The 113,597-nt window shown below is 61.0% G+C and carries 100 protein-coding genes, 1 pseudogene and 1 riboswitch (2 of these 102 cut by a window edge); of the genes and pseudogenes, 37 read left to right on the plus strand and 64 right to left on the minus strand.

Features of this window, described 5'->3' with window-relative positions:
* Positions 1–696: the 5' portion of an alanine racemase gene (alr, locus tag U5L73_RS01655; RefSeq protein WP_322560718.1), read on the minus strand. The gene continues 399 nt to the left of window position 1, outside the view; 696 of the gene's 1,095 nt are visible here — the first part of the coding sequence; the start codon lies at positions 694–696; the stop codon falls past the left edge of the window.
* 126 nt (positions 697–822) lie between these two features.
* Here alr and lplT point away from each other — a divergent pair, with 126 nt between their 5' ends.
* Entirely contained in the window at positions 823–2,106 is a 1,284-nt protein-coding gene (gene lplT, locus U5L73_RS01660) for a lysophospholipid transporter LplT (RefSeq protein WP_322560719.1), read from the plus strand.
* A 34-nt stretch (positions 2,107–2,140) separates the two neighbouring features.
* Here lplT and U5L73_RS01665 read toward each other — a convergent pair whose 3' ends face one another.
* Positions 2,141–3,367 (minus strand): GGDEF domain-containing protein, encoded by a 1,227-nt coding sequence (locus U5L73_RS01665; RefSeq protein WP_322560720.1) that lies wholly within the window; start codon positions 3,365–3,367, stop codon positions 2,141–2,143.
* Between the two features lie 100 nt (positions 3,368–3,467).
* Here U5L73_RS01665 and U5L73_RS01670 point away from each other — a divergent pair, with 100 nt between their 5' ends.
* Positions 3,468–3,953: a glutathione peroxidase gene (locus U5L73_RS01670; RefSeq protein WP_322560721.1), complete on the plus strand. Its 486-nt coding sequence runs from the start codon at positions 3,468–3,470 to the stop codon at positions 3,951–3,953.
* 15 nt (positions 3,954–3,968) lie between these two features.
* On the opposite strand, the gene glcF is transcribed toward U5L73_RS01670, so the two are convergent.
* The 6 genes from glcF to glnK all read right to left on the minus strand — a co-directional run bounded on the left by glcF (position 3,969) and on the right by glnK (position 10,304).
* Entirely contained in the window at positions 3,969–5,210 is a 1,242-nt protein-coding gene (gene glcF / locus U5L73_RS01675; protein WP_322560722.1) for a glycolate oxidase subunit GlcF, read from the minus strand.
* Between the two features lie 25 nt (positions 5,211–5,235).
* Positions 5,236–6,405, minus strand: coding sequence for a glycolate oxidase subunit GlcE (glcE, locus tag U5L73_RS01680; protein ID WP_322560723.1), 1,170 nt, complete (start codon positions 6,403–6,405; stop codon positions 5,236–5,238).
* Between the two features lie 106 nt (positions 6,406–6,511).
* The gene (locus tag U5L73_RS01685; protein WP_322560724.1) at positions 6,512–7,423 is read right to left on the minus strand and encodes an SMP-30/gluconolactonase/LRE family protein; all 912 of its coding nucleotides are present in this window, start codon (positions 7,421–7,423) and stop codon (positions 6,512–6,514) included.
* Positions 7,420–8,286, minus strand: coding sequence for an aldose 1-epimerase (locus tag U5L73_RS01690; protein WP_322560725.1), 867 nt, complete (start codon positions 8,284–8,286; stop codon positions 7,420–7,422). The genes U5L73_RS01685 and U5L73_RS01690 overlap by 4 nt, the downstream gene beginning before the upstream one ends.
* Positions 8,287–8,432: 146 nt before the next feature.
* A complete protein-coding gene (locus U5L73_RS01695; RefSeq protein ID WP_322560726.1) occupies positions 8,433–9,947 on the minus strand; it encodes an ammonium transporter in 1,515 nt (504 codons plus the stop codon).
* Positions 9,948–9,965: 18 nt separating this feature from the next.
* Complete coding sequence (gene glnK / locus U5L73_RS01700; RefSeq protein WP_087495551.1) at positions 9,966–10,304, minus strand: P-II family nitrogen regulator; 339 nt, start codon at positions 10,302–10,304, stop codon at positions 9,966–9,968.
* A 250-nt stretch (positions 10,305–10,554) separates the two neighbouring features.
* On the opposite strand from glnK, the gene U5L73_RS01705 reads away from it, so the two are divergent.
* Positions 10,555–12,108: a YifB family Mg chelatase-like AAA ATPase gene (locus tag U5L73_RS01705; protein ID WP_322560727.1), complete on the plus strand. Its 1,554-nt coding sequence runs from the start codon at positions 10,555–10,557 to the stop codon at positions 12,106–12,108.
* A gap of 74 nt (positions 12,109–12,182) precedes the next feature.
* On the opposite strand, the gene U5L73_RS01710 is transcribed toward U5L73_RS01705, so the two are convergent.
* The 12 genes from U5L73_RS01710 to U5L73_RS01765 all read right to left on the minus strand — a co-directional run bounded on the left by U5L73_RS01710 (position 12,183) and on the right by U5L73_RS01765 (position 24,210).
* Positions 12,183–13,256, minus strand: a complete 1,074-nt coding sequence (locus U5L73_RS01710; protein WP_322560728.1) for a hypothetical protein — start codon at positions 13,254–13,256, stop codon at positions 12,183–12,185.
* Entirely contained in the window at positions 13,253–14,167 is a 915-nt protein-coding gene (locus tag U5L73_RS01715) for an ExeA family protein (RefSeq protein ID WP_322560729.1), read from the minus strand. Before U5L73_RS01715 ends, U5L73_RS01710 begins: the two co-directional genes overlap by 4 nt.
* Positions 14,167–15,921, minus strand: a complete 1,755-nt coding sequence (locus tag U5L73_RS01720) for a secretin N-terminal domain-containing protein (RefSeq protein ID WP_322560730.1) — start codon at positions 15,919–15,921, stop codon at positions 14,167–14,169. Before U5L73_RS01720 ends, U5L73_RS01715 begins: the two co-directional genes overlap by 1 nt.
* Positions 15,922–15,932: 11 nt before the next feature.
* Complete coding sequence (locus tag U5L73_RS01725) at positions 15,933–16,409, minus strand: hypothetical protein (RefSeq protein WP_322560731.1); 477 nt, start codon at positions 16,407–16,409, stop codon at positions 15,933–15,935.
* Positions 16,406–17,029, minus strand: coding sequence for a hypothetical protein (locus U5L73_RS01730; RefSeq protein WP_322560732.1), 624 nt, complete (start codon positions 17,027–17,029; stop codon positions 16,406–16,408). The genes U5L73_RS01725 and U5L73_RS01730 overlap by 4 nt, the downstream gene beginning before the upstream one ends.
* Positions 17,026–17,700, minus strand: coding sequence for a PilN domain-containing protein (locus tag U5L73_RS01735; RefSeq protein ID WP_322560733.1), 675 nt, complete (start codon positions 17,698–17,700; stop codon positions 17,026–17,028). Before U5L73_RS01735 ends, U5L73_RS01730 begins: the two co-directional genes overlap by 4 nt.
* Positions 17,701–17,721: 21 nt before the next feature.
* Positions 17,722–18,771: a hypothetical protein gene (locus tag U5L73_RS01740; RefSeq protein ID WP_322560734.1), complete on the minus strand. Its 1,050-nt coding sequence runs from the start codon at positions 18,769–18,771 to the stop codon at positions 17,722–17,724.
* Positions 18,772–18,933: 162 nt separating this feature from the next.
* Positions 18,934–21,927 (minus strand): DUF6701 domain-containing protein, encoded by a 2,994-nt coding sequence (locus U5L73_RS01745; protein ID WP_322560735.1) that lies wholly within the window; start codon positions 21,925–21,927, stop codon positions 18,934–18,936.
* Positions 21,927–22,337: a hypothetical protein gene (locus tag U5L73_RS01750; RefSeq protein WP_322560736.1), complete on the minus strand. Its 411-nt coding sequence runs from the start codon at positions 22,335–22,337 to the stop codon at positions 21,927–21,929. Before U5L73_RS01750 ends, U5L73_RS01745 begins: the two co-directional genes overlap by 1 nt.
* On the minus strand, positions 22,334–23,236 hold the full coding sequence (locus tag U5L73_RS01755; RefSeq protein WP_322560737.1) for a prepilin-type N-terminal cleavage/methylation domain-containing protein: 903 nt from the start codon (positions 23,234–23,236) through the stop codon (positions 22,334–22,336). The genes U5L73_RS01750 and U5L73_RS01755 overlap by 4 nt, the downstream gene beginning before the upstream one ends.
* A 13-nt stretch (positions 23,237–23,249) precedes the next feature.
* Complete coding sequence (locus tag U5L73_RS01760; protein ID WP_322560738.1) at positions 23,250–23,696, minus strand: type II secretion system protein; 447 nt, start codon at positions 23,694–23,696, stop codon at positions 23,250–23,252.
* Positions 23,689–24,210: a prepilin-type N-terminal cleavage/methylation domain-containing protein gene (locus U5L73_RS01765; protein ID WP_322560739.1), complete on the minus strand. Its 522-nt coding sequence runs from the start codon at positions 24,208–24,210 to the stop codon at positions 23,689–23,691. The genes U5L73_RS01760 and U5L73_RS01765 overlap by 8 nt, the downstream gene beginning before the upstream one ends.
* A 129-nt stretch (positions 24,211–24,339) precedes the next feature.
* On the opposite strand from U5L73_RS01765, the gene U5L73_RS01770 reads away from it, so the two are divergent.
* Positions 24,340–26,427 (plus strand): O-antigen ligase family protein, encoded by a 2,088-nt coding sequence (locus U5L73_RS01770; RefSeq protein WP_322560740.1) that lies wholly within the window; start codon positions 24,340–24,342, stop codon positions 26,425–26,427.
* Between the two features lie 81 nt (positions 26,428–26,508).
* Here the strand turns inward: U5L73_RS01770 and U5L73_RS01775 are convergent, their stop codons facing one another.
* From U5L73_RS01775 to U5L73_RS01815, 9 genes are all read right to left on the minus strand, one after another.
* Positions 26,509–26,898, minus strand: a complete 390-nt coding sequence (locus tag U5L73_RS01775; protein WP_322560741.1) for a type II secretion system protein — start codon at positions 26,896–26,898, stop codon at positions 26,509–26,511.
* Positions 26,899–27,046: 148 nt separating this feature from the next.
* Positions 27,047–27,565 carry a hypothetical protein gene (locus tag U5L73_RS01780; RefSeq protein WP_322560742.1) on the minus strand — a complete coding sequence of 173 codons (519 nt, stop codon included), beginning with the start codon at positions 27,563–27,565 and terminating at the stop codon, positions 27,047–27,049.
* A 3-nt stretch (positions 27,566–27,568) separates the two neighbouring features.
* A complete protein-coding gene (locus U5L73_RS01785) occupies positions 27,569–28,807 on the minus strand; it encodes a type II secretion system F family protein (protein ID WP_322560743.1) in 1,239 nt (412 codons plus the stop codon).
* Between the two features lie 2 nt (positions 28,808–28,809).
* Entirely contained in the window at positions 28,810–30,576 is a 1,767-nt protein-coding gene (locus tag U5L73_RS01790) for a GspE/PulE family protein (RefSeq protein ID WP_322560744.1), read from the minus strand.
* Positions 30,577–30,621: 45 nt separating this feature from the next.
* The gene (locus tag U5L73_RS01795; RefSeq protein ID WP_322560745.1) at positions 30,622–31,434 is read right to left on the minus strand and encodes a glycine zipper 2TM domain-containing protein; all 813 of its coding nucleotides are present in this window, start codon (positions 31,432–31,434) and stop codon (positions 30,622–30,624) included.
* Between the two features lie 176 nt (positions 31,435–31,610).
* Positions 31,611–34,376, minus strand: a complete 2,766-nt coding sequence (gene metH / locus U5L73_RS01800; protein ID WP_322560746.1) for a methionine synthase — start codon at positions 34,374–34,376, stop codon at positions 31,611–31,613.
* Positions 34,377–34,405: 29 nt separating this feature from the next.
* Positions 34,406–35,404, minus strand: coding sequence for a Gfo/Idh/MocA family oxidoreductase (locus U5L73_RS01805; RefSeq protein WP_322560747.1), 999 nt, complete (start codon positions 35,402–35,404; stop codon positions 34,406–34,408).
* 61 nt (positions 35,405–35,465) lie between these two features.
* Positions 35,466–36,089: a hypothetical protein gene (locus tag U5L73_RS01810; RefSeq protein ID WP_322560748.1), complete on the minus strand. Its 624-nt coding sequence runs from the start codon at positions 36,087–36,089 to the stop codon at positions 35,466–35,468.
* Positions 36,090–36,155: 66 nt separating this feature from the next.
* Positions 36,156–37,232 carry a homocysteine S-methyltransferase family protein gene (locus tag U5L73_RS01815; RefSeq protein ID WP_322560749.1) on the minus strand — a complete coding sequence of 359 codons (1,077 nt, stop codon included), beginning with the start codon at positions 37,230–37,232 and terminating at the stop codon, positions 36,156–36,158.
* Positions 37,233–37,256: 24 nt separating this feature from the next.
* A riboswitch (S-adenosyl-L-homocysteine riboswitch) is annotated at positions 37,257–37,337 on the minus strand.
* A gap of 182 nt (positions 37,338–37,519) precedes the next feature.
* Between U5L73_RS01815 and recQ the strand changes: the two genes are divergently transcribed.
* The gene (gene recQ, locus U5L73_RS01820) at positions 37,520–39,430 is read left to right on the plus strand and encodes a DNA helicase RecQ (RefSeq protein WP_322560750.1); all 1,911 of its coding nucleotides are present in this window, start codon (positions 37,520–37,522) and stop codon (positions 39,428–39,430) included.
* 7 nt (positions 39,431–39,437) lie between these two features.
* Here recQ and U5L73_RS01825 read toward each other — a convergent pair whose 3' ends face one another.
* Positions 39,438–39,731, minus strand: a complete 294-nt coding sequence (locus tag U5L73_RS01825; protein WP_322560751.1) for a hypothetical protein — start codon at positions 39,729–39,731, stop codon at positions 39,438–39,440.
* A 176-nt stretch (positions 39,732–39,907) separates the two neighbouring features.
* Entirely contained in the window at positions 39,908–42,235 is a 2,328-nt protein-coding gene (locus tag U5L73_RS01830) for an ATP-binding protein (RefSeq protein ID WP_322560752.1), read from the minus strand.
* 156 nt (positions 42,236–42,391) lie between these two features.
* Between U5L73_RS01830 and U5L73_RS01835 the strand changes: the two genes are divergently transcribed.
* The 3 genes from U5L73_RS01835 (at position 42,392) to U5L73_RS01845 (ending at position 45,277) form a co-directional block, all read left to right on the plus strand.
* Complete coding sequence (locus U5L73_RS01835; RefSeq protein WP_313874491.1) at positions 42,392–42,532, plus strand: hypothetical protein; 141 nt, start codon at positions 42,392–42,394, stop codon at positions 42,530–42,532.
* A 14-nt stretch (positions 42,533–42,546) separates the two neighbouring features.
* Positions 42,547–43,128, plus strand: a complete 582-nt coding sequence (locus U5L73_RS01840) for a glutathione peroxidase (RefSeq protein ID WP_322560753.1) — start codon at positions 42,547–42,549, stop codon at positions 43,126–43,128.
* A 262-nt stretch (positions 43,129–43,390) separates the two neighbouring features.
* Positions 43,391–45,277 (plus strand): phosphoenolpyruvate carboxykinase (GTP), encoded by a 1,887-nt coding sequence (locus tag U5L73_RS01845; protein WP_322560754.1) that lies wholly within the window; start codon positions 43,391–43,393, stop codon positions 45,275–45,277.
* A gap of 125 nt (positions 45,278–45,402) precedes the next feature.
* Here the strand turns inward: U5L73_RS01845 and U5L73_RS01850 are convergent, their stop codons facing one another.
* Positions 45,403–45,810, minus strand: a complete 408-nt coding sequence (locus tag U5L73_RS01850) for a hypothetical protein (protein WP_322560755.1) — start codon at positions 45,808–45,810, stop codon at positions 45,403–45,405.
* 130 nt (positions 45,811–45,940) lie between these two features.
* Here U5L73_RS01850 and U5L73_RS01855 point away from each other — a divergent pair, with 130 nt between their 5' ends.
* Positions 45,941–46,903: a LysR family transcriptional regulator gene (locus tag U5L73_RS01855; RefSeq protein ID WP_322560756.1), complete on the plus strand. Its 963-nt coding sequence runs from the start codon at positions 45,941–45,943 to the stop codon at positions 46,901–46,903.
* The gene (locus U5L73_RS01860) at positions 46,900–47,700 is read left to right on the plus strand and encodes a metallophosphoesterase (RefSeq protein WP_322560757.1); all 801 of its coding nucleotides are present in this window, start codon (positions 46,900–46,902) and stop codon (positions 47,698–47,700) included. Before U5L73_RS01855 ends, U5L73_RS01860 begins: the two co-directional genes overlap by 4 nt.
* Positions 47,701–47,710: 10 nt before the next feature.
* On the opposite strand, the gene U5L73_RS01865 is transcribed toward U5L73_RS01860, so the two are convergent.
* Positions 47,711–48,604 carry a DNA ligase gene (locus U5L73_RS01865; RefSeq protein ID WP_322560758.1) on the minus strand — a complete coding sequence of 298 codons (894 nt, stop codon included), beginning with the start codon at positions 48,602–48,604 and terminating at the stop codon, positions 47,711–47,713.
* Positions 48,605–48,692: 88 nt separating this feature from the next.
* Between U5L73_RS01865 and U5L73_RS01870 the strand changes: the two genes are divergently transcribed.
* Positions 48,693–49,115, plus strand: a complete 423-nt coding sequence (locus U5L73_RS01870) for a universal stress protein (protein ID WP_322560759.1) — start codon at positions 48,693–48,695, stop codon at positions 49,113–49,115.
* A 53-nt stretch (positions 49,116–49,168) separates the two neighbouring features.
* Here U5L73_RS01870 and U5L73_RS01875 read toward each other — a convergent pair whose 3' ends face one another.
* The 5 genes from U5L73_RS01875 to U5L73_RS01895 form a co-directional block, all read right to left on the minus strand.
* Positions 49,169–50,152, minus strand: coding sequence for an aldo/keto reductase (locus tag U5L73_RS01875; protein WP_322560760.1), 984 nt, complete (start codon positions 50,150–50,152; stop codon positions 49,169–49,171).
* Positions 50,153–50,237: 85 nt separating this feature from the next.
* The gene (gene yjfF, locus U5L73_RS01880) at positions 50,238–51,206 is read right to left on the minus strand and encodes a galactofuranose ABC transporter, permease protein YjfF (protein ID WP_322560761.1); all 969 of its coding nucleotides are present in this window, start codon (positions 51,204–51,206) and stop codon (positions 50,238–50,240) included.
* Positions 51,203–52,264: an ABC transporter permease gene (locus U5L73_RS01885; RefSeq protein ID WP_322560762.1), complete on the minus strand. Its 1,062-nt coding sequence runs from the start codon at positions 52,262–52,264 to the stop codon at positions 51,203–51,205. The genes yjfF and U5L73_RS01885 overlap by 4 nt, the downstream gene beginning before the upstream one ends.
* Positions 52,265–52,326: 62 nt before the next feature.
* Positions 52,327–53,865 carry a sugar ABC transporter ATP-binding protein gene (locus U5L73_RS01890; protein WP_322560763.1) on the minus strand — a complete coding sequence of 513 codons (1,539 nt, stop codon included), beginning with the start codon at positions 53,863–53,865 and terminating at the stop codon, positions 52,327–52,329.
* Positions 53,866–53,937: 72 nt separating this feature from the next.
* Positions 53,938–54,903, minus strand: a complete 966-nt coding sequence (locus tag U5L73_RS01895) for an ABC transporter substrate-binding protein (RefSeq protein ID WP_313874503.1) — start codon at positions 54,901–54,903, stop codon at positions 53,938–53,940.
* A 400-nt stretch (positions 54,904–55,303) separates the two neighbouring features.
* Between U5L73_RS01895 and U5L73_RS01900 the strand changes: the two genes are divergently transcribed.
* Positions 55,304–56,227, plus strand: coding sequence for an aldose 1-epimerase (locus U5L73_RS01900; protein WP_322560764.1), 924 nt, complete (start codon positions 55,304–55,306; stop codon positions 56,225–56,227).
* Between the two features lie 48 nt (positions 56,228–56,275).
* On the opposite strand, the gene U5L73_RS01905 is transcribed toward U5L73_RS01900, so the two are convergent.
* A complete protein-coding gene (locus tag U5L73_RS01905) occupies positions 56,276–56,905 on the minus strand; it encodes a helix-turn-helix domain-containing protein (protein WP_322561914.1) in 630 nt (209 codons plus the stop codon).
* 65 nt (positions 56,906–56,970) lie between these two features.
* Positions 56,971–57,888 carry a LysR family transcriptional regulator ArgP gene (locus tag U5L73_RS01910; protein ID WP_322560765.1) on the minus strand — a complete coding sequence of 306 codons (918 nt, stop codon included), beginning with the start codon at positions 57,886–57,888 and terminating at the stop codon, positions 56,971–56,973.
* Positions 57,889–57,974: 86 nt separating this feature from the next.
* Between U5L73_RS01910 and U5L73_RS01915 the strand changes: the two genes are divergently transcribed.
* Positions 57,975–59,300, plus strand: coding sequence for a D-amino acid dehydrogenase (locus U5L73_RS01915; protein WP_322560766.1), 1,326 nt, complete (start codon positions 57,975–57,977; stop codon positions 59,298–59,300).
* 302 nt (positions 59,301–59,602) lie between these two features.
* Here the strand turns inward: U5L73_RS01915 and U5L73_RS01920 are convergent, their stop codons facing one another.
* Positions 59,603–60,541, minus strand: coding sequence for a LysR family transcriptional regulator (locus U5L73_RS01920; RefSeq protein ID WP_322560767.1), 939 nt, complete (start codon positions 60,539–60,541; stop codon positions 59,603–59,605).
* Between the two features lie 173 nt (positions 60,542–60,714).
* On the opposite strand from U5L73_RS01920, the gene U5L73_RS01925 reads away from it, so the two are divergent.
* Both U5L73_RS01925 and U5L73_RS01930 read left to right on the plus strand, forming a co-directional pair.
* The gene (locus U5L73_RS01925) at positions 60,715–62,025 is read left to right on the plus strand and encodes an aspartate aminotransferase family protein (RefSeq protein WP_322561915.1); all 1,311 of its coding nucleotides are present in this window, start codon (positions 60,715–60,717) and stop codon (positions 62,023–62,025) included.
* A gap of 87 nt (positions 62,026–62,112) precedes the next feature.
* The gene (locus U5L73_RS01930) at positions 62,113–63,618 is read left to right on the plus strand and encodes a CoA-acylating methylmalonate-semialdehyde dehydrogenase (protein WP_322560768.1); all 1,506 of its coding nucleotides are present in this window, start codon (positions 62,113–62,115) and stop codon (positions 63,616–63,618) included.
* A 121-nt stretch (positions 63,619–63,739) separates the two neighbouring features.
* On the opposite strand, the gene U5L73_RS01935 is transcribed toward U5L73_RS01930, so the two are convergent.
* The 3 genes from U5L73_RS01935 to U5L73_RS01945 form a co-directional block, all read right to left on the minus strand.
* Complete coding sequence (locus tag U5L73_RS01935; RefSeq protein ID WP_322560769.1) at positions 63,740–63,910, minus strand: hypothetical protein; 171 nt, start codon at positions 63,908–63,910, stop codon at positions 63,740–63,742.
* Between the two features lie 149 nt (positions 63,911–64,059).
* Positions 64,060–64,557, minus strand: a complete 498-nt coding sequence (locus U5L73_RS01940) for an FxDxF family PEP-CTERM protein (RefSeq protein WP_322560770.1) — start codon at positions 64,555–64,557, stop codon at positions 64,060–64,062.
* 13 nt (positions 64,558–64,570) lie between these two features.
* On the minus strand, positions 64,571–65,056 hold the full coding sequence (locus U5L73_RS01945) for an FxDxF family PEP-CTERM protein (protein WP_416221272.1): 486 nt from the start codon (positions 65,054–65,056) through the stop codon (positions 64,571–64,573).
* Positions 65,057–65,186: 130 nt separating this feature from the next.
* On the opposite strand from U5L73_RS01945, the gene U5L73_RS01950 reads away from it, so the two are divergent.
* Positions 65,187–66,227, plus strand: a complete 1,041-nt coding sequence (locus tag U5L73_RS01950) for an LLM class flavin-dependent oxidoreductase (protein ID WP_322560772.1) — start codon at positions 65,187–65,189, stop codon at positions 66,225–66,227.
* Here U5L73_RS01950 and U5L73_RS01955 read toward each other — a convergent pair.
* Entirely contained in the window at positions 66,199–67,062 is an 864-nt protein-coding gene (locus tag U5L73_RS01955) for a pirin family protein (protein ID WP_322560773.1), read from the minus strand. The genes U5L73_RS01950 and U5L73_RS01955 overlap by 29 nt on opposite strands.
* Before the next feature lie 76 nt (positions 67,063–67,138).
* Here U5L73_RS01955 and U5L73_RS01960 point away from each other — a divergent pair, with 76 nt between their 5' ends.
* Together U5L73_RS01960 and U5L73_RS01965 are read left to right on the plus strand one after the other, a co-directional pair.
* Positions 67,139–68,314, plus strand: coding sequence for a GGDEF domain-containing protein (locus U5L73_RS01960; protein ID WP_322560774.1), 1,176 nt, complete (start codon positions 67,139–67,141; stop codon positions 68,312–68,314).
* A gap of 69 nt (positions 68,315–68,383) precedes the next feature.
* On the plus strand, positions 68,384–70,363 hold the full coding sequence (locus U5L73_RS01965; RefSeq protein WP_322560775.1) for an ATP-binding cassette domain-containing protein: 1,980 nt from the start codon (positions 68,384–68,386) through the stop codon (positions 70,361–70,363).
* A 12-nt stretch (positions 70,364–70,375) separates the two neighbouring features.
* Here the strand turns inward: U5L73_RS01965 and U5L73_RS01970 are convergent, their stop codons facing one another.
* Complete coding sequence (locus U5L73_RS01970; protein ID WP_322560776.1) at positions 70,376–71,668, minus strand: CaiB/BaiF CoA-transferase family protein; 1,293 nt, start codon at positions 71,666–71,668, stop codon at positions 70,376–70,378.
* A gap of 106 nt (positions 71,669–71,774) precedes the next feature.
* Here U5L73_RS01970 and U5L73_RS01975 point away from each other — a divergent pair, with 106 nt between their 5' ends.
* A complete protein-coding gene (locus U5L73_RS01975; RefSeq protein WP_322560777.1) occupies positions 71,775–73,121 on the plus strand; it encodes a GH1 family beta-glucosidase in 1,347 nt (448 codons plus the stop codon).
* A 64-nt stretch (positions 73,122–73,185) separates the two neighbouring features.
* Here the strand turns inward: U5L73_RS01975 and U5L73_RS01980 are convergent, their stop codons facing one another.
* Positions 73,186–74,223 (minus strand): LacI family DNA-binding transcriptional regulator, encoded by a 1,038-nt coding sequence (locus U5L73_RS01980; protein ID WP_322560778.1) that lies wholly within the window; start codon positions 74,221–74,223, stop codon positions 73,186–73,188.
* A 74-nt stretch (positions 74,224–74,297) separates the two neighbouring features.
* Positions 74,298–75,494 (minus strand): acyl-CoA dehydrogenase, encoded by a 1,197-nt coding sequence (locus U5L73_RS01985; RefSeq protein ID WP_322560779.1) that lies wholly within the window; start codon positions 75,492–75,494, stop codon positions 74,298–74,300.
* 198 nt (positions 75,495–75,692) lie between these two features.
* On the opposite strand from U5L73_RS01985, the gene U5L73_RS01990 reads away from it, so the two are divergent.
* The 8 genes and pseudogenes from U5L73_RS01990 to U5L73_RS02025 all read left to right on the plus strand — a co-directional run bounded on the left by U5L73_RS01990 (position 75,693) and on the right by U5L73_RS02025 (position 84,873).
* Entirely contained in the window at positions 75,693–77,240 is a 1,548-nt protein-coding gene (locus U5L73_RS01990) for a flavin monoamine oxidase family protein (protein WP_322560780.1), read from the plus strand.
* Between the two features lie 12 nt (positions 77,241–77,252).
* Positions 77,253–77,375 (plus strand): hypothetical protein, encoded by a 123-nt coding sequence (locus U5L73_RS01995; protein ID WP_322560781.1) that lies wholly within the window; start codon positions 77,253–77,255, stop codon positions 77,373–77,375.
* Positions 77,372–78,184, plus strand: coding sequence for a carbon-nitrogen hydrolase family protein (locus U5L73_RS02000; RefSeq protein WP_322560782.1), 813 nt, complete (start codon positions 77,372–77,374; stop codon positions 78,182–78,184). Before U5L73_RS01995 ends, U5L73_RS02000 begins: the two co-directional genes overlap by 4 nt.
* A gap of 7 nt (positions 78,185–78,191) precedes the next feature.
* Positions 78,192–79,100: a LysR substrate-binding domain-containing protein gene (locus U5L73_RS02005; RefSeq protein WP_322560783.1), complete on the plus strand. Its 909-nt coding sequence runs from the start codon at positions 78,192–78,194 to the stop codon at positions 79,098–79,100.
* A gap of 269 nt (positions 79,101–79,369) precedes the next feature.
* Entirely contained in the window at positions 79,370–80,722 is a 1,353-nt protein-coding gene (locus U5L73_RS02010) for an NAD(P)-dependent oxidoreductase (protein WP_322560784.1), read from the plus strand.
* A 28-nt stretch (positions 80,723–80,750) separates the two neighbouring features.
* Positions 80,751–82,058 carry an NAD-dependent dihydropyrimidine dehydrogenase subunit PreA gene (gene preA, locus U5L73_RS02015; RefSeq protein ID WP_322560785.1) on the plus strand — a complete coding sequence of 436 codons (1,308 nt, stop codon included), beginning with the start codon at positions 80,751–80,753 and terminating at the stop codon, positions 82,056–82,058.
* An 89-nt stretch (positions 82,059–82,147) separates the two neighbouring features.
* Positions 82,148–83,591, plus strand: a pseudogene (hydA, locus tag U5L73_RS02020) (dihydropyrimidinase).
* A 10-nt stretch (positions 83,592–83,601) separates the two neighbouring features.
* The gene (locus U5L73_RS02025; RefSeq protein ID WP_322560787.1) at positions 83,602–84,873 is read left to right on the plus strand and encodes a Zn-dependent hydrolase; all 1,272 of its coding nucleotides are present in this window, start codon (positions 83,602–83,604) and stop codon (positions 84,871–84,873) included.
* A gap of 153 nt (positions 84,874–85,026) precedes the next feature.
* On the opposite strand, the gene U5L73_RS02030 is transcribed toward U5L73_RS02025, so the two are convergent.
* The gene (locus U5L73_RS02030; RefSeq protein WP_322560788.1) at positions 85,027–88,173 is read right to left on the minus strand and encodes a two-component regulator propeller domain-containing protein; all 3,147 of its coding nucleotides are present in this window, start codon (positions 88,171–88,173) and stop codon (positions 85,027–85,029) included.
* A 173-nt stretch (positions 88,174–88,346) separates the two neighbouring features.
* On the opposite strand from U5L73_RS02030, the gene yghU reads away from it, so the two are divergent.
* From yghU to U5L73_RS02045, 3 genes are all read left to right on the plus strand, one after another.
* Entirely contained in the window at positions 88,347–89,204 is an 858-nt protein-coding gene (yghU, locus tag U5L73_RS02035; protein WP_322560789.1) for a glutathione-dependent disulfide-bond oxidoreductase, read from the plus strand.
* 64 nt (positions 89,205–89,268) lie between these two features.
* Complete coding sequence (locus U5L73_RS02040; protein ID WP_322560790.1) at positions 89,269–89,862, plus strand: tRNA-uridine aminocarboxypropyltransferase; 594 nt, start codon at positions 89,269–89,271, stop codon at positions 89,860–89,862.
* A gap of 2 nt (positions 89,863–89,864) precedes the next feature.
* A complete protein-coding gene (locus U5L73_RS02045; RefSeq protein WP_322560791.1) occupies positions 89,865–90,557 on the plus strand; it encodes a DsbA family protein in 693 nt (230 codons plus the stop codon).
* A 65-nt stretch (positions 90,558–90,622) separates the two neighbouring features.
* Here the strand turns inward: U5L73_RS02045 and U5L73_RS02050 are convergent, their stop codons facing one another.
* The 6 genes from U5L73_RS02050 to U5L73_RS02075 all read right to left on the minus strand — a co-directional run bounded on the left by U5L73_RS02050 (position 90,623) and on the right by U5L73_RS02075 (position 98,601).
* Complete coding sequence (locus U5L73_RS02050) at positions 90,623–91,291, minus strand: hypothetical protein (protein WP_322560792.1); 669 nt, start codon at positions 91,289–91,291, stop codon at positions 90,623–90,625.
* Positions 91,288–92,271 carry an MYG1 family protein gene (locus tag U5L73_RS02055; protein ID WP_322560793.1) on the minus strand — a complete coding sequence of 328 codons (984 nt, stop codon included), beginning with the start codon at positions 92,269–92,271 and terminating at the stop codon, positions 91,288–91,290. The genes U5L73_RS02050 and U5L73_RS02055 overlap by 4 nt, the downstream gene beginning before the upstream one ends.
* Before the next feature lie 17 nt (positions 92,272–92,288).
* Complete coding sequence (otnI, locus tag U5L73_RS02060) at positions 92,289–93,101, minus strand: 2-oxo-tetronate isomerase (protein WP_322560794.1); 813 nt, start codon at positions 93,099–93,101, stop codon at positions 92,289–92,291.
* A gap of 6 nt (positions 93,102–93,107) precedes the next feature.
* Positions 93,108–96,197, minus strand: coding sequence for an efflux RND transporter permease subunit (locus U5L73_RS02065; protein ID WP_322560795.1), 3,090 nt, complete (start codon positions 96,195–96,197; stop codon positions 93,108–93,110).
* On the minus strand, positions 96,194–97,459 hold the full coding sequence (locus U5L73_RS02070) for an efflux RND transporter periplasmic adaptor subunit (RefSeq protein WP_322560796.1): 1,266 nt from the start codon (positions 97,457–97,459) through the stop codon (positions 96,194–96,196). Before U5L73_RS02070 ends, U5L73_RS02065 begins: the two co-directional genes overlap by 4 nt.
* A gap of 221 nt (positions 97,460–97,680) precedes the next feature.
* Positions 97,681–98,601, minus strand: coding sequence for a DMT family transporter (locus U5L73_RS02075; RefSeq protein WP_322560797.1), 921 nt, complete (start codon positions 98,599–98,601; stop codon positions 97,681–97,683).
* 95 nt (positions 98,602–98,696) lie between these two features.
* Here U5L73_RS02075 and U5L73_RS02080 point away from each other — a divergent pair, with 95 nt between their 5' ends.
* Positions 98,697–99,494: a helix-turn-helix transcriptional regulator gene (locus tag U5L73_RS02080; RefSeq protein WP_322560798.1), complete on the plus strand. Its 798-nt coding sequence runs from the start codon at positions 98,697–98,699 to the stop codon at positions 99,492–99,494.
* Here U5L73_RS02080 and U5L73_RS02085 read toward each other — a convergent pair.
* The 9 genes from U5L73_RS02085 to U5L73_RS02125 all read right to left on the minus strand — a co-directional run bounded on the left by U5L73_RS02085 (position 99,491) and on the right by U5L73_RS02125 (position 110,175).
* Positions 99,491–100,456: an AraC family transcriptional regulator gene (locus tag U5L73_RS02085; RefSeq protein WP_322560799.1), complete on the minus strand. Its 966-nt coding sequence runs from the start codon at positions 100,454–100,456 to the stop codon at positions 99,491–99,493. The two genes, U5L73_RS02080 and U5L73_RS02085, sit on opposite strands and share 4 nt — an antisense overlap.
* A gap of 43 nt (positions 100,457–100,499) precedes the next feature.
* Complete coding sequence (dalD, locus tag U5L73_RS02090; protein ID WP_322560800.1) at positions 100,500–101,912, minus strand: D-arabinitol 4-dehydrogenase; 1,413 nt, start codon at positions 101,910–101,912, stop codon at positions 100,500–100,502.
* Positions 101,913–101,954: 42 nt separating this feature from the next.
* A complete protein-coding gene (locus tag U5L73_RS02095) occupies positions 101,955–102,695 on the minus strand; it encodes an SDR family oxidoreductase (RefSeq protein WP_322560801.1) in 741 nt (246 codons plus the stop codon).
* Positions 102,696–102,706: 11 nt separating this feature from the next.
* Positions 102,707–103,750, minus strand: a complete 1,044-nt coding sequence (locus U5L73_RS02100; RefSeq protein ID WP_322560802.1) for an ABC transporter ATP-binding protein — start codon at positions 103,748–103,750, stop codon at positions 102,707–102,709.
* Positions 103,751–103,775: 25 nt separating this feature from the next.
* A complete protein-coding gene (locus U5L73_RS02105; protein WP_322560803.1) occupies positions 103,776–104,606 on the minus strand; it encodes a carbohydrate ABC transporter permease in 831 nt (276 codons plus the stop codon).
* A 7-nt stretch (positions 104,607–104,613) separates the two neighbouring features.
* Positions 104,614–105,474, minus strand: coding sequence for a sugar ABC transporter permease (locus tag U5L73_RS02110; RefSeq protein ID WP_322560804.1), 861 nt, complete (start codon positions 105,472–105,474; stop codon positions 104,614–104,616).
* 119 nt (positions 105,475–105,593) lie between these two features.
* Positions 105,594–106,898: a sugar ABC transporter substrate-binding protein gene (locus U5L73_RS02115; protein WP_322560805.1), complete on the minus strand. Its 1,305-nt coding sequence runs from the start codon at positions 106,896–106,898 to the stop codon at positions 105,594–105,596.
* A gap of 368 nt (positions 106,899–107,266) precedes the next feature.
* On the minus strand, positions 107,267–108,157 hold the full coding sequence (locus tag U5L73_RS02120; RefSeq protein ID WP_322560806.1) for a DMT family transporter: 891 nt from the start codon (positions 108,155–108,157) through the stop codon (positions 107,267–107,269).
* Positions 108,158–108,243: 86 nt separating this feature from the next.
* Positions 108,244–110,175, minus strand: coding sequence for a 3'-5' exonuclease (locus U5L73_RS02125; RefSeq protein WP_322560807.1), 1,932 nt, complete (start codon positions 110,173–110,175; stop codon positions 108,244–108,246).
* Positions 110,176–110,270: 95 nt separating this feature from the next.
* On the opposite strand from U5L73_RS02125, the gene U5L73_RS02130 reads away from it, so the two are divergent.
* The 6 genes from U5L73_RS02130 to U5L73_RS02155 all read left to right on the plus strand — a co-directional run.
* Positions 110,271–110,492, plus strand: coding sequence for a hypothetical protein (locus tag U5L73_RS02130; RefSeq protein WP_322560808.1), 222 nt, complete (start codon positions 110,271–110,273; stop codon positions 110,490–110,492).
* 4 nt (positions 110,493–110,496) lie between these two features.
* Positions 110,497–110,760, plus strand: coding sequence for a hypothetical protein (locus U5L73_RS02135; protein ID WP_322560809.1), 264 nt, complete (start codon positions 110,497–110,499; stop codon positions 110,758–110,760).
* A 113-nt stretch (positions 110,761–110,873) separates the two neighbouring features.
* Positions 110,874–111,275 (plus strand): hypothetical protein, encoded by a 402-nt coding sequence (locus tag U5L73_RS02140; protein WP_322560810.1) that lies wholly within the window; start codon positions 110,874–110,876, stop codon positions 111,273–111,275.
* 93 nt (positions 111,276–111,368) lie between these two features.
* Positions 111,369–111,689, plus strand: coding sequence for a hypothetical protein (locus tag U5L73_RS02145; RefSeq protein ID WP_322560811.1), 321 nt, complete (start codon positions 111,369–111,371; stop codon positions 111,687–111,689).
* 86 nt (positions 111,690–111,775) lie between these two features.
* The gene (locus U5L73_RS02150; protein WP_322560812.1) at positions 111,776–112,858 is read left to right on the plus strand and encodes a hypothetical protein; all 1,083 of its coding nucleotides are present in this window, start codon (positions 111,776–111,778) and stop codon (positions 112,856–112,858) included.
* A 26-nt stretch (positions 112,859–112,884) separates the two neighbouring features.
* Positions 112,885–113,597: the 5' portion of a copper oxidase gene (locus U5L73_RS02155; RefSeq protein ID WP_322560813.1), read on the plus strand. 700 nt of this gene lie beyond the right edge of the window; 713 of the gene's 1,413 nt are visible here — the first part of the coding sequence; its start codon is at positions 112,885–112,887; its stop codon lies off the right edge, out of view.

Consider the following 113,597-nt stretch of genomic DNA (forward strand, 5'->3'; position numbering starts at 1 on the left):
CTGCAAGCCCCAGTGGGCGATGTCGTGCTCGGGGTAGTCCGGCGCACTGCCGTAAGTGGCGATGCCGGCGCGCACCCAGTCTGACACCAATCCGGGGCCGGAGTGGCGCAGGGTAGCCGCACTGTTGCTGACAGTGCGTTCGCCGGGCAGGTCGTCGGTGGCTTGCTTGAACACCGCCATCTGGCCGGCAATGCCCTTGGGGCCGTCTGCATCGCTGAAGTGAGTCATGAGCGAAATTTCGTCCACTTGGGGCAGCGCATTCAGGCGGGTCCACGCAGACCGCACCTGTTCAGGCTGGAAGCCCAAGCGGTTCATGCCGGAGTTGACCTTGAGAAACACCCGATGCGGCTCGTTGGTTTTGTGGATGGCCAGCATGTCGATCTGCTCCTGGCAGTGCACCGTGTGCCACAACCCCAGGCGGGAGCACAGCTCCAGGTCGCGTTGCTCAAAGACGCCCTCCAACAGCAAGATGGGCCCGCGCCATCCCAGGTTGCGCACCCGCTGTGCCTCGTCCAGATCCAGAAGTGCAATGCCGTCTGCGCCGCGCAAGCCGTCAAAGGTGCGTTCAATGCCGTGCCCGTACGCGTTGGCCTTGACCACCGCCCAGATGCGGGCGTCCGGCGCCGCGCGGCGACACACCTCCAAGTTATGACGCAGGGCCTGGACATGAATGGTGGCTTGGATAGGACGTGGCATAGAGTGGGTAACAACAAGGGACCACAACGATTTTGACATTCCACGCCGTGCTATAACCGTCGCACGCTTGGAGACTCACAACAATATTCCGCGCATTAGCCCCGCTAATGCGCCCAGAACCTACCCATGAAACGCGGCTTCTACACCATCATGTCAGCGCAGTTCTTCAGCTCGCTGGCCGACAACGCCTTGTTTGTGGGTGCCGTTCAGTTACTGCGCAGCTCCGGCGCACCGGAATGGCAGCAAGCAGCGTTAGTGCCGATGTTTGCCTTGTTTTACGTGGTGCTGGCGCCTTTTGTGGGCGCATTTGCAGACGCCATGCCCAAAGGCAAGGTCATGTTCATCAGCAACACCATCAAGGTGGTGGGCTGCCTGATGATGTTGTTCGGCACGCATCCGCTCATGGCGTACGCCATCGTGGGGCTGGGTGCCGCCGCCTACTCACCTGCTAAATACGGCATCCTGACCGAGCTGCTACCGGCTTCCCAACTCGTCAAAGCCAACGGCTGGATTGAGGGCCTGACGATTGCCTCCATCATTTTGGGCGTGTTGCTGGGTGGCCAATTGGTGAGCCCGATGATCTCGGGTGCGCTTTTGTCGTTTGACTTCCCGTTCATCACCACCAGCATTGACACCGCGCCGGAAGCCGCTATCGGCATCCTGATTTTTGTGTACCTGGCAGCCGCCTGGTTCAACACCCGCATTCCTGAGACGGGTGTGAGCATGCGGCCCATGCCCAAAAACCTCATGAGCCTCTTGCCTGACTTCTGGACTTGCAACACCAAGCTCTGGAACGACAAGCTGGGCCAGATCTCGTTGAGCACCACCACCCTGTTCTGGGGCGTGAGCGGCAATTTGCGTTACATCGTACTGGCGTGGGCAGCAGCGGCTTTGGGCTACAGCGTGACCCAAGCCTCGGCGCTGGTCGGCGTGGTGGCGATCGGCACCGCCGTCGGCGCAGTGGCCGCCTCGATGCGGATGCGGCTAGAACATGCGGTCAACGTCATGCCCTTGGGAATTGGAATGGGCCTGCTGGTCATCCTGCTGAACTTTATCGATAACGTCTGGGTGGCGGCACCTTTCCTCATTTTGTTGGGAGGGTTGGGCGGCTTTTTGGTGGTGCCGATGAATGCGCTGCTTCAGCACCGGGGCCACAACCTGATGGGTGCAGGCCGTTCGATTGCGGTGCAAAACTTCAATGAGCAAGCCTGTATTTTGGGTCTGGGTGGCATGTACGCACTATCCACTAGCCTGGGGCTCTCAGCGTTCGGCGCCATCAGCGCGTTTGGCATCGTAGTGGCAGGCTTTATGTGGGTCATCAAGCGCTGGCACGAACGCAATATCCGCGACCACGCCGACGAGGTGAACCACCTGCTGGACATTGCCCGCAACGACAACCTGCACGGCTGAACACTACCCTGAGCCCCCCGCCCGGCAGTTGAAGCTAGGGCCTGGGGTTCAGCTCTGACGCCTCGGGCATCGCGTATTCCACCTTGTCACGGCCAGTTTGTTTGGCCACATACAGTGCGCGATCGGCCGCGGCATAAATGGCATCGGCAGTACCGCGCACCGTGGGTGCCAATGTGCTGACACCGAAACTGGCGGTCACCTTGATGGGCTGACCCTCAAAATCCACGTCCATGGCACGTATCGCATCACGCAGCTTGCTGGCGACCTGCATGGCACCTTCGCGCCCAGTGTCTGGCAGCAACACGATGAACTCTTCGCCGCCCATGCGTGCCAATGTATCGGTGATGCGTAGCGAGTAGCTCAGGCACTGTGCAGTGGCTTTGAGCACCGCATCGCCCCCGGGGTGGCCATAGCGGTCGTTCACACTTTTGAAGAAGTCCAGATCCACCATGATGACGGCGGTGTGGCACGGCACCCGCGTGGCGCGGAGCAACTCCATTTGCGCCAGCCGCATGAACTCGCGGCGGTTATAAAGGCCGGTCAGTGCATCGTGATCGGCCAGAAAGGCCAGCTCCGCCTGCTGGGCTACGAGGGTTGCATTGCTTTTGCTGAGCTGGCGGCGCAACACCACGGATCTGGCGTATTGGTTCCAGTTCATGATCGAGGCCATGAGCGCCAGCGCTGGGGTAATGAATGCCACGATGCGCAAACTCGGGAGCTGCGAGCGGTTGATGAATGCGTTTTCCAGCAATACCGCAAACACCACGTAGCTCAGGACAAAAACAGGCACCGATATTGCCGGCCGCATCAGCGCCAGCACGCCGAACGTGACACAGATCAGCAAGAAACTCGCAAGGCCCGCACCCGCGTTGTATTCCAAGTCGAGGAGTGTGATGTACGCCCCAAAACTCAAGTACGCCGCGGCAATCAGGATTTGCAGGGCAATTGCACCGGTCGTGGCTCGGGTATGGCGCTCCAAAAACAGGTGAGCGGCGAGCACTGTGACCAGCACACCCACACAGGCCAGCCCCTGGGCGTAGGCCAGATCATGGGCCCAATGCGCCAGCTCGGGCCTGAATTCCGGGGGCGTGAAATGCGCAAAAAACCAAGCCAACGTCGCATGCAAAGGCACCAGAAAAAGGCCGAGGCGCCGGTAGCGCTTCAAGGACTCGATGGTGGCCTCGCCCTGCACCCGGTCATTCTCAAGCTTGCTCGCATTGAAGCGCGCACGACAGCGCTGATACCAAGGGGAGAAAAACAATCCTGAACTCCTCGTTTTGCAAATCTTCCCAGCAATGCCCGTACAACACAAGCTTTTGCAAGCAGTGCTATGGTGAAGGCCACTTTCTTGGGAGATGTGAATGAGCAGTGTGTATGACTTCGAGGCCTTGAACATCCAAGGCCAGCTGATCGGCTTGGGCGATTTCAAAGGCAAAGCGCTGTTGATCGTCAACACTGCCAGTGCCTGCGGCTTCACACCGCAGTTCGCAGGGCTGGAAGCGTTGCACCAGCAGTACGGCAGCAAGGGACTGGCGGTGCTGGGTTTCCCGTGCAACCAGTTCGGCGCACAGGACAAGGGCAGCAATGACGAGATTTCCTCTTTTTGCCAACTCAACTATGGCGTGAGCTTCCCGATGATGGCGAAGATTGAGGTCAACGGCAGCGGCGCCCACCCGTTATACCAGTGGTTGGCCGGAGAAGCGCCAGGCCTGCTGGGTACCAAGGCCATCAAATGGAACTTCACCAAATTTCTGGTGGGCAAAGACGGCAAGGTGCTCAAGCGTTATGCGCCAACCGACACGCCTGCCAGCCTTTCCAAAGACATCGAGGCTGCATTGGCAGCCTGAGGGCGCAGTACCCGCTCAAGACTGGTTGACAGGCGCCAAAGCAGCGTCCAAGACCTCGATCCAGTGGCGCACGGCGGTGGTGGTGCCGCTCTGCAGATGGGTGATACACCCGATATTGGCGCTGATGATGACCTCGTTGTCGGTCGGCGCCAGATGGCCCAGCTTGCGGTCGCGCAGCTGATAAGAGATCTCAGGGTTTAGCACCGAATAGGTACCGGCCGAGCCGCAGCACAGATGCGACTCGTTGCTGGCAACCCGCACCGAGAACCCGAGCTCCGCCATCTGCGACTCCACTCCGCCTTTGAGTTTCTGGCCGTGCTGCAGGGTGCAGGGCGGGTGGAACACCAACGCCGGGGTGCCTGCATCCAGCCGGACCAGGGGTTTGAGACGCGGCAGGCACTCGGGCAACAGCTCGCTCAGGTCGCGCGTGAGGGCGCTGATGCGCGCCGCCTTGGCGGCATAGGCCGGGTCATCGCGCAGGATATGACCGTACTCTTTGACCGTGACACCGCAACCGGAAGCGTTCATCACCAGCGCTTCGACGCCGTCCAGCACATAGGGCCACCAGGCGTCGATGTTGGCGCGCATCTGCGCCTTGCCGCCGTCCTGGTCGTTGAGGTGGAATTTGACGGCACCACAACACCCTGCAGCAGGTGCCAGCAAGGGCTGGATACCTGCCGCATCGAGCACCCGGGCCGTGGCGCTATTGATATTGGGCGACATGCTGGGTTGCACGCAACCGGCCAGCATCAGCACTTGGCGCGGGTGCTCCCGGTCGGGCCATGAGCCGGCATCCTGCGGAGCGGGCACTTTGTTTTTCAGGCTTTGAGGCAGCAGCGGGCGCACCAGTTGGCCCAGCTTCATGGCGGGAGCAAACAGGGGAGAAGGCAGCCCCTCTTTCAGCGCCCAGCGCAGGGCCTTTTCGCCGGTCGGCCGCGGCACTTTGGCATCGACCAGCTTGCGGCCGATATCAACCAGATGGCCGTAATCCACACCGCTGGGGCAGGTGCTTTCGCAGTTGCGGCAGGTCAGGCAACGGTCCAGGTGCATCTGGGTGGCGCGCGTGGGCTCCTGACCTTCCAGCACTTGCTTCATCAAGTAGATGCGGCCGCGCGGGCCATCGAGCTCGTCGCCGAGCAACTGGTAGGTCGGGCACGTCGCGGTACAAAAACCGCAATGGACACATTTGCGCAGAATGGCCTCGGCGGCTTGGCCGTCCGGGGTGTTCTGGTATTCGGGGGCGAGTTGGGTCTGCATAAGGTGTGGTGAATGGCGCCCGGCGTCAGAAGTCTGGGTAGAGCCTGCCGGCGTTGAAAATACCGGCAGGATCAAAAGCCGCCTTGAGGCGTTTGAGCAAAGCGGCCTGCCCTGGCACATCTGAGCGAAATTGGCACTTAGCCCCGGTAAGGTCTGCGGCTCCAGCTACAAAAACCATAGCATTACCACCGGCTGCGCGGGCCACGGTCTGCAATTGAGGCCCGGCTTGCAACGGCGCCCAGAGCCAGCGTACGCCGCCATGCCACTCGATCAACTGGGCCCAGGGCAAGTCCAGCACCGGCGCGGTTTGCGCCACCGACAAGCGCCACAAAGCGTGACCCGTGGCCGCTCCGTCGGTAAAAAAGGGCAGCGTTTGGTCGCGGCAACGGTCCCAATCAGCAGCGGCTTGCGCGGGGTCCATGCGCTCGCCCGGCACTTCGCGCAACATGCGCTGGCAAGCCGCCTCCACGGCGGCCACGGCACCGCGCAGCCGCACAAACAACAAGTCTTGACCCGCCGCACCTGCGCTCCCGTCGTGCACCCAGCAGCTGGCATTCAGGGGCAGCGGCTCGCCGGCCCAGCGGTGGATCTGCTCAAGGGCGGCGGCCTGCCCCAGCGGGAACACCAACGTAGCCTCGGCGGGCGCAAAGGGCAGCACCTTGAGCGAGACCTCGGTCATCAGGCCCAGAGTACCCATGGCTCCTGCCATCAGGCGGGACACGTCGTAACCGGCCACGTTTTTCATCACCTGGCCGCCGAAGGTCAGGTATTCCCCACGGCCGTTAATGAGTTTCAGGCCCAGCACATAGTCGCGCACGCTGCCCACGCTGGCGCGGGCGGGGCCGGCCAAACCACTGGCCACCAAGCCACCCACGGTGGCAGTGCTCGACGGGGCGCCGGCAACGCGGGTAGACCACGGGTAGTGCGGCGGCTCGAAAGGCAGGCACTGGCCTTGCTCGGCCAGCAGGGCCTCGAGGGTGGAGAGCGGTGTTCCGGTGGCCACCGTGACCACCAGCTCGCTGGGCGCGTAATCGACCACGCCGCTCAGGCTGCGGGTGTCCAGCAGGCCTGCGGGCTGCAGGCAACCGTAAAAGTCTTTGCTGCCACCGCCGCGAATCTGCAGTGGCGTCTGGTCCGCAGCGGCGGCACGGATCTGGTCAACAAAGGGTTGGATGGCGGCGGGCAGGGGCAACATGGCGGCAATGGTAAGCGGCCCCCCTGCCCTGCGGCGTGAATTTTTTGAACAGCCAAACGCCGGATTTTTGAGCCTCCACCGCCCTCAGGCCATTCGGTGCTGAGGCTCAGTCCGCGAAGGCCTGCACCGGCAGCCCCGCCACGTCCACCCGCATGAAGAACACCGCGCCCGACAAAGGAAACTGCGCCAGCTCCGCAGCACTGCGCCCGTGCCGGGCCGTGGTGATGTAGAGGGTTTTGAGGTCCTCTCCGCCAAAACAGGGCATGGTGGGGCACTGGGCCGGCGTCTCGAAACTCGCCAACAGGCGGCCGTCAGGCGCAAATTTACAGATGCGGCGCCCCTCAAACATGGCAGCGTAGTAATTGCCCTCGACATCTACCGCAGCGCCATCCGGGCGGCCGGCATAGTGGATATTCTCGAAGGTCCAACCGGCGGGCTTGGGCTCGTATTGGCGCCAGACGCGGTGGGCGCTCAGGGCGTTGGCCTGGAGATCAAAGTCCCAGGCGTGGGTCAGATGGTTCGGGGTGTCCGACCAGTAGACGGTGCGTTGGTCAGGGCTCCAGGCCAAGCCGTTGGCGGTCAGTGCATCGCCTGCGTGTTTTTGCACCACCGCAGCGCCGGAGCGGCAATCAATAGAAAACAGCTCTGCGGCCCGTCCGGCCTTAGGCTCATCGATCGTGCCCACCCAGAAGCGGCCCAAGGCATCGCACTTGCCGTCATTGGCGCGGATGGCTGCGGTGTCATACGGCAAAGTAGCGATCCGCTGCAGCTCTCCGCCCCACGAGTGGGCGCGGAAAACGCCATCGCGCAGGGCGATCACCAGGCCGCCTTTGGCTGCGGGGGCAATGCAACCGGGCTCGCTGGGCATGTCCCAGCGCTGCACGGTGCCCATGTAAATATTGGCCCGCAGAATGGCTTTACCGGGAATGTCCACCCAGTAAAGCTGCTGTTCAGCCGGGTGCCAGAACGGGGACTCGCCCAGCTCAAAAAGGTCTTCACTCAATGCGTGCCAGCTCATACCTGTTCCTCCACGGTGACTTGCATACTGCAGCTCCAGGTCTCGCCGGGTTGTAGCACCCGCACGCCAAGACTGTCGGCGCTGGCGCCGGTCGTGGCCATCAGGTTCAACGCATTGTTGACGTGGCTAACCGGCTCGACTGCGATGTTGTCGCGCTCAGGGGTCGTGAAAACCACGAGGCGGCTGAGTGCCGAGCGAACGGTGATGTGCATCAAGGCATCGCGCAAGTGCAGCGCGCCGCCCCAGCCATCAAAACAGTGGTCTACCGTCAGGGTGTCGGTGGATTGATCGAGCCCTGCATGGGGCGCACGGTGGGTCGGCAGTTTGTCAGCGGCCATTTCCCAGCGGCCGGTGGCGGCAAATTGCACCGTGGCACCGGCGCGCTTGACAAAGTAAGGGTGCCAACCCAGACCCACCGGCGCGGGGCTAGCGCCTTGGTTGGTCACACTCAGGCCGAGATCGAGGGTACCGTCGCCCAAGCGAAAGGTTTGCGAACAATCAAAGTCAAAGGGCCAGGCTGCGTCGGCTCGGTGCTCCATCGATAGCAGGGCCGAGTTATCGGTGCTCTCGAGCACAGTCCAGGGGCGCTCCCATCCTATGCCGTGGATCGTGTGGGGCTCCGGGTCGAAGTTGCGGATCAGGGGGTGGCTGGTTCCGTCCCACTGCAATTGCCCATGGCCGATGCGGTTGGAAAACGGCACCAAAGGAAAACTCGCGGACTGGCGCACGCTTGTCAACTCTGCGCCCGGTGTGGAGCGCATGACGGGCAGGTCGCGCCACCACAAACCGGCGATCGCACCGCCCAATGCGGGGCAAAGATCGCAGCGCAATGCGCCATGGCGCAGGGTCAAAGGGGTACTCATGAGGAATCGATCCTTGGGTTGTTTGCAACTGCGCTGGATTGTGCACCTGCGCCCATCAAAAAACCCGGCTCACCTTGCGGTGGCCGGGTTTGGGGCGGGTTTCGAAACCCATCTGAAACTGCGGCGCGCTGCGCCGCATTCAGGGTTTAGCGGTTGTACGCTGTTTCGCCGTGGCTGGAGATGTCCAGACCTTCGCGCTCTTCTTCTTCAGAGACGCGCAGACCGATCACCAAGTCCACCAACTTGAAGGCGATGAAGGACACCACGCCAGACCACACGATGGTGATCAACACGCCTTCGGCTTGGATCAACACTTGGTTGGCGATGGAGTACTCAGCGCCCACGGCGTTGGCCACGTAGTCATACACGCCAGTGCCACCCAAGGACGGCGCTGCAAACACGCCGGTCAACAAAGCGCCCACGATACCGCAGACACCGTGCACACCGAACACGTCCAAGGAGTCATCTGCGCCCAAGAGACGCTTCAAGCCGTTCACACCCCACAGGCCTGCAAAGCCGCCGATCAGGCCGATGGCGATGGAGCCCATAGGACCCACGAAACCGCAAGCAGGAGTGATGGCAACCAAGCCAGCCACTGCACCGGAGGCAGCACCCAACATGGAGGCCTTGCCGCGGGACAGCGCTTCACCGGTAATCCAGGCCAACGTGGCGGCAGCCGTTGCCAGCATGGTGTTGATGAAGGCCAAAGCAGTCAGGCCGTTGGCTTCCAGGTTGGAGCCGGCGTTGAAGCCGAACCAGCCGAACCACAGCATGGCAGCACCCACCATGGTCAAAGTCAGGCTGTGAGGGGCCATAGGCTCTTTGCCGTAACCGATACGCTTGCCCACCACATAGGCACCGACCAAACCAGCAACCGCCGCGTTGATGTGCACCACAGTACCGCCAGCGAAGTCCAAGGCACCCTTGCCCCACAGGTAGCCAGCAGCGGCCACGACTTTTTCCAGAGATGCGGCGTCGGAGATAGCGTCAGGGCCGGCCCAGTACCAGACCATGTGTGCCATGGGCAGGTAGCTGAATGTGAACCAGATCACGCAGAAAGCCAGCACCGCAGAGAACTTGATGCGTTCAGCGAAAGCGCCCACGATCAGGGCACAGGTGATGGCCGCGAAAGTGGCTTGGAAAGCAATGAAGGTCAACTCAGGAATCACGACGCCCTTGCTGAAGGTCGCAGCCACCGAGTCCACGGTAACGCCCTTCAGGAACAGCTTGTCGAAAGTACCGAAGAAGGCACCGTCACCGCCGAAGGCCAAGGTGTAGCCGTAGATGGCCCACAGCACATAGATCAGTGCTGTGACCACGAACACTTGCATCAGCACCGACAGCATGTTCTTGCTGCGGACCAGGCCGCCGTAGAACAAAGCCAGACCGGGCAAGGTCATGAACAAGACCAGTGCGGTGGAGATCGTCATCCAGGCGGTATCGCCCTTGTTGGGAACCGGTGCAGGTGCAGCGGCTGGAGCTGCTTCAGCGGCAGCAGGCGCTGCAGCCGGTGCAGGGGCAGCAGCAGGCGCCGCAGCCTCAGGGGCAGAAGCCATGGCGGCTGGCGCATCGGCAGCTGGCGCAGCCGTCTGGGCCAGCGCAAAAGAACCGGCTGTCATCAGGCTCAAGCCCAGAGCCAGCGTGGCGAGTAGTTTTTTCATGTCGTGCTCTCTTTCTATTTACAGCGCTTCTTTGCCGGTTTCACCGGTGCGGATGCGGACCACTTGTTCCAGGTCGTAGACAAAAATCTTGCCGTCGCCGATCTTGCCGGTGCGGGCGGCGCCCTCGACTGCTTCGATGACCCGCTCTACCAAAGCGTCGTCAATCGCCGCTTCGATCTTGACCTTGGGCAGGAAATCGACCACGTACTCTGCACCGCGGTACAGCTCGGTATGGCCTTTTTGGCGGCCGAAGCCTTTGACTTCAGTCACGGTAATGCCTTGCACTCCCATGCCAGACAAGGCTTCGCGCACCTCATCGAGCTTGAACGGTTTAATGATGGCCGTCACGAGTTTCATGTGTTCACCTCAGCTTGATAGTTAATGACAGAGTCCGGGCCTGGTGGCTTGCCGCGCCAGGTTTTCGGGAGCTAAGAGGCATAAAGCAGAAGCCGTGCCAAGTTGCGCGTGGCTAGTGTTTCGCAAAAAAGCCCCCACAGTTTCTGCAGATTCCGCTAACATAACTGTATAAAACAACAGTTTGCACGCCAATGGTGCACCACCGCGCAATGCACCGAGATATTGCGCACCTTTTTGGGAAATCAGGGAAATGAGCTTGTCTTTGGTGCAGAGTCGTGCGTTATTGGGGCTCGAAGCGGTTCAAGTGACCGTGGAAGTGCATTTGGCCAATGGACTGCCGAGCTTCACCTTGGTCGGTTTGGCGGATGTCGAGGTCAAAGAAGCCCGTGAGCGGGTGCGCTGCGCCATTCAAAACAGTGGCCTCGAGTTCCCTAACAACAAACGCATCACTGTCAATTTGGCGCCGGCCGATCTGCCCAAAGACTCGGGCCGGCTGGATTTGCCCATCGCCCTAGGCATTCTGGCGGCCAGCGGACAGGTGGATGCCCAAGCGCTGGCAGGCTTTGAGTTTGCGGGTGAACTGTCCTTGTCCGGAGATTTACGTGCAGTCCGCGGCGCCCTGGCCATGGCGTTGGCACTGCGGAAAACAGCGAGCCGCCCCCAACTGGTGCTGCCACCCGGCAATGCCGAAGAGGCCGCCCTGGTGCCCGACTCCCGGGTGATCCGTGCCCGCCGGCTGCTGGATGTCGTGCACCACTTTGCGCCGGGCGGTCAGGCCAAGGACGCAGAGGGCATCCCCCTGGAGCAAGACCCCGACGGCTGGGTGCGGGTGGAACCCGCTCCCCTGCAAGCTCCCGCCGCCGGGCTGGACATGGCCGATGTCAAAGGCCAGGTAGCCGCCAAACGCGCCCTAGAAATTGCAGCTGCGGGCGGACACAGCTTGTTATTGGTAGGCCCGCCGGGCTCTGGCAAATCCATGCTGGCTCAGCGTTTTGCGGCCTTGTTGCCAGACCTGACCACCGACGAAGCGCTGGAGAGCGCGGCCATCGGCAGCCTGTGCGGGCGCTTTGACTTGCAACGTTGGGGACTGCGCCCCACTTGCAGCCCTCACCATTCCGCAAGTGCCGTGGCTCTGGTGGGCGGTGGCTCCCCGCCCCGGCCCGGAGAAATTTCATTGGCCCACCATGGGGTGTTGTTTTTAGACGAGTTACCCGAGTTTCCGCGCCCAGCGCTTGAAGCCCTGCGCGAACCGCTGGAAACCGGCAGCATCACCATCGCCCGGGCGGCCCGGCGGGCTGAGTTTCCCGCGCGGTTTCAGTTGATTGCCGCCATGAACCCCTGCCCCTGCGGTTACCTCGGGGCGGCGGCACGCCCTTGCCGGTGCACGCCCGACCAAGTGAGTCGCTACCAAGGCAAACTCAGTGGCCCTCTGATGGACCGGATTGACCTCCATGTAGAAGTGCCAGCGCTGGCGTCCGAAGACTTGCTGAACAGCCCCGCCGGCGAGTGCAGTGCCGATATACGCCAGCGTAGCCACCAAGCCCGAAATCGGGCCCTTCTGCGCCAAGGCTGCAGTAACCAGGCGCTGGCCGGCCAAGCCATTGACCAGCATATTGGGCTGGAACCTGCCGCCCTGAAATTCTTGCAGACGGCGGCTGCGCAGCTCGGCTGGTCTGCGCGCAGCACCCACCGCACCCTGAAGATCGCGCGCACAATTGCCGACCTTGCAAACAGTGCAGACACGCAGCTTCCCCACGTCGCCGAAGCCATGCAATACCGGCGTGTACTGCGTAACGCCAATTAAGCACAGGCGCTAGATGCTATTATTTATATAGCAGCTTACGCAATAAAGACGAGGGCTATAGCCATTTTTGATACCTAGGGCTTCTCAGGTAGCGCCACCCCTTGCTGCCGCAGGTAGGCCCAGACCTCCCTGCTCACAGGGCCTACACTGCGCGCCCGCTCCGCCAACTCGGCTGCAGCAACTAGCTGGCCCAGTGCGGACAAAGACACGGCGGAGCCCAGCAGCCAGCGTTGCTCTGCCGGGCGCGACTGGAGGGCCACCCCGTAAAACTGCACCGCATCTTGGTGTCTGCCCAAGCGTTGTGCCGCGTTTGCACGCACTGCCCACAACTCAGGCTGCCCCGCCAACAAGGGCTCGACCCGCGTCATCAACTCCAGTACAGCAGCTGATCGCCCCTGGGCGAGCTCCATACGCGCGAGTTCACGCACCAGCAGCAACTGGGTGGCAGCAATAGTGGGCGGCTGCGCCCGCTCAGCACCCGCTAGAGAGTCTTGCAGGAGTTGGATCGCCGCATCCGCAGAACCACTGGTATAGAGGGATTGCGCCTGCGAAAGCACCTCTCGCACTGCCGTTTGCTGGCGCTGCGCCGCTACTGCCGCATCTGCCACCGGCTGTGCCGGTTTGGCCGATGGAGGTGCAGGAGGCGTCGACGCCAACTGTGCAGCCGGAGCGGGCATCGCATCCGGTTTAAGGAGCGGAGCCACTGCCACGGGCGGAGACACCACAACGGGTATCGCAGGGGTGGAGACACTCGCGGCTGGTGCAGCCAGCGGAGGCGCTTGCTTGACAACGGTAGTTCGGGTGTCGGTAGACAAAGCCGGCAGCTCTGAAAGCTCGGTCGCCAGCTTCAAGCCCGACCAAGGTGCAGGCACGGCTGAAGCGGAGGGAACCGGATCCTCCGCCGGCAGCGTGGTCACTGGGCTGGAGACCGGCGGCAGCTGGGGGGTTCCGGACCACCACCAAACCAGACCAGCCACGATGGACACTGCGACCAGTGCGCCTACCACCCCCCCAAAACGCCAGGTGTGGCGCTTTGCATGCGGGCTCCGTGATGCCGCTCGCGCACTGGTGCCGGCCCCCAGTGCAGGCTCGAGCGGGCTGGCACTGCGCTTGTCGAGGTCGCGCAACATTTGGTTGATCACACTCATTCCAACACCTCCCCCGCGGTGCGGGTGGCGCCGGACTGCTGCTTCCACCAAGTCCACGGATTCCACCAAAGGCCCCCACCGGTGGGAAATGGACGCAGTCCCGGCGTGTCGCCGACGGCTAGTTTGACGTGAGCTGCGGAGACCCGGTGCACCCCTTGTCCGTAGGCTAAGAGCAGGCACTTGTGCGCGATAACATTGATCAAACGCGGCACCCCGGCAGTAGCCACCGCTAACCGGTCGATGGCCTCCGGGGTAAATACCTCCAAGTCGGTGTGCTCATTAGCCGCTGCCCGCGCCAAACGGTGGCGCACATACTCGCCCACACTCGCTCGCGCCATCGGTCCCAAGTATTCGCTGAAGGTAATGCGCTGCAGCAGTTGCCGGATCTCGGGGCGCGCCAGCTTCGTGTCCAAATCGGGCTGGCCCAGCAAGACCAGTTGAATCAGTTTGCGCTTTTCGGTTTCGAGATTGGAGAGGAGGCGCAGGCTCTCGAGGCTGCGCACCGGAATCGCTTGGGCTTCGTCGATACACACCACCACACGGCGCCCGGCGGTGGCATGGGTCAGCAAACAGTTGCTGATGAGCGTCATAACCGTGTGACGGTGAGGGGGAAGTTCGACTTCCAGCCCCAACTCGATCGCCAATGCGCAGAGTAAATCGTCGGGTCCCATGTCCGGGTTGGGAATATAGGCGGTGACGCACTCACTATGAAGCGTCTTGAGGAGCTGACGGCACAAAACGGTTTTGCCGCAACCCAACTCCCCCACCACCTTCAAAAAACCCTCGCCACTGCGCAAAGCGACCAACAGCGTGTTCAGGGCCGCTTGCGCGCCGTCATGGGCAAAGTAAAAGTCGGTGTCCGGCGTGATGGAGAACGGGGCCTCACGCAGGGCAAAGTGCCCCAGATACATTACTTGGCCGAACCATCAATCTGGATGACCCGCGCGCGGGCGGCATCCATGTCATCAATCGCAGCGCGGGCGCGCTGGTTTTGCGCCTCCCAATCTGCTGCACTGCGGATGATGGTTGGCTTGATCAGCACAATCACCTCTTTCTTGCGCCCCTGGTTGGCGCGGTTGCCGAACAAGGCCCCCAATCCCGGCATGCTGGTGGTACCCGGCAGGCCGGATGCATTGCGACTCGATTCGAGTTGCATCAAGCCACCGATGGCCACAATGGAGCCATCTTGAATACGCACCAAGGTATCCGTCTCATTCACCGCACTGGAGGCGAGCGGCAGCTTGAAGTTGCCGGCACTGCCCAGGTCGATTTGCTTGGACTTTTCAGTCACCGTCGTCAGTGCGGGGTGCACATGCAAGGTCACGTTGACGCCATCGTCGATTTGAGGCGTTACATCGAGCGAGATGCCCGAGAAAAAGGGAGTCAAGGTTACCGTGGGCAAGGTGCTGGTATTGGTGCCGGTACCGCTGCTGCTCGTGTTGTTGGAATTGGTTCCACCTGACACATTGGTCACGAAAAACTCGTCGGTCCCCACCTTGAGCACCGCCTTTTGGTTATTGAGCGTGGCAATTCGGGGACTAGAGAGCGTCTGCACATCTCCTTGGGTTTCCAAGAACCCCAGCACCGCGCCAAACTGGGTAGTCGCCAGTGCCAATCCGAACAAGCCGCCGCCAGTCACTACAGACGGGAATGACACCGCACCATTGATCGTGGTGGTGCCTTGCACGAAGGCGTTGGTGCTCGTCACCCCACTACCGATCACGCCAGCGGCGACTTGGGTCGAGGCGTTGGTATTGAAAGCCCCCCAGTTCACACCGCTCTGAAAGCCGTCGCGCAGTTCTACTTCCACCACTTTTGCTTCCAGCATGACCTGCCGCTCCACCGAGGCCTGTGCTGCTTTAAGGAATTTCTCCACCTGCCGCAATTCTTCTGGCATGCCGCGCACCGCCATGATGCCGGCCTGCGGACTGACAACCACACTGCGGCCCTCGCCGCTGCCCAGCAGGCTGCGCACGGCACCGGATAACTCACCCCAAAAGTCGGACTTGGAGGTGGTCGATACCCGGCTGTTTTCCGGTTGGGCACCGGTTCCGCCATTGCCTGTCGCACCGGTGGCAGTGTTGGTCCCGCCAGACGAAGACTGCGGCAAACCGGCCCCGGACGAGACCCGCAACTCGCTGCTGCCTTGGCGCTGCGAGGTCGGGTAATTCAAGGTGAACACACGGGTCTGAAGCGTGGGGGCGTACACCGTGATGCGGCGACCTTCGATCTTGAAGTCGTATCCATACACATCACGGATCGCCTCCAAAGCTTCGGTCACGGTCACGCCGCGCAAGGTCACAGACAAGGTCCCAGCGACATCCGGGTGCATCAGCATGCTGTAACGGGTGTCCGCCACGATGGCCAGAAACACCTCGCGCGCCTGGGCGTTATTGACCAAGAGATCCAGACGAGGCTCAGGGGGCGGAGCGACCACCGGGGGCGCGGGCTCGGCCAAGGCCTCACTGACTTTCGCAGGTACTACCGTTTGCACCTTGGGTGCGGTTTCCGGTATTTCGGCCCGGATGGCAGCGCTGACATCGGGCGTGCGCAAGGGCCGGTCCATGCTGCCACAAGCTCCCAGTAACGCAGCGATCACCGTGACACACAGAACCGAAGCAGAGCGTGGAATTAAAGCGGTGGGGAACATAGCAATGGAGTTCATAGGTCGGGACTTCACGGTGGTGTGCCGGTGCATGGCGCAACAGGGGTCACGGCTTGAGCGGACTTCGGACGGGCAGTTTTGGGTGCCGACTTGCGGGAGGATTCAAATTTTGAGGGAGCGCTGGGACGATCACAGGTGCCAGGGACTTGGGTAACAGAGCGCTGAATTCCGGCAAATCGAGGCAGCTTGCGGACCTTGCGGCCTTCACGCAACCAGACCTCGGTCTCCGTGATGCGGTCCACCGTAGCGGTACCGACTTTTTTCCCGACCCCCACCAAGCGAGTCCCGACCACTAGGTAAGGGACACCGTTCTGCACCATCACGCTCATATTCGGTGGCGGCGCATCTGCCGGGTCCATGACGGCTCCCTGAGGTAGCGCAACGCCGGCGGCTGAAGGAGGTGCAGTCGGATCACGCTCCGCGGCCACAGCCGCCCCCAAGGTGCTCGTCAATACAAGGCAAAAAACCCACAGGCGCACATGCATCATGGCTGCGCCTCCAGAACATAAACACGCAGGGTGAGCTCAGGCCCTTGAGGGCCGACCAGCAGTTGAAATCCACCCCAGCGCAGGCGCGGCAGGGCCTGCTCCAGGCCTTTCACATACCGCGTTAACTCGTTATAAGGACCGACGACCTTCAGCTCCAAGCCCCTGCGGGTGATGCCCGGGATGGCCTCGGTGGCGGGCGTCGCGCCATCGGCCGATACGGTGCCGGAAGACACCAGGCGCAAACCCGGGCTGCGCTTCAAAAACTGGGCAAGCACCGGTTCGATCGAGGGCTCTCCGCTGGCACCCGAGGGTGCGAGCGCTTGTATTTCACGGTTGAGCGCATCCAAAGTAGCTTGGGACTGGGCAAGCTCAGCACGAACGTCTGCATTCAGATCTACCGGCTTGGATACCAGCGCCAACTCGGCGCGCAAACGGTTGACCTCTGAAGACTGGGTTACAAACTGCTGCTGCACCTGCTTCATGGCTTTTTGAGCCGGAGAAAGCCAAATCAAATCGGCGAGGGCGAGAGCCAGTGCTAAAAGTGAAATGAAGACAAACAAGCGCTCCCGTAAGCTGAGCGCGTTGATGCGGGCCGACTGTGCAATCCACCAAGCTTTCATGGGCGCCCCCCCGGAGCTTGCGCTTGCGCACTCACCAGGTTGAACGACCACGCTTCCCGCGCCCTGGCGCCCGACGGGCCAGCAGACAACGCCAGTTCAGCGCCGCCTACTGACTGCGCAAGCGCCGTGCTCTGGACCTTGACCGTACTCAGGCGCAAGCCATCCATCAAAGGACTCTGAGCCAAGCGGCCTACCCAGTCGTTCAACGAAGAGGGCTCCAGAGTGAAACCACTCACTTCCATACTTCCTGCATCGGCACGTACTGCGGTAATCCAGACCGAATCAGGAATGCTGCGCGCCACCAAAACCAACCGGTCGGAGTGACCGAAGCCCGGTTTGAACTGCCCTTGCTGTAATGCGAGCAGGGCCTGATTTTTCAGCTGGATTTCGGCTTTTTTGGCTTGCGCTTCCTGGATCAATTCGGCGGATGGCGGCGCAGCGCGGGCTTTGCTCTGGGCAATGGCCGTTTGCAAGCTTTGCATTTCCGAGGCCTGCGTCTGCAAGGTCGAGGTAAAACCGCGTTGGGCATTTTGCAAATTCCAGACCCAGGTGGTGCACAGCGCAGCGCCCAAGATTACAAACACGCCCAAAGCTAACACCATGGTGTTAGCCTCGAACTGCTGCCGCGGCTTGATCAGCGCAACAGAGCACAGATTAATTTGTTGAGGCATGGTGTACGTTCCTGCTGCAGTCTAGGCGTCACCGCGCAACAAAATACCAAGCAAAGGCAGGCACATGGACCTGTCCTGCTCCGCAAGCTTGTCCCAGCCGGCAAATTTCTCTGCGGCATCAAAAGCGCTGACGTTTTGCCCGGTATCGCGGCTCAGCCACTCGGCCAGCTCCGCGCTCCGCTCGCCCGCATACACCTGCAATCCTGCCAAAGGCCACTGGGTCCAGGTGCGCTCCCAGAGGTCGATCGAACGCTGTACTTCCACCAGCAAACGCTGTGCCCGGTCAATATCGCCCTGAGCCGCCGGAGCAGAATCTGCACCGGTGGTCGAAAAGTTCGGGCTATAGGCCCCTCCCCCCGCATAGTCGGGAACATATTCCTCGACAGGGGTGTACGTGTCCAAAACTGCCGGCTCAGGCGCCGTAGCGGCCGTCCATGTCATGCCCATGAAGCCTTCGGGCAGATCGAGACGGCGGCTGTAAAACAACTCACCGGCGGCGCTGATCGTCAACAAGGCCTGCCGACCGTCTAAGATCAGCAACGCGCCCGTGGCACGCTCGGGCTCCAGCAAGGTTTGCAGATTCCGCTGTGCCATGTCCTGCACATCAATGACCCGCACATCCCAGTGCATCGCCTCGCCCAGCCCCATGGCGTCGCGCACAAAGCTGTTGTTAGCGGCCACCACAAACATTTGCGATGCAGCCCGCCCTTCGCCATCCCCGACACGCAGCACGTCCATCGTCAGATCGTCCAAATGCGCGTCCACCATTTCTTTGACCTGGTAGCGGGCAGCAGAACGCAGCTCTTCCGGCGGCACCGAGGGTGCCTCGATTTGCAGCAGCTGGTATTGCTCGGGCTTGAGCATGACGTGGGCGGTACGGTCTTTGAGCCCTAGCGCGGAGAGCCGACGGACAAATTCATCCATGCTGTCGCTACCCTGAATTTCCACGCCAGCACGCTTCACCGTGAAATCACGACCTGACCCTTGCGCGACCACATAGGCGAGCGTTTGGCCTGACCACGAAACGATCAACTGTGCGCCGGATGCGGCACGCCGCCAGGGCCAACGCATAGTCAGCAAGCTCCCGTTGGGCGGGGGTGAAAAAACACAGTCGCAACTTCAATCATGAAATAGTTTGATTTCTCAGGAAATGTGCTCACAGTTTAGTAGCTTCGCCTGCCATCATGACACGGATTAAACGGGGTTTTCCAGCAGATTGACAGAGCAAAACCCTCAGTAGTTCTCCCGCAAGTAGATCAACGGGCTGCGGAATTTCCCGAAGGTGGCACGGGCAGCAGGGTTGGCGCCGAACCAAGGCCTGTTGGCAGCTGTAGCCGGTGTCGCGGTTGTCGATACACAGGTGGTGGCCGTTGCCACCGGTGTCGGTGACACGTTCAAGGTCAAAAGCACACTACCGCTGTTCCCCTTGCCCGGCTTGGACAGTTGCAAGCTGGAGAGCTTGCCGGCCACCAAAGTCTGCGAGCTGGTGGGGCTGAGCTGGGTCTCACAGTTATTCAGGTTCTCGGTGTAGCTGCCCATCTGAATCGCGGAAGGTGCAAACGAGGTGCAGCTGTCTAGGGTGTTGAGCACATACGCGCTGCCGTTCCAGTACCGCGCCTCGACCGGTATCGGTAGGGGTAGCAACTCGGAGCCATAGGCATTGCCCAGCCGTAATTGCCCGTAGCGGATGCTGGTCGTGCCGGTGGCTATGGTGGGGCCGATCAAGGTGCTGCCGTCAGCATCGGTGACCGCGGCTTGAATGCGGAAACTGTCATAGGGTCCATCAGGGCTGCTGGTGAGTTTGCCAAACGCAAATGCGTCCGCAATGCTGACCTGGCCCTGGTTCCACAACGTATTGTTGGGCATTGCCGGAAAGGCTGGATTGACCAAACGAGCGATGGCCACCGGGCTCGACGCGTTGTCGCCACTGAACGTCACAGAGGCACGCCCCGTGAAGCCAGAGACCAAGCGGCTGACCACTGGGTCTGTTGCAGAGGGCGTGCCGCCTGTGGTGGCATGGGCCTTGACCAGCAAGCTCACTGCCAAGGCGTCCTGGTCCATATAGGTAAAGCCGCCTACAGTACATGCGGGGGTTACGCTACCGCTGAAAGAGTAGTGACTCGGGTACCACCGGCCCATTCGCGCAGAGGCAGTGCTGCCGATGGTGCAGCCATACCGGCCGCCCGCCAGCGTATTGGAACTGCTACCTGCGACACAGTCGCCGACTGCGTCGTCGATCGCAGCAAACGCTGAATCGGCGACCGCATTGGCTTGGAACTGGATAGAGCCGACATCGGTGTAGCGGAAGCTGCTACCCGTGGCAGCAACACCCTTAGCAGCGCCAAATGTTCCGGTCAATGCGCCGGCCTGAATAGTGGCGTTGTTGTGATCCACCACTTTGGTATCGTCAGTGGCAGGCGTGCCGGTGTATCCGCCCGTCACACCGGACGAAGCGGACAGATCAAAGTTGGCCCCCGCCACGGCCCGGGGCGTACCCGTCAAACCGGTGTTGGTTTGCGAAGCGGTAGTGACACTCAGGCTTTGCGGCCGGATGGCAAACCGGTCTGAAGAGCATGCGTAGAGCGTGGGCGACACATTGGTGTCCGTCACCCTGCAAATCACGTTGCGGTGGGCGGTGGGCATGGTGATCGGGGTGGGCAGGGCTTTGCGCCCCAGATCGGTAGTGGCAAATGTGATGTTGCGGCTGGCAATCGGCCCGGTGTAGGCAGAGCAACTGGCGGGTGCGGTCACCGGCTCGTCAAAAAGCTCCACGGTTACGCCGCTGGTCGCGGTGTAGGTGAGTGCGGGGGTGCCGTCCGCCAGCAAGGCCATCACATCGAGGTTGAACGCGGTACCGCTGAGCTTGGTGTTGAGCGGGTTGCGCCCGGTGCTGGTGGCGATCACGTTGTTATAAACGGCCCCTGTTTCGAGGCAGTCATAGCCACCTACACAAGGAGTACCCACGAAGGTCATGGCGCAACTTTGTACTCCGGTCGCGGTGTTGAAGCAGCGCGTACCGTTCAGGGGAATAGTGCTTAAACCCGTGGAACCCAACACCACCGCACCGCTGGTCGATGCCTGCAGCGTCACGGTCTGAATGCTATTGCCAGAACCCACCGTAAACGTACTTGGGGTCTTGGTTACTGTCGGCACCGCCGGGGTGGTGGTGATTTGACCCGTCAACGTGCCAGTGCTCACGATGCTGGCCGCCGGGCACGGCACGGTAGAAACCAGGCAAGCTAACACCTGCACGGGCTCGGGACACAAGGTGCCCATGCCATCGTGGCGGATTTCAAGGTGATCGTACGGCGGTACCGTCGGGGAACCCACCACAAAGTCATAGCTAAAGGTGTAGGTTCCGGGTGCTATGAACTGGTACTGGATGCCGATGCCGGTGTCGCGCAAAGTGTTGCTCACCGAGTTGTTCATGGCAGTAGTCTTGTTGACCGAACAGGTATCGCCTGCATCCCAAAAAGTATCCCAATTGTTCGCACAATACGCCGAGAAGGTAGGCCCCGAGCGTTCGCGGAAGGATTGCACAATTGAGACCCCCGCAGGTATGGCCGTAGTCGAGGTGCAAGCACCCAAGGGTGGGGGATAAGTGCCCACCACCCGCTTTCCGTTGCTATCTACAAAGGTCACGCCGCACCCAAGGTCGCTGCCGCCCAAAAAGGTATCAAACGCATGGCTGTACCGCACGGGGTTCGCTGCACTCACCACAAAGCCCGAGGGAATGACGACGGTCACCTCCGCAGTTAAAAAATCGAGGGGCGTGGTGTATTTCCAGACGATGGACACTTGGGGGCCATTGTTCACCGCGAGTGTGGAGGTTGCAGTTTGCTGTACGCCTGCAACCGAAGGGTTTGCCGGGGTGGTCGCACTGATAGTTTGCGTGTTGTAACTCTGCCTCGTAGTAGTGCCCAAGCGGAAATTAGAAGGGCCGTAGAGCTGTCCGTTCGCTCGTAGAAACACCCCGTTGTCAAGGTTTGTACTTGGCGGAGCCGTGGCGGGCTGGAAAACCTGCCCAGTGCCATTGAGACGCGCGATCTGGATTTGGGTGTTGGCATCAATAATCACCCGCAGTCCATTGGTGGCGGTGTTTCCCCCCATGCTATTGAGCTCGATAGCCAGCACAGCCACTGGCAGCAAACCCCACACTACGCACACCACCCACTGATGCGCCCTCGCTCGGAATAACCGGAAACATGCTTTGAATAGCGTGGTCATCACATCTCCATACTGGCGCTCACACTGCGCTCTACGTAATTGCTCCCACCGGCAACACCCAAGCTCGCGCGGGCGTCCAGCCGGTAAATGACCACATTGCCACCGCTATCGGCATAGACACTGCGGCTACAAGTCACCCGAACGGTGTAACCATCTACATTGCGGCCGGCCGCACTGGTGAGGTCACCCGAGGGGCAGGCTGCGTTGCTAGCCACCAAGCTTGCCACCCCCCACGCGAGGCCGCCGCGCGCCGCCCAGTAGGCGCGGCTGCCTTGCAGATCCCGGGCGGACGTCAATTGCTGGGTGTTCGAAAACGACACCATAAAACCGCCCAATGCAGCCAGCACCACCAACAGAAAGATGGCGGCGATGGCGGCAAAGCCGTGTTGGCGGAGGCGGAGGGGTGTCATGGCGTGTTGTTGACCTGAATCTGGTGATAAAGGTTCACCGTTTCCGCGTTCCGGGTAATAGCCAGCGTCATTTGCACCAGCCCGTTGCGCTGTGAATCGGTGTCGTTGTAAGTGAAGCTGCATGCCGACAAATCAGACATCAACACAGGTGCGGAGCTCACCGGGTTCGCTGCACTGCCGCAATACCGAGTGGCGCTGTTGGTAAACAACACCCCTGTGCCCGTAGTTACACCGGGTGTGACCAAGCGGCGCAAGGTGCTGCCGTTGCACACATAGGTGACCACGTTTTCTTCCAGAGGCACCACATGGAAACGCTTGGTTCCGGAGTCCAGCGGAAACTGCTTGGGTGCCGCAAGGTTGATCGTGGTCTCCTCGGCGCCGCTACTGGTGTCCACACTGAGGCTGGAGACCCGAGCCACGTTGTCGCCGTTATAGGCATTCACATTACTGATGCCGAGGTTGTAAACCACCACCAAATCGTTGACGCCGATTTGCTGATCCGCCGGCCAATCTGCATTGCGGCCCAGCATATTGAAAACCGAATCTGCCGTTGTGAAATCGAGCCCCTTGCCCACCGTATCGCCGGTCGGGCGGTTGTTCTCCCGGTAGCGGCCCCCATTGCGGGTCGGAATGAATTCCAGGCACGAGTCTGACCCGCTGGTGCTCACACGCACACTGTTGGGCAAGGCCTTGCGGATGTCCCGTGAGATACGCCGGACTGCAGTGTCTGCGACGTCAGTCAGGGCGGCCCGGCGTCCGCTGTCGAAATACGCCTGTATGGGTGCCCGCATGAACACCGCCACCACCCCACCGATCACTCCCATGATCACAATCACGATCACCAACTCCACCAAGGTGAAGCCCGCTTGTTGCCGCATAGTCTGAACCGGAGTTTTCATGACGGGTGAGCGCTTAATAATTTGTCCGGTAACCGGTCAACACCATAGCCTCGGTACCACGCGTCACCGTGACGCGCACCCTTTTGGCTTCGATACCCAGTGTCGTGTTGTCGGTCGTGACAGCAATGGCCAGTGCGTAACCGGACAAACTGGCGGGGAACGCAAATGCCGCTTGTGTTTGACCGTCGTAATCGCTCACATCGTCCCACAGATCTCGGCTGGCCTCGACTACGGCGGGCGAGTTGTCCGGATCGGTGTACGCTTTTTGCAGCACCTCTTCGAGCACAGACTCCGCGATGGCGATGGCCTGTTTGCGGATCATCGGGTCTGCGCTGGATTTCACCGAGGTGTCCATCACCGACAAAATACCTGCCAAGCCAGCCCCCACCACCACGATGAAAACGATCAGCTCCACCAGTGTGAAGCCCTTTTGTCGGTGAATCAGCGCCCGCTTAGTCATGCACATAGCCAGTGCCCGCTTCGATGATGATGGATGGCGCCACATTGGCTACCTGCAGCACCTGCGTCGGGGCAGCAGCGCCGGTGCTGGCGTTCACCGGTTGCCCTAGCCCATCAAAGTTGAACGAGGTGAGGGTGCTACTGAACGCCACCCCGCTGCGGGCCGTGAGGATGGCTTCTCCGCCAGGCCCGGGCAGATCGAGGGTGCAAGTATTACTCGCCGCCGCGCTGGCCAAGCGCAAACGAATGGCACTGGCGGACAGCTCCACACAGACCGTGCGGCGCTGGGCGATGGCGGTTTTCTGCGCATAACGCAAATAAGCGAGCGACTGGTCATAAAACCCGCGGGCATAGAAATCGCCCGTGTTGATCATGCGCGGCACCGCGTACACCGACAGCACCCCGAGCAACACAATCACCATGACCAGTTCCACCAGCGTGAAACCACGCATGCGCCTGCCCCGAGATGCGGGCATCGATTCCAACGCAAAATCCAAGGAAACAGGCAGAGACATGGATCGTTTACATTTGCTATGCTTTTAGGAGCTATCCGCGCAAGCAAAACGAGCGCTACAGCCTTATTTAATCATTAATCGTTGACCCCGTGGCGGGGTCATGGAAGACCCGCAAAGCTTACCCCCAACATGCCTGCTGTACCAGCTTCCAATGCACCCGAAAGTACCGCCATTTCTGCGGCCACTGCGCCCGCTCACCGGAAGACCCGGGGCGCTGCTTGGGCACTCGCGCTCACCCTCGGGCTCATGCCGGTGCTGGGTGTTCCCGGGGAGTGGGTGTTGCAAGACACGCTGAAATCCGCGCTGCTGGCCCTGGGCGTGGTGTGCGCCCTAGCTTTGCTCCTCACTCAAGCGCTCCGGCCCCCTCGCGGGGAAAGCACCGAGTGGTATTTTCATGGCCTGTTGGCGTTTCCAGCTGTGTTGTGCCTGTATGCGCTGGGCAGTGTGGCGTGGTCGCACAGCTATCTGGCTGGCGCAGAGGCTGCGCGCTGGTGCGTGCTTGGCGCGCTGTTGTGGACCTGCTTGCAGGTGCTGCGAGGCGGACACGCCATGCTACTGGTGTGGGGTATCCACGCGGGCGCGGTGGGTGCATCGGCATGGTGCGCGGCGCAGTTTTGGGGAGACCTCTCCTGGTTTCCGCAGTTTGCCGCGCCGGCTTCGGTGTTTGTGAATCGCAACTTCTTTGCGGAGTATCTGGTGTGCACCCTGCCGTTTTCGGCGTATGCCTTGATGCAGCTGCGGTCCCCCAAGAGCCGGAGCCTCATGGCATTGTCACTGGCCTGGAACCTTGCTGCTCTGCTCATGACCGGCACCCGCTCGGCGCTGATAGCAACCACCATCATGGTGCCAGTCACCCTGTTCGTGCTGTGGCGATACCGGCAAGCTGCGGATAGTCCGTCTTGGTCTCGGCGCGACCTCGGGCTCACCGGCTCGGTTTTGCTGCTGGGGCTTGCAGGCTTGGCGCTCATCCCGAGCAATAGCCCGACTATCTTGGCGCAAGGGTATGGGTTGACCCCTTTGGAGCGCAGTGTCTACCGAGCGGGCTCGGTCGCACGGCCCGAGGAGTACACAGAAGGCTCGTTTTCGATACGGGCGCTCATGTGGCGTGCCAGCATCCGTATGCTGATGGATCACCCATGGGCCGGGGTCGGTGCTGGTGCGTGGGAGGCACATATTCCACGCTACCAAGGTGCCAACAACTCGGTAGAAACCGATTTCTACGCTCATAACGAACCTTTACAGTTGCTGGCTGAGTGCGGCTTGCCGGTGGGTGGCAGCCTCTTGGCAGGACTGCTCGGGTACTTGCTTTTCAGCACCCAAACCCGCTGGCAGCGCCTAGCCAGCCGCCGACCATCCGAGGCGGAAGCCTTGTGTGCAATCGCGTTATGCAGCCTGTTGGGGCTCTTGTTGGTGAGTAATGCAGGTTTCCCGTGGCGGCTGGCTAGCACAGGAGCTCTGCTGATGGTGGGGCTGGCGGTGCTGGCCCACGCAGACCCGCGAGCTTACCTAGCCAGCGCTGGCACTTTGCGCGCCGGGTTGGTGGCGACAGGCTTGGCGGGCTTGGTAATTGTGGTGGTGAGTGGCTTGGCATTCCGGGCCGAATTCGCCATTATTCGCAGCATCCAGACGCTCAACCTCATCCTGAAGAACCCCAACATGCCGCCTGCGGAGTGGCAGCGGCTGCAAACCGAAGCATGGGACTGGCTCAAACGAGGGGTACAGATCCACCCCCACTACCGCAAACTCACGGCACAAGCGGCAGACGGTTTTGCCGCCACCGGCAACCTACAGGCGGCGCTCTGGGCCCAAGACTCGATGGCGGTTTCGCGCCCGTACATTCCGGATGTCCGTGCCAACCAAGTTTTGCTGAATGTGGCCCTGAACCGCAATGGCCCTGCCGCAGAAGCATTTGCCGCTCTTGCCGCCCTGCAACCGGATACCCCGCGTACGCGGGCTTTAGACATTCTGCTCATGCGGCGCGCCGGCCAGACAGCCGGGGCAGCCCAGAAGCTCAGCAACTACTTTACAGATGGAGTGCTCCAGTACGATCTGATCCAAATGGCGATCGCCATCGGCCTTGAAACCCACGATGCTGCCTTGACCACCCAAGCCTACCGGCTATGGGTACGCCACTGGCCGCAAGAGCGCCAGGCGCAAGCGGCCAGCTTGGCTGCCGCACCAGCCGCTTGGCGGGGGGCCATGAGCCAGCCCGATTAAGCAGTTTGCCCATAAAAAAAGCCAGTGTGACACGCCACGCTGGCTTTTCAGAGACCGTGGTTCGGGTCGCTTCTGCGGGTTTTATGGGGTCGTAATCGCAGTGAAAGTTGCGGTCACCGCTGTGCCCCCCGATGGGGTGAAGCTCAAAACACAATCGTTGGTTGCACCAGACGGAGTCGCAAAGGCGGTTGTTGGTGCAGTGTATTCCGCTGACGGGAAAGCGCCCCCTTGCAAGGTGGCTTTGGCAGCGTCACAAGAATTTACGACGGTTCCAGTACCGCGAGCGGAGTATGTTGCGTAGTTGATCGCGGAGCCTGATGACAGCGCACCCGCCACACCCTGTACCGAAGCCTGGCGAGCATCAGAGGACAAATCCACAAACTTTGGAATCGCGACGGCCGCCAGGATCCCCAAAATCACAATGACCATGACCAACTCGATCAATGTAAAGCCGCGTTGTACTTGTTTCATGCTGTCCACCTTCCAAAAAAATGTGAATCCGTATTTCGGGTCATTCTAGGGTAGCTTCTGAAAAAAGTGCGGGAGGAATAGCACTTAACTCCGTGACTTTTCTCAAGTTTCCTCGGGTTTATGCCCCATCCGTCAGGACTCCTCGCGCTCACTCTACAGGCAAGCCTCCCCAGACATACGCCTGAATAGGGCGCAGTTGATAGGCCGCGGCTGTGCTTTCGACCATAAACCATATCGCTTGAACGCCTGCAGGGGCATCCAAGCCGCCCTGCTCCAAGGGCTTGTAGCCAATGCAGCCACAGCGCTGATCAAACACCCATCGCCCCGGCGCAACCTCTTGCAGTAGCGCAGCGGGTACTTCCCCCGCGTAGTTGGCCGCAGGCTGTTGGAGCATCCCGAAAGGATTGGGAACAATACCGTTGGCTGCCACCGGGCCACCGGTGCTCTTGCGCTGCGGCAACATGGATTGCACATAGTCGAGTACCAACGCAGTCCGCAAGGCGCCCAGCGTGCTCTGCACCGCTGCACGCTCGGTTTGCGCGCGAACCTGCTGGCCGTAACGCCACAACACCGCGGTAGCAATAGCAATGCACAGCGTCAGGATGCCCCACTCCACCCAGCGGCTGTTCCAACGCACACGCGCAACCGGAGTGCGGGCAGTGGCCATGGCCTAGCCTCCGCCCTTGCCCATGGCAGCTTGCCCCATATTCCACAAAGGCAAAAACACGCCCAGCGCCAGCAACAAGACCAGGGCGCCGATCACCGCCAACAGCACCGGCTCAATCGCGGCAGACAGGCCCTTGATGTTGTAGTCCGTCTCACGCTCATACATGCCGGCGATCTCAAACAAAAGGTTGTCGAGCTCCCCGGTTTCTTCGCCCACATTGATCATTTGCAGCACCACCGGCGTGAACACACCTGTTGCGGCTGCGCAGCGCGAGATACTTTCACCCCGCTCAATGCCGTCGCGCATCTGCTCGATCCGGGCACCAATGAAGGCGTTGTCCACCGTTTGGGCCACAACCGTGAGCGCTTGCACCAGAGGAACGCCACTTTGGCTACTCAAGGCAAAGCTTCGGGCGAAACGGGCCAACGTGGCTTTGAGAATGATTTCTCCGATGATGGGGAGCTTGAGCTTGCGCGCATCCCATTTATAGCGCCCGCTCGGCGTTCGCAAATAGGCCCGAATGCCGATAGCGACCACCACGGAGATAACGATCAACAGTGGCCACCAATTGAGCATCCAGTTTGAAAACCCAAGCAGGCCACGGGTGATCAAGGGAAGCTCGGTGTTAAACCCGGCGAACACCTTGGCAAAAACCGGAATGACGAAAATATTCAAGATCACAATGGCCGCCGCCATCGCGAACAGCACAAAGGTGGGATAGCGGGTGGCTTGTTTGATCCGCTCACGCACATCGCGCTCGAACTCCATGTGCTCATTGAGCCGGAGAAACACCTCGGTCAGGCGACCGGTCATTTCGCCGACCCGGATCATGGAGATATAGAAGTTTCCAAACAGCGCCACATGTCGCCCCAGGGCCACCGAGAGCTCCCGCCCTTGGTCCAGGCTGGCGCGCACATCCTTGAGCAAATCGACCATCGCTGGCTTGGTGGCCGAGGCCTCCAGCCCCGCAAAGGCCCGCAGAATCGGCACGCCTGCCTTGTTCAGGGTGTACATCTGACGCGAAAAAATCAGCACATCGTCCACATCCACCGGGCGGGCTGTTAAAAAAGCCAGAGGATCTTTTTTGTCTTTGGTTTCGACCGCCTTGGACACCGCAATGTGCACCGGCGCCACGCCAATCGACATAAGCTGGTCGGCCACACCCCCTTCGGTCATGGCCTCCAACTGCCCGCTGACGGCCTCGCCCCGGTTATTGCGTCCGCGCCAGTCGTAGATTGGCATGGTCAGCCCAGCATGGCCTCGTCGCCATCCGAATCAAATCCGATGCGTAAAGCCTCTGCCAAGGAAGTTTTGCCACTGCGCACCAGCTGCAAGGCATGAAACGCCATGGTGTGGCCTTTCATGCGCTCGCGCGCGGTCCGCAAGAAAGCGGCAGGGTCGCTTTGGGTGGCTGCGTGGGTCAGGGCGGCATCCATTTCCAGGAGTTCATAAACGCCCTGACGCCCTGAATAGCCGGTGCCATTGCACTGGGAGCAGCCTAAACCACGCTTGGGCTTGATCTCTTCACCGAGCTCCAACATGGCATCCAACCACGACTGTTCTTGCGGCGTAGGGGTGTGGGGCGCCAGACACTCCCGGCAGTTCAGGCGCAGCAGTCGCTGGGCAATGACCGCTTGCAACGACGTGGCCACCATGAAGGCTGGTACGCCCATATCCAGCAAGCGAAACGGAGTGCCAATGGCGTCCCGGGTGTGCAAGGTGGAGAGCACCAAGTGGCCCGTAATGGCGGCGCGCAAGCCGATTTCTGCCGTCTCGGCATCGCGCATTTCCCCGACCAGAATCACATCCGGGTCCTGGCGCAGACAAGCCCGTAAGACACGAGAAAACGTCAGCTCAATCTTGTCATTGACCTGCACCTGCGTGATGGCTGGCAAGCGGTATTCGACTGGGTCTTCAACCGTGATCACTTTGAGCTCCGCCGCATTGATCTCGGCCAGGGCGGCATAGAGAGTGGTAGTTTTACCGGAGCCTGTAGGCCCGGTCACCAGCACCATGCCAGAGGAGCGGGACAGCACATCGCGAAAACGTTTGAGCATGTCGGCCGGCATACCGATGGTGTCCAGCCGGCGCATACCGGCGCCCTGGTTCAACAACCGCATTACGGCTGACTCGCCGTAGGTGGTGGGCAGCGTGGACAGGCGCACATCGATGGTGTTGTCCTTCAGCCGGACCGAGAAGCGGCCATCTTGGGGCAATCGCTTCTCAGAGATGTCCAAGCCGGCCATCAGCTTCAAACGTTGGGCCAGTGCGCCGCCAATGCGCTTGTCGGCCTGCGTTTGGGTCTGGAGCACTCCATCGACCCGCACGCGGATTTGCAAAAAGCCTTCTTGCGGTTCGATGTGCACATCGGACGCGCCCACCTGGGTCGCATCTTCAAAAAGCGATTGGAGCAAGCGCACCACCGGCGCGCCCTCTTGGCCCACGCTGGCGGTGAGTTCCCCGAAGTCCACCGCGTCGCCCAGGTCTTTTTCCAGCGCGCGGGCCAAGCCACTGATTTCTTCGGTGCGGCGGTACAGCCGGTCGAAGGCCAGTGCCAAGTGACTCTCGGGCACCGCCGCGATACCAATGTTGCGCTTGAGGAGGCGGGTGAGCTCGTCGTAGGCAAACAGGTCCAGCGGGTCGGCCAAGGCAACCAGCAAGACATCGCCCTTGTCCTCGAGCACCAGCGCCTTGAAGCGGCGCGCAGCCGCTTCGGGCAGCAGCTTCACTACATCAGCACGAAAAGGAAAGGTTTTGAGGTTGACGAAGGGAACACGTAGTTGCCGGGCTAAGCCGTTGGCGAGCAACTCTTCGGTGATCACACCCGTCTCGATTAACAGGCGCCCGACCTTTTTACCGGTGGTGCGCTGCAGGTCAAGGGTTTGCTGCAACTGCTCCTGAGAAATGAGCTTTTGCTGCACCAGCACATCGCCCAAACGCAGCTTTTCCGGGCGGCCGGTAGGGGGCCGCGAAGCGTCCGTCGCACCGGGCGAAGCCGTTGCCATGTTCATGCGTTATTCCTTTTGCGGTTTGCAAAAATAATAGCATGGGGCCTCTCAGGTGTTGCCGGGAAAAGCCCGTGAATTCCGGTCAGCAGCAGCGGCCGCGGGGCTGATCCGGTTGCCGTCCAGCGTTACTGCCTGGCCGATGGTCGGGGCGGTGGACTGCTCCACAGTGCGCAGGCTGCCATCCTCCATGCGGACATCCACCTGGTAGACAGTGTCTTTCTTCAAGCGCTTTTCCACAGTATTGCCCGCCCAGCCGCCGCCCAACACCCCGGCAATGGTGGCCAGGGCCTTGCCGTCACCGCCACCGAACTGGTTACCCACCAAACCACCCAGCACTGCACCCGCCACCGCACCGGCCCCACTGGGGTTGGCGCTTTCACGCTGGATCGGGGTCACGCCCTCGATGACGCCGCACTGGATGCAGACCGCCTTGGCGGGCACTTTCACAGGTGCTTGTGCCGACGCATGAGTGGTAGCAAGCGGAGGCTCAACCGCCGTTGGTACAACGACTGGTGTGGCCGGCGCTTTTGCCGCGTGCGGTTGCGCTACAACTTTGGTAGCGCGCGGCGCTTGATTCACTTGGGTAGAAGCCGGTTTTGACTGCCTTTTCTCCGCATGCAGTGAGGCAGGGGCAGTCTCAGGCGCCGCAACAGAAGAAGCCGCCGTCACCACCGGTGTAGCAACAGCGGGGGTGCTGATGGCCAGCACTTCGATAGGCGCCTCCATAGCAGCGGTTTTGGTTTGCTGGTGCAGCACAACCGCACCCAAAGCCAAGGTGCTTACGCTCAGAGCGCCGATGGCTCCCCATAGAAACTTATTACCCGTCGCAACAACCGCGGGGTGGGACACAACAGTCGACATATATCTCCTTCGTTCAGACAAACAGGCTGCACTTATCGGCGCCTGCTCTTCAGCTAACGCTTGACAGGCCCTGAAGGTACACAGCCTGCGCGACGGGGAGGTATCTGATTTGTAACGCTGGGTAAAGCTGCGCCGCCATGGCCGCTCGGACTGCGGCAGCGGGCAGCCATGCAGATTTACAGGTTAGGTGCTAACAAACGCTCTAGCGCAGCGCGATCCAGCTGGCGGCGCTCGGCCAGGTCGTGTACCTGATCGTCGCCGATCTTGCCGACATTGAAGTAAGTCGCGTCGGGGTGGCCAATGTAGAAGCCGCTCACGCTGGCCGCCGGGGTCATGGCCAGGCTTTCGGTCACGGTCATGCCCACTTCGTCGCATTGCAACAGGGCGAACATGTCTTTCTTGGCGCTGTGGTCCGGGCAGGCGGGGTAGCCCGGTGCGGGGCGGATGCCTTGGTATTTTTCGCCGATCAGGTCTTCATTGCTCAGGGTTTCGCCAGCGGCGTAGCCCCACAAATCAGTACGCACCTTTTTGTGAAGGCATTCGGCAAAGGCTTCGGCCAAGCGGTCGGCAATCGACTTGAGCATGATGGCGCTGTAATCGTCGTGCGCGGCTTCGAAGGCCTCGGCCCGTTTGTCCGCACCGATACCGGCGGTGACAGCGAACATGCCGGCATAGTCGGCCTTGACGCCCGCGGGGGCCACAAAGTCGGCCAGGCAACGGCTGGGGCGCATCACGCCGTCGATCTCCTGCTTCTCCGTTTGCTGGCGCAGGCCGTACCAGGTCATGGCAACCTCTGTACGGTTTTCGTCGGTGTAGAAGGCGATGTCGTCGTCGTTCACTGTATTGGCAGGGTACAGCGCCACCACAGCGTTGGCGGTCAGCCAGCGGCCATCGATGATTTTCTTCAGCAGCGCTTGTCCATCCGCCAGGACTTTGCGGGCCTGCTCGCCCACCATCTCGTCTTGCAAGATGGCGGGGTAGGGGCCGGCCAAATCCCACGTTTGGAAGAAGGGGCCCCAGTCGATGTACTGGGCCAACTCGCCCAAGTCAAAGTTTTTGAACACGCGCCGGCCGATGAACTTGGGCACCGCGGCGTGGTGGGCCGCCCAGTCGATAGGCGTCTTGTTGGCCCGGGCCTTGCCCAACGGCCACAGCGGTGTTTGCTTTTTGTTGGCGTGCTGCTGGCGTACCCGGTCGTAGTCGGCGTTGAGTTCAGCAAGGTAGTTGGGCGCCCCATCACCCAGCAGGCTCTGGGCCACGCTGACGCTGCGGGAAGCGTCGGGCACATAGACCACCGGGCCTTCGTAGTTGGGCGCAATCTTCACGGCGGTGTGTACCCGGCTGCAGGTCGCGCCGCCAATCAGCAGAGGGATGTTGCGGCTGCGGAAGTAGTCGTCTTTCTGCATCTCGCCCGCCACGTACTGCATTTCTTCGAGGCTGGGGGTAATCAGGCCGGAGAGGCCGATGATGTCCGCGCCCTCCTCCTTGGCCTTGGCCAGGATTTCGTGGCAGGGCACCATGACGCCCATGTTCACCACGTCGAAGTTGTTGCACTGAAGCACTACGGTGACGATGTTTTTGCCGATGTCGTGCACGTCACCCTTAACGGTGGCAATCACGATCTTGCCCTTGGCTTTCGCTTCACCTCCGGCCTCCACCATGGCCAACTTCTCGGCCTCAATGTAGGGCAGCAAATGCGCCACCGCACTCTTCATCACACGCGCGCTCTTCACCACCTGCGGCAGGAACATCTTTCCCTGGCCGAACAGGTCACCCACCACGTTCATGCCGTCCATGAGCGGGCCTTCGATCACATGCAGCGGGCGGCCACCCTTGGCAAGAATTTCGCGATAAGCCTCTTCGGTATCGACGGTAATGAAGTCGGTAATGCCGTGCACCAGCGCGTGGCTCAGGCGCTGGGCCACCGCCACCGGGGCTTCGGGCGTGCCGCGCCATTCCAGCTTTTTGCTCTCGTCCTTGGCGCCGCTCTTGGCGGTTTCAGCAATCTCCACCAAGCGCTCGCCCGCGTCTTCGCGGCGGTTCAGCACCACGTCCTCCACGCGCTCGCGCAGCACGGGCTCCAGATCGTCGTACACACCGACCATACCGGCGTTGACGATGCCCATGTCCATACCGGCCTTGATGGCGTGGTACAGGAACACGGTGTGAATGGCTTCACGCACCGGGTCGTTGCCCCGGAAGCTGAAGGACACGTTGGATACACCACCGCTCACCTTGGCGCCGGGCAGGTTCTGCTTGATCCAGCGGGTGGCCTCGATGAAGTCCACCGCGTAGTTGTTGTGCTCTTCAATGCCGGTGGCAATGGCGAAGATGTTGGGGTCGAAGATGATGTCTTCCGGTGGGAAATCCACCTCATCCACCAGCAGGCGGTAGGCGCGCTCGCAAATCTCGATCTTGCGGGCATAGGTGTCAGCCTGGCCTTTTTCGTCAAAGGCCATTACGACGGCAGCAGCACCGTACCGGCGCAGCAGCTTGGCCTGGCGCTTGAACTCGTCCACGCCCTCTTTCATGCTGATCGAATTCACCACCGCCTTGCCCTGCACGCAGCGCAGACCGGCCTCGATCACGCTCCACTTGGAGCTGTCGATCATGATCGGGACGCGCGAAATATCGGGCTCCGAGGCGATCAGGTTCAGAAAGCGCACCATGGCGGCCTGGCTGTCCAGCATGGCCTCGTCCATGTTGATGTCGATGATCTGCGCGCCGTTTTCCACCTGCTGGCGGGCCACGGCCAGGGCCTCTTCAAACTGGCCGTTCAGAATCATGCGGGCGAAGGCCTTGGAACCGGTCACGTTGGTGCGCTCACCCACGTTCACGAACAGGCTGCTGCTGTCGATGGCGATGGGCTCCAGGCCCGAGAGCAGCATAGGCGCTACGGAATTGATAGCTGCTGGCGCAGATGATGCTTGGGCTTGAGGCATAAAAGACCTAAAAATCAAAATTCAGCGGCTTACACCGCAACCCAAGCGCCCGTGCGCAGGGAGGCAAACAGCGCGTCGATGATGCGCATGTTCTGAATGGCGTCTTCGACGCAGTACTGCAAAGGTTGCTCGCCGCGAATGGCGAGCGAGAAGGCATCGCCCTCCAGGCTGTACTGGTCGCAGGCCGCAAAGGTTTCCACCACCGCTTCGCGACCGCCGAGGACCTTGCCATCATCCACAAAGATGCGGGTTTCCTGGCCTTGGGGCGCATTGAACGGGATCTCAATTTCCACCCGCTTTTCAGTGCCCACCACATGCACCCGCTGATAAGGCGTGGTTTGCATGGACACCGTGAAATCCAAACGGCGGCCATTGCCGAAATCGAGCAAGGCGCTGAAGCTGCGGTCCACACCGAAGTCGGGGTCCATGTCCGCCAACGCCATCACGCGCACCGGCTCAGAGCCAAACAAAAAGCGCCCGGCCACGATGGGATAGCAACCGATATCCATGAGCGCGCCGCCGCCCTTGGTGGCATCGTTGCGGATATTGGTGGCACTGCGATTGAAATACGAGAACCACACCTGCACCGCACGCAAATCGCCCAGCGCACCGCTTTGCACCAGCTCGCGGGTGCGCAGCCACTGCGGGTGGAAGCGCACCATAAAGGCTTCCATGATGTGCACCTTGCCCGCCACTTCACGCAGCTGCGCTGCCTCATTGGCGTTCAAGGCGATGGGTTTTTCGCACAGCACATGCTTACCAGCGCGGGCTGCCGCCAGCGTCAAGGGCACATGCTGGTCGTTGGGCAAGGGGTTGTAAATAGCCTCTATCGAGGGGTCTGCCAACAGCTCCTCGTAAGACCCGTAGGCTTTGGGAATACCCAACCTGCCCGCCGCCGCCTGCGCGCTCTCCAGGGAGCGCGAGGCAATGGCCTGCACATCACACCACTGGCTGCGCTGCAGCGCAGGAGTGACTTTTTCCATTCCGATTTTGGCGGTGCTGAGCACGCCCCAGCGGACTTTGTTCATGGCTTGTCCTTTTGATCTACCACTGGGCTAGCTCTGCACATGCGGATGAAGACCAGGTGGCTCAATACATATAGATCAATGACAGACCGACGTGGTTGCCATTGAATGGGGGATTCGTGATGGCGTAATTGGTGGGCTGAGTACCAATTGCCTTGCCGTCGAAACGATCAAGCACATAACGGATAGAGACGCCAAAGCGGCCATAGGGGTTGCCGCCACGCTGGGTCAAGTACTGTGCTTCCGCGACCAAACCGGTGCTGGATTCATAGGTCTGGTCAAAGCCTGCGCCAACTCCACTGGTCTCCAGCTTGGTGCTGCTCAGCAAGCGCGCGCCGCCGCCCAAACGCCAGTTTGCACCTACGTTCCGAAACACCAAGAGCTCCACCGGCATGCGGACAAAGGCCAACTCGCCATTGCTCGCGGCAGTGGTTGTTTTTTCGTAGCCCAGACCCAATGAAATGTCGTAATCAGGCGTCACGGAGTAGCTCACACCTCCAGCAAACGCATTGCCATTGCCTGCCTTGATGCTGAAGCGATTACCGCTGATGTACGTTCCGCCCGCGACTTCCGAACTGCTTTCGCCAAAATTCTGACCAGCCTTGACGAAAAAACTCCAAGGCGAGGATTGGGCTGCAACCCCGTTTGCTACACACGCAATCGCTGCAGCAACCAAAACTTTCTTCATAACAAACTCCCTTTTTAAAAATAGACCTACTCGAAAATCGTTCGCAAGAGCCGGCCCAACCGGATCTCAAGCCACCTCTTTATAAAAATACCCCCGCTGCACACTGCGCGTCGCCAAGGGCGACACTGCTTGCGCGATGGCGCCGATGTGGTCTGGCGTGGTCCCGCAGCAGCCGCCGACAATGTTGACCAGGCCTTCGGCCGCAAACTCACGAACTAAACGGCTGGTGACGTCGGGGGTTTCGTCAAAGCCGGTATCACTCATGGGGTTGGGTAGACCGGCGTTGGGGTAGCAACTGATGAAGGTGTCGGTCGCCACCTTGTTCAGTTCCTGGATGTAAGGGCGCATGAGTGCTGCACCGAGTGCGCAATTCAGGCCAATAGCGAGCGGCTGGGCATGGCGCACGCTGTGCCAGAAGGCGGTCACAGTCTGGCCGCTCAAGATGCGGCCGGAGGCATCGGTCACCGTGCCACTGATCAGAATGGGCAGGCGCTCGCCGCTGGCTTCAAAATATTCGTCCACCGCAAACAACGCGGCCTTGGCGTTGAGTGTGTCAAAAATCGTCTCCACCAGAATCACGTCCGCCCCGCCTTCGACCAGTGCCTTTGTCTGGTCGTAATAAGCGGCGCGCAGCTCTTCAAACGTTACGTTGCGAGCGCCGGGGTCGTTCACGTCGGGGCTAATGCTGGCCGTCTTGGGCGTAGGACCGAGGGCGCCGCACACAAAACGCGGTTTGTCGGGCGTGCTGTACTTGTCACAAGCGGCGCGGGCCAGTTTGGCGGAAACCAAGTTCATCTCGATGGCCAAGTCAGCCATGTCGTAATCCGCCTGGGCCACCGTGGTCGCGCCGAAGGTGTTGGTTTCGATCATGTCGGCGCCAGCCGCCAGATAGGCTTCGTGGATGTCGGTGATCACGTCCGGGCGTGTCAGGCTCAGCAATTCGTTGTTGCCTTTCACGTCTTTCGGGAAGTCTTTGAACCTATCGCCCTGGCTACCGGGGCCGGTGTAACCCTCGCCGCGGTATTGGGCTTCGCCCAGCTTGAAGCGCTGGATCATGGTGCCCATGGCGCCATCCAGAATGGCGATGCGGCTGGCCAGAATGCCGGGAAGTGCTTGCGCGCGGGTATAGGTGATGGGCTTCATGCTGCGGCTCACTGTGTGGATTGAAACAAGTGAGCGCAGTTGGAGTCCCCAAGCCTGACCGGTTCCGCCGTGTGGCGGACCCCGGCTGCAGCGCCCCTTGGGTTCGCGAATTTTAAACGACAACTGCAGCTCCTCTTGGGCCGCATGCCCACAAGTGCGCATCGCCGTGCAGCTTCGGGGCGGGGCGATGCTGCACTGCGGCGCTGCCGGTAGGGCCGCGACCATGCCCGACAATAGGGCCCGCAGCGCGTCGGTGTGCCGCCATCACGCCACGCTACCGGATTTATATGTTTTTGAGCTCCAGCCCCCGTTCTGCTTGCGCAAACAGCTCTTATTTTGATAGCAATTTAGTGCCTCACCTGTCTATTCTTCGCGATGTTTTTGGTTACGCGGCCTTCCGCGGACCACAGGAATCCATCGTGGAACATGTGATCGCCGGGGGTGACGCGCTGGTGCTGATGCCCACCGGGGGCGGCAAAAGCCTGTGCTACCAAGTGCCGGCCATTGCCCGCCAGCAGGCAGGTTTGGGTGCCACACTGGTCATCTCCCCTCTGATTGCGCTGATGCACGACCAAGTGGGCGCGCTGCACGAAGCCGGTGTGAGCGCAGCGTTTCTGAACTCCACCCTCAGCAGTGATGAGGCTTACCAGATTGAGCAGCAACTGCTGCGCGGCGAAATCACCCTTCTCTACGCCGCGCCGGAGCGGGTCAGCAACGCGCGCTTCTTGGCCTTGTTGGATTCGCTTTTTGAGCGCGGCAAGCTGAGCCTGTTTGCCATCGACGAAGCCCACTGCGTCAGCCAGTGGGGCCACGACTTCCGGCCCGACTACCGCAACCTCACCGTGTTGCATGAGCGCTACCCCGGCGTGCCGCGCATCGCCCTGACGGCTACGGCAGACGACCTGACCCGTGCCGACATCCTGGAACGTTTGCAGCTCGAGGAGGCCCGTGCCTTTGTCAGCAGCTTCGACCGGCCCAACATCCGCTACACGATTGTCGAAAAAAAGGACTCCACCACCCAGCTCCTGCGCTTCATTGAACGCGAGCACGAGGGGGAAGCCGGCATCGTCTACTGCCAGAGCCGCAAAAAAGTGGAAGACATGGCGCAAACCCTGGTGGATGCGGGCATCAAGGCTCTGCCCTATCACGCCGGACTGGATTCCAAGGTGCGCCAACTGAACCAGGACCGGTTTCTGCGCGAGGAAGGCATCGTCATGGTGGCCACGATTGCTTTCGGCATGGGCATCGACAAGCCGGATGTGCGCTTTGTCGCCCACCGCGACATGCCCAAAAACATCGAGGGCTACTACCAGGAGACCGGTCGCGCGGGGCGCGACGGGCTGCCCGCTGATGCCTGGATGGCTTATGGCCTGCAAGACGTGGTGAACCAGCGCCGCATGATTGACGAAAGCCCGGCCAGCGAAGAGTTCAAACAGGTCATGCGCGGCAAGCTGGATGCCTTGCTCGGCTTGGCAGAAGCCACCGATTGCCGCCGCGTCCGCTTGTTGGGCTATTTCGGCGAGAAGAGCCAGCCTTGTGGCAACTGCGATAACTGCCTGAACCCGCCCGAAGTGTGGGACGGCACAGACGCCGCCCGCAAACTGCTGAGCACCATCTACCGCATCCAACAAATGAGTGGCGTGAGCTTCGGCGCAGGTCACCTGATGGACATTGTGCGGGGCAAGACAACCGAAAAAGTGACCCAGTACGGCCATGAGGCCCTGAGCACCTTCGGCATTGGCAAAGACTTCAGCGAGCTGCAACTGCGTGGGGTGCTGCGCCAGCTGATTGCCATGGGTGCTGTGGCAGTAGACGCCCAAGCCTTCAACACCCTGCAATTGACCGCCGAATCACGCGCGGTGCTCAAAGGTGAAATTGCGGTGATGCTGCGCGAGTCGGTGTCGAGCCCTGCAGAGCGCAAACCTCGCAAGAGTGCCCGATTGGGAGCAGTGGTTAAAGCGCCGATCAATCTGGACAGCGAGGGCTTGCTACGTTACTCGGCCCTCAAGGCTTGGCGCGCTGAGGTGGCCCAGGAACACAACCTGCCGGCTTATGTGATTTTTCACGATGCCACGCTGGCGGCTATTGCGCAGCGCGCTCCGCAAACTATTGATGATTTGCAGGGCATTAGCGGCATCGGGGCCAAGAAGCTGGAGGCGTATGCCGACGACGTTTTAAAGGTCGTCGCACTCCAGTAAGCGCCGGTTAATGGCGATGAAATCCGCTTTCATAGGCCACGGCTGCGCCGGACAGGGTGTTTTGCAGCCGCTCGATCGCACGTTGGTGACGAGCACCGGTTTCAGCGTCGGCCAGCTTGGCGCGGTGCTGTTGCACAAGCGCTTGGAACTTGGACTTGCACGCGTCGAGCGCGCCAGCGAAATTGAGTGCGATATAGGCAGTGTGCGTCGCGTGCGTCTGGCGGTACTCGCCCGACCAGTAGTCAAACAACTGCCACTTGTAGGTTCCTTTTTCCGGCACTTCAATCGTGTTTTTTTGCATATTCGCTGCACGTTAGGTTGCAATGGAGTGCAGTACATGCCCCGGTTTGGTTCCAACGGCCCGGAGTAAGCGCACCCGCTTGGCTATATCACGCACCAGATACGGGAGCGGTTGACACAAACTTGAAAAAAGTTTCAAGCGGGTTACGAGGTTGCTGCTCGCACCGGGCCGCTGCCTCAGGACATAAAGCCCATGCTGCGGCGTTCACGGACCAGCGGCTTGACCCGGTGCTCTGCCGTGAGCTGCTCCAAAAACTCTTGGGGGGTGATTTCTGTCTCCAAGATCGCCAACTGCTGCTTGACGGCCGCAAAATCGCCCAAACTGAGCTGATCGAGCTGCTTCAGGCGTCCGCGTTGAACCGGCGTCAACGCATTCGGATCGTTCGCGCAAGCCTCTTGAATGAACAAGCGCTCGCGCTGCTCCATGCTCAAGGCCAAAAACTGGATCTTGAAAGTAAATCGACGCAAAGCGGCCTCATCCACCCGATCCATCAGGTTGGTGGTGCAAATGAAAACACCACGGTGGCGCTCCATGCCTTGCAGCATTTCATTGACTTCGCTGACCTCGTGGTTGCGTTGCGCAGAGCGCCGGTCCTGCAGAAAGCTGTCTGCCTCGTCCAAGAGCAAAACAGCGCCTTCGGCCTCTGCCTCGCGGAACATGGCGGCCATGTTCTGCTCTGTCTCGCCCACATACTTGCTCATCAGGTCGCTCGCCCGCTTGATGTGCAGCGGGCGGCCCAGTTCCTGCGCAATGTGCTCGGCCAGCGCCGTCTTGCCGGTACCCGGGAGCCCGTAAAAGCACAGGGTTCCGTGCCCCCGCGCCGCCAGTGCTTGCACGATACGTGGCAATTCAAAGCGACATTCGATATTCAGGTAATCCAGGTCGTAACGGCTGAGTGCCTGCGCGTGGCCCGACGTGGCGGGCGGTCGCCCCAAAGCGTAGTCGGCATTCTTCAGCTGGCGGTCGATAAGTGCCTCGAGGCCGGCAACATCGCCTTGCTCAGCGTCGGTTCTGCCCAAACGCGCAAAGCGGGCTGCTGTTCGGATTTGGGCAGGCGTCAGCCCCTTGCGGCTGGAAAGCCGAGCGACAAAAGCGTCACTGACCGGCGTCCCCTCCAGGGTTTTGCGAACCACCCCCTCCCGGGCACCGGGGGGTGGGGATTTCAGCTCCAAATGGTAGGCAAAGCGCCTTAAAAAAGCGGGGTCGATCTGCTCTATCCGGTTGGTTACCCAAATGGTGGGCACCGCATTGGATTCCAAAATCTGGTTGACCCACGCCTTGCCGCTCACGCTGCCACTGGCCGTGGCAGCGTGAGCGTCCGCACGGGCCAGATAGCTGACGGTTTCCGTCGAAAGCGGCGGAAATACATCCTCCACCTCATCAAACAACAAGGCGGCCTGGGCGCTGCCCTTCAAAAAGACCTGGGCGATTTGCAGGGAACGGTAGCGGTCACGGCCGCTGAGGGAGTTTCCATCACGGTCTGCATATTCCACCTCAAACAGCTCCAAGCCTGCGTGGTGGGCCATGACCTTGGCGAGTTCCGTCTTGCCCGTCCCCGGGGGGCCGTAGAGCAAAACGTTCACGCCAGGCTCCTGCCGGGCGACGGCATGTTGCAAAACGCGGCACAGCACCGCGGCGTCTTCGGCCACGAAGTCGAAGTCTTGCATTCGCAGCTCTGTTTTGCTCGACAGCCGGGTAAAAACCGCCATCAACTCGGCGTGGTCGCGGTATTGCCGCATGAGCACCGGCGGGAGCTTTTCGCTGACCTTCATGAGGTCGGCCAAGTCGGTGATGTTGTGCTCCGAGATTAGATTTTCGACCAGCCCGATCCGCTCCAAGCGGGAGCCGGCGCGCAAGGCCTCGCCCAGCTCCTGAGCATTGACATGGGCAACATCGGCAATGGCGGCATAGGCCTCGGCGGCGTTGTTCACTTTGAACTCCACCAGGATGTTGCGCATATCCCGCTGGTAGCGAGCAAGGGTACCGTACAGCAGCAAGGCCCGCTCTGCCTTGTTGAGCTGCAACAAGCCGGCAAGTGCGTTGATGTTTTTCTCGACGAGGGTGGACTGCTTTTTCAGAGCGCCGTTCAGCCACTCGCCCGTGACGGCCAGCACAGATATCAAGTCTTTCGGCTGGTCTTTGACATACTCGTCAAGGAAGAAAAAGAGCGTGGCTTCATCGTAGGGACCGCACCAAACGCCGTGCCGCTCCAAAAATTCTGTGGCGCACAAAGACTCGTGGCCCCGCCAAAGCTCATTACCCAAGCAGCGCCGCCCCAGAAACTCGCGGAGCCGGCCCAACACAGACACCGGCCACAGCAAATGGCGGCCAGCCAGACCGACGACTCCATTGAAATCGCGCCGCACATTGAACCCCGCTCCTTGCCGGGCCGCCAATGTCAGCACGAAATGGGAGCACATCAAGTCGAGAACAGGCGCGCGCTCCAACCCCGGCGACGGGATCAGGTGCCCACCTTGGGGCATAAACATAGAACGCTTGGTCATCCAACGCCTCCGGCACAGGCTTGTGCTGTAACCACGATAACGCAGTCTTTGACAGGTGTGAAGTACCCATCTCAAAGCGCTCAGCGCCATATTTCAACCAAAATGGGTTGCTGGCGCTAAAATCCGCCCATACCAACGACACCCTGAGGATCGACCATGTCTGCACCCGTTCACTCCGATGACAACCACCCCGCCGATCCGGTGGACGAGGTAGTGCCTTTGATGCCCATCGTGCTACCCATCGTGGGCGCCGTGTTGATGTTTTTGTTGGCGTTCATTGCAGTGTCCATGGCCTGATAGGGGCGGACCTGATGGCCTCCGGCATCCAACAAGCGGCTTCGGCCGCTTTTTTATTGTGCATAGCAGCAGGCGTTTCTGCGGCTACGCCACTGGATAGCAAGGCAACAGCTTGCCCTGCCCTCTGGCAAAAGAACCTGCCCCGCCTGCAAGACGACAGTCCCCAGAACCTGTGCCAGTACAGCGGCAAAGTGGCTCTGGTCGTGAACACCGCCAGCTATTGCGGTTTTACCTCGCAATACCAGGGCCTTGAAAAGGTATATGCCCGCTTTCAGCAGCGCGGCTTGGTGGTGATGGGCTTCCCATCGAACGATTTCGGTCAACAAGAGCCCGGCAATAGCAAGCAGATTGCAGACCTGTGCTTCAACACCTACGGGGTGAAATTCCCGATGTTCGCGAAAAGCGCCGTCACTGGCGTGCAGGCGATTCCCCTGTTTAAAGAGCTGGCGGCACAAACGGGCCAATTCCCGCGCTGGAACTTTCACAAATACTTGGTGGACCGACGCGGCAAAGTGGTGGGCAGCTTCCCCAGTGACACGTCCCCGGAAGACCCGAAGCTGATCGCCGAGATTGAAAAAGCATTGACGGCGCCCTGAGCAGGCACCGCAATTTCTATAGGGCGAGGACTTCTCGCCTTTTTTTCAGACCTTGAATTTATACACATAAACCAATGCATCTTTTGCATAAAGTTCAGCAGTAATCGCTTTGTAACTTCAGAACGAGTTCATAGAATCAGGCTCCTGATACAGAGGCCGTAATGCCAATGCGTCGGACGAAAGCCGGTTTCTCAAAGTTCGTGGCTGAGCGCATGGCAGCACCTGATTTTGAAAAGACGATTTTCAAACTTAGGAGCTTTTTATGAACGCACCCGTGATGCAGGGCCTGTCCCTCAACACTCCCAGCTACGTCAAAAACCCGGCCTTGGTCGCTTGGGTAGCCGACATGGTGGCTTTGTGCAAACCCAAAGACGTGTACTGGTGCGACGGCTCCGAAGAAGAGTACCAACGCCTGTGCCAACAACTGGTCGACGCAGGCACCTTCAAAAAGCTCAACCCGCTCAAGCGCCCCAACAGTTTTCTCGCCTGCTCCGACCCGACCGACGTAGCCCGCGTGGAAGACCGCACGTACATCTGCGCAGAGAGCAAAGAAAACGCCGGCCCTACCAACAATTGGATGGCCCCTGCAGAGATGCGCAAGATTCTGCAAACCGGCCAGGCCGACGGCACACCCGCTCTGTTTGACGGCTGCATGAAGGGCCGCACCATGTATGTGGTTCCCTTCTCCATGGGCCCTTTGGGCTCGCATATTGCGCACATCGGCATTGAGTTGTCTGACAGCGCCTATGTAGCGGTCAACCAGCGCATCATGACCCGCATGGGCAAGGCCGTGTATGACGTATTGGGCGTAGACGGCGCTTTCGTGCCCTGCGTGCACACCGTAGGCGCACCTTTGGCAGAAGGCCAAGCTGATGTGAAGTGGCCTTGCAACAAGACCAAGTACATCGTGCACTACCCCGAGACCCGTGAAATCTGGTCCTACGGCTCCGGCTACGGCGGCAACGCACTGTTGGGCAAAAAGTGCTTTGCACTGCGTATTGCCTCCAACATGGGGCGTGACCAAGGTTGGTTGGCAGAACACATGCTCATCTTGGGCGTGACCAGCCCCGAAGGCAAGAAATACCACGTGGCAGCGGCTTTCCCGAGCGCCTGCGGCAAAACTAACTTCTCGATGCTGGTGCCACCCATTGGCTTTGAAGGCTGGAAGGTCACCACTATCGGTGACGACATTGCTTGGATCAAGCCTAATGCCGACGGCAAGTTGTATGCGATCAACCCCGAAGCAGGTTACTTCGGCGTAGCCCCCGGCACCAACTACCACACCAACCCCAACTGCATGGCCAGCTTGGACAAGAACGTGATTTTCACCAACGTCGCGCTGACCGATGATGGCGACATCTGGTGGGAAGGCATGGAGAAAGACACAGGCGGCCTGCCGGACCACCTGATTGACTGGCAAGGCAAGGACTGGACTCCCGCCATCGCCAAAGAAACCGGCGCCAAAGCCGCCCACCCCAATGCCCGCTTTACGGTCGCCGCCGGCAACAACCCTGCGCTCGACAGCCAGTGGGACGATGCCAACGGCGTGGCGATTGACGCCTTCATCTTTGGTGGCCGCCGCTCCACCACTGTGCCATTGGTCACAGAAGCGCGCAACTGGACCGAAGGCGTCTACATGGCCGCGACCATGGGTTCTGAGACCACCGCAGCAGCGACCGGCCAGGCCGGTATCGTGCGCCGCGACCCGTTTGCGATGTTGCCTTTCATGGGCTACAACATGAGCGACTACTTCCAACACTGGCTCAACATCGGCTCCAAGCTGGCCGGTAGCGGTGCCAAGCAGCCCAAGATCTTCACCACCAACTGGTTCCGCAAGGGTGAAGACGGCAAATTCGTTTGGCCCGGCTATGGCGAAAACATGCGGGTTCTGAAATGGATGATCGATCGCCTGGAAGGCAAAGCCGCCGGCGTTGAGACCGGTTTCGGCGTGGCCCCTGCGTACAGCGAAATCAATTGGACCGGACTGGACTTCACTCAAGCACAGTTTGACTCCGTCACCAGCCTGAACAAAGACGACTGGAAGGCAGAAATCGCCTTGCACACCGAACTGTTCAGCCAACTGGCCTACCATTTGCCGAAGGAACTCGAAGAGACCAAAACCCAACTGGCCCAGCGTTTAGCTGCCTGAGGGACACACCCAGAGCCGGGCGCAGTGGACACCGCTGCAGCCCGCCACATAACAAAAAAGCCACCTTGCGGTGGCTTTTTTCGTCACGACCCGTGAGCGAGGGTCGGAATCAACACGGAGTCATGTCAGATCTGGCTCTGGCTGCGCAACCATGCGTGTTGCAATTCGGCCATGATGCGGGGATCGTGGTGGGCATATTCCCACATCTTTTCTTCCATGCGGCGCACTTTGTAGGACTGCACAGCCACTGCAATGAACGTGGCCAAACCTGAAGACACTTTGCGCAGGGGAGGTGCCAACAAAGCCAAAGCAGCGAAAGCCACAGTCCACAACGCGACCCAAGCTGCCAACATGTGGCCGTCGACCCAAGTGTCGATCACTTGGTCTGCAACCACCAACAAAGCGGACAGTACGGCGGCAAGCAGCATGCCGGACAGAGTGCGGGAGGCTTCCACGGTTTCACGGCGTACGCGGGTGGCACGGGGCTGAGCGGTGGAATACGAAAAATAGGGGGTAGAGGTAACAGGTGTCATGGCAAACTCCTTGAAAAGGTTGATGCTCACTGGATAGAAATTTTTGAAGTGAGCGAATCATAGGGTTTCCACTAGTGTTGTTCAACTTTATGTTGGTGATGTTTGGTATTCACGAGATCTATAGTTAAACATGCCCACCAGCCGCATCAACCTCCGCACCTTCGACTTGAACCTGCTCAAGGTCTTTGATGTGGTGATGTCTGAGCGCAGCCTGACCCGGGCTGCCACCCAGCTCAACCTCACGCAACCAGCGGTCAGCAACGCCTTGCGCCGATTACGCGAAGCGCTCAACGATGAACTGTTAGTACGCAACGGCCGTAGCTTGGAGCCGACCGCGCGCGGGCAAGAGCTTTGGCCGGCAGTCCGCGAGACGCTGCAAAAGCTACAAGCATCGCTGGCCCCCAGCGTGTTTGAGCCCGCCGGTGCCACCACGACCTTTGTACTCACCATGGCTGACGCGACCGCGGCGGAGCTGATGCCCGGCTTGGTCAAAGTGCTGGCCCGGGATGCCCCGGGCGTGTCGCTGCGGGTGGTGCCGCTCACCACCCGCGACCCGCGCAAAGTGCTGGAAGAAGGCGGGGCAGACCTGGCCATCGGCCACTTCCCGGCGGTGCTAGCCGACTTGACCGCGCGTGCACAGGCCGGCGCTGCCGAGACCTTTCTCCACCACCGCCTGTTTGTGGGCGACTATGTGTGCGTCATGCGCAAGGACCACCCCTTGACGATGGGCGATTTAACCTTGGACCGCTTCTGCGCGGCGTCGCACATGCTGGTGAGCTTCTCGGGGCGGGCTTTCGGTTTCATTGACGAATCGCTGGTCAGTCTCAAGCGCACGCGCCGGGTCGTGCTCACGGTGAACCAGTTTTTTACGGCAGGCAAGGTGGTGGTGCAGTCCGACTTGCTGACGGTGCTGCCGCGCCATTTTGTGAATGTGACCGGCTATGCCGATCAACTCGTGATCCGCGAATTGCCGTTTGCCGTGCCGCCTATCCAGGTCGATGCACTGTGGCACCAACGCCTCGACGGTGCCAGCCCCCACGCTTGGCTGCGAACCCAGGTGGCAGCGCTGGGCCAAACCATTTTTTCAGCATGAAGATTCAACTGCTCTCAGACCTCCACCTAGAGGCGCACCCGCATTGGCAAGCCACGCCGCTGCCCGGCGCTGACCTGCTGGTGCTGGCCGGCGATATCGGCTCTTACCAGCCTGGGTCCCAGCTGGCGGGAGACGATTTCGGACTGGAGCGCTTTTCACCCCTGCACGGCTGGCCGGTGCCGGTGCTGTTTGTACCCGGCAACCACGAGTACGACACCCTCGACTTTGACGAGGCCCACACGCGCCTGCGCGCGACATGTGCCCGCTTAGGCGTTCAGTGGTTGGAGCGCGAGGCTCTGGTGATACACGGCGTGCGCTTCATTGGCACCACGCTTTGGACCGACTTTGATGCGCTGGCCGCGAGTGAGTCACCCGAGCGGCAACTCAAGGCGCGAGAAAAGGCATTCCGCGCTGCCAACTATTACCTGAAGAAAGCCTTGGTCTCTCGCCACGGTGCCCCTTGGCTGGCAGAAGGCCTGCGGGAGCAGGCGATGAACTGCCAAGCATGGCTGCGTGCGGCCCTCGCAGCGCCGCACGATGGGCCAACGGTGGTAGTGACCCACTTTGCCCCCAGTTTAAAAAGTGCCGATCCGCGCTACGGCATGGTGCCCGGCACCGCAGGCTTTTGTAATGCGCTGGACGATTTGCTCCCCGCAGCAGACCTGTGGCTACACGGCCACCTGCACGCCCCGAGCGATTACCGCGTAGGCCGCTGCCGTGTCGTGGCCAACCCGCTGGGCTATGTGCGCAAAAACGAGCAACTGGGCTTTCGATCAGACTTTTTGATCGACGTCTGACACTCCCCCGCTACAAATCCATCGCGGCAGCCGGCCGCAAATAACTGGCAAAGCGCGGCACCCCCTGCGCAGTAAGGCCCCGGTAGCGGAACGTGACCCAACTGCCCACCGCCGGCGGCTCCGCGCGCTCGGCATCGGTGAAGCCGCTTCCGAGTTTGAATCGGTGCGGCCTGGCACCCTCGGTGTAACGCCACTCCACCCACAACGCGCCGGTACGGCCTTGCAAGCGCCCCTGCCCCGCCACATGCGAGAGCACGCGGGCTTCGGCGTCTTGAAACAGCTTGAGCTTGACCAAATTTGCCGAGCGGCCTGCTTGATACAGCGCGCTGGCTCGGTGCAGCATCAAACCCTCACCACCGGCACGGGTGGTCTCAGTCAGCAGTGTTTGCAAGGGCGCTGCATCCGGGGCAGGACTTTGCAGTACCGGCTGCACCCACGCTTGCTGCAGGGCTTGCACCGCGGCGAGTAGCGCTGCGTAACGGACCTCAAAGCGCCCACCGTGCGCAGGCAAGTCAAACACCATGTACCGCAGGCCACGCCAGGCGGCATCGTCGGGAGACTCCCGCCGTGCAGTGGACACCGCCTCGGCAAAGCGCCCGCGGCCCGCCCACAGCTCGCCATCGAGCGGCGTGGCGGGCCAGCCCGCAGTAAACCATGCGGGCGCCTCTATGCGATGGCCGCCGCGTGTGAGCAATTGCCGGCCATCCCAATAGGCGCGCACCCCATCGTATTTTTCGCTAACCCAAGCATCACCCCCGGCAAAGCTGGCCGTGTGCTCGGTGGCCAGCATCAACGCGGGGCGGTCGGCCGCCTGCACCTCGCCGGCTGGCAACATGGCCGCGAGCGCGCTGGCGCCCAACCATTTCAAAGAGCTACGGCGCCGGGTAGATATTGCAGTGAACATACATGCCTCCAGAGGGGGGTTTCTTGACTTAGCGCAAATCCGCAGTCAGGAGCTGTTTTTACACTGGCCCCACAACCAGGAGATAACCATGAAGATTTTGCTCGCTGTCGATGGAAGCACTTACAGCAAAAAAATGCTGGCCTACCTGAGCACACATGAAGCGCTCTTGTCTCCGGGCCACGACTACACCGTGTTCAACGCCCAAACCGCCTTGCCCCCACGGGCCAAAGCGGCGCTCGGCAAAAGCACCGTGGATGCCTACCACGCGGAAGAAGCAGCCAAGGTACTGTCGACCACCACCAAATTTTTGAAACGCCATGGCATTGATGCCAAGGTGGAGTGGAAGGTAGGCCCCGCCGGCAGCCTGATCGGCAAGCTGGCAGAGGACGGGCAGTTTGACCTTTTGGTGATGGGCTCCCACGGCCACAGTGCCCTCGGCAACCTTGTCATGGGCTCCGTTGCCACCCAAGTCTTGGCCCACTGCAAAACGCCGGTCTTACTGGTCCGCTAACGTCTACCGGCTCAAGCACCGCGGGCCATACCGGCGCTGTTCACCGGCACAGTTCACCAGCGCTGGTGCACCAGGGGTTTGGCGTACTGCTCATAGACATCCGCCAAGGCCTGCATCGTGGCGCGGCTGAGCAAGGGCATATCTGCGGCGGCTACGTTGTCGCTCACTTGGGCCGGATTCTTGCCGCCCGGAATGCTGCAGGTCACGGCCGGATGCATCTGGATCCAGCGCAAGGCCATTTGCGCCATGCTCATGCCTGCTGGTACCAACGGCCGCATGGCCTCGACTGCCTGCAGACCGACCGCAAAGTCCAGCCCCGAGAAGGTTTCGCCTTTGTCGAACGCCGCGCCTTCGCGGTTGAAACCGCGGTGGTCGTCTTCGGCGAAGGTGCTTTGGGCACTCATCTTGCCGCTGAGCAATCCGCTGGAAAGCGGCAGGCGCGCCAGAATGCCCACGCCCCGCTTTTGCGTTTGCTCGAACAGCAGCTCAGCCGGGCGCTGGCGGAACAGGTTGTAGATGATCTGCACGCTCTGCACGCCGGAGTACTCAATCGCTTTGAGCGCTTCCTCCACCTTCTCGACGCTCACCCCGTAGTGGCGCAGCTTGCCAGCTTTCACCAAGTCGTCCAGCACGCCAAATACTTCTGGCATGTAGAACACCTCGGTGGGCGGACAGTGCAGTTGTAGCAAGTCGATCGCCTCGGTCTGCAGGTTTGTGAGGCTGCGCTCCACAAAAGCGGTCAGGTTGGCGCGGGTGAAACCGGCGGCCACATGCGGGCTCAGCCGACGGCCGGCTTTGGTGGCCACATAAAACGGTTCGCTGCGCTCTTTGCGCAAGCGGGCCAGCAGGCGCTCGCTGCGGCCATCGCCATACACATCGGCGGTGTCAAAGAAGTTCACTCCCAGGTCGAGCGCGCGGTGCAGCGCAGCCATGGAGTCCTTGTCATCGACCTCGCCCCAGGTACCCCCAATGGCCCAGGCGCCGAAGCTCACTGTGGAAACATTCCAGCCGGTGCGGCCGAGAGGACGGTATTGCATAACGATTTCCTATCTAATTTGCTATAAATTCAGGAGCTACTCGCGCATGTTTTATAAGCGCTAGCGGCCCATTTGACTCTAGATCTCAAGCCCCCGGCTTGCGACCGGCTTCAAACACCCGCTGCAGCACGCAGAACACAAACAGCAGAGCCCCGATGACGATGCGGGTCCACCAGGAGCTCAAAGAGCCGTCAAACATGATCAAGGTCTGAATCACGCCCAGCGTGAGCACCCCGAACAGCGTGCCCGCCATGTAGCCCACCCCGCCGCTGAGCAGGGTGCCGCCAATCACCACAGCGGCAATCGCATCCAGCTCCAGCCCCACCGCGTGCAGGCCATAGCCTGACAACATGTAGAAGGTAAATACCACCCCACCCAGCGCTGCGCAAAAGCCGCTCAGTGCATACACCAGCACATTAGTGCGCGCCACCGGCAGCCCCATGAGCACGGCAGAATGCTCGGAACCGCCAATGGCGTACACCGTGCGGCCGAACTCGGTGCCGTGGGCCACAAACACGGCAGCAGCCAGCACTGCCAGCGCCAGCACCGCGCTGATGGACACCATGGGCCCGTCCGTCCACAGGTGCAGCCGGGTTTGCGCCAGCACGGTGTAGGCCTCGTCGGTGATGCTGATGGAGTCGATGCTGATCAGGTAGCACAGCCCGCGCGCTAGGAACATACCCGCCAGCGTGACGATGAAAGGCTGCAGCCGGAAGCGCTGGATCAGCCAGCCCATGAAGGCACCGAACAACGTACCCATGCACAGCACCAGCGGAATCGCGACCATCAGGTCCCAATGCAGGTGCTGCACCAGCTTGGCCAGCACGATGGTGCTGAGCGCCACGACCGAACCCACCGACAAATCAATGCCGCCAGACAGGATGACAAAGGTCATGCCCACCGCCACGATGACCAGAAAGGCGTTGTCAATCAACAGGTTCAGAAACACCTGGGCCGAGAAAAAGCCGGTGTAGGACACGCCACCGAACACCGACATGGCGGCAAACAGCGAGATGGTGGCCGCCAGAGGAATGTATTTGCTCTGGAGCTTCATGCGTGGCTCCCTGCGGCAGGACGCACCACCCAGCCGCGCACCGCGCGGCGGAACTCGGCAGACTGCATCAGCATGACCACGAACACCACGGCCGCCTTCACCACGAGGTTGATCTCGGGCGGCACACCGATGGAATAGATGGTGGACGTAAGCGTCTGGATGATCAGCGCGCCTATCATGCTGCCGGCCAGACTGAAGCGCCCGCCGGTCAGCAGGGTGCCGCCCAGCGTGACGGCCAGAATCGCGTCCAGCTCCAGCAGGTTGCCAGCGTTGTTGCCGTCCGCACTCTTGACGTTGGAGCTGATGATGAGCCCGGCAATGCCCGCCGTCAGCCCGCAAAAGGCGTACACACAAATGCTGATCAGCCGCTCGCGTACACCGGCCACGCGGGCCGCTGCCGGGTTGATGCCGATGGCCTGGATGAACAAGCCCAGCGCGGTGCGCGTGACAGCCAGATGCATCAAGACATAGACAAAGCCGGCAATGAAGAGCGCAAACGGTAAGCCCCACAGGTAGCCACTGCCAATGTAGAAATACGGCGGGTAGTACACCGTGACAATCTGCCCGTCGGTCAGCAACTGCGCCACACCGCGCCCCGCCACCATCAGGATGAGCGTGGCGATGATGGGCTGCAAACCAATTTTGGCAACCAGCACCCCGTTCCACAGCCCACACGCTAGCGCCGTGAGCAACGCACACACAATCGCCAACCACATGGGAAAGCGGCTGATGTGTTGCGCCACGCCATCGGTAATCACCAGTTTGCCGCCCACCATCAGAGCCGCCACGGCGGCACTGATGGCCACAGTGGCACCGACCGAGATGTCAATGCCACGCGTGGCAATCACCAGTGTCATACCCAGCGACACCAGCATCAGCGGTGCGGCACGGTTCAGGATGTCGATGACGCTGCCATACAGGTGGCCGTCGCGCCACTGCAGCATCCAGAAGCCGGGGTTGAGGCTGGCGTTGACCATCAAAATCAGCACCAGCGTGACCACCGGCCACAGCAGGGGGTGCGATTGCACCCGCTTCCACCATGACGGTGACGTGCTCATCGGAACACCTTCGCTCGGATGGGCTGCGGTACGAGCTTGCTTCGAGCGGTCCGGCGCGGCGCTCATGCCTGCCCCGCAATCATGGCGTAGACCGCCTGGTCGCTCGCGCCGCCGGCCAGCTCTCCCACCTTGGCGCGGTCGCGCAGCACTACGATGCGGTCGGAGACGCGCACCACTTCTTCCATTTCGGAGGAGATGAACAGCACCGCCATCCCCTGTTTGGCCAAGGCCAGTATCTCGTTCATGATTTCCTGCTTGGCGGCGATGTCGATGCCGCGGGTGGGTTCGTCCAATATCAACAGGCTGGGTTGGGTGGCCAGCCAACGGGCCAATACCGCTTTTTGCTGGTTGCCGCCTGAGAGCTGCGCAATCGGTGTATCCACATCAGCGGTTTTGATGCCAAGGGCTTTGACATAGCCCTCGGCCAGCGTGGTTTGCTGTACCCGGCCGATGGCGGGCCAGAGACCTTGGCGGGCCTGCAAGGCCAGCACAATGTTTTCGCGCACCGAGAGCTCGGCGATGATGCCCTCGGCCTTGCGGTCTTCGGGGCACAAGGCCAGTCCCATCTGGATGGCCGTGACGGGAGAGTCCATGCGCACCGTTTTGCCATCGAGCTTGATTTCGCCTGCATCGCTGCGGTCCAGCCCGAAAAGCAGGCGTGCCAGCTCGGTACGCCCCGAGCCCAGCAGGCCACCCAAGCCCACCACTTCGCCCCGTCGGATGCCGAGATCTACGGCCTTTACATGGCCACGGCGGCTCAGGGCCTTGGCTTGCAGCCATTCCGGCGCTTGCGCGCGCGTTGCATCGTGTGCAGAGTCCGGGTTGGTCGCAGCGGCGAATTCACGCCCCACCATAGCGGCAATCAGGGCGTTGTGGCCCAGTTCCGCCGCAGGGTACTCGCCCACCAGCTCGCCGTTACGCAGCACGGTGATGCGGTCGCACAGCGCATACACCTGGTCCAAAAAGTGGGTCACAAACAGGATGGCCATGCCCTGGTCGCGCAACTGGCGCAGCACACCATATAGGCGCTCGACCTCTTCATCGTCCAGGCTGGAGGTGGGCTCGTCCAGGATGAGGACTTGGGCCGAAATACTCAAGCCACGGGCGATGGCCACCATCTGCTGCACCGCCACGGAGTAGCTGGCCAGCGTCTGGTTCAGATCGATATTGAGGTTCAGTCGCGCCAGCAGCGCGCGCGCGTCGCGGTGCATGGCCGGCCAGTCAATGGCCCATGCGCCAGCAATCCCCTTGCGCGGGTAGCGGCCGGCAAATATGTTTTCTGCCACCGACAGGTTGGCGCAGAGGTTGACCTCCTGGTAGACCGTGCTGATACCCAGACGCTGGGCGTCCAGTGTGGAGGTGGCGCGTATGGAGCTGCCGTTGAGCCGCATGTCGCCCTCATCGGCTTGGTAGACGCCGGTGAGCACTTTGATGAGGGTGGATTTGCCAGCGCCGTTCTGGCCCATCAGCGCATGGACTTCACCGGCATACAGCCGCAGTCCCACGCCCGAGAGCGCCCGCACGGGTCCGAACTGCTTGGCAATGCCGGAGAGTTCCAGCACCGGTGCCACAGCCTGTGCCGTTGGTGGTGTGTGTGTCATGTTCTACGTGAAAAAAGGCCTGCAGCCGAAGCCGCAGGCCAAAACGAATGACCGAAGCGAACTAACAGGAGATCAGTACTGGCGGCTAGGGAACTCTTTGGCCGCGGTTTCCATGGGGTACACACCGTCTTTGCCGATGATGCGGCGTGCCACGGTTTTGCCGGCCACGATGTCTTTGGCAGTCGCCATGACCAGCGGGCCGAGTAGCGGGCTGCATTCCACGCTGACGTTCAGTTTGCCGGCAATCATGGCTTCAAACGCACCTTTCACGCCGTCCACCGAGATCACCAGAATGTCCTTGGCAGGCTTGAGACCGGCTTCCTCAATGGCTTGGATGGCGCCAATGGCCATGTCGTCGTTGTGCGCGTAGAGCACATTGATCTTCTTGCCCTCGGCCTTCAAAAAGGCTTCCATGACTTCCTTGCCCTTCGCGCGGGTGAAGTCGCCAGTCTGGGAGCGGATGATCTTGATGTTGGAGTTGCCCTTGATGGCCGTCTCAAAACCCTTCTTGCGGTCGATGGCGGGAGCAGAGCCCACGGTGCCTTGCAGCTCCACCACATTGATGTCCCCCTTCATAGTCTTGGCACGGTCGGCCAGCCACTGGCCTGCCATCTCGCCCTGCTTCACAAAGTCAAAGCCGATGTGGGTGGCGTACAGGGATGTGTCTTTGGAATCCACCGAGCGGTCCATCAAGATCAACGGAATCTTGGCATCCTTGATCTCTTTGAGCACGGTGTCCCAGCCTGATTCCACTACGGGGGTCAGCGCAATCACGTCCACCTTTTGGGCGATGAAGGAGCGCAGGGCCTTGATCTGGTTTTCCTGCTTTTGCTGCGCATCCGAGAACTTGAGTTCGATGCCGGCGGCTGCCGCTGCGGATTTCATGGAGTTGGTGTTAGCCGTGCGCCATTCACTTTCGGCACCGATCTGGCTGAAGCCCACCACGATCTTCTTTTGCGCAAAAGCGCTAAGGGGCACAGCGGCGGTGATGGATGCTGCGAGGGCGGATGCCAATACGGTCCGACGGTTGTTGTTCATGATGTCTCCTCTTTCTTTGTGAGTGCGGGAAATCGATTTCAAAGCAGCCTCCCGCGTTTGACCACTCGGCCTCCCTTGTCAGCTAGGCAACGTTTTCACGCTACGGTGTTTGAAAGGAGTAGCGCTCATCATAGGAGCCGAAAAGATATCAATCTAATAGATATTTAGATCAGTCAGATATCAATCGAATGATTCAGGTTTACCCTAGATTGTTGTTTTTAAAGGATTTATTAATTTAGTTTTCCCAGCAGACTAAATGTGGTCACTTGTTTTATTCATTGCAATATTGCAATGTCAGAAGCCTGAATTGTGATTTTCTTTTCGGCGTCTGCGGGACTAGCATGCGCCAGCCCTGCCCCTCGGCACGCCATCGAACCAGCTCCACTACCCCCCATTCGCCATGACCTCTCTTTCTGCCCCCTCCCACCCGATCCACTGGCTGCAACACGGGGGGCAGCGCTTGGGCCTGATTCCGGGTTTGGGCGGTAGCGTGGTCGCCTGGCAACGCGACGCGGGGCAGGGCTTGGTAGACATCTGGCGCCCCTGGGCCGGCGTGGCAGACCTGTACACAACGGCATCCTTCCCTTTGGTGCCGTGGTCTAACCGCATTGGGCAAGGCGGGTTTAGCCATGCCGGTGCCCATCACCCCATGCGCCCTAACCGTGCGGGCGAGCCCTACCCCATCCACGGCGATGGCTGGCTGCAGCCCTGGGCGATCCGCCAACCGCGCCACGACACGCTGGAGCTGCACCTCGAATCCAGCCACTTTGATGGCAACCCCTACCACTACCGCGCCCTGCAGCGCTTTGTGCTGCGGGGTGACGGCATGGACCAGCTGCTGGAAGTCACCCATCTGGGCCCGGGCAGCCTACCTTACGGTCTGGGACAGCACCCGGCCTTTGTGCGCACGCCCATGACGCGCTTGCATGCGCAAGTAGAGGGCGTTTGGCTCAGTGGCGCAGACCCCATGCCCACCGGATTCACCGCGCATTTCCCGGAAGGGTGGGACCCTCGGCGCGGCATGGCGGTGAGTGGCAGCCTGATTGACAACGCCTACGCAGGTTGGAGCGGCGCGGCCCATATCGACTGGCCAGAACATGGCTTGCGCCTGCACATGCGCGACCCCGCTGTCGTGGCCCGTGGCCGGAACGATGGGTTTTGCCTGCTCTACCGCCCGACTGAAGGGCCTCACTTTTGCTTTGAGCCGGTCACCCACCCGATTGACGCGTTCCACATGGAAGGCCGCCCAGGTTTGCAGCTGCTGGAGACCGGCCAGACCTTGCGTCAAGCCGTAGAGTGGCGGTTCGAGTCGCTGAACCAATAGCGCCAGCCGCTATACAAAATATAGCGGTCAGCGCAATTACTGCCTGCGCTAGCGGCTATTTAAGCCATCAAAGCAGGTGGACAGCACCAGATCAATGATTTGTTCATCGGTGTATTGGCCGCCCATGCGCAAGAACTCCAGCACCGGGTCACAGGCGCGGGCATACAGGGTATAGAGCACAGCGATAGCTGGCAGCGCCGGGTTGATCAGGCCTTGGGCTTGGGCCGCCTCAATCCAGCCGCCCACACGGTCGCTCACGTCCATCAAGCCATCCATGTATGCCTTGTGGCTCATCAAGGTGGCACGCAAGGTGGAGTTTTGGCTAGGGAGTGAAGGCATTTCGCTCGCGAGTTTGAGCAGCATGGTCCAACGCACCACACCACGCAACTTGTGCAGGGGCGACATGTCGTCGGGCAGAGAATTCAGAAATGCCTGTGCCTGGCCCATCAGGTGTGCCATGGCGGCAGCGGCGAGGTCTTCTTTGCTGGGGAAATGCTTGTACAGGCTGGCCTTGGCAATGCCCACACTGGCAGCCACCTCGTCCACGGTCATGGCTTCGAAGCCTTTTTCTGCCAGCAGCAGGTTGACGGAGCGGATGATCGCGTCCTCCCGCGCTTGCAGCATTTGCTTCTTGAAGGACACTTTGACAGGCGCTTTGGGCGCATCAGAAACAGGCATATCGGTCATGCTGTCTATTTTATGGCCCTCCACGTCGCAAAGTAGAGGCAGAGGTCAATTTATGACTACTTGGTTTTCTCGGTCAATTGCCGATTGGCGGCCTCGATTAAGGCGTGGGTCAGCCGGTCGATGACCTCGGAGTCCAGGTTCCAGCAGTGCCAATACAAATTGACCGGCAGGCTCAAGCTGGGCGCCAGATTCACGAGGCGCCCGCTCTCGAGCAGCCCGCGCACCAGCAACTCGGGCACGATGCTCGCGCCCCAGCCGGCTAGCACCGCGCGCACTTGCCCCTCGGAGCTGGGGACAAAGCGCTGGCTCAGGGACACACGGCGCAGGTTGAGCGCCCGGCTCACAAATTCGGTGGGCAAGTCGTCTTTGCGGTTGAAAGCCACGAACGGAATGCTGCGGAAGTTGTGCGGTGTCAGGCCCTGGGGGCAATGCGCCTGGGCGTATTCGGCGCTGGCCACCGCTACATATTGCATAGCACCCAGCGACTGCACTTTGCAACCCCGCAGCGCCTGCTTCAGGGTGGTTACACAGCCCAGCACTTGGCCTTCACGCAGCCATTCGTGTGTGAAGTCCTGATCATCGGTGATGATCTCTAGCGGCAGACCGGCGTGCACCAGCGGGTCCAGCGCAGGCAGGGCCCAGGTGGCGATGCTGTCGGCATTCACTGCAATCGAGATGCGCTCGTCCTCGCGCACCGCACCGGTGCTGGGTGCTAGGTCTTTGAGGTCGGTCTCCAAGTCGGCACGCAGCAAGCGCATCTGCACCGCGTGTTTAATCAACAATCGCCCGGCCGAGGTCGCCTTCACCGGCCGGCTGCGCACCAGCAGCACGGTGCCCACCTGCGCCTCCAGCGCGCGCAGGCGCTGCGAGACGGCAGATTGGGTGATGGACAGGCGCACCGCCGCGCGTTCGAAACCGCCCTCTTCCACGATGGCGGCAAGGCATTCCAGGGCGTCCGAGTCGAAAGTACGCATGGTGTGATCTTATTAATGCTGCTAATGTTTTCGCAATCCAGTTAATTTTACTTTTACTAGGCTTCTGCTTGCCTGACACTGCGGAGATGAAAATTATTGTTCTCGGCGCAGGCACCATCGGCATTTGCACAGCGTGGCATTTGCTGGAACTCGGCCACGAAGTTACGGTGGTCGAGCGTCAGGCCGACGCCGCCCTGGAAACCAGTTTCGCCAATGGCGCACAAATTTCGGTGAGTTACTGCGAACCCTGGGCTACCAAAGAGGCGCCACTCAAGGCCCTGAAGTGGATGCTCAGCAAAGAAGCGCCGCTGCTCTTCCGCCCCCAGAACCCTCTCGGCCCCGGCCTGCACCAGTACACCTGGGGCCTGCAGTTCCTGGCCAACTGCAATGACGCAGCGTTCGAGCGCAATGTGCAGCAACTCGTAGCCCTTGGCGCTTACAGCCACGCCGCACTGAAAGACATGGTCGCCAGCACCGGCATTGAGTACAACCGCCTGGAGCGCGGCATTGCGCACTACTACTGCGACCAGAAGTCGTTTGACACGGCGGGCGACGCCGCTGCGCTGATGCGCAAGTACGGTGTGAACCGCCAGGTCATCAGCAAAGAAGAGTTCCTGAAGATCGAGCCGGCCTACCGCCAGTTCGCCCACCAGATCGTGGGCGGCACCATCACCCCCAGCGACGAATCCGGCGACTGCAAGGTGTTCACCCAAGAGCTGGCCAAGCTGTGCGCCGCCCGGGGCGCCGAGTTCTTGTATGAGTACAGCGTGGAGCAGCTCAATACCGATGGTGGCGCTATCAAATCAGTAGCTGTACGCGCATTGTCTTCGGGCGCTAAAGGCCAAACCGTGCCCGGGTCGTTCAAGGTGCTCAAAGCTGACCATGTCGTGGTCGCCACCGGCTCCTACACCGCTCCGCTATTGCGCACCGTGGGCGTGAACCTGCCGATTTACCCCGGCAAGGGCTACAGCGCCACCTTCAAAATCTTGAAGCTCGAATTGGCGCCGCTGGTCTCCACGATTGACGACGCCAAGAAGGTGGCCATTAGCCGCTTGGGCGACGAGCTGCGTGTGGCCGGCACGATTGAGGTCGGCGGCTTCGACCTGACACTGGATTCGCCCGTGGCCAAAGCCCGCTGCCACATGCTGTCCCGCCGCATTGAAGAGGTGTTGCCCGGCGTGTGCGACACCCGCACAGAAGAGCAAGGCGGCCAGCCCAACTACTGGACCGGCCTGCGCCCTGCCACCCCTACCAACATTCCTTACATCGGCCAGTCGCCGGTCAAGGGCGTGTGGGTGAATGCCGGTCACGGCACCCTAGGGTGGACCCATGGAGCGGGTTCGGGCAAGGCGATTGCGGAGCTGATTCACGGAAAGAAGCCGGAGATGAACTTCAAGTTTTACGGGGCCTAGGCCTTGCGTCGCCGTTTTTCGGTCTGTGGTTTACCGGCCTTGTGGGTGAGGCGCCAGCGGGGTAGGCCTTCTGCTCCGTGTCCCCCGGCCGCTTTGCGGCCTCCTCCTTGACCTGTGCAGAGCGCCTACCCCTCCAGCTCCGAGGCAGATTTGGTGTGCCTACTCAGACGAATGCAAACCCTCTAGAGTGGGGCGGGGGTGTACGCTGAAGCGAGGTCAAGGGGGATGCCGCGCAGCGGCCGGGGGACACGAGCGTAAGCGCACACCCCCGCCCCACGCGGACGCGAAAACAATCGCTGCAATTACCCCCCGTGCGCCCGTACCAAGCAAGCCTGAAATGCGAGCGTCGCCCGACTCGGCTGAGGTGACTTGCGCGTGATGGCAAAAAACTGGCAGGCATAGCTCAGCAAATCGGGCCGCACGGCTTGCATCAGCCCGCGGCGTACAAAGCTCTCGGCGTAGTGGTCGGGCAAAAACCCCAGAAACTGGCCGGACAAGATCAACGTGGCGATCGACTCCTGGTCAAACCCCGTGGCACGGCGCGGCAGGCGCATGCGCTGGCTCAGCTCCATGTTGGGCGAGTGGTAGCCCAGCCCCGCAAACTCGTGGCCGGGCAAAGTCTCCCAGTTCAGGGCGCTCTGATCCGCGTTCCACAGCGCATGGCGGGTGCCGCAGTACAGCAGCATGTGCTCGTCAAACAAGGGGGTGTAGTCCAACACATCCGACGCACGGTGGCCGGGGATGATGCCCACATGAAACTGCCCGTCCAGCACCCCGCGCTCGATGGCCGTGAGCGTGGCCACATGCAGATTCAGCCCCACATCAGGCGCTTCTGCGTGAAAGTGAGCGATGGCTTCGGCAATGTGGCTGGCGGGGTTGCTGGCGGTCTTGTCGAACACCGCCACCTGCAACTGCCCGCCCATGCGCTGGTGGATTTCGTCCACACTGCTGCGAAAGGCGTCGGTCGCGGCGAGCAGTTGCGTGGTCTGGGCATAGATTTTTTCGCCCTCGGCGGTCAGCGCAAAGCCGGCCCGTCCACGGCGGCATAGGGTCAGGCCGAGGCGGGTTTCCAGGTCTTTGATGTGGCGGCTCACCGTGGATGTGCCGATGTTGAGCTCCAGCTCGGCGGCGGCCATTCCGCCGCAATCGACCACGGCCTTGAAGACGCGCAGCAAGCGCAAATCCATATCGCTGATCTGGCCGAGAACGGCTTTGGCTTTTGTGTGCGAATTTACTTTCATAAAGCGGCAAGTAAATAGTGCTATTTGTGACTTTATAAGAGTAACAGAGCCACCCACAATGCACCATCGCCTCATCAGGCCAACCAACCCCACCCACTGGAGTTCCCATGAAGCTCAATGACACCAGCAGCACCGCGACCGGCGAGGCCGTAACCAGCACCTCCACCTTCCCTATGTCCCGCGAGTGGATGGAATCGCACTGGATGGCCTTTACCGGCAACCGCGATTTCAAAGCCAACCCGCGCATGATGGTGAGCGCCCAGGGCGCTTACTTCACCGACTCCAACGGCAAAAAGATTTTCGACGGCCTCTCCGGCCTCTGGTGCGCAGGCCTGGGCCATAGCCGCCGCGAAATCACCGAGGCCGTGAGCAAGCAGATTGGTACCCTGGACTTTTCGCCCGCCTTCCAGTTCGGCCACCCTTTGTCTTTTGAGTTGGCCAACAAGATTGTGGAATTGCTGCCTCAGGGCTTGGACCATGTGTTTTACACCGGCTCCGGCTCTGAGTCGGCAGACACCGCACTCAAGATGGCCCGCGCATACTGGCGCGCCAAGGGCATGGGCAGCAAAACCCGGTTTATCGGCCGCGAGAAGGGTTACCACGGCGTGAATTTCGGCGGCATCGCGGTGGGGGGCTTGCCCGCCAACCGCAAGACCTTCGGCCAAAGCATCGAGGCGGACCACTTGGCCCACACCCAACTGGCCTCCAACGCTTTCAGCAAAGGCCTGCCCGAGAAGGGTGGCGACATGGCCGACGAGCTGTTGCGCCTGATTGCTTTACACGACGCGTCCAACATTGCAGCGGTGATTGTGGAGCCCATGTCCGGCTCGGCTGGCATCGTGGTGCCGCCGGTGGGCTACCTGCAGCGCCTGCGCGAGATCTGCACCCAGAACAACATCTTGCTGATTTTTGACGAGGTCATCACCGGCTTCGGTCGCTTGGGGGCCTATACCGGCGCCGCCTATTTCGGCGTTGTGCCCGACATCTTGAACGCAGCCAAGCAAATCACCAACGGTTGCCAGCCCCTGGGCGTGACCGTGGCCAAAAAGGAGATCTACGACACCTTCATGGCGGCCGGCGGCCCGGACTACATGCTCGAGTTCCCCCACGGCTACACCTACTCCGCGCACCCCGTGGCCTGCGCCGCCGGCATTGCGGCGCTGGATTTGCTGGTCAAAGACAACATGATCGAGCGGGTGAACGCGCTGGCGCCTCACTTTGAAAAAGCGGTACACAGCCTGCGCGGCGCCAAACACATCACCGACATCCGCAACCTGGGCCTGGCCGCAGGCTTTACCTTGGCTGCCGTGCCCGGCGAGCCTGCCAAGCGCCCTTACGAGGTGGCCATGCGCTGCCTGGACAAAGGCTTTTATGTGCGCTATGCAGGTGACTGCATCGCGCTGGCGCCACCGTTCATCAGTACCGAAGCCGAAATCGACAGCCTGGTGAACGCCTTGGGCGAAGCCATCAACGAAACCGCCTAAGGCGGTCGACCCACACGCTCTTCTTTTTATAGCTGCTCGCGCATATTCCATAAGGGCTGGCAGCCTATTTGGCACTTAAATCACTCCATGACCCAACTCACCACCGTAGGCCACCTCATTGGCGGCAAGATCATTACCACCGGCGACCGCGCCCAGGACGTCTTTAACCCCGCCACCGGCAAAGCCGAGAAGCGCGTACTTTTGGCCCCCAAAGCCACGGTAGAAGAAGCCATTGCCAACGCGCAAGCCGCATTTCCGGCCTGGCGCAACACGCCTCCGCTCAAACGTGCCCGCGTCATGAGCAACCTGAAAGTACTGCTGGAGAAGCACGCCGAAGAACTCTGCGCCCTGATTACCGCCGAACACGGCAAGGTGCTGAGCGATGCACTGGGCGAGCTGCAGCGCGGTATTGAAAACGTGGAATACGCGTCTTACGCGCCCGAGCTGCTCAAAGGCGAACACAGCAAAAACGTGGGCCCTGCTATCGACAGCTGGTCCGAGTTCCAGGCGCTGGGCGTGACCGCTGGCATCACTCCCTTTAACTTCCCGGCCATGGTGCCGCTGTGGATGTGGCCCATGGCCGTGGCCTGCGGCAACACCTTCATCCTGAAGCCCTCTGAGCGCGACCCCACCAGCACCCTGCGCATTGCCGAATTGGCCCTCGAGGCAGGCTTGCCACCCGGCGTGCTTAACGTGGTCAACGGTGACAAAGAAGCGGTCGACACGCTCTTGCAAGACCCGCGCGTGAAAGCAATCAGCTTTGTCGGCTCCACCCCGATTGCCGAATACATCTATGCAGAGGGCTGCAAGCACGGCAAGCGCGTGCAGGCTTTGGGCGGCGCCAAGAACCATGCCGTGGTCATGCCCGACGCCGATGTGGCCAACGCCGTGAGCGCGCTCATGGGCGCAGCCTATGGCTCCTGCGGCGAGCGCTGCATGGCCATCCCGCTGGTAGTAGCTGTGGGTGACGCCACCGCAGACGCGGTGATTGAAGGCCTGAAGGCCGAAATCGCCAAGATGAAGGTCGGCCCCGGCACCGCGCCCGGCATGGACATGGGCCCGCTGGTCACCAAGCCGCATTTCGAGAAGGTGAAAGGCTATGTGGACCAGGGCGTGAAAGAAGGCGCAACACTGGTGGTGGATGGCCGCGGCCTGAAAGTGGCTGGCCATGAAGACGGCTACTACCTCGGCCCGTGCCTGTTTGACAACGTCAAGCCCGGCATGGTGATTTACCAGGAAGAGATCTTCGGCCCGGTGCTGGGTGTGGTGCGCGTCAAGACCTTGCAAGAGGCCATGGACATGATCGATGCCCACGAGTATGGCAACGGCACCTGCATCTTCACCCGCGATGGCGAAGCCGCGCGCTACTTCACGGACAACATCCTGGTCGGTATGGTAGGTGTGAACGTGCCCCTGCCCGTTCCTGTGGCCTACCACTCGTTCGGCGGCTGGAAGCGCAGCCTGTTTGGCGACCTGCACGCCTACGGCCCTGATGCGGTGCGCTTCTATACCAAGCGCAAAACCATCACCCAGCGCTGGCCGAGTGCCGGCGTGCGTGAGGGCGCGGTATTCAACTTCCCGAGCAGCCGCTGAGTCTGGCGTGCGCCCGGCCACCGCCGGGCTTGCACGCTCCCCGGACCTTTAAAAAGCAAAAAGGCTTGTCATTCGACAAGCCTTTTTTCGTTGGGGCCGTACAGACCAGCCGCAAGCGTCCTTACTTGAAACGACGTCGCGCAATCGTCGCCATCAATCCCAAGCCTGCCAATACCAAACCGCCGGAACTGGCATCAGGCGTCACCAACTGCATGGCGTCGTGGCCGGCAGTCTGGACTGCCCAAGCGGGTAGCGCAGCCACAGCGAGTAACAGCAGCAATTTGATCTTCATAAGGCCTCCCAGAGAATGTGTGACAAAGCCAGTATTAACCCTATGCTGCGTCGCAGCAATAGTCCATTCGGACCCATCACATTCACTCGGACACCCCAAAACAAAAAGGCCTGCACGAGGCAGGCCTTCCGGAAGCAAAGGCGCTTGGTTTACGTAGATTTTTGACGGCCGCGCTTGGCAGCAACGCCCACCAAGCCCAAACCAGCGAGCAACAGAGCAAAGGCTTCTGGCTCAGGCACAGCACTCACGGTTCCGTTGAAAGCTACTACCGCACCTTTGGCGGTGTTTGGCAATGCGGTGCTAGTACCGGTCACCTTGAGGGTGTAGGCTTGGCCAGCCAATAAAATGAATGCGTTGTTTCCAGCATCGCTCATCAGAATAGTGCGGTTACCGCCCAAATCGGTAGAGCCAAAGGCCGCAAGTTGGGTAGCTCCGGACCACAAGGACGCTGACAGCGCAGAAAACTGGCTTGCGAGACCCGTTACACGCAGAATGAGCTTGTTGGTCGTCGTAGGCGTCACCACAAAGGATTCAGCGAATGCACCGTTGGTGGCTTCTTCGAAGGAGACGCTAGTGCCAGCTGCATGGCTGTTCGCAGCCGCTGCCAACACAGCTGCTGCTGCGATTGCTTGGATAGTTTTTTTCATGCGGATCCCCTGATTATTTGGATTGGCGACGGCGAGCGACAGCACCCATCAAGCCCAGACCGGCCAAGAGAAGCGCGTAAGTTTCAGGTTCCGGCACCGGAGCCAATGTCACGGTGTAGGACGCTGCGTCGCCGTCACCCGCCAACTGAAACCAGTAGGTGCCACCCGGTGTAAGGTTGAATGTAGATTGGTAAGAGGCCACAGCAAAGCCGTCGAGGCTTTCATTGAGGATCAAACCTGTCGCTAGACCTCCACCGGGAGTACCTTGACCAAATGCCAGAATGGTATTCAAGCCTGTACCAGCGTAGTCCACGGCCAAGTACCCACCAGTCACGCCAGTGAATTGGCTCGGCAAAGTGAAGGTGTACAGATCGTCAAATGTGCCTGACACCTCTACGGTGTTTTGGTAGGTATTACCCAAAGCGCCGATGTTGAAAGTCTCGGCTTGAGCCATTGCAGCAGACGCTGCGAGCGTGAGCGCGAATGCTGCTTTTTTCATCAAGGATTTGTACACAAACTTCTCCTATCAAATTTCAGATTAGTCGAATTGTCGTTTTTTGCGGCACCGCAACAATAGGGCGATCGGACTATCGGCAACATGGCTTTACCGCTTTCGCGACAATGGTGGGATGTACGAGTCCTCAAGCCCCCGCCTCTCGATGCTCGATCTGGTGGCCGTCCGTGAAGGCGGCACTGTCGCACAAGCCTTGCAACTCGCTTTGAAGACCGCACAGCATGCGGAGGCCTTGGGCTTTGAGCGCTACTGGCTGGCTGAACACCACAACATGCCGGGGATCGCCAGCTCGGCCACCGCCGTGCTGGTGGGGCATATTGCCGGCGGTACCCAGCGTATCCGGGTGGGCTCTGGCGGCATCATGCTGCCCAACCATGCGCCATTGGTCGTGGCTGAGGCTTTTGGCACCCTGGCAGAGCTGTACCCAGGGCGCATTGACCTTGGTCTAGGCCGAGCGCCCGGCACCGACCAGGCCACTATGCGGGCCCTGCGCCGCAACAAGGTAGAACACGAAGACGACTTCCCGAGAGACGTCGCCGAGCTGCAAACCCTGCTGGGCCCAATGCAAGCCGGCCAAAAACTGGTGGCCATGCCAGGGGCAGACACTCAAGTACCCATCTGGCTGCTCGGCTCGAGCCTGTACTCCGCGCAACTGGCGGCCCACATGGGCCTTCCCTACGCCTTCGCCTCGCACTTTGCGCCCCGCTACCTGCACCAAGCGGTGGCGATGTACCGAAATTTGTTCAGACCCTCGGTCACACTGGCCAAACCGTACGTGATGGTGGGTGTGCCCCTGGTCGCCGCAGAAACCGACGAAACTGCCGAATGGCTGGCCAGCAGCATTTACCAACGCGTGCTGGGCATTCTGACCGGTCAGCGCAAATCGCTGCCGCCTCCAGTGCCCGGCTTTATGCAGCAATGCCCGCCCGACGCCCGGGCCGCGATCCAAGACTTTTTGGGCGAAGCCGTGATCGGCGGGCCCGAGACCGTGCGCGAAGGCCTGCACGCCATGGCCGCCGCTACCGGAGCCGATGAGCTGATGCTGGTCTGCGACATCTACGACCCGGCCCTGCGCTTACGCTCTTTGGATATTGCCGCGCAGGCCATTGCCCAAGCGCACGCCACGGTCAAGGGCGACGTGCTGGCAACGGTATAAATTCAGTCTCGCCGGGCACCATGGGAAAGCGCTGTGCCTCCCAGTCGGCTTGGGCTTGCACGATGCGCTCTTTGCGGCTGGACACAAAGTTCCACACCATGAAGCGGTGGCCCAGGGGCGCGCCACCCAGCACCATCAAGCGGGTTGCCGTATCCGCGTGCACCACCGGCTCCTCGCCCTCCAGCAAGACCTGCATCTGGCCACTCGGGAGTTGGGCACCGGCTACCGAAACTGCGGCATCCACACTGTAAACGCCCCGCTCAACTGCTGCCGCAGGCAACGTCACAGTAGCGCCTGCTTCCAGCTCCAGCGCCAGATACAAGGTCGGGGACAAAGTTTTCACCGGCGAGCTAGCGCCGAACGCATGGCCTACCAATACCCGCACCGTCACCCCGGGCAACTGCACCACCGGAATTTCGCTGGCCGGAGTGTGGACAAAAGAGGGCGCATCCTCTTCATGTTCTGCCGGCAACGCGGACCAGAGTTGGAAGCCATGGCTGTGGCGCTCGACGGTGCGCAAATCGTCGGGCGTGCGCTCGGAATGCACGATACCTCTGCCGGCCGTCATCCAGTTGATGGCGCCCGGCTCGATGCGCTGCACCACACCGGTCGAGTCGCGGTGCATCATGGCGCCCTCGAACAAGTAGGTCACTGTGGCCAGCCCGATATGGGGGTGGGGCCGCACATCGTGGTTGTCGCCCGGTTGGGCGGTGACCGTACCGAAATGGTCAAAAAACACAAAGGGGCCAATGGCCTGGCGCTGCACCGATGGCAATACCCGACGTACCGTGAAGCCGCCTCCTAAATCGTGCGCGCGTGGGGTGATGTAGGTCAAAGTTCGCTCCTTGCGGGGTTGGGTTTTATCGGAGACTCATCCTACCAACGAGGCTCTGCTAAAGTGCATACGCCCTATGATTAGCACCCTACTCCGTGATTTCCGTTTATTGGCACAGCGCTGGCAGGTTGAGCATGCGCAGGTGGTGGATGAAGCCGGTGCTGCGAGCCTGGAGCGCATCCGTTGGCTAGGCCCCTTGATCGTGGCCATTAACAGCTTTCACACACTGGTTTTCCTCTTACTGGCATTGCGAAAAAGCCCGGACATCCAAACTCCACCTTGGGAGTGGGCGCTTTGTGGCTTGCATCTCGCGATGGGCCTGACCATGGCGACACTGACTTGGATGGCGCACCACAAAGGCTTGCGTTACCGCCGGTCACTAGCCCGCTGGATGGCGCCACCTGTGGCTTTGGTTCTGCTCGGGTTTGCGGTGGCCATCGCGTGCGTGGACCAGTGGGTCACCCCCAGCGTGACCCCCTTTCTGATTGCGTGCCTGTGCGTGAGTGTGGGCCTCTACCTCCGGCCGGTGGCAGCACTGGTCGTGTTCTCGCTGGCCTACATCGGGTTTTTCATCGCCTTGGGCCATTTTCAGGACGAGCCGCGGGTGTTGCTCTCTATCCGGCTCAACGGATTCACCGCCTGCCTGATGGCCTGGGCCCTGTCGGTGCTGCTGTGGAGAAACTTCACCACCATCGCCATGCAAAGAGCCCAGGTTGCACGAGTGAACACAGAGCTCCAAACCAAGCAACGCGAGCTCGAGCGCCTGACCCGCCAGGATGGACTCACCGGTCTCTTTAACCGCAACACCTTTGTAGAACTCAGCAGCACCGAACTCAAGCGTGCGCTCCGGCAGGGCAGTGCCACCACGATTTTGCTGTTCGACCTCGACCACTTCAAACGCATCAATGACACATGGGGCCACCCTGCGGGGGACGCCATGCTGCGCCACGTGGCACAGACCAGTGTGCAATCGGTGCGCAGCACCGACCTGGTCGGTAGGCTTGGGGGCGAAGAGTTCATCGTTTTGCTGCCCCACACCCATGCGGATGCCGGCCGGCGCATCGCCGAGAAAATCCGCCAGCGCCTGGAGGCCAGCCCCCTGAACTGGAACGGCGAAATGCTGCACATCACGGCCAGCTTCGGCTTGTCCAGCGCCACTGCAGCCGAAGGCCGGAGTTTTGACCACCTTTATAACGAGGCCGACAAGGCGCTGTACCTTGCCAAGCAACGCGGGCGCAACCGGGTCATTTGAAGCAGCCGCCCCGAGGACGGGCGCCAGCCCCGGCGGGGCTTTTGCCGGTGCAGGGATAATCTGGGCCACATGGCACTTATTACTCTTCTTGACGCCCAGCTGGCATTCGGGCACGTCCCCCTCCTCGACCACGCTGATTTCTCCCTCGAAACGCAGGAGCGCGTTGGCCTCATCGGCCGCAACGGCGCCGGCAAATCCTCCATGCTCAAAATTTTGGGCGGTATGGAGAGGCCCGACGACGGCACCCTGCAAGTGCAGGGCGGCACCCGCATCGCCTATGTGGCACAAGAGCCGGTGCTCGACGCTGATGCTACTATTTTTGTAGCTGTACGCGCAGGGCTGGAGAGGGTCATCGGCCTGATTGAGCTGTATTGTGCGGGCGAGGGCGACCTTGACGCGATGCAAAGCGAAATCGAAACGCTGGACGGCTGGAACTGGGAACAACGGGTCAACGAAACCCTGCAACGCCTGCACCTGAACCCTGAGGCCGTAGTGAGCACCCTGTCCGGTGGCACCAAAAAGCGCGTGGCCCTTGCCCAGGCGCTGGTGGCCCAACCCGATGTGCTGCTGCTCGACGAGCCGACCAACCACCTAGACCTAGACTCGATTGAGTGGCTCGAAGGCCTGCTCAAGGAATTCAAGGGCTCCATCATCACCATCACCCACGATCGCTCGTTCCTCGACAACGTGGCGACCCGCATTGTGGAACTCGATCGCGGCAAGCTGATGAGCTACCCCGGCAACTTTGCCGCCTACCTGCTACAAAAAGAAGAGCAGCTGGCACAAGAAGCCATCATCAACGCCAAGGCTGACAAGCTGCTAGCCCAGGAAGAGGTGTGGATCCGCAAAGGCGTAGAAGCCCGCCGCACCCGCGCCACCGCGCGTATCAACCGCTTGGGCGAGCTGCGCGCCAACCGCGAGGCCCGCCGCGATGTGGTCGGCAGCGTGAACATGGACGTGAACAGCGGCGACAAGAGCGGCAAGCTGGTGTCTGAGATGGTGCATGTGAGCAAGACCTTTGGCTTGGGCACCGAGCAAGAGCGCCAGATCGTGCGGGACTTCACCGCCACCATTCTGCGCGGCGACAAAATCGGCTTGCTCGGCCCCAACGGAGCCGGCAAGACCACACTGCTCAAACTCATTCTGGGTGAGCACCAGCCCGACCCAGCCCCGGCCAACGCCCCCAAGCCGGAACCCGGCCATAGCCCCTGGGGTACGGTGCGTTTGGGCTCGAACGTGACAGTGGCTTACTTCGACCAGATGCGCAATGCGCTCGACATGGATGCCACGCTGGAAGACTTCATCAGCCCCGGCTCGGAGTGGATCGAGATCGGCAACCAGAAAAAGCACCGTAAGAGCTACCTGGGCGACTTTTTGTTCTCGCCCGCCCGCGCAACCTCACCCGTCCGCTCTTTGAGTGGTGGTGAGCGCAATCGCTTGCTGCTGGCGCGCTTGTTTGCACGCCCCGCCAACGTGTTGGTGCTGGACGAGCCGACCAACGACCTGGACATTGACACTCTGGAGCTGCTGGAAGACCTGCTGCAAAGCTACGACGGCACGGTGTTCTTGGTCAGCCACGACCGCACCTTCCTGGACAACGTGGTCACCAGCACGATTGCCTACGAGGGTGATGCGAAGTGGCGCGAATACGAAGGCGGTGTGAGCGACTGGCTAATCCAGACCAAGCGCGCTAACGACATTGCCACCGCTCAGGGCAAAACCACGGCCAAGCCCTTTAACTACGAGCGCGAGCAGCTACAAAAACAAGAGCAAGCCACCGCCAAGGTGAGCGCTACAGCCCCTGCGGCGCCGGCCCCTGCCAAAGCCCGCAAGCTGAGCTTCAAAGAGCAGCGCGAGCTCGATGCTTTGCCCGACCAGATCGCCGCCCTCGAAGCGGAACAAAAAGAGATCGCCGATGCCCTGGCCGATGGCAGCCTGTTCTCCAAGGACAACGCCCGCGCCATGGCGCTGACCGAGCGCAATGCCGCGATTGACGAAGCCCTGATGGCAGCGCTGGAACGCTGGGAAGTGCTGGGCAAACCGGCCTAAAGGCTCACTGCCTTACACAATGCCTTGTTGCTGCAGGGTCTGGATGCGCGCAGCGTCCAGACCCAATTCCCGCAGCACCTCGGTGGTGTGCTCGCCCAGCGCAGGCGGCGCATAACGCAGCTGTACCGGTGCGGCGGACAGGCGCATGGGGCTTGCTACGGTGCAGATTTCTGCTGCCCCCTTTGACGCACCAGTCGCTATGTTTTCAGGAGCGACACCCGCAGTATTTACCTGGGCCACTGCCTGTTTTTGCACCAAACCACGGGCCTGCACCTGGGGATCTGCAAACGCGCTGGCCAAGGTGTTGATCGGGCCGCAGGGTACGGCTTTGTCTTCGAGCAGTGCAATCCACTCGGCGGTGGTGCGGGTGCGGGTGGTTTCGCTCATCAGCGGCACCAGCGTAGCCCGGTGCTCAACCCGGAGGGTGTTGGTGGTGAAGCGTGCGTCCTGCGCCCACTCCGGCCGACCGGCCGCCGCACAGAAGCGGGCGAACTGCCCGTCGTTACCAATGGCAAGCAGCATGGCGCCGTCCGCTGTGGGAAAGTCCTGGTAGGGCACGAGGCTGGGGTGAGCATTGCCCATGCGCTGGGGCTCGGCACCGGTGTTGATAAAGCCCGCAGCCTGATTGGCCAGAATGGCCATGCCCACATCCAGCAAGGCCATGTCGATGTGCTGGCCCTCGCCGGTGCGGTGGCGCATCTCTATCGCGGCCAGGATGGCGCTGGTGGCATAGATGCCGGTAAACACATCGGTAATCGCCACACCCGCCCTCTGTGGGCCGCCACCGGGCTCTCCGTCTGCACGGCCGGTGATGCTCATCATGCCGCTCATGGCCTGGATCATCAGGTCGTAGCCTGCCCGTTCGGCATACGGCCCGGTTTGGCCGAAGCCGGTGATCGAGCAATAAATCAAGCGCGGGTTCAGGGCCTTGAGGCTGGCGTAGTCCAGGCCGTAGTGGGCGAGGCCACCCACCTTGAAGTTCTCGACCAGAATGTCGCTCTGCACTGCCATCTGCCGGATCAGGGCTTGCCCGTCGGGGTGGGCCATGTCGATGGTGATGGAGCGCTTGTTGCGGTTGCAGGCGGTGAAATAGGTGGCGTCGGCGGTGGGCTGGCCGTCTGCGCCCGGCATAAAGGGCGGCCCCCAGTGGCGGGTGTCGTCACCGGCGACCGGGCGTTCGACCTTGACCACATCCGCCCCGAGATCGGCCAGCATTTGGGTGCACCAGGGGCCTGCCAATACGCGGGAGAGATCCAGAACTTTGAGGTGCGACAGTGCGCCTTGGGGGGTGTTAGGGTGGGTCATACCGGCTCGTGTGCGTGGAGGAACCCATAGTAGCCTCTGCAGCTGGTTTGACAGGCCCAATTTCACCCGTAAAATTCACACCTGAAAACGATTTCAAATGAGAATAATGCAAGGACACCCCGTGACCGCTCCCGAGACATTCCCCCTGCCCCCTTTTCCCGCCGATTTCCGCTGGGGCGTGGCCACCAGCTCGTACCAAATCGAGGGCGCGGCCGCCCAAGACGGGCGCGGCCCGTCCATCTGGGACACCTTTTCCAAGACCCCCGGCAAAGTCGTGAACGGCGACACCGGCGATGTGGCCTGCGACCACTACAACCGCCTCGAATCCGACCTCGACATGATCCAAAGCCTGAGCGTGGACAGCTACCGGTTTTCGATCGCCTGGTCCCGGGTGCAGCCCCTGGGCTATGGTGCCTGGAACACCGCAGGCTTGGACTTTTACGAGCGATTGGTCGATGGCCTGTTAAAGCGCGGCATTGCCCCCTTTGCCACCTTGTACCACTGGGACCTGCCCCAAGGTCTGCAAGACCTGCAACAGGGCTGGGAAGCCCGCGACACCGCCTACCGCTTTGCCGACTACGCCGAGCGCATGGGCCGCTTGTTGGGCGACCGCGTCGCAAGCATTGCCACCCACAACGAACCCTGGTGCACCGCCACTCTGGGTTACGACCAAGGCGTGTTCGCCCCCGGCAAGAAAGATGTGCCGGCCATGCTGCGCGTCTCGCACAACCTGCTGCTCTCGCACGGCTTGGCGCTACAGTCGATGCGCGCGGCAGGTGTGAAAGCACCGCTGGGCATAGTGCTGAACCAGTCCCCCACTACCGCCGCGACCGACAGCGCGGCTGACCAAGCCCGTGCCCAGCGGGAGTACGACCGCTTTGTGCGCTGGTACATGGACCCGATCTTCAAGAAGGCTTACCCTCAAGGCCCGGAGTTGGCGCAGCCCGACAACATCGAAGCCGGTGACTTCGACATCATTGCCCAACCCCTGGATTTTCTGGGTATCAACTACTACACCCGCATCTGGGCCAGCACCAGCACACCACCGGTGCCAGCGCCCAACAAGGATGGCGTGTCTGACATGGGCTGGGAAAACTACGCACAAGGCCTATCGGACCTGCTGCAAGGCATTCACCGCGACTACACCCTGCCCCCGATTTACATCACGGAAAACGGGTTCGCCGAAGCCGACAAGGTGGTGGATGGCCGCGTGAACGACCCCGGCCGCCAGGCCTATATGCAGACCCACTTGCAAGCGCTGCACGAGGCGATGGTCGCGGGTGTGGATGTGCGCGGCTTCTTTTACTGGAGCCTGATGGACAACTTTGAATGGGCCTGCGGCTACGACAAACGCTTCGGACTGGTGCATGTGGACTACGCCACCCAGCAGCGCACCCTCAAAGACAGCGCCTTGCGCTACCGGGCGTTCATTGCCAGCCAGCGCCAGCGCTAAACAAAAAAGGCCCTCGGGCCTTTTTTTACGTCTGCATCTGGGGAGCTACTGATTCAGGCCTGATTCAGGCCTGCCATGTGCGGGTCGTCTCACGCACCATCAGCTCCAGCGGGGGCAACTGCACCGCCTCGGCCGGGTAGCCCATCATGTCGAGCAACATGCGAGCGGCGTACAGGCCCACCTCGTACACCGGTTGGCGCACGCTGGTAAGAGGCGGGGTCATGAAGCTGGAAGTGGGCATGTCGTCAAAGCCCACCAGCGACACGTCTTCAGGCACCCGGATGCCCCGCTGGTAAAGGGCCAGCCGGGCACCGAGTGCGGTGTCGTCGTTGGCACAAAAGATCGCGGTGAACTGAACACCGCTGTCCAGCAAGCGCTGCGCGGCAGCAAAGCCGCCTTTGTCGGTGAAGTTGCCACGCACCAGCAGGCGCGGGTCTGGCTCGACACCGGCCTCCGCATGGGCCTCCAGGTAGCCCAGGTAACGGCCTTGTGCATCCGCGCGGTTTTCGACACCGGCAATATGGGCGATGCGCGTGTGGCCCAAAGCCAGCAAATGGCGGGTCGCCAAATAGCCGCCGAACTTCTGGTCCACATGGATGGAGCGCAGGTTGGGCCCTTCGAGGTCCCGCTCGGTAATGACCACCGGCTGTTGCTTGGCCACGTCGAGCACGTTGTCGTCGGCAATATCACTGGTCAGAATGATGACGCCATCGACCCGGCGCGAGGTAAGCAGCTTCAGGCTGGCAACGTCGGTCTGGGCATTCCAGTGGCCGCTCACGATGATGGGGGAATGGCCGCTGGCTTCCAGCCCCACCTCGATGCCTTTGAGCGCACGCGAATAAAACTGGCTTTCAATGGATTGCGTGAGCACCCCCACCGTCATGGTGATGCCGGTCTTCAGGCTACGGGCAAAGATGTTGGGGCGGAACTTGAGCTGGGCGATCGCCGCCTCGACGGCTTCGCGCTTGGCGGGTGCCACCTTGGCAGTGCCGTTCAATATGCGGGATACGGTGCTCGGCGACACCCCCGCCACACGGGCGACATCCAGCAGGGTCACAGGTTCGTTGCTGAGCGGGGTAGCGGTATCAGGGGTGAGGGGCATGCAGTATCAGGCGCGAAGGAGTGCGCCGGAGTTTATGCGATGCCCCCGTGCCAGGCTGTGGGGTAATACCCGCCTCAGTTGGCGAACGCCGCAATACCGGTTTGCGCACGGCCCAAAATCAGGGCATGGATGTCGTGGGTGCCTTCATAGGTATTGACCACCTCAAGGTTCACCAAATGGCGGGCCACCCCGAACTCGTCGCTGATGCCGTTGCCACCCATCATGTCGCGGGCCATGCGTGCAATGTCTAGCGCCTTGCCGCAGGAGTTACGCTTGAGTATGGACGTGATCTCCACCGCAGCCGTGCCTTCGTCTTTCATGCGGCCCAAGCGCAGGCAGCCTTGCAGCCCCAATGCGATTTCGGTTTGCATGTCAGCCAGCTTCTTTTGAATGAGCTGGTTGGCAGCCAAGGGGCGGCCGAACTGCTTGCGGTCCAGGGTGTACTGGCGGGAGCGCGTCCAACAATCTTCAGCCGCACCCAGAGCACCCCAGGCAATGCCATAGCGCGCACTGTTCAGGCAGGTGAACGGACCTTTGAGGCCGCGGATTTCGGGGAAGGCGTTTTCTTCAGGCACAAACACGCCGTCCATCACGATCTCGCCGGTGATGCTGGCGCGCAGGCCCACCTTGCCGTGGATCGCCGGGGCGCTCAAACCGGCCATACCTTTTTCCAGCACAAAGCCGCGAATCGGCCCGACCGTACCGGCCTCGCTGACCTCTTTGGCCCACACCACGAACACATCGGCGATCGGGCTGTTGCTGATCCACATCTTGCTGCCCGAGAGTTTGTAGCCGCCAGCCACCTTCTGGGCGCGGGTCGCCATGCTCTGGGGATCGGAACCGTGGTCGGGTTCGGTCAGGCCAAAGCAGCCAATCCACTCGCCGGTGGCCAGTTTGGGCAGGTACTTCTGGCGCTGGGCCTCGGTGCCGAATTCGAAGATAGGCACCATCACCAAGGAGGACTGCACGCTCATCATGCTGCGGTAGCCGCTATCGACCCGCTCGACTTCGCGGGCAATCAGGCCGTAGGCCACGTAGTTCAGGCCGGGGCCGCCGTATTGCTCGGGAATCGTGAGACCCAAGAGACCTAACTCACCCATTTCGCGAAAGATGGCGGGGTCGGTGCTGCCATCGCGAAAGGCTTGAGTCACGCGGGGCAGCAGCTTGTCCTGGCAATACGCCGAGGCGGCATCGCGGACCATGCGCTCGTCATCAGAAAGTTGGCTGTCCAGCAAAAAAGGGTCTTGCCAATTGAAGGCGGCGTGGCTCATGGAGTGCTCCGGCAGATGAAAGGAATGGTGGGATCGTAGCCCCTGCATAGTGCCTGTGCAAGCAAGCGTTTTGCACACAGGCATGCAATTTACTCATTTTTAAATCCGAATAAGGTCGATTTTTGACGCTTTGGCGAGGATGTATTGCGCACGATGCATACCTATGCCATAGTGCGCGCCAATTTGGAGAGCTTTTCCATGAGCAACACCACGACAACCGCACCTGATGTGCGCAAGCCGGTCACCATCTTCGGCCCGGATTTTCCTTTCGCATTTGACGACTGGATCGACCACCCCGACGGGCTGGGCCAGCTGCCTGCGCACCGCCTGGGCGAAGAGGTGGCTATTGTGGGCGCAGGCATGGCCGGTATGGTGGCTGCCTACGAGCTGATGAAGCTGGGCCTCAAGCCGGTGATTTATGAGGCGTCCAAGATGGGCGGCCGCCTGCGCTCGCAAGTGTTTGAGGGTACTCAGGACGTGGTGGCGGAACTGGGTGGCATGCGCTTTCCCGTCTCGGGCACCGCGTTCTACCACTACGTTCACCTGCTTGGGCTGGAGACACGGGACTTCCCCAACCCCCTGACGCCAGCCTCGGGCAGCACAGTCATCGACCTGGAGGGCAACACCCACTACGCGCGCAGCCTGCAAGACCTGCCCCCGATTTTTAAAGAAGTAGCGGACGCCTGGGCACAGGCACTCGAAGACGATGCCCGCTTCAGCGACATGCAAAACGCCACCCGCAACCGGGATGTGCCAACGCTCAAGCGCATGTGGAATGCGCTGGTACCGCTATGGGATGACCGCACCTTTTACGACTTCATCGCCAACTCCAAGGCCTTTGCCAAGCTGTCCTTCCACCACCGGGAAGTCTTCGGTCAAGTGGGCTTCGGCACCGGCGGTTGGGACTCGGACTTCCCGAACTCCATGCTGGAGATCCTGCGGGTGGTGCTGACCAACTGCGATGACAACCAGCGACTGATCGTGGGCGGGGCCGACCAGGTGCCTCACGGCCTGTGGCGCCACGCTCCGACCCAGCTGGTGCACTGGCCGGCTGGTACTTCTTTGCAGAGCCTGCACCGAGGCGCGACCCGTGCCGGGATAGCCGCCATTGCCCGCGCAGCGGATGGCCGGCTCGCCGTGACGGACACCTGGGGCGACACACGGCACTACACCGCGGTGCTGACCACTTGCCAGAGCTGGTTGCTCACTACGCAGATTGCAGTCGAAGAATCGCTGTTCTCGCACAAGATGTGGATGGCGCTGGACCGCACCCGCTATATGCAATCCAGCAAGACATTTGTCATGGTGGACAGGCCATTCTGGAAAGACAAAGACCCGGAAACCAGTCGCGATGTGATGAGCATGACGCTCACCGACCGGCTCACCCGCGGCACCTACCTGTTTGACAACGGACCGGACAAACCGGCCGTAATTTGCCTGTCTTATGCGTGGATGGGCGACGCCCTCAAGATGCTCCCGCAAACTCCGGAAAAACGCGTCAAGCTGGCCTTGCAGGCCCTGAAGAAGATCTACCCCAAAGTGGACATTGCCAGTCACATCATCGGCGACCCGATTTGCGTGTCCTGGGAGGCCGACCCCTACTTTCTGGGCGCCTTTAAGGGCGCACTGCCCGGGCACTACCGCTACAACCAGCGCATGTACGCCCACTTCAAGCAGGACCAGTTGCCACCCCAGCAACGCGGTATTTTTATCGCCGGGGACGACGTGTCCTGGACACCTGCTTAGGTAGAGGGCGCGGTGCAAACTTCGTTGAATGCCGTGTGGGGCATCGTGCAGCATCTGGGCGGTCACACCCATGCAGCCAACCCCGGCCCCGGCGATGTATTCGATACCCTGGGCCCGATGGCGCTGCCCGAATGAATAGCGTGCGTAGCCCCCTGAAACTGACACTGTGGCAATGTGCCTCCGCCCCTCTGGATGTATCGGGCAATCTGGATCGGCTGGAAGCTGCGGCCCGTGACGCCGCCCGTACAGGAGCACACCTCCTGGTGTGCCCGGAGATGTTCATCACGGGCTACGCTATTGGCGCGCAGTCCGTACAGAGCCTGGCCCAGGCGGCAGACGGAGCCTGGGCCGATACAGTTGCGGCCATTGCGCAGCGCCACCAACTGGCGGTGGTGTATAGCTACCCCGAGCGCGGCGCAGACGGCCGCGTGTACAACGCTGCCCAGTGGATCGATGTGTCGGGCAGTCGCTGCCTGAACTACCGCAAAGCCTATTTGTTCGGCGAGCTTGACCGCAGCCAATTTGCCGCCGAGGCGCAAAGCGCCCGAATCTTCGACTTCCATGGCTGGCAGGTTGGGATGCTGATTTGTTACGACGTGGAGTTTCCCGAGGCCACCCGCGCACTCGCGCTTGCGGGGGCAGACCTGATTGTGGTGCCGACGGCCAACATGGCGGACTACGACTTTGTGGCCCGCTCGCTGGTGCCGGTGCGGGCCTATGAGAACCAGGTTTTTGTGGCCTACGCCAACTTCACTGGCACCGAGGGTGGATTGCGATACGGTGGTTTGAGTGTGGTTGCGGGTCCTGATGGTGCGACCCTCGCACAAGCAGGCCGAGAAGAGACGCTGGTCATCGCTACCCTCGATGAAGAGCGGCTTACAGCCGCCCGCCTCGCCGCGCAACACGTTCGCGACCTGACAGCCCTCCGTAACCCCGCGACTTAAGCCACCCATGCGACGCAAGATACCTGCTACCCAAGCCCTGCTGTGTTTCGAAGCGGCGGCGCGCCACGAGAGCTTCACCCGCGCAGCGCAAGAGCTTTCGCTCACCCAAAGCGCCATTTCGCGGCAAATCACCACCCTTGAAGAGTTGGTGGGCATGGCGCTGTTCCGCCGCACACGGCATGGTGTCGCGCTGACCCCTGCGGGCACGCGCTATGCCATCCAAGTTGCGTCGTGGCTGCGCGGGCTGGAGCAAGACACCCTCGACCTCATGTCCACCCGTGGCCATGGCGGCGCAGTGCAGTTGGCCAGCGTTCCTACTTTTGCTGCCCGTTGGCTTCTGCCACGCCTGCCCGACTTCCACGCCAAGCACGCCAACACGGTCGTGCACATTGAGACTCGCACACGCCCGTTTCTGTTCAACGACACCTCGTTCGATGCAGCCATCTTCGCGTGCACGGAGTTGCAAATCCGCCATTGGGCAGGCACGCGCTGCTACCCGCTTTTGCAAGAACAGGTGATCGCCGTGTGCAGCCCGGCCTTGCTGCGCGGGCGCAAGGCATTGAGTGCGGCAGAAGTGGCGTTGCTGCCGCTGTTGCAGCAGAGCACCCGGCCCGACAGCTGGCAAAGCTGGTTTTCGGCGCAAGGCATTGAAGCGCCCAACGCGTTTGCCGGGCCGCGTTATGAGCAGTTTTCCATGGCTTCGTCGGCTGCCGCTTGTGGCATGGGTGTGGCTTTGGTGCCCCGCCTGTTGATTGAGGCGGAGCTCGCACGGGGTGAGTTGGTGCTTGCGCACCCTGCGCCACTGCCCGGTGAGCGCCACTATTACCTGGTGCTGCCCGAAAACACCGAAGCCGGCCCCGCCGTGGAGCTATTCAGCGAATGGCTTCAGTCGGTGTGCACCTCTGACGCGCATTAAGGCACAACGCGCGCAAAACAAGCGCCGCCAGCATTTCTGCACCGCGGCCAATATCGGTGTTCTCCTGAGTCCATTCGAGCGCGAAGGTACCGATCCCCAAACTGGGTCGCCATGCACCAGCGTGAGGTCTGGCGCGCCCCAATCGGCCGATAAACGTCCGATTGGGGCCGGTTTTATGGTGCAAACCCCTAGTTACAGCGTGGCACGTGGATTGCTAGCATGCATCTCATGACTTGACCAAACGGTCAGTTTTTTAAGGAGTTGCCAGCGTGTCCACCCCCTCTTCTTCTCCCGCCGAAGTTCGTGCAGGCCGCCTCGCTACCGAGGAATACGCCCAACGCTTTGCCGACGCCACCCCGCGCTTCACGGCGTCGCAAGCCTTGCTGGAAGCCGAGCGCTGCCTGTATTGCTATGACGCCCCCTGCGCTACTGCATGCCCCACCAGCATTGATGTGCCGTCTTTCATCAAGCGCATTGCCGATGGCAACCTGCGTGGCTCGGCCCAGACCATTCTGGACAGCAACCCCCTGGGCGGCATGTGCGCCCGCGTCTGCCCCACCGAGAACCTGTGCGAAGCCGTCTGCGTGCGCAACACCCAGGAAGACCGGCCCGTGGCCATTGGCCGCCTGCAGCGCCATGCCGTCGACGCGCTGATGGAAAGTGCCAAGCCCCAAGTCTTTACCCGCGCACCCGCCTCCGGCAAAAAGGTGGCTGTCGTAGGTGCCGGCCCTGCAGGCTTGGCCTGTGCCTACACCCTGGCCCGCCAAGGCCATGAAGTGGTGGTGTTTGACGCCAAGCCCAAAGCCGGTGGCCTGAACGAATACGGCTTAGCCAGCTACAAAACCCCGGATGACTTTGCCCAGCGCGAAGTCCAGTGGCTGCTGGATATTGGCGGCATCACCATCCAGAACAACTGGAAGCTGGACACCGTGGCGCAACTCGAAACCCTGCGCAAAGACTATGCAGCTGTGTTCCTCGGCATGGGCCTGTCCACCACCCAGCAACTGGGCGTGCCCGGTGACAGCTTGAACGGCGTGCAAGACGCGGTGGACTTTATCGCCACCTTGCGCCAGACAGAAGACCTCTCCACTTTGCCGGTAGGCCGCCGCGTGGTGGTCATTGGTGGCGGCATGACTGCGGTGGACGCTGCGGTGCAAAGCAAGCTGCTGGGCGCCGAAGAGGTGCACATCGTCTACCGCCGCGGACAGGAGAGCATGTCCGCGTCCACCGCCGAGCAAGAATGGGCGCAGACCAACGGCGTGACCATTCACCACTGGCTGGCTCCGGTCGAAGTGATTGGAGAAGCTGGTCATGCCACCGGCGTGACCTTCGCGCGCCAAGCCATGGTCAACGGAAAGCTCAGCGCTACCGGTGGCACCACCACATTGGCCGCCGACATGGTGCTCAAGGCCATTGGCCAAAAGCTGGGCAACCCGGTGTTGGCCGAGAGCGGCCTGACCCTGAAGGACGGCCGCATCGCCACCGATGAAGCCGGCACCACCAACTTGAAGTGCGTGTGGGCCGGCGGCGACTGCCGTGCCGGCGGACTGGACCTGACAGTCGAAGCCGTGGAACACGGCAAGCAATCCGCCCTCGCTATTCACGCCTTCATCACCGCCTAACTGACGCCACGCATTCCGGAGAAACACCATGGCCAATCTAGAAACCACTTTCTGCGGCGTCAAAAGCCCCAACCCCTTCTGGCTCGCCTCTGCACCGCCTACCGACAAGGCCTACAACGTCAACCGCGCCTTCGAGGCCGGCTGGGGCGGCGTCGTCTGGAAGACTTTGGGCGAAGCAGGCCCACCGGTCGTCAATGTCAACGGCCCGCGCTACGGTGCGCTGCTGTCTGCCGACCGCCGCTTGAACGGCTTCAACAACATTGAACTGATCACCGATCGCGACCTGGAGCTGAACCTGCGCGAAATCACCGACGTGAAGCGCAACTGGCAAGACCGCGCCATGGTCGTCTCGCTCATGGTGCCCTGCCAGGAAGCAAGCTGGAAGGCCATCCTGCCCCGAGTCGAGGACACCGGCGCTGACGCCATCGAACTTAACTTCGGCTGCCCGCACGGCATGAGCGAGCGCGGCATGGGCGCGGCGGTGGGCCAAGTGCCCGAGTACATCCAGATGGTGACTGAATGGTGCAAGCAGTACAGCAAGCTGCCCGTCATCGTGAAGCTCACCCCCAACATCACCGACATCCGCAACCCTGCCCGTGCGGCCAAGCGCGGCGGTGCGGACGCGGTGAGTTTGATCAACACCATCAACTCCATCATGGGCGTGGACCCCTACACCCTGACCATGTCGCCGTCCACCGGCGGCAAGGGCAGCCACGGCGGTTACTGCGGCCCGGCCGTCAAGCCGATTGCCCTGAACATGGTGGCCGAGATTGCCCGCGACCCCGAAACCGCCGGCCTGCCCATCAGCGGTATTGGCGGCATCGGCACCTGGCGCGACGCGCTGGACTTTATTGCGCTGGGGTCCGGCACGGTGCAGGTGTGTACGGCGGCCATGGTGTACGGCTTCAAGATCGTGCAAGAGATGGAGAGCGGACTGTCGAACTACATGGACGAGATGGGCTTCAAGAGCGTGGGCGAGATCGTGGGCAAAGCCGTGCCCACCGTGTCGGACTGGCGCTACCTGAACTTGAACCACGTGAGCAAGGCTGTCATCAACCAGGACAGCTGCATCCAGTGCGGCCGCTGCCACATTGCCTGCGAAGACACCAGCCACCAGGCCATCACTTTCGAGAAAGACGGCAAACGCCACTTTGAGGTGAAGGAAGACGAATGCGTGGGCTGCAACCTGTGCGTGACGGTGTGCCCCGTGCCGGACACCATCAGCATGCGCGATCTGGCAGTCGGCGAGATGGACCTGCGCACCGGCAAGCCGGTGAGTGGCGTGCACGCTGACTGGACCACTCACCCCAACAACCCCATGCGGGTCAGTGCCTGAACGGACTTGTAAGGGCTGTATTTAGGCATCAAAATGACCTATAGCCCTCGTACCTATTGCGCAAACAGCTATTGTTTTAGCAGCATTTAATGAGCACCTTATTCATCCGTGGCGGCACCGTGGTCAACGCTGACCGCGAATTCAAGGCCGATGTGATTACCCAGGACGGCAAGATCGTGGCCGTGGGCGAAAACCTGAGTGCCCCAGCGGGTGCCACCGTGGTGGACGCGGGCGGACAGTATGTGATGCCGGGCGGTATTGACCCGCATACCCACATGCAGCTGCCGTTCATGGGCACGGTGACCATGGACGACTTCTTCACCGGTACGGCAGCTGGTCTGGCGGGTGGCAACACCACCATCATCGACTTCGTGATTCCCGACCCGCAAGAAAACATCTTGGACGCCTACAAAAAGTGGCGCGGCTGGGCCGAAAAGTCAGCGTCGGATTATTCCTTCCACGTCGCCATCACCTGGTGGAGCGAGCTGGTGCGCAAAGACATGGGCACCTTGGTAAATGAAGAAGGTGTGAACAGCTTCAAACACTTCATGGCCTACAAAAACGCCATCATGTGCGACGACGAAACCCTGGTGAACAGCTTCAAACGCTCCTTGGAACTGGGCGCCATGCCCACCGTACACGCCGAGAACGGCGAACTGGTCTACCTGCTGCAAAAGACGGTCTCGGAAATGGGCATCAAAGGACCGGAAGGCCATCCGCTCTCCCGTCCCCCCATGGTGGAGGCCGAAGCCGCCAACCGCGCCATCGCCATTGCCGATGTGCTGAACGTGCCGATCTACGTGGTGCACGTGAGCTGCGTGGAAGCGGCCGAGGCCATTGCCCGCGCCCGTGCCCGCGGCCAACGCGTGTACGGCGAGGTGCTGGCCGGCCACCTGGTGCTGGACGACAGCGTCTACCGCCACCCCGACTTTGCAACCGCGGCGGCCCACGTGATGAGCCCGCCCTTCCGCCCCAAGGGCAACAGCGAGTTCTTGTGGCGCGGCCTGCAAAGCGGCAACCTGCACACCACCGCGACTGACCACTGCACTTTCTGCGCTGCACAAAAGGCAGCAGGCAAAGACGACTTCACCAAAATTCCGAACGGCTGCGGCGGCGTGGAAGAGCGCTTGGCTGTGATCTGGGACGAAGGCGTGAACACCGGGCGCTTGACGCCTTCAGAGTTTGTGGCGGTCACGTCTGCCAACACGGCCAAGCTGTTCAACATCTACCCGCAAAAGGGCAGCGTGAGCGTGGGAGCCGATGCCGACCTGGTGATCTGGGACCCAGCAGGCACCAAGACCTTGTCGGTCAAGACGCAGTTCAGCAAGGGCGACTTCAATATTTTTGAAGGCCGCACGGTCAAGGGCATACCTAGCCACACCGTGAGCCAGGGCGAGCTGGTCTATGTGCAAGGCGACTTGCGCGCCGTGCAGGGCAAGGGCCGCTACATCAAGCGGGCGCCGTTTCAGCTCCAACTTTGCCGCCAGCAAACTGCGCGCCGATACCCTGGCCCCCGCGGCCGTCAAACGCTAAAGGAAGCACCATGACCACCGACACCCACATCGACACTGTGCTCGACCTCTCCCGCATCCGAATCAACGGCAAACGCTTGTGGGCCTCGCTGATGGAGCTGGCGCAGATCGGCGCCACGCCCAAAGGTGGCGTATGCCGCCTGACATTGACCGACCTGGACAAACAAGGCCGCGACCTCGTCATCGGTTGGGCCAAAGAGGCCGGCATGACGATCACCATCGACAAGATTGGCAACGGCTTCATGCGCCGCGCCGGGCGCAACAACCGCCTGCCGCCCATCATGACGGGCAGCCACATCGACACCCAGCCCACCGGCGGCAAGTTCGACGGCAACTACGGCGTGCTGGCCGGCATTGAAGTGGTGCGCACGCTCAACGACCTGGGCATTGAGACCGAAGCCCCCATCGAAGTGGCCTTCTGGACCAACGAAGAAGGCTCGCGTTTTGTGCCGGTGATGATGGGCTCGGGCGTGTTTGCCAAGGCTTTCACGCTGGAGCATGCCTATGCCGCTACCGACACCGAAGGCAAGACGGTGAAGGGCGAGCTGGAACGCATCGGCTACATCGGCGACCAGGAGCCCGGCGACCACCCGATTGGCGCGTACTTTGAGACCCACATCGAGCAAGGCCCGGTGCTCGAAGACAACGACGTGACCATCGGCGTGGTCAGCGGCGTGCTGGGCATCCGCTGGTTTGACTGCACCGTGACCGGCATGGAAGCCCACGCCGGCCCGACGCCCATGGCGCTACGCAAAGATGCGATGCTGACCGCCACCCGCATCATGCAAGACGTGGTGGCCGCCGCCCACCGCCACCCGCCGCATGGCCGCGGCACCGTGGGCATGGTGCAGGTGTTCCCCAATAGCCGCAATGTGATCCCCGGCCGCGTAAAGTTCAGCATCGACCTGCGCAATAGCACCGACGCCCTGGTAGACCAGATGGCTGAGGAGGTGAAAGCCTTTGCTGCCAGTGTCGCCAAAGAGCATGGCGTGGACGTAAAGATTGAAATGGTGTCCAGCTACAACGCCATTCAGTTCCATGATGACTGCGTGGACGCCGTGGGCCGCGCCGCTAAAAACTTGGGCTACAGCCACATGCCCGCGGTGTCAGGCGCTGGGCACGATGCGGTCTACATGGCCAAGCTGGCACCCAGCGGCATGATCTTCATCCCCTGCAAAGACGGCATCAGTCACAACGAAATTGAAGACGCCAAGCCCGAGCACATCACCGCGGGCTGCAATGTGCTGCTGCATGCGATGCTGGAGCGGGCGAAAGTCGTTTGAAAGACTCCAGAGGCAGAGATATGAGGCATATTAGCCTCTAGCCCTCTTATTTATTGCGCAAGCAGCTCCTGATTTGATAGCAAATCAGGAGCTGCATTTATTTCGACTACTGGATATTGAAAACCCTAGGGCCCTCTTTCGGGCAACCCATCGCTAAGCGGTCCGCTCAACGGTAAAGCTGGTTCCATCAAAGTACTGCGTATCCTGGAGTTTTTCCAAGATCTCACTTTCATTGAGGTGACCGGTATCCTTGATGCCAACGCAGGCGTTTCTGCCGCGCGACTTGGCGACGTAAAGTGCAGCGTCGGCAACGTTAATGGTCTTACTCCAGTCCAGCAGCGACGGGCGTGTGGGGCACAGCGGGAAACATGCGAATCCGACGGAACAGGTCTTGTAAATGGGGGCGCCACCCTCCAGCGCAAAGGGTGTGTTGGCGACGGCAAGCCGAACTCTTTCCCCGAGTTGCAGAGCATGGCTACGGTCCGTAGCGCGTGCAACGATCAAAAACTCTTCGCCGCCCCAACGCACCATGTAGTCGGTGTCGCGAAAAACAGTGCTGAACCTCTCCCGCAGTTGCATCAGTACGGCATCGCCCGCTGCATGGCCGAGTTCGTCGTTGAGTGCTTTGAAGTGGTCGATATCAATCAGGTAGAAAATGAGATCCGCGTCCTTCGGCATTTCCGCACCGTACTTGGCGTACCCTGAATAGCGGCGCGCTACAAGATCGATGTCGGACTCAATATGGCGCGACAGAAAGCGCCTATTGCGCATGCCGGTCAGGGGGTCGGTCAGACTGGCTTCCTCCAAGGCTTTTGTCCTCTCTTGCACCTTGCTTTCGAGAATCAGATGTTGGTCACGCAACTGGCGCGTACGGAGCTGGATAACCCCATACATGGCGGCGATCAGCGCGACTACGGCAGCCACTACCAAACTGGTGTGCTGCCACCATGCGGCCTCCACAGTCACCGGCACGGCGAACTCATGAGAACTCCACTGACCATGCCGATTGGTGGCACGTATACGCATGACGTAGGAGCCAGGAGCAAGACTTCCGTAGCTGGCACTGCGCAACTCGGGCCCAGTTTGCACCCAATCAGGATCGAACCCATCGAGACGGTACGCATAGCGCAGACGCCCGGGCTCCGCCAAATCAAGCGCCGCAAAGTCGAAGCTGAAGTTGTTCTGCCCTGGCGCAATCCGGAGGGCTTCGCCGTTGGGGGGCATCGGCCAACGTGCATTGTTGACACGTATTTGTGTCAACACCAGTGGAGGTGAAAACTGAGAAGCTTGAAAAGCCTCCGGTGACACCACTAGAAGACCTTTGCTCCCGCCAAAGAGCAATCGTCCGTTCCGGGCTTTGGTGAATGAAAAAAACCAGGGTGTTCCGATATCGATGCCATCCACCGCGCTCAGCATGAGCATGCTGTCGGCTTTAGGGTCGTAGACATGCATTTGTGTCCAGATACGGCCTTGGGCGTCCTCCATCAGGTTGGCGCCGAAGGGGCGGCTTACGAAGCCATGGCGCTGGCTCACACGGTCGAACCGCGCCGCAGTTCCATTCCAACTCTCGAGTTTGTGCAGGCCAGAGACTGCGGTATCCACCCATAGGCGATCGGCGCGGTCCCACAGCAATCCGATCACCACTGGCGTGCCCAGTTCTCCCCCCGGCTCTGCGGCAACACTCACCATTTCACTGCTTTGTGCAGGGATACGAAAAATGCCTTGGCTCGTACCTACCCACAGCGCTTGGTCTGGACCCTGCGCCACGGTAAACGCGTCGCCCTTCAGCTTGGAGCCCCCTTGGAGATGGACTGGCAAAACAGAGCGCCCATCAGGCGGAACCTGTAAGAGCCCGTCTTGAGTACAAACCCATAGTCGCCCGTCACTGCCAGCCACTAAACGGTGCACCGTTCCGGCCTCCAGAGGTAGCCGGCTCAGCAATTGACCTTTGTCACTCACACGATGCAAAGCACCCGCCCCTGCGACCCAGACTGAACCGTCAGGCATCTGCGCCATAGCGCCGACTTGCACAGGCGCTTGGCGGTTACCGGCACCCGGCAGAGCGAAGGCGCCTTTGCTTCGCAGGTCCGAGGACAGCACGCCGATACCCGCCGTGTGGGTGGCGGCCCAGATGTCGCCATTGGCCAGCTGCAGCAGTCCACGCACGTCTGGCTTTGCCAGCGCGTCTCGTGGCTCGCTTTGCGGGTTGCGCAGCAAAATCGCGGTGTTGCCAGGATCATGGCGCTGCAAACCGACACCGAAGCCGGCAACCCACAGCCAGCCATCTTGTGCGCGCAACAGTGTAGTGACTTCATTGGCAGCCAGGCCGTCAGGCCGTGCGGGGTCATGCTGCAATTGCTTTAAGACCTTAGCGTTGATGCTGTCCCTCAATTCGATACCAGAGTCCCTGCCCACCCAGACGGTTCCATCGGATGACTGCACAAAACTGGTGACGGCTCCAGCTCCTTGTGTCAGGTCCTCGTTGGACAGCATCTCTACAGAGCCGGTCTTGGGATCGATGCGCGCGATATCCCCTTGCAACGTCCCCGCCCAGATCAGGCCCACATCGTCCTGCATAAGCGCTTGCACCGTGCGGCCCTGGAGGCTGAGGGCAGCTCCGACTCCGTCGATGCGTTCGAATCGGTCATGGGTGTGTCGCTTGCGGCTCAAACCAGTCCAAGTGCCAACCCACAGGTCTCCGGTGGTATCCACAAGGAGCGCCTGAACGCGGTCGTCTGGCAGGCTGTGGTCGGTGCTGGATTTGCGATAGCTCTTAAAAGACTTGGTGGCCGGATCCAACCGCGCCAAACCGGTACCTAGCGAACCGACCCAGATACCGCCTTCGCGGTCCTCCGCCAGCGCTCTCACCGTGGAGTGTTTGGTCTCTTGACCCGCCTGCGGGGTGTTCGGGGCATTGCCCAACACCTGGACCGAGTCAATAACAGGGTCATAGACCGCCAAACCGCGAGTTTCAGTGCCGATCCACACTTTGCCGTCTTTGCCCGCATGGAGGGCTCGTATCCAGCCGAGATTACGCGCTACCGGATCCGGGTCTGTTGTCTCTTGTGAGGTGAAGCGATATCCATCGTACCGAACGAGCCCATCCCCAGTGGCAAGCCAGAGATAGCCGGTAGCGTCCTGCACGGCAGTGGCCACCACACCGCGCGGTATCGCTCCCACACCGACGGATTCCAGCCTTGTTTGCGCCCATTGGGGCAATACTGCAAAGGCTTCACTACCTGCGATGGCCATCAAGGCGCACAGCAGCCACCCTGTGACGCGTACTTTTGTATCTCCCATCAACCCACTATATGCGAACCCTCCTCGCATGACCAAGTCATCAGTGTCACCAGTACAACTGCCGTGTGGTTCTGATGGTGAATCTGGCGCCAGTGAAAGCGCCCTCACCCCGACGCCCCGAGAAATTCACGAATATCATGGAATCCATACTCCCACATCACCCGGAACACGACATGACCGACTCCTCCCCCTATGTACCCCCCAAAGTTTGGACTTGGGACAAAGAAAACGGCGGCGCATTCGCTAGCATCAATCGCCCGATTTCAGGCCCTACCCATGACAAAGAACTGCCCGTGGGTAAGCACCCGTTGCAGCTCTATTCGCTGGGCACACCCAATGGGGTGAAGGTCACCATCCTGCTCGAGGAGTTGCTCGCTGCAGGCCACTCCGGCGCCGAGTACGACGCATGGCTGATCAACATCCGCGATGGAGACCAGTTCGGCTCCGGCTTTGTAGACGTGAACCCCAACTCCAAAATCCCCGCCTTGCTGGACCGCAGTGGGCCTGAGCCTTTGCGCGTGTTTGAGTCGGGCTCCATCTTGTTGTATTTGGCTGAAAAGTTTGGCGCATTTGTGCCCAAGGACATTGCAGGCCGCACCGAAACCCTGAACTGGCTCTTCTGGCAAATGGGCAGTGCGCCTTATCTAGGCGGCGGCTTCGGTCACTTTTACGCCTACGCGCCGACCAAGATTGAGTACGCGATAGACCGCTTCGCCATGGAAGTGAAACGTGAACTCGATGTGTTGGATAAACGCTTGGCCGACCACGAGTACCTGGCAGGCAGTGAGTACACCATTGCCGACATGGCAGTGTTTCCCTGGTACGGTGGCTTGGTCAAAGGCTGGGCTTACGACGCAGCAGAGTTCTTGAGCGTGCACGAATACCAACACGTGCAACGCTGGGCAGACCAACTCTATGCCCGCCCGGCAGTGAAGCGCGGCCGCATGGTGAATAAGGTGACCGGCGAACCTTCAGAACAAGTGCCCGAGCGCCACGACGCCAGCGACTTTGACGGCAAGTCCTTGGCCTGAAGCCACTGGGTGTGCGCACTTTGGTGTTGAGTTTGCAGATAGGCCGGTGGAGTTTGGCCGGTTCATGAGCCGCCCTACCTGCCCCCACTGTTTACGTCCGCAAGCCACCTGCCTGTGCCATTTGGTGGTGCCCACAGCGAGTGCTTGCGAGCTGCTGATCTTGCAGCACCCGCTGGAAGTGCGCCACGCCAAAAACAGCGCGCGCCTGCTGCACCTGAGCGTGCCGGGTAGCCGAATCGTAGTGGGCGAGGCGTTTGACGAGGTCGCACTGCAAGCCCTGCTTCCCGGGCCGCGGACCACGGTGCTGCTGTATCCGCCCACTCAGTATGAGGGGCATGCAGCAGCCGACTTGCTGGAGCCAAAGCAGCTGCAGCACCCCGAGACGCTGCGCTTGGTGGTGCTAGACGCCACCTGGCGCAAGAGCCGCAAGATGTTGCACTTGAACCCGGGCCTGCAACGCCTACCGCGTTTAGCCCTTAGCGACGTGCCGGCTGGCCGCTACTCAATCCGCAAAGCCCACGCGCCGGGCCAGCTCTCGACCCTAGAGGCCACCTGTGCCGCGCTGGCGCAACTCGAAAGGAATGCCGAGCGTTGGCAGCCGTTGCTGGCCGCTTTTGATGACTTTGTAGCGCGGCAACAAACCTGGGCAGCGCGCTAGTAATGGCCCATCCCACCACCGGAGATCCCATCACCATGTCACGCCTGCCTGCAAGCCCAGCGCTCTTGTATATCCATGACCCAATGTGCAGCTGGTGCTGGGCATTCCGCCCGGTGTGGCAGCAGCTGCAGGCACAGCTACCGCCGGGCCTGTTGGTGCGTCGCCTGGTCGGCGGGCTGGCGCCTGACAGCGACGTCCCCATGGACCCGGCCATGCAGGCCAAGCTGCAATCCATTTGGCGCGCGATTGCTGCGCGGGTTCCGGGCACCGAATTCAACTTTGACTTCTGGACACGTTGTACACCACGGCGCTCCACCTACAACGCCTGCCGCGCAGTCCTGTTGGCCAGAAGCATGGCCGAAGCACACGGTACCGACGCCGAGGAGGCGATGGTCAACGCCATCCAAACCGCTTACTACCTGCAAGCGCGCAACCCCTCTGATGTAGGGGTGTTGGCCTCGCTGGCCGGCGCGCTGGGCTGGAACGAAGACGCCTTTGCGGCGGCCCTGCGCAGTCCGGCAGTGGACGCCGCTCTGCAGCAGGAGCTGTCCCTGGTGCAGCGCTTGCCGATTCAAGGCTTTCCGAGCCTGGTGCTGCACACCGCAAGAGGGCTGCAGCCGATAGCTCTGGACTATCTGGATACAGGCACCATGCTGCGGCCCATCTTGGCCGCTTGGCAATCGACGGCGCCATAAAAATGAACTGTTTTGAGTTCCAGCCTTGGCATATCAAGCGCAAGGCGCTATGCTTTTTATAGCAATTAGCTGCGGCGCATGAACTTAAAGATCAAAATCCAGAAACTTAAAATGAGGCTAGCCACCGGAAACTGCAAGGCCGTCGGCATCAGGTAAATCACCATCACACCGGGGATCCAGACGCACCACAGCGCAACCAACACCGGCAGGTATTGGCTGCGCAAAAAGTCTGCCGACACCACCCGTGCCCAACTGCGAGCCCGGAAACCGTCGTCCCGCCACGCCAGCATGGCGATGACCGCAAAATTGGTCATAGGCGAATACACAAACTGATCGAGCAGCACTTTCTTGGCGATGGTGAAGATATCGTTCCCCTCGCCAAAGAGCACCACCTGCAAGGCGTAAAACATATCGACTGTCACGCCGATACAGCCGAACACCAGCGCAGCAAATACTGCGTTGAATACCACCCGCCGGTTGAAGGGCTCTTTGAGAACCAAGTGGCTCAAAGTTTCTGGTACCACTACGGCAAACACCACATACGAGAGAAAAGCAGCGGCATAGCCCCCTGCTTGCTTGATGGTGCCCCATTGGGCCAAGCCCTGTGCTACTGCGGGTACAAAGGCATAACTCACCAAAAGCGCGGCCAAGCCGCACCACAGCACCAAGCCGGGCCGCACATTGGCGGCAACGGCATCGCGCACCTGGCGCAGCACCGGGATGGGCGCGTTCATGCGTGGCGGGCCGCCAGCGCCAACTCGGCCAGGCGCACAGCGCCCTCGAAGCTGCGAGCCCCACCGATAAACAAGTTCAGGTGGCAAAACACACTATCAGCTACACCGGTGACGGCTGCCAGCTCCGCATCGCGCAGTCCGGCCCAAGGTTCGGGCAAGTCCATGCGGGCAGTGAACGAACCGGCTTCGACCGGCACCGTTTTGATCTGGTACTGATCGCCGTCCGAGTCAGGGTAAATGACAAACATCACGTCGGGCATTTCGTTCAGCACCACATGCGTCCAGGGCATGCCGCCTTCTTGCAAGTGCAGCACCCGACCGCCCAGCAAGCGGGGTGCCTGGCGCACCGTGTCCATGGCACGCAATTGGGCTACTTTTTTGCTAATGGCGTGGTCCAAAAACTTGCGGTTGATGGCGATCGCTTCGCGGAATCGGGTTTCCAGCAACTGGGCCTTGGCAGCATGGTCCAAGCCCTTTTCTTCGAGCCAGTGGGTGTTGAGTTGGGCGATCAGGCTGGAGAGGCCGAAGATGCCTGGCGACACATCGCCCTGGCCGGTATCCACAATATCGAGGTACTGGACCAGCGAGTGATCGATGGAGCGCACGATCTGCTCGATTGATGCCGCATCCAGCGCGTGACCCTGAGCTGCGCACCAAGCCTGCACATAGGCGGTGCCGTACTGAGACCACACCAAGCCCGCGCTGGCGTAGCCCACTCCGGGAACGGTAGCGCCATCCAGCTCTGCGGAGGGGCGGGCACCGTCAAAGCCACGCTGATGGTGGTCAAAGCGGCCCTTGGCGGCATCCCACACACCGCCCACATCCACCGCGAAATCTGCGGCCTCAATCAGCTCTTGTTTGCGGGTACGAACCAGCGTGTGCGAGGGAAACACCCCCATCAAAATACCCACGCCAAACACATCGTCAGCATGGAAGGTGCCACTGTGGGTGGCGATTACTTTAGGGGCGGTGACAGTCATGCCCCAATTTTAGAGACTTAGCCCCGCACATGCGGTAGCCAGCCCAATCCGCTTCGTGTAGCGCCCGGTGCAGCCCCGCGCCGGGGACGGTATTCGCAGCCCACCCAACCATTCCATCCGCACTGGGCGGAGACTTCGTCGATCACGCCCAAGAGGTAAGCGTAGTTGAGTTCGCCTACGTCGGGCTCATGGCGCTCCGGTACGCCCGCAATCTGAATGTGCCCTACCCGCCCCTGCGGCAAATAGGTGCGGAGCTTGGTGGCTACATCGCCCTCCATGATTTGGCAATGGTAGAGGTCCATCTGCACCATCAGGTTGGGAGCACCCAGCGACGCCACGATGGCATGGGCCTGGGCTTGGGTTTGTAGCAGGTAGCCCGGAAAGTCGCGGGTGTTGATCGGCTCGATCAGGACAGTTTTGCCTGCCGTTGCCGCTTGGTCCGCTGCCCACTGCAGGTTGACTTGGTAGGTGGCCTCGCAGGCGGCGAGGTCTGCATCCGGTTCCACAATGCCAGCCAGCACATGAATGCGTGGGCACTGGAGCGCATGGGCATAGTCGAGGGCTCGGGCAAAGCCCGTACGAAACTCTGCTTCGCGGCCGGGCAAAGCGGCAATACCGCGTTCCCCGGCATCCCAGTCGCCGGGAGGTGCATTCAGCAGCACCTGCTGCAAACCATGCGCAGCCAGCCGGGCCGCCAGGTCAGCTGGGGCAAAGGCATAGGGAAACAAAAACTCCACCGCTGCAAAGCCATCGCGCGCGGCCGCAGCAAAACGGTCCAGAAACGGGTGCTCTTGGTACAGCAGAGACAAATTGGCGGCAAAACGCGGCACGGCGGTTTACGCTCCCACCGGTGCGTTTTCAGGGGTCACGATGGGCCCGGTGCCGCTAAAGCGCTCCAGCATCAGGTACAGCACCGGTGTGATGAACAAAGTGATGGCCTGCGAAAAAATCAATCCACCCACCACCGCCAAGCCCAAGGGCTGGCGCAACTCTGCACCCGCACCGATTCCCAGCGCAATCGGCAAAGCTCCCATGAGCGCGGCCAAGGTGGTCATCATGATGGGGCGGAAGCGCAAGATACAAGCCTCGCGAATGGCCTCGGCCGGTGTCATGCCCATGTGGCGCTGCGCATCGAGTGCGAAGTCAATCATCATGATCGCGTTTTTCTTCACGATCCCGATGAGCAACACCAGGCCGATGGTGGCAATCAGCGTCAAGTCCTGACCAAACAACATCAAGGTGGCCAATGCACCGGTTGCCGCTGACGGCAGCCCGGCCAGGATGGTGAGAGGGTGGATATAGCTCTCGTACAGCACCCCCAGCAACACATAAATCACCAGCAATGCGGCAATGATCAGGATGGCCTGACTGCCCTGCGAGTTTTTGAATACGGCAGCATCGCCGCCATAGCTGCTGATGATGGACGTGGGCATTTGGATGGCCTCGCGCGCCGCATCAATCTTAGCGGTCGCATCGCCCAGCGCAACACCTGGAGCCAGGTTGAACGAAACCGTAACTGCTTGCAGCTGCCCGACGTGGTTGATCGAGGTCGGCCCCACCGAGCGCTCCACCGTGGTGAAGCTGCTCAAGGGGACGAGGCTTCCTGTGCTGGAGCGAACAAAGATGCCATTGATGGCAGACTCGTCTTGCTTGGCCTCGGGCGCGACCTCCATGATGACCTGGTAGCTGTCGGTCGGCAGGTAAATCGTGGACACCTGGCGCTCACCGAACGCACTGAACAGTGCAGTGCGGATGCTGTCAACCGACACACCCAGTGAATTGGCGCGGTCACGGTCGATTTTGAGTTGCGCCTGCAAGCCACGCAGCTGCGAGTCGCTGGTCACATCGCGGAAGGATGGGTCGGTGCGCAACTTTTCCTGGAGCTTCTGGGCCCATGTACTGAGCTCATCTGCCCGGATACTTTGCAAAATGTATTGGTACTGCGCCTTACTCTGGCGACCACCAAGTTGCAAGTTCTGCGTGGGGCGCATGAACACGTTGATACCGGCTACGCCCCGCAATTTCTTGCGCAGACCTTCGACCACTTTTTTCATCGGCTCACGCTCGGACTGGGGCTTGAGTGTCACAAACATACGACCGGTGTTCTGTGCACCGCCACCACCGTTGAAGGAGCTGACCATGGCCACATTCGGATCCTTGCGGATGATTTCAGCCGCACGTTCCTGCAAGGCCACCATCGCGGTGAATGAGGTGTCTTCGGCCGCTTCGGTAGTGACCTGGATTTGGCCGATGTCTTCCTCAGGGAAAAACCCTTTGGGGATCACAATCAGCAGCCACGCGGTCGCCACAAAGGTCGAGATCGCAATGGCCAAGATCACCCACCGGTGCGCAAGAGCCAAGTCCAACATGCGGGTGTAACCGGCCAGGGTGGCATTGAAGGCGCGCTCAAAGCTGCGCACCACCACACCGGGGCGCTTCATGTGCGCCTCGTCTTTCAGAAAGCGGCTGGCCAGCATGGGCACCAAGGTGAGCGACACGAACGCCGAAACCACGATCGACAAGCCCACTACCACTGCAAACTCGTGGAACAGCAACCCGATCACGCCAGGCATGAAGAAGATGGGGATGAACACCGCAATCAAAGAGACCGATATGGAAATGATGGTGAAACCCACTTCGCGCGCACCGCGCAAAGCTGCCTGAAACGCGTTTTCACCCTTCTCGACGTGGCGAATGATGTTTTCCAGCACCACGATGGCGTCGTCCACCACCAGGCCGACTGCGAGCGTCAAGCCCAAGAGCGAGATGTTGTCGAGGCTGTAATTCAAACCCCATAGCAATGCCACCGCACCGACCAGCGACACCGGCAGCGACAAAGCTGGAATGACCGTAGCGACGAATCGGCGCAAAAACAAAAAGATCACCAGCACCACCAGAATGATGGTGCCGATCAGCGTAAGCGTGACATCGTGCAAGGCTTCCCGCACCGACAAAGAACGGTCGTTCACCGGCGTCAACTTGACCGAGGCGGGCATCTGAGATTGCAGGCCCGGCAACGCAGCGCGGATGGAGTCCACCACCTGCACCGTGTTAGCACCCGGTTGGCGTTGCACGGCGAGGGTGATCGAGGGCTCGCCATTCAAGGTGGCCCAGCTGCGAAGCGTCTCGAGGCTGTCTTCTACCTTCGCCACATCGCGCAAGCGCACAGGATTGCCGCCTTTGGTGCTTACGATGAGGTCTGCAAACTCTTCTGCCGAGCGTAGTTGCTTGTTGGCTTGGAGCACCAGCGTCTGCTTTGGCCCCTCCAAGATACCCACCGGCGTATTCACGTTGGCGGCTCTCAGCGCAGCGCTGATTTCGTCCAGCCCAATGTTGCGGGCGGCGAGCGCCTGCGGCTGCACACGCACCCGCACCGCGTAGCGCTTGGAACCGAACACGTTGACCTGCGCCACCCCGTTCACGGTCGAGAGCGTCGGCACGATCAGGTGCTCTGCATAGTCTTGCAACTCGGAGGGCGACAACGATGGCGACTGCAAAGCCACTAACAACACCGGTGCATCCGCAGGGTTTACCTTGCGGTAAGACGGCGGGTTGGTCATGTCGCTGGGCAGGGCACGCTGGGCACGCAGCAAGGCCGCTTGCACATCGACGGCCGCAGCATCAATGTTGCGGGACTCTTCAAACTCCAGCGTGAGCGAGGTGCTGCCCAGCGTGCTGGTAGAACTGATGGTTTTGAGGCCCGGAACCGTCTGAAATTGCTTTTCCAGCGGCAACGCAACCGCAGTGGCCATGGTCTCCGGGCTGGCACCAGCGAGAGACGCCGAGACGTTGATCACCGGCGTGTCGTAACTCGGCAAAGCCGCCACCGGAATGCTGCGAAACCCAATCACCCCCGCCGCCACAATGGCGAGGTTGAGCAGCACCGTCATTACCGGACGGCGAATGAAATGTTCAGAGATATTCATGGCTTGGCGGGTTTAGCAGCGTCACTGGCGGCGGGCTTGGCGTCTGGGGCTTTGGCGTCTGAAGATTTAGCCTCCCCGTCTTTAGGCTTGCCTTTGCCCTCCGGACTCTCTTTGGCGCGCTCTACCACCGGCACATTGGGCCGCAGGTTTTGTTTGCCGTCTTGCACCACCGCATCACCGGCTTTGATACCGGTCACTGCGGCATCGCCCGCTTCCGCGTACACCAGCTTGATCGGTTTGAGCACCGCTTTGCCGTCTTCCACCACATACACAATCGTGCCGCGTGCGCCTTGCACGATGGAGGCGACAGGAATCACCACCGCATCGGGAATATTGGCAATGGTTTGCTGCACTTCGGCAAATGCGCCGGGCCAGAGCTTGTTGTCGGCGTTGGCAAAGACCGCCTTGGCCTTCACAGCGCCGGAGCTCGCGTCGACGGCGCTGTCCACAAACTGCAACTTGCCCTTGAAGGTGCCGCCGCCATCGGCGAGCGTAGCTTTGACCGAGGCGCCCTCCCTCAGTGCGGCCAGCGCGTCGCTCAGGTTTCGCTGGGGAATGCTGAACTGGATGCCCACCGGGTCCAATTGGGTGATGGTGACCAGACTGGTCACGTTCACCTGCACTGCGCTACCCACAAAAACATTGACCGCACCAGCACGGCCGGACGCCGGCGCCACGATGCGGGAATACGACAGAGCCACCTTGGCCGCATCCAGCGCGGCCTGGTCGGCCACTACCGTGGCGTTCACACTGTCGACCAGCGCTTGGGCGGTATCGACCGACCCTTGGGAAATAAAGTTTTGCGCAAACAACTGCTTGGCGCGCTCAAACTGGCGCTTGGCGTCGGCCAGTGACACATTGTCTTTGGCCAACTGCGCGGCGGCCTTGGCCACATTGGCCTCGTCGCTGCGGGCGTCCAGGGTGAACAGCAACTGCCCGGCCTTGACGAACTGCCCTTCTTTAAAATGCACACTTTTGATGGTGCTGTTCATCTGGGTGCGCACATCGACCACATTGAGTGGCACCACGGTGCCACTGGCCTTGAGGGTAACGTTGAGGTCTTTTTTCTGGGCCTTCACAGTAGACACCGACGCCGGGCCGCCGGCCGGTGCGCTGGCTGCGGCACTCGCCGGTGCGGCAGCCGAGCCGGCTGCGCCGGATGCGGGAGCGGCAGAAGCAGTCTCGGACTTGCCGGAGCAACCCCACATCAACAAGGGCAAGGCGGAGCACGCCAGCACAACTTTGGCACGATGAAATTTCATGGGCAGGGCAACAACAAGGGGGCAGGTTGGAGGGAGAACAGCACAAACGCGGGCGTTCGGCCTTCATTTTTAATCATAGGTTGCTAAGCCGCGAATTCACCGGATTAAATCCGACCAGGATGCAAAGCATCTGTAAAGTTTGCGCCCGCCACGCAGCCTCGCCAGTCTATGACTGCTGCGTGGCAAAACCAAGACAGGTTTTCCCTCGCCGCCCCGGGCAATTAACGCGCCCGGGCCTTGAAGGGGCCTGCGCTCACGAGCACGATGCCCACCAACACCGGAATCGCACCGACCAGAAAGCCCGCCTCAATCGGCTCATCGAGCAACCAGGCACCGAACAACATGCCGAACAAGGGCGTCATGAACGAGAACACGCCCAACCGCGAAGCCAGGTAATGGCGCAACAACCAGAACCAGGCCAGAAAGCTGGCAAACGACACCACCACCGCGTGAAACGCGAGGCTGGCCCACACCTGGGGTGTGAAGTTCACCTGGGCCTGCCCCGACGACCAGGCTGCGCACAGCAACACCCCGAATGCCATCACCAATTGGTATTGCAAAGTTTTGGAAGGCTGGGCTTTGGCAAGACTGGAGCAGCGCACCACCACGGTAGTAGCAGCCCAGGCGATAGCGGCGAGCACGCCCAAAAAGTCGCCCCACAAAGTGCTGCCCGCTGCAGCAGCACCAGTGGCAGCGCCATGCCCACGGCCGAGGAAGGTCATTGCAATACCGGCGAAAGCAATCGCGATACCGCTCCACTGCAAACCACTCAGGCGCTCTGCAGGAATCCGCCAGTGCAAACCCAACGCTGCAAAAATCGGAGCGGTGTACAAAAACACCACCATGTGCGACGCACTGGTGTGGCGCAAACCCTCGGCCACCAGCAGAAATTCAGTGGCAAAAAACACACCGACCGCCAAACCAGGCACCAGGGTTCCATCGCGCAGCGACATGGACTCGCCACGCCACCACATCACCAAACCCACCAGCAAGGCGGCCACGCCGGACCGCAGGGCAATTTGCATGACCGGTGCAATATCCGCAGCGGTGGCTTTGAGCACCACCTGCTGCATGCCCCAGGTGGCACACAAGACCATTATCAACAGGACGGCGGACCCATCCACCGGTTTGCGCGTATCCATAACTCTCCCATACCAATCGACCGACCGATTATTCAGCTGACGGCTTTCATTGATATAGTGAAAACATGACAAGCCATACGCCATAGTGGACAAGCATGCCCATCCTGCGCCCCAAGCTGGACATCCCCCTCACCAGCCCTACCTTACCGGCACCGGTCATGTTCCGCAGCGCCTATGTGCCGGACCACGGGCTCTACCCTGAGCATCAGCACGCCTGGGGCGAGTTTGTGTATTCCTTCAGCGGCGTGATGGAGGTGAAAGTGCAAGGCCACCATTTCCTGGCGCCACCGCAGTACGGCATCTGGTTGCCGCCCCACCTGGAACATGTGGGCCTGAACCGCAAAGCGGCACACCACTGTTCTCTGTATGTGTCTACCGCCTTGTGTCGACCTTTGCCTGCAGAGCCCTGCGCACTCACGGTGAGCCCCTTGGTGCGCGCCATGCTGGAACACCTGCGTTTGCAGCCAGCGGGCAGTGCGGTGTCGGGGCCTGAAGCCCGCTTGCTCAAAGTGCTGCTCGACCAGCTCACCCTCGCTCCCCGGGCAGGCAGCTACCTGCCCGGCTCTGACGATCCGGCGCTGGGCGCCGTTCTGCGGCTGCTACAAGCCCACCCCGGCGACAACCGCTCGCTCCCCGAGCTGGCCCACGCAGTGCACAGCACCGAACGCACCCTGATGCGTCGCTGTCAGCGCGACTTGGGCATGTCGTTTGCCGAGTGGCGCCAGCGACTGCGGGTGGTACGGGCCATGCCCCTGCTGGAGGCGGGCCAGACTGTGGAGACGATTGCGCTGGATCTGGGCTACGGCAGTGCCTCAGCCTTCATTGCCATGTTCAAGAAGTTGATGGGCACCACACCGGATGAACTCCGCCGCGGCACCCTGAGTACCGCCTAGAGCGTAGCGGGTGCTCCGCCGAAACGGCTGCCCGCCTGTTTGCGGAACTCTGAAGGGGTCATGCCCTTGAGTTCCAGAAAGCGCCGGTTGAAATTGGCCACGTTGTTGAAACCCACGTCGTAGCAAATATTGGTGACGTAACGGTCAGAAGTCATCAACAACTGGCAAGCGCGGTTGATGCGCACCCGGTTCACAAAGTCGGTGTAGGTGTTACCTGTCGCTCGGCGGAAAAAGCGTGAAAAGCGGCTCTCACTCATCGCCAATTCGGCGGCTACTTCGGCCGCCGATTGGGAGTGCGATGGGTTTTCAGTGATGCGGTTGACGAGGGTATTGATCTGGTCGAGCTCGGTGTCGTTTTCGGCACCCCGCATTTGCACGTTAGAGAGCAAGCGGTAGTCGCCCCAGCGGGACAGATCGGTCATGAACTCGCAAAACGCTGCCAAGCGTTTGAGTCCGCGCGAACCGCGCACCGCATGCCAGTGCGTTTGCGCCCGATCAGAAAGTCCAAAAAACTCAATACCGTGACGGGCCCGCTCCAACAAGGGCAACACCTCTTTGAGCTCCGGTATGGACTGACAAGCCTGCGCCAATGGCTCATGCCGGAACTGGATCACCAGATCGCGAAGGGCAACCCCCTCGTCGGGCACATCCAAAGAGATCCAGTTATGGGGCAAGCGGGGCCCGCACAGCACCAAATGGCCCGGCTCAAATGCGCCTATCCAGTCCCCCACAAACGCCTTGCCGGAGCTCTGAGTGATCAGGTGCAACTCGTACTCGTCATGGCAGTGCCAGCGCGCCAGCGGCGTGGGGTACCCGTGCCCAAGGCAGCGTATGAAGCCCACCTCGTCGGTCGGCTCATAACCTAGCGACGGATTGCGGTTGTAGTCCGCCTCCAGCTCCGGAGCCCGGTGCCGACTGACGGGATGGCCCGATAGAGGGTACGAGTGAGGGATAGCAGCCATAGTGACTCAAGCAATGAACGGGAGTGCCACACACTACCAGCAATTACACCGGGCTCACACCCAAGTGGTTTTGGACAAACAGCTGTACCCGGGCGTAGCCCACGCGCAACGCATCCAGCAAGCGCGGCGTGGAGGCCAGCGGGCCCCACAGCACCGGGTCAGCCGCAAAAGCGGCCACCGGGTCGGCCGCCTCACAGATCGCGTGGGCCACCACCGGGTCCATGGCCTGGTCTTGGTAGCTGTAGGCGATCTTTCCCTCGTGCCAGCGTTGCAGGTAGGCCAGAAACAGGGCGGGCAACATGATCACACTGGCAATCGACTCGCCACGCGCCAAGCGCTCTCGAATGGTCGGCACGATAAAACCGGGGATCTTGGAATACCCGTCCATCGCCACCCGTTGGTTGGTATCGCAAATGGCCGGGTTACCGAAGCGGTCCAACACCACGTCGCGATAGGCGCGCAGATCCAGCGGGCTGGGGTTTTCGGGGGTGTCCAGCACCGGGATGGTGTCGTCGGTCACGTAGTCATACGCAATGCGGCGAATCACCGCATCGTGCGTGCCTTCGTGGATGTACTGGTAGCCCACCAGAGTGCCGGCCCAAGCGATGCAGCTGTGGGTGGCATTGAGCAAACGGATCTTGGCTTCTTCATAGGCATCGACGGACTGCACCATCTCAACCCCCACCTTCTCCCAGGCCGGGCGGCCGGCGATGAAGTTGTCTTCAATCACCCACTGGATAAAGCTCTCGCCCATGATGGCGGCTCGGTCATCCCAGCCGGTAGCAGCCTTGACGCGCTCGGCCACATCCGGCGTAGGGCGCGGCGTAATACGGTCCACCATCGCGTTCGGGCTGCTGGTGTACTGCTCGACCCAGGCTTTGAGCGAGGTGTCGCCCAAGGCATCAATAAACTGCAACAAACCGGCGCGCGAACGCTCGCCGTTATGACGCAAGTTGTCACAGTTCATCAGGGTCACTGCACCGGCGCCGCTGTGCATGCGGGCCCGCAAGATGCTGACCAAGCCGCCGTAGATGGTGTGGCCGGCGCGGCCTGCCTTCACCGCCTCCAGGTCGGCGCGCAGGTCAGCAAAGGTGGCCCAGTCCAGCTGGTTCTTCGCGTCCAGGTAGTAACCGGCTTCGGTCACGGTGAACGAGATGATGCGGGTAGCGGCCTCAGCGCCTGCTGCGACCAAGGGGGCGAGGTCATCCTGATAAGGAATGACTCTTTGGATGGATTCAATGCGGGTGTAGCTGCGCTCGCCTTGGGGCGTTACGGTTTCCAGCGTGTACGCGCCGCCTTGGGCCTGCAGGGCTTCCATGGTGGCTAGCATGTCCGGGCGCAAATTGCCGCCGGTGATGGACCATTCGGTATCGCCACGCTGTCGCAGTTCGTGGATGTAAAGCGCCTGGTGTGCGCGGTGGAACGAGCCCAGTCCGAGGTGAAGAATCGTAGTCATGGTCAGGCGTAAAAAATGGATCAGGGAACGCTTAGAGATCGCTTAGAGATCAAACTGGGTGGGCATCATCACCACGTCGCGAATGGTCATGCCGCGCGGGCGGGTGAGCATAAAAATCACCACGTCCGCGACCTCCGCAGCCTCCAGCAAAGTGCCTTTAGCTTTGGCTTCTGCCAACTTGTCCGCAGGCCAGTCGGCCAGCAAAGAGGTGATCACCGGCCCCGGCGAGATGGAACCGACACGCAGGCCATGTTTGAACACCTGGCGGCGCACGGTTTGCACAAAGCAGTCGATAGCCCACTTGGAAGACGCATACACCGGCTCCCAGGGGGTGGGAAAGTGCGCGGCCAGTGAACTGGTCACGATGATGTCGCCCGAGCCCCGCGCGATCATGTGGGGCAGCACGTTGTGCACGTTCTTCATCACCACATTGACGTTCAGGTTCAGCATGCGGTCGATGGCGTCTGGGTCGTTGTCGACCAGGTCGCCGCCCACATACAAACCGGCGTTGGCGTGGAACACATCCAAGCGCCCTTCAAGTGCCAGCACCCGGGTGAGCAAGCTGGCGCATTGTTCGCGGTCCAGCAGGTCCAGCACCAGCGGCACAGCTTGCGACCCGAGGGTGGCGCAGGCTTTGTCCAAGGCGGTGCTATCACGGTCAACCAGCACCACGCGGGCACCGGCTTGAATCATGGCGTTTGCGCTCGCAAAGCCGATTCCGGATGCAGCACCGGTAACAGCCGCCACCTGGCCCTCTAGGGGGCGCAATGGGTTCGATGTCATCGCTGCATCCATCACAGTGCGCCGGCGGCCACGACACGGCCGTTGGCATCAAACAGGTGCGCCGCATCGGCATCGATGTGCACGCCTACATCCGCGCCCACATGCAGCTCGGTGCGGGTGTTCAGGCGGGCCACCAATGGAGCCCCACTCTGGGTGGTCACGTAGATCAAGGTCTCGGCGCCCAGGGCTTCAATCAGCTCCACCTTGGCTTGCTCAGCGCCCTGCCCCGCCGGCACCAGCGTGATGCTCTCGGGCCGCAAGCCAATCGAGCCCAGCGCGGGCACCTGCACACCCGCCACAGTAGTCACCGAGGGCAACTTGGCGGCTTCGACCACGTTCATTTGTGGGGTACCAATGAACTGGGCCACAAACTGGTTGGCCGGGCGGTCATAGAGCTCCAGCGGCGTGCCGACTTGCTCGATATTGCCGTCGCGCAGCACCACCACGCGGTCGGCCAGGGTCATGGCCTCCACCTGGTCGTGCGTCACGTAAATGGTGGTCGCGCCCAAGTCGCGGTGCAGCTTGGCAATCTCGATACGGGTCTGGCCGCGCAGCGCTGCATCGAGGTTGGAGAGCGGCTCGTCAAACAAAAACACCTTGGGCGCCCGCACGATGGCGCGGCCAATGGCCACGCGCTGGCGCTGACCACCCGACAACTCTTTGGGCGTGCGCTCCAGGTAGTTGGTCAGGTTCAAAATTTTGGCCGCACGGTCCACCTTGTCTTTGATGACGGCAGGGTCCACATTGGCGAGCTTCAAAGCAAAGCTCATGTTCTCGAACACGCTCATGTGCGGGTAGAGGGCATAGCTTTGGAACACCATCGCCAAGTCGCGCTTGCTGGAGGGCTGGTGGGTGATGTCGCGGCCGTCGAGCTGCAGGCTGCCGCCGTCAATGGTTTCCAGACCGGCGATCAAGCGCAAGAGCGTGGACTTGCCGCAGCCGGACGGGCCCACAAACACCACAAATTCACCCTGCTTGATAGCCAGGTCAATGCCCTTGATGACACGATGTTCGCCGAACAGCTTTTCAACGCCGCTGAGTTGGAGGTAAGACATGAAAAAGGTCTCCTGAATTTATTTGTTACTTCACGGCACCGAAGGTCAGGCCTTGGACCAATTGCTTCTGGCTGAACCAGCCAAAAACCACAATGGGGCCGATAGCCATAAAAGACGCAGCGGACAACTTGGCCCAGAACAGGCCCTCCGGGCTGGAGTAGCTGGCAATCAGCGTGGCCAGCGTGCCGGCCTTGGCGGCGCTCAGGTTGAGCGACCAGAAGGCTTCGTTCCAGCTCAGCACAAGGGTGAGCAGACCGGTGGAGGCCAGACCGCCCATGGTGAGCGGCAGCAGCACGTAGCGGAACTCACTCCAGAGCGTGGCGCCGTCCATGCGGGAGGCTTCCAGAATCTCGTTCGGAATCTCCTTCAGGTACGAGTACAGCATCCACACCATGATGGGCAGGTTGGACAGCGTGAACACAATCACCAGGCCGGTGCGGGTGTCCAACAGGCCACTGGTTTGCGCCATCACATACACCGGCACCAGGGCACCCACGGCGGGCATCATCTTGGTAGAGAGCATCCACATCAGGATGTCCTTGGTGTACTTGCCCTTAAAGAAGGCCATGGCGTACGCCGCAGGAAAGGCCAGCAACAAACCCAGAATGGTGGACGCCACGCTGGTGATCAGGGAGTTGGTGGCATAGAGCATGTAGTCGCTACGCTCCTGCACAACATGGAAGTTCTCCAAGGTCGGCGTAAAGAGCACCAGCGGCGGTACCGAGATCGCTTGCAACTCCGTCTTGAACGCGGTCAGGACTAGCCAACCCAAGGGAAAGAACAAGAGCAAGGTGACCAACCAGGCCACCACCGTGCGCAACCAATGCAGCCAGGGAAAAGATTTTGCGTGTGTCATCTGCAGCTCACTTGTCGAGGTTCTTGCCGACCATGCGGATCAGGAAGATGGCGGCGATATTGGCCAGCACCACGGCGAACAGGGCGCCTGCGGAAGCCACACCGGCATCGAAGTTCAGCAGCGCTTGCTTGAAGATCAGGAAGGCTACGTTGGTGCTTGCATCACCCGGGCCACCACCGGTGGTCGTGTAGATCTCGGCAAACACGCTGAGCAGGAAGATCATTTCAATCATCACCACCACTGCCACCGAGCGGGCCATGTGAGGCAGGTACAGGTAGCGCAGTTGCTGCAAGTAGTTGGCGCCATCCATGCGCGAGGCCTCCAGCTGCTCGCGGTTCATACTCTGGAGCGAGGTGATGAAAATCAGCGTCGCAAACGGCAGCCATTGCCACGACACGATGATGATCACACTGAGTAGCGGGAAGTCGGTCAACCAGTCCACCGGCGTGCCGCCAAAGAACAACCACACCTGAGCCAGCACCCCGTAAATCGGGTTCATCATCATGTGCTTCCACAGCAAAGCGTTCACGGTGGGCATGACGAAGAACGGCGAGATCAACAAGATCCGCACGAGGCCGCGGCCGGGGAACGGATCGTCAATCAACAGTGCAATCAGGCCGCCCAACACCACGGTGATCAGGATCACGCTGCCCAGCAGCAGCAAGGTGTTGAGCACCGCCGTGCCGAACGAGGGGTCGGTCACGAAGTATTCAAAGTTCTCCAAACCAATGAAGCCGGACTGGTCGGGCTGCATCAGGTTGTAACGGATGACCGAGAAATAAATGGTCATCACCAGAGGCACGATCATCCACAAAAAGAGGGTGATCACTGCCGGCGCCATGAGTGCGCGGGGGATAAATCGGTTCATGAGGAGGTCTCTCAGTGAGAGTAGCCGGACCGCACCGCAGTGGGCCATGGCAAATAACGTGACATAAAAGGGCGCGCAAGTTGCCTTGCGCGCCTGAAGTCAACCTACCGGAGAGATGCTTACTTGTAGTAGCCGGCCTTCTTCATTTCGCGCTCTGCCGCGACTTGAGAAGCCTTCAGGGCTGCGTCTACCGATTTCTTACCGGCCAGTGCGGCACTCATTTCCTGGCCCACAGTCGCGCCGATGGCCTGGAACTCAGGAATCGCTGCAAACTGCACACCGACATACGGGCTCTTGGGCAAAGTGCTGTCGTTCGGGTTGGCCGAGTCGATCGCTGCCTTTTCTGCCGCAGCAAACTTGGCAGCCTTGGTGAACTCGGGGTTGGCATAGGTGCTCTTGCGAGTACCGGTAGGCACTTGAGCCCAGCCATTGGTCTTGGCAACCAACTCGATGTATTCCTTGGAAGTGGCCCAGGTCACGAACTTGGTAGCCGCGTCCACTTTCTTGGAACCGGCGGGGATCGCCAGTGCCCATGCCCACAACCAGTTGGCACCCTTGGGGGTTACCGCGGTCGGTGCTTGTGCAAATGCCACCTTGTCAGCCACCTTGGACTGCTTGGGGTCGGTGATGAAGGACGCTGCAATGGTGGCGTCGATCCACATACCGCACTTACCTTCGTTGTACAGCGCCAGGATTTCGTTAAAGCTGTTGGCAGAAGAGCCGGGAGGGCCGTAGTTCTTCAGTAGATCGACGTAGAAGTTGATGGAGTCCTTCCAGGGCTTGCTTTCCAACTGGGGCTTCCAGCTGGTGTCGAACCATTGGCCGCCGTTGGTGTTCACCAAGGTGGTCAAGAACGCCATGTTGTCACCCCAGCCCGGCTTGCCGCGCAGGCAGATGCCGTACACGCCGTTCTTGGGGTCATGGATCTTGGCAGCCAGGGCCTTGATGTCAGTCCAAGTGGGCTTGTCTGCCACCTTGATGCCAGCCTTGTCCGCCAGGTCCTTGCGGTACATCAGCATCGAGGATTCGCCGTAGAAAGGCACCGCAAACATCTTGCCGTCCACCGACAAACCATTGCGCATGGCGGGCAGAAGGTCGTCGGCGTCGTACTTGGCATCGGTCTTCAGTTCTTGCAGCCAGCCCTTTTTGCCCCAGATCGGGGTTTCGTACATGCCAATGGTCATCACGTCGAACTGGCCGCCCTTGGTGGCGATGTCAGTGGTCACGCGCTGGCGCAACACGCCTTCTTCCAGGGTCACCCACTTCAGCTTGATATCGGGGTTGGCCTGCTCGAAGTTCTTGCTGAGCTTTTGCATTTCGACCATGTGGCCGTTGTTCACAGTCGCGACGACCAATTCTGTTTGCGCAAACGCAGCACTGGCTACCAAGCCGAAGGCCAAAGCTAAGGACGCTTTGAGTTTCATGAAACTGTCTCCTGTTGTTGATGTCGGGGGTTCAGCCAATGCCTAGCGTGCATCGACAGGGCTGAATAGTAGAAGTTGGCCCTGAGGGTGGTTGATACTCTGGGCACAAATAGCAGTATTTTGATGCAGCCACTGACTAGGGTTTTCCCACATAGATGCGATAACGTATTGGTTTGGTGAAATTTTTGCGAACTTCGGGCAGAGAAGCCCGGCACCCACCGTGACGCGTTTCACGGGGTACAGCCCCACCATTAGCGCGCTGCCACTCGCCGGTGCCAGCCTTGACCGGACCTACGCGAAAAAGCAATAAAATCGGCTCCTGGCGCCCTTTTTCATTGCGCAGACCGCTATAAAACCAATAGCAAAAATCACTTCCGTGCCAGCCATACGCCAAACACGGTGAGCCCCATGCCCGCCAGTGCCAAGCCGGTCAGCGTCTCACCAAACAAGGCCCAGGCCACCAGCGCCGTGCAGGGCGGCACCAAATAGAACAAGCTGGCCACATTGACGGCCGTGCCACTGCGGATCAGCACATTGAGCAGCGTGACCGCCCCCAAGGACAAGACCAGTACCAGCCAGACCAGCGCAAACACAAACGACCCGGTCCATTCAATGTGCATGGTCTCCGTGGCAGCGGCGGCCAAGCCCGTCAACACCAGGCTGGGAATGAACTGAATGAGCGAGCCTGTGCGCAAATCGAACGAGGGGCAATAGCGCTTCTGGTACAGCGTGCCGGCTGTGATGGCCAGCAAGGCCACAGCCACTGGGAACAACAAGGTCCAGAGCGTAGCCAGCCCCGCCCCGGCGGCCACCTTGTGCGCCACCACCAGCGCCACGCCCGCAAAGCCAGCTGCCAGGCCGGCCCACTGCGTGGCCCGCACTTTTTCTCGCAACAACCAGCCGGCGCCCAGCGCGGTGAGCAAGGGCTGCAGCCCCACCACAATGGCCGCCACACCGGCGGGCAGCCCATGGCCGATGGCGATGAACACACCGCCCAGGTACACCGCATGCACCAGCACGCCGGTGACCGCAATGTGCCCGCACTCGCCCAAAGTGGCCGGCCAGGGCGCACGCGTGCGCCACACCACCAGGCCCATGAGCACCAGCACGGCGGCGTAACGCACGGCCAGAAAGGTGAGCGGCTCCGCATACGGCAAACCGAACTTGGCCCCAATGAAACCAGTGCTCCATAAGGCTACAAACAAGAGCGGGTAGATGGCAGCCCAGGGAGCGGGAGAAGGGGTGGAGCGCGAAGTCATGCTCCGATCTTAAAGCCCCATTGCGAGCCAAATTGGCATCTATCCCATATGAAATATGCGCCAGCAGCTCACAAATCAATAGCAAACTAGTGACTAAAGGGCTTTAAGTAAGAGGACTCTGAGCCTGGGGCGTGCCCCATCACCAGCAGCTCTTTGGCGCGGGATGCAGCCACATAAAACAGGTTGCGCTCGTCTTGGCTCGTGTTGTCAAAGGTCTTTTTGTTGCAGTCCGGGATGAACACGATCCGGAACTCCAAGCCCTTGGCATCCTCGATGGTGGAGAGCCTGAGCTGGCGGTGTGCTGCACTGGGCTTTCTGAGCGTGTGGTCAAACATGTTCATGGCGCCCAGAAAGGCATCAATCGAGCTGTACTGAAGCGCCACCTTGCCCATGCTGTCCAGCGCATAGCGCACCTCTTCCAGCTCGGCCTCCGACACATAGATCTTCTGGCCGATGCGGTTGAAATCCAGTGCAGCGATGAAGTCCTTGATTTTCGACGCGTCGTTAGTGGCCGCGATCTCCACGGCCGCGTGGATGGAATGCTGGGTTGCCTGGTCGGCCGCGCCCAGCAAATCCGGAAATACAAACTGCCTGAAATTGTCTTCAGTGGCCGACTGTATGACCGTGTCCGTCGCGTCCTGGGCGTCCAGCACGGAGAGGTTGGAGCCCAATAATTCCCACACGGCTTGCTTCGCCTCCAGGAGCGCAGGCGCAATGAATTTGCTCGGGTGGTCGACCGCGATCGCCAAGAGCATCCGCACAAATGCAATCTCCGGGCGCTGAAGGAAAGGCCGGAAGCCCACGGTCTGGTAGGTCATCCCTTTCAACAACAATTCATGCTCAATCCCGACCGAGGCGCCCGGATGCCGGAGCAAGACCACCAGGTCATCACCCAAGGTGTCAGGGGCGACCTTGTGCTGCTGAATGAGCTGCGTGACCAGATCCGCATTGGCCTTCGGACCATCGGCCACGCGGACTTGGACGTTGGAGGCGTGGGCCGGATCGGCGTTGTACTTTTTGTGCGCAAACATCCCCAACGGCCCGGCGATAGCGGTCCCGAACCGGCGTGTCACCGACAGCGGGAACAAGGCCACCTCGCCCAGTTCCCGGCTGAGGCCGGGCCCCAGAAAATACGAGTCGGCCCCGTTCTTCGCATGGATGACCTGATCCCTGTCGCCCACGCCCAGAAACGTGGCTCCCGGATTGCACTCCAGCAAAGCGCGGATGACGGTGAAGATCGCCCAACCACAATCGTGCATTTCATCGAGCACGATAGCCTCGATCCCCAAGCTGAGGGGGTGCCTGTCCCACGACCACGGTGCGTTTTCTGACAACAGCCACCGCGCCATGTCGTAGGTCGCGTCGCCGGGATACCGGAATTGGACTCTCTCCCCTTCCGGGTTGGCGAACCCGGTTCGGTGCCGCTCGTAGTGGAGAAACACAGCCAACGGGGTGTAGTCCATGCCCAATTCGGCAGCCACCGCAGGGGTGCACCTGAAATCCTCCCCATAGCGGGGCACGGCCAAGGTGCCTTTGAGCACCGCAAACGCCTCTAGCAAGTGCTCCACCGACAGCGCGCCGGTGCCTTGAATTGCGAAGTCGTTGGCAAACCGCTCTTGCGACGCCTCCCGGGCACGCTGGACCGCCTGCAGCACATAGGGGCGGACCTGTGCGGCCCGCTCCAAGGTTTTGACCGGGGGTACCGGCGTCGCGTCTTGCACCGTTGCCTCGACCCGTTTGAGGCGGGTGGCACACAACGCATCAACCGTTCCCACACGCACTTTGGACGACACCGCGTCGGGCATACCGATGCGGTAGAACGCCTCGGTATAGGCGCGCACCCCTGGAGTGCTGTAGGCCAACGCCACAATCTTGGCAGGGTCCACCCCGCGCTCCACCAGTTTTTGGATACGCATGGCCGCCGTTGTGGTCTTTGCCGAACCGGCGTTGGCTTCAATGAGGATGCGTGGTGCGACTGCGTTGATGATGTCAATCTGCTCTTTACTCGGAACTAACAAAATCCAACTCCCTTGATGTGCCGCAGCATCGCCAAATGGTAGCGCCATGCAGCCCGTCGGAACGCGCTACAGTCCTGCCCATCCGCAGGACACGCATGAACTGGTTTACCGCCCTTACCGACCGCCTCTTTCGCCCCAAACCCCGCACCGCCGAGCAGCGTGCGCGCGACCTGCTGCGCGCCGTGGATGCGGGCGGCGTGCCGCTCAATGTGGCAGTGGTGAACCACATTGCCCGGGAACTGGGTCTGGATGTGTCGCGCAAGGCGCGCATGCCCGAGACGATTGAGCGCATACGCAAAGTCATGGCGGGGCGCTAAAACCATGCTCAAACTCGGATTCAACTTTCTGGTGGTGGTGTTGCTGGTGTTGGTGGTGGTGTTCACCTGGCGCACCAAGCGGCGTGAGAAGTGGGAGCGCGCCGGCCAGTGCTACAGCTGCGGCGCGGTGCCCCAAACCACAGACAAACATGGCCGTATCTGCAACGACTGTGTACAGACCCGCACGATCCAGCGCTGGCTGGGCGGCTTTATGGCCTTGGTGATTGCAGCGATTGCTACTTGGGTGCACTGGCAAGGCGGCGCCTGATTGCTCCTGTTTTCATAGCTACCTGCGCAATCTTCACAAGGGCTACAGGCTGATTTGGCACTCCACGCAACCACCGATGGAACTTCGGGGGCCTGCGGCGTATCATCCATACCATGCGTGTTGTCCTCCTCATTCTGTTGATCGCCTTGGCGCCTCTGCGCGGCATGGCCAATGAGCTGATGGCGACCCGCATGGCCGCTGCGCTGACGGCCAGCATGGCAACAAACGCACACCAAGGCACACCGGCTGCTGCGCCAGTAGGTGGCCATCACTGCGACGACATGGCCACCGCAGCAGAGGCGGCATCCACACACCCCGCCAACGCGCCCGCCACCATGGCATCGCACGATGGCTGTGAAAACTGCGCCCTGTGCCAAATGTGTGCGGCTACCGCCCTGCCGGCTGATTTGCAAGTCGCGCTGCCGGTATTCGGCCCGCAGATGCCCGTGCCGGCGCAGGCTGACCGCTTTGCCAGCGCCGCTGCGGCCTTGGCCCAAAAACCGCCCATTTCCTGATTCCAAGGCCCGTAGTGGGTCTGTAGTCCGCCCACCGGTTGCAGCGCGCAGCCTGCGGGCGGGGTGTTTTCACCTTGAATCAGGAAATCAACCATGTTCTCTCTCCGTTCGCTGCGGCGGGCCGCCTGCGTGACCGGCTTGGGCGCCGCCCTTGTGCTGGTAGCCCAGGCGCAGGCCCAGCCCGCAGCACCCGCCCTGACTGAGCCTGCACGCACGCTGCAAGCCAGTGACGCCGCCAGCCCCGTGCCCGCGCTGCCCTACCGCTCGGTGTTTGCCGACCTGCCCAGGGGCGTGGAAGAGGGCAGCGGCGATTGGAAGGCCGCCAACAAAGCGGTCAGCCAGTTTCCGCGTGGCCATATCGACCTGCTGCAGTGGGAAAAAGCCCGCGCCGCCAAACCGAAGGAGCAGCCATGAGCCGCATCCACCTGCCGCTGCGCGCACTCCCTTTGGCCCTGGCGTTGCTATTTACCTAAGCCCACGCCGCCCCGCTGGATGGCGGCGTGCAAGGCCTGCAAGCCGAGGTTCAAACCCGGCTCAGCAGTTTGCTGGGGCCCGCTGCAGCACCCCTGCGCATTGCCACCCCGACCTATACAGGCGCGAACGAGCTGACCAAGCTCCTCCAAGCCCCCGTCGACGGGCCTGCGGCCATGCGCATCGCGCTGCTCAACAGCCCGGAGCTGCAAATGACGCTGGGGGCGGAGGGCAGCAACATCACCGACATGCAAAGTCCCGCCTTCCCGGCCCGGCTGCGCGCCCGCGACGAGGCCAGCCGCCTGGGCCTGCGCGCCTACAAAGCCTGGGTGAACGCGGTGGCCGCCGAACGCAATGCACAGCTGCTGCGCGAGACCAAGACCATCGCCGAGACAGCTGACGAACTCACCCGCCGCATGGTGCGCGCCGGTAATGTGAGCCGCCTCACCCAAGCCCAAAGCCAGGCCACGCTGTCTGAGACGGGCATGGCCTTGGCACGCGGTGAGCAGGCGGCATTTGCTGCGCGCGAGCAGCTCATTCGCGTGTTGGGCCTGTGGGGTGCGCAAACCCAGTTCACATTGGCTGGTGTGCTGCCCACATTGCCCGCAAGCCCCACGGATACCATCGATCTGGAAGCTCGCGCAGTGGCGGCCCGCAGCGGTCTGCAAGCGGAACGCCTCGTCTTGCAACGCAAACAGGCCAGTGCCGCGCCGGCCAGCATTGACGACCACTGGGACGCCCTGGGCGACGCCGCCAAAGTGCGCGCGCAAGCAGCGCTTGTGCGCAGCGAGGCGCGCGAGGCGGCCTTCAACCTGCGCACCCAGTGGGACATTGCCCACCACCTCCAAACTGAGGTGCTGCCGCTGCGCCAGTTCATCCACGAGGAGCTGACCCTGCGCTACAACGGCATGCTGACCAGCGTGTTTGAGGTGATGGCCGACAGCCGTACCCGCACGCTCAGCAGACTGACCGCCGCGGAAGCGCTGCGCGATTACTGGCTGGCGTTTGCCGATGTGCAGGCCGTGCTGGCCGGCGTGTCACCCGAAGGCAGCGCCCCCGCCCGCACCGGCACCGGTGCCGCAGCCGGCGCCGATGCCAAGCCCGCGCATTGAGCGCGCACTCCCATTCAAGGATCTGTATGAACCGACGTAACTTCTTTAGCGGTGCCGCAGCCACTGCCATGGGCGCAGTGGCGGCCGCCTCGGTCAGCCGCGTGGCGATGGCCGCCCTGCCTGAGCCGGTGCTGCAAAACTCGCCCGCCACCATGCCGCCGCTGGTGCCCGGCACCGGCCGGCCCTACAACCCGGTGGTCACTCTCAATGGCTGGACTTGCCCATGGCGCATGAACCAGGGTGTGAAGGAATTCCACCTGGTAGCTGAACCGGTCGTGCGCGAGATGGCGCCCGGCTTCAAGGCCAACATGTGGGGCTACAACGGCCAGAGCCCCGGCCCCACCATCGAAGTGGTGGAAGGCGACCGGGTGCGGGTGTTTGTGACCAACAAGTTGCCCGAGCACACCAGCGTGCACTGGCACGGCCAGCGCCTGCCCAATGGCATGGACGGTGTGTCTGGCCTGAACCAAGCGCCCATTCCGGTGGGCAAGACCTTTGTGTACGAGTTTGTGGCGCGCCGGCCCGGCACCTTCATGTACCACCCGCACGCGGACGAGATGACGCAAATGGCCATGGGCATGATGGGCTTCTGGGTCACGCACCCCAAGACCAAGCACCCGCTGATTTCCGAGGTGGACCGGGACTTCTGCCTCCTACTCAATGCCTACGACATTGACCCCGGCAGCATGACCCCCAAGATCATGACCATGCTGGACTTCAACCTTTGGAGCTGGAACAG

Origin of the sequence: Rhodoferax sp., from assembly GCF_034520025.1 — a bacterium.
Lineage (GTDB): Bacteria > Pseudomonadota > Gammaproteobacteria > Burkholderiales > Burkholderiaceae_C > Allorhodoferax.

What these genes read in the sequence shown, in the direction of transcription:
- lplT (WP_322560719.1), top strand. Translation starts at nt 823, where the DNA reads ATGAAACGCGGCTTCTACACCATCATGTCAGCGCAGTTCTTCAGCTCG.
- U5L73_RS01670 (WP_322560721.1), top strand. Translation starts at nt 3,468, where the DNA reads ATGAGCAGTGTGTATGACTTCGAGGCCTTGAACATCCAAGGCCAGCTG.
- glcF (WP_322560722.1), bottom strand. Translation starts at nt 5,210, where the DNA reads ATGCAGACCCAACTCGCCCCCGAATACCAGAACACCCCGGACGGCCAA.
- glcE (WP_322560723.1), bottom strand. Translation starts at nt 6,405, where the DNA reads ATGTTGCCCCTGCCCGCCGCCATCCAACCCTTTGTTGACCAGATCCGT.
- U5L73_RS01685 (WP_322560724.1), bottom strand. Translation starts at nt 7,423, where the DNA reads ATGAGCTGGCACGCATTGAGTGAAGACCTTTTTGAGCTGGGCGAGTCC.
- U5L73_RS01690 (WP_322560725.1), bottom strand. Translation starts at nt 8,286, where the DNA reads ATGAGTACCCCTTTGACCCTGCGCCATGGCGCATTGCGCTGCGATCTT.
- U5L73_RS01695 (WP_322560726.1), bottom strand. Translation starts at nt 9,947, where the DNA reads ATGAAAAAACTACTCGCCACGCTGGCTCTGGGCTTGAGCCTGATGACA.
- glnK (WP_087495551.1), bottom strand. Translation starts at nt 10,304, where the DNA reads ATGAAACTCGTGACGGCCATCATTAAACCGTTCAAGCTCGATGAGGTG.
- U5L73_RS01705 (WP_322560727.1), top strand. Translation starts at nt 10,555, where the DNA reads ATGAGCTTGTCTTTGGTGCAGAGTCGTGCGTTATTGGGGCTCGAAGCG.
- U5L73_RS01710 (WP_322560728.1), bottom strand. Translation starts at nt 13,256, where the DNA reads ATGAGTGTGATCAACCAAATGTTGCGCGACCTCGACAAGCGCAGTGCC.
- U5L73_RS01715 (WP_322560729.1), bottom strand. Translation starts at nt 14,167, where the DNA reads ATGTATCTGGGGCACTTTGCCCTGCGTGAGGCCCCGTTCTCCATCACG.
- U5L73_RS01720 (WP_322560730.1), bottom strand. Translation starts at nt 15,921, where the DNA reads ATGAACTCCATTGCTATGTTCCCCACCGCTTTAATTCCACGCTCTGCT.
- U5L73_RS01725 (WP_322560731.1), bottom strand. Translation starts at nt 16,409, where the DNA reads ATGATGCATGTGCGCCTGTGGGTTTTTTGCCTTGTATTGACGAGCACC.
- U5L73_RS01730 (WP_322560732.1), bottom strand. Translation starts at nt 17,029, where the DNA reads ATGAAAGCTTGGTGGATTGCACAGTCGGCCCGCATCAACGCGCTCAGC.
- U5L73_RS01735 (WP_322560733.1), bottom strand. Translation starts at nt 17,700, where the DNA reads ATGCCTCAACAAATTAATCTGTGCTCTGTTGCGCTGATCAAGCCGCGG.
- U5L73_RS01740 (WP_322560734.1), bottom strand. Translation starts at nt 18,771, where the DNA reads ATGCGTTGGCCCTGGCGGCGTGCCGCATCCGGCGCACAGTTGATCGTT.
- U5L73_RS01745 (WP_322560735.1), bottom strand. Translation starts at nt 21,927, where the DNA reads ATGACCACGCTATTCAAAGCATGTTTCCGGTTATTCCGAGCGAGGGCG.
- U5L73_RS01750 (WP_322560736.1), bottom strand. Translation starts at nt 22,337, where the DNA reads ATGACACCCCTCCGCCTCCGCCAACACGGCTTTGCCGCCATCGCCGCC.
- U5L73_RS01755 (WP_322560737.1), bottom strand. Translation starts at nt 23,236, where the DNA reads ATGAAAACTCCGGTTCAGACTATGCGGCAACAAGCGGGCTTCACCTTG.
- U5L73_RS01760 (WP_322560738.1), bottom strand. Translation starts at nt 23,696, where the DNA reads ATGACTAAGCGGGCGCTGATTCACCGACAAAAGGGCTTCACACTGGTG.
- U5L73_RS01765 (WP_322560739.1), bottom strand. Translation starts at nt 24,210, where the DNA reads ATGTCTCTGCCTGTTTCCTTGGATTTTGCGTTGGAATCGATGCCCGCA.
- U5L73_RS01770 (WP_322560740.1), top strand. Translation starts at nt 24,340, where the DNA reads ATGCCTGCTGTACCAGCTTCCAATGCACCCGAAAGTACCGCCATTTCT.
- U5L73_RS01775 (WP_322560741.1), bottom strand. Translation starts at nt 26,898, where the DNA reads ATGAAACAAGTACAACGCGGCTTTACATTGATCGAGTTGGTCATGGTC.
- U5L73_RS01780 (WP_322560742.1), bottom strand. Translation starts at nt 27,565, where the DNA reads ATGGCCACTGCCCGCACTCCGGTTGCGCGTGTGCGTTGGAACAGCCGC.
- U5L73_RS01785 (WP_322560743.1), bottom strand. Translation starts at nt 28,807, where the DNA reads ATGCCAATCTACGACTGGCGCGGACGCAATAACCGGGGCGAGGCCGTC.
- U5L73_RS01790 (WP_322560744.1), bottom strand. Translation starts at nt 30,576, where the DNA reads ATGAACATGGCAACGGCTTCGCCCGGTGCGACGGACGCTTCGCGGCCC.
- U5L73_RS01795 (WP_322560745.1), bottom strand. Translation starts at nt 31,434, where the DNA reads ATGTCGACTGTTGTGTCCCACCCCGCGGTTGTTGCGACGGGTAATAAG.
- metH (WP_322560746.1), bottom strand. Translation starts at nt 34,376, where the DNA reads ATGCCTCAAGCCCAAGCATCATCTGCGCCAGCAGCTATCAATTCCGTA.
- U5L73_RS01805 (WP_322560747.1), bottom strand. Translation starts at nt 35,404, where the DNA reads ATGAACAAAGTCCGCTGGGGCGTGCTCAGCACCGCCAAAATCGGAATG.
- U5L73_RS01810 (WP_322560748.1), bottom strand. Translation starts at nt 36,089, where the DNA reads ATGAAGAAAGTTTTGGTTGCTGCAGCGATTGCGTGTGTAGCAAACGGG.
- U5L73_RS01815 (WP_322560749.1), bottom strand. Translation starts at nt 37,232, where the DNA reads ATGAAGCCCATCACCTATACCCGCGCGCAAGCACTTCCCGGCATTCTG.
- recQ (WP_322560750.1), top strand. Translation starts at nt 37,520, where the DNA reads ATGTTTTTGAGCTCCAGCCCCCGTTCTGCTTGCGCAAACAGCTCTTAT.
- U5L73_RS01825 (WP_322560751.1), bottom strand. Translation starts at nt 39,731, where the DNA reads ATGCAAAAAAACACGATTGAAGTGCCGGAAAAAGGAACCTACAAGTGG.
- U5L73_RS01830 (WP_322560752.1), bottom strand. Translation starts at nt 42,235, where the DNA reads ATGACCAAGCGTTCTATGTTTATGCCCCAAGGTGGGCACCTGATCCCG.
- U5L73_RS01835 (WP_313874491.1), top strand. Translation starts at nt 42,392, where the DNA reads ATGTCTGCACCCGTTCACTCCGATGACAACCACCCCGCCGATCCGGTG.
- U5L73_RS01840 (WP_322560753.1), top strand. Translation starts at nt 42,547, where the DNA reads ATGGCCTCCGGCATCCAACAAGCGGCTTCGGCCGCTTTTTTATTGTGC.
- U5L73_RS01845 (WP_322560754.1), top strand. Translation starts at nt 43,391, where the DNA reads ATGAACGCACCCGTGATGCAGGGCCTGTCCCTCAACACTCCCAGCTAC.
- U5L73_RS01850 (WP_322560755.1), bottom strand. Translation starts at nt 45,810, where the DNA reads ATGACACCTGTTACCTCTACCCCCTATTTTTCGTATTCCACCGCTCAG.
- U5L73_RS01855 (WP_322560756.1), top strand. Translation starts at nt 45,941, where the DNA reads ATGCCCACCAGCCGCATCAACCTCCGCACCTTCGACTTGAACCTGCTC.
- U5L73_RS01860 (WP_322560757.1), top strand. Translation starts at nt 46,900, where the DNA reads ATGAAGATTCAACTGCTCTCAGACCTCCACCTAGAGGCGCACCCGCAT.
- U5L73_RS01865 (WP_322560758.1), bottom strand. Translation starts at nt 48,604, where the DNA reads ATGTTCACTGCAATATCTACCCGGCGCCGTAGCTCTTTGAAATGGTTG.
- U5L73_RS01870 (WP_322560759.1), top strand. Translation starts at nt 48,693, where the DNA reads ATGAAGATTTTGCTCGCTGTCGATGGAAGCACTTACAGCAAAAAAATG.
- U5L73_RS01875 (WP_322560760.1), bottom strand. Translation starts at nt 50,152, where the DNA reads ATGCAATACCGTCCTCTCGGCCGCACCGGCTGGAATGTTTCCACAGTG.
- yjfF (WP_322560761.1), bottom strand. Translation starts at nt 51,206, where the DNA reads ATGAAGCTCCAGAGCAAATACATTCCTCTGGCGGCCACCATCTCGCTG.
- U5L73_RS01885 (WP_322560762.1), bottom strand. Translation starts at nt 52,264, where the DNA reads ATGAGCACGTCACCGTCATGGTGGAAGCGGGTGCAATCGCACCCCCTG.
- U5L73_RS01890 (WP_322560763.1), bottom strand. Translation starts at nt 53,865, where the DNA reads ATGACACACACACCACCAACGGCACAGGCTGTGGCACCGGTGCTGGAA.
- U5L73_RS01895 (WP_313874503.1), bottom strand. Translation starts at nt 54,903, where the DNA reads ATGAACAACAACCGTCGGACCGTATTGGCATCCGCCCTCGCAGCATCC.
- U5L73_RS01900 (WP_322560764.1), top strand. Translation starts at nt 55,304, where the DNA reads ATGACCTCTCTTTCTGCCCCCTCCCACCCGATCCACTGGCTGCAACAC.
- U5L73_RS01905 (WP_322561914.1), bottom strand. Translation starts at nt 56,905, where the DNA reads ATGCCTGTTTCTGATGCGCCCAAAGCGCCTGTCAAAGTGTCCTTCAAG.
- U5L73_RS01910 (WP_322560765.1), bottom strand. Translation starts at nt 57,888, where the DNA reads ATGCGTACTTTCGACTCGGACGCCCTGGAATGCCTTGCCGCCATCGTG.
- U5L73_RS01915 (WP_322560766.1), top strand. Translation starts at nt 57,975, where the DNA reads ATGAAAATTATTGTTCTCGGCGCAGGCACCATCGGCATTTGCACAGCG.
- U5L73_RS01920 (WP_322560767.1), bottom strand. Translation starts at nt 60,541, where the DNA reads ATGAAAGTAAATTCGCACACAAAAGCCAAAGCCGTTCTCGGCCAGATC.
- U5L73_RS01925 (WP_322561915.1), top strand. Translation starts at nt 60,715, where the DNA reads ATGTCCCGCGAGTGGATGGAATCGCACTGGATGGCCTTTACCGGCAAC.
- U5L73_RS01930 (WP_322560768.1), top strand. Translation starts at nt 62,113, where the DNA reads ATGACCCAACTCACCACCGTAGGCCACCTCATTGGCGGCAAGATCATT.
- U5L73_RS01935 (WP_322560769.1), bottom strand. Translation starts at nt 63,910, where the DNA reads ATGAAGATCAAATTGCTGCTGTTACTCGCTGTGGCTGCGCTACCCGCT.
- U5L73_RS01940 (WP_322560770.1), bottom strand. Translation starts at nt 64,557, where the DNA reads ATGAAAAAAACTATCCAAGCAATCGCAGCAGCAGCTGTGTTGGCAGCG.
- U5L73_RS01945 (WP_416221272.1), bottom strand. Translation starts at nt 65,056, where the DNA reads ATGAAAAAAGCAGCATTCGCGCTCACGCTCGCAGCGTCTGCTGCAATG.
- U5L73_RS01950 (WP_322560772.1), top strand. Translation starts at nt 65,187, where the DNA reads ATGTACGAGTCCTCAAGCCCCCGCCTCTCGATGCTCGATCTGGTGGCC.
- U5L73_RS01960 (WP_322560774.1), top strand. Translation starts at nt 67,139, where the DNA reads ATGATTAGCACCCTACTCCGTGATTTCCGTTTATTGGCACAGCGCTGG.
- U5L73_RS01965 (WP_322560775.1), top strand. Translation starts at nt 68,384, where the DNA reads ATGGCACTTATTACTCTTCTTGACGCCCAGCTGGCATTCGGGCACGTC.
- U5L73_RS01970 (WP_322560776.1), bottom strand. Translation starts at nt 71,668, where the DNA reads ATGACCCACCCTAACACCCCCCAAGGCGCACTGTCGCACCTCAAAGTT.
- U5L73_RS01975 (WP_322560777.1), top strand. Translation starts at nt 71,775, where the DNA reads ATGCAAGGACACCCCGTGACCGCTCCCGAGACATTCCCCCTGCCCCCT.
- U5L73_RS01980 (WP_322560778.1), bottom strand. Translation starts at nt 74,223, where the DNA reads ATGCCCCTCACCCCTGATACCGCTACCCCGCTCAGCAACGAACCTGTG.
- U5L73_RS01985 (WP_322560779.1), bottom strand. Translation starts at nt 75,494, where the DNA reads ATGAGCCACGCCGCCTTCAATTGGCAAGACCCTTTTTTGCTGGACAGC.
- U5L73_RS01990 (WP_322560780.1), top strand. Translation starts at nt 75,693, where the DNA reads ATGAGCAACACCACGACAACCGCACCTGATGTGCGCAAGCCGGTCACC.
- U5L73_RS02000 (WP_322560782.1), top strand. Translation starts at nt 77,372, where the DNA reads ATGAATAGCGTGCGTAGCCCCCTGAAACTGACACTGTGGCAATGTGCC.
- U5L73_RS02005 (WP_322560783.1), top strand. Translation starts at nt 78,192, where the DNA reads ATGCGACGCAAGATACCTGCTACCCAAGCCCTGCTGTGTTTCGAAGCG.
- preA (WP_322560785.1), top strand. Translation starts at nt 80,751, where the DNA reads ATGGCCAATCTAGAAACCACTTTCTGCGGCGTCAAAAGCCCCAACCCC.
- U5L73_RS02025 (WP_322560787.1), top strand. Translation starts at nt 83,602, where the DNA reads ATGACCACCGACACCCACATCGACACTGTGCTCGACCTCTCCCGCATC.
- U5L73_RS02030 (WP_322560788.1), bottom strand. Translation starts at nt 88,173, where the DNA reads ATGGGAGATACAAAAGTACGCGTCACAGGGTGGCTGCTGTGCGCCTTG.
- yghU (WP_322560789.1), top strand. Translation starts at nt 88,347, where the DNA reads ATGACCGACTCCTCCCCCTATGTACCCCCCAAAGTTTGGACTTGGGAC.
- U5L73_RS02040 (WP_322560790.1), top strand. Translation starts at nt 89,269, where the DNA reads ATGAGCCGCCCTACCTGCCCCCACTGTTTACGTCCGCAAGCCACCTGC.
- U5L73_RS02045 (WP_322560791.1), top strand. Translation starts at nt 89,865, where the DNA reads ATGGCCCATCCCACCACCGGAGATCCCATCACCATGTCACGCCTGCCT.
- U5L73_RS02050 (WP_322560792.1), bottom strand. Translation starts at nt 91,291, where the DNA reads ATGAACGCGCCCATCCCGGTGCTGCGCCAGGTGCGCGATGCCGTTGCC.
- U5L73_RS02055 (WP_322560793.1), bottom strand. Translation starts at nt 92,271, where the DNA reads ATGACTGTCACCGCCCCTAAAGTAATCGCCACCCACAGTGGCACCTTC.
- U5L73_RS02065 (WP_322560795.1), bottom strand. Translation starts at nt 96,197, where the DNA reads ATGAATATCTCTGAACATTTCATTCGCCGTCCGGTAATGACGGTGCTG.
- U5L73_RS02070 (WP_322560796.1), bottom strand. Translation starts at nt 97,459, where the DNA reads ATGAAATTTCATCGTGCCAAAGTTGTGCTGGCGTGCTCCGCCTTGCCC.
- U5L73_RS02075 (WP_322560797.1), bottom strand. Translation starts at nt 98,601, where the DNA reads ATGGATACGCGCAAACCGGTGGATGGGTCCGCCGTCCTGTTGATAATG.
- U5L73_RS02080 (WP_322560798.1), top strand. Translation starts at nt 98,697, where the DNA reads ATGCCCATCCTGCGCCCCAAGCTGGACATCCCCCTCACCAGCCCTACC.
- U5L73_RS02085 (WP_322560799.1), bottom strand. Translation starts at nt 100,456, where the DNA reads ATGGCTGCTATCCCTCACTCGTACCCTCTATCGGGCCATCCCGTCAGT.
- dalD (WP_322560800.1), bottom strand. Translation starts at nt 101,912, where the DNA reads ATGACTACGATTCTTCACCTCGGACTGGGCTCGTTCCACCGCGCACAC.
- U5L73_RS02095 (WP_322560801.1), bottom strand. Translation starts at nt 102,695, where the DNA reads ATGACATCGAACCCATTGCGCCCCCTAGAGGGCCAGGTGGCGGCTGTT.
- U5L73_RS02100 (WP_322560802.1), bottom strand. Translation starts at nt 103,750, where the DNA reads ATGTCTTACCTCCAACTCAGCGGCGTTGAAAAGCTGTTCGGCGAACAT.
- U5L73_RS02105 (WP_322560803.1), bottom strand. Translation starts at nt 104,606, where the DNA reads ATGACACACGCAAAATCTTTTCCCTGGCTGCATTGGTTGCGCACGGTG.
- U5L73_RS02110 (WP_322560804.1), bottom strand. Translation starts at nt 105,474, where the DNA reads ATGAACCGATTTATCCCCCGCGCACTCATGGCGCCGGCAGTGATCACC.
- U5L73_RS02115 (WP_322560805.1), bottom strand. Translation starts at nt 106,898, where the DNA reads ATGAAACTCAAAGCGTCCTTAGCTTTGGCCTTCGGCTTGGTAGCCAGT.
- U5L73_RS02120 (WP_322560806.1), bottom strand. Translation starts at nt 108,157, where the DNA reads ATGACTTCGCGCTCCACCCCTTCTCCCGCTCCCTGGGCTGCCATCTAC.
- U5L73_RS02130 (WP_322560808.1), top strand. Translation starts at nt 110,271, where the DNA reads ATGAACTGGTTTACCGCCCTTACCGACCGCCTCTTTCGCCCCAAACCC.
- U5L73_RS02135 (WP_322560809.1), top strand. Translation starts at nt 110,497, where the DNA reads ATGCTCAAACTCGGATTCAACTTTCTGGTGGTGGTGTTGCTGGTGTTG.
- U5L73_RS02140 (WP_322560810.1), top strand. Translation starts at nt 110,874, where the DNA reads ATGCGTGTTGTCCTCCTCATTCTGTTGATCGCCTTGGCGCCTCTGCGC.
- U5L73_RS02145 (WP_322560811.1), top strand. Translation starts at nt 111,369, where the DNA reads ATGTTCTCTCTCCGTTCGCTGCGGCGGGCCGCCTGCGTGACCGGCTTG.